95 protein-coding genes, 1 tRNA gene and 1 riboswitch (1 of these 97 running past the window's edge) are annotated in these 115,343 nt (G+C 63.6%); of the genes, 43 read left to right on the top strand and 53 right to left on the bottom strand.

The window, feature by feature from the left end:
* From ABZ728_RS14280 to ABZ728_RS14260, 5 genes are all read right to left on the bottom strand, one after another.
* Positions 1–1,628, bottom strand: partial view of a PAS-domain containing protein gene (locus ABZ728_RS14280; RefSeq protein ID WP_366656881.1) — the 5' portion only. It extends 313 nt beyond the left edge of the window; the window shows 1,628 of its 1,941 coding nt (coding positions 1–1,628); it begins with the start codon at positions 1,626–1,628; its stop codon lies beyond the left edge, outside the window.
* A 77-nt stretch (positions 1,629–1,705) separates the two neighbouring features.
* Positions 1,706–2,515 (bottom strand): ABC transporter permease, encoded by an 810-nt coding sequence (locus ABZ728_RS14275; protein WP_366656880.1) that lies wholly within the window; start codon positions 2,513–2,515, stop codon positions 1,706–1,708.
* Positions 2,512–3,387, bottom strand: a complete 876-nt coding sequence (locus tag ABZ728_RS14270) for an ABC transporter permease (protein ID WP_366656879.1) — start codon at positions 3,385–3,387, stop codon at positions 2,512–2,514. The genes ABZ728_RS14275 and ABZ728_RS14270 overlap by 4 nt, the downstream gene beginning before the upstream one ends.
* Entirely contained in the window at positions 3,384–4,451 is a 1,068-nt protein-coding gene (locus ABZ728_RS14265; protein WP_366656877.1) for an ABC transporter ATP-binding protein, read from the bottom strand. Before ABZ728_RS14265 ends, ABZ728_RS14270 begins: the two co-directional genes overlap by 4 nt.
* 3 nt (positions 4,452–4,454) lie before the next feature.
* Positions 4,455–5,555: an ABC transporter substrate-binding protein gene (locus ABZ728_RS14260; RefSeq protein WP_366656876.1), complete on the bottom strand. Its 1,101-nt coding sequence runs from the start codon at positions 5,553–5,555 to the stop codon at positions 4,455–4,457.
* A 343-nt stretch (positions 5,556–5,898) separates the two neighbouring features.
* Between ABZ728_RS14260 and ABZ728_RS14255 the strand changes: the two genes are divergently transcribed.
* The 5 genes from ABZ728_RS14255 (at position 5,899) to ABZ728_RS14235 (ending at position 11,131) form a co-directional block, all read left to right on the top strand.
* Positions 5,899–6,876 carry a TAXI family TRAP transporter solute-binding subunit gene (locus ABZ728_RS14255; RefSeq protein WP_366656875.1) on the top strand — a complete coding sequence of 326 codons (978 nt, stop codon included), beginning with the start codon at positions 5,899–5,901 and terminating at the stop codon, positions 6,874–6,876.
* Between the two features lie 143 nt (positions 6,877–7,019).
* A complete protein-coding gene (locus ABZ728_RS14250) occupies positions 7,020–9,041 on the top strand; it encodes a TRAP transporter permease (protein ID WP_366656874.1) in 2,022 nt (673 codons plus the stop codon).
* 36 nt (positions 9,042–9,077) lie between these two features.
* A complete protein-coding gene (locus tag ABZ728_RS14245; RefSeq protein WP_366656873.1) occupies positions 9,078–9,461 on the top strand; it encodes a VOC family protein in 384 nt (127 codons plus the stop codon).
* 13 nt (positions 9,462–9,474) lie between these two features.
* Positions 9,475–10,362: an NAD(P)-dependent oxidoreductase gene (locus ABZ728_RS14240; protein WP_366656872.1), complete on the top strand. Its 888-nt coding sequence runs from the start codon at positions 9,475–9,477 to the stop codon at positions 10,360–10,362.
* A gap of 4 nt (positions 10,363–10,366) precedes the next feature.
* Positions 10,367–11,131, top strand: a complete 765-nt coding sequence (locus tag ABZ728_RS14235; protein ID WP_366656871.1) for an SDR family oxidoreductase — start codon at positions 10,367–10,369, stop codon at positions 11,129–11,131.
* 24 nt (positions 11,132–11,155) lie between these two features.
* On the opposite strand, the gene ABZ728_RS14230 is transcribed toward ABZ728_RS14235, so the two are convergent.
* Positions 11,156–11,893 carry an SDR family oxidoreductase gene (locus tag ABZ728_RS14230; protein WP_366656870.1) on the bottom strand — a complete coding sequence of 246 codons (738 nt, stop codon included), beginning with the start codon at positions 11,891–11,893 and terminating at the stop codon, positions 11,156–11,158.
* A 140-nt stretch (positions 11,894–12,033) separates the two neighbouring features.
* On the opposite strand from ABZ728_RS14230, the gene ABZ728_RS14225 reads away from it, so the two are divergent.
* Entirely contained in the window at positions 12,034–13,035 is a 1,002-nt protein-coding gene (locus ABZ728_RS14225) for a GntR family transcriptional regulator (RefSeq protein WP_366656869.1), read from the top strand.
* A gap of 91 nt (positions 13,036–13,126) precedes the next feature.
* The gene (locus ABZ728_RS14220; RefSeq protein WP_366656867.1) at positions 13,127–14,464 is read left to right on the top strand and encodes an FAD-binding oxidoreductase; all 1,338 of its coding nucleotides are present in this window, start codon (positions 13,127–13,129) and stop codon (positions 14,462–14,464) included.
* A gap of 432 nt (positions 14,465–14,896) precedes the next feature.
* On the opposite strand, the gene ABZ728_RS14215 is transcribed toward ABZ728_RS14220, so the two are convergent.
* On the bottom strand, positions 14,897–16,240 hold the full coding sequence (locus tag ABZ728_RS14215) for an aspartate aminotransferase family protein (RefSeq protein ID WP_366656865.1): 1,344 nt from the start codon (positions 16,238–16,240) through the stop codon (positions 14,897–14,899).
* A gap of 222 nt (positions 16,241–16,462) precedes the next feature.
* On the opposite strand from ABZ728_RS14215, the gene ABZ728_RS14210 reads away from it, so the two are divergent.
* Both ABZ728_RS14210 and ABZ728_RS14205 read left to right on the top strand, forming a co-directional pair.
* Positions 16,463–17,041, top strand: coding sequence for a cupin domain-containing protein (locus ABZ728_RS14210; protein ID WP_366656863.1), 579 nt, complete (start codon positions 16,463–16,465; stop codon positions 17,039–17,041).
* 10 nt (positions 17,042–17,051) lie between these two features.
* On the top strand, positions 17,052–17,822 hold the full coding sequence (locus ABZ728_RS14205) for a glycerophosphodiester phosphodiesterase (protein WP_366656861.1): 771 nt from the start codon (positions 17,052–17,054) through the stop codon (positions 17,820–17,822).
* A 20-nt stretch (positions 17,823–17,842) separates the two neighbouring features.
* Here ABZ728_RS14205 and ABZ728_RS14200 read toward each other — a convergent pair whose 3' ends face one another.
* On the bottom strand, positions 17,843–19,291 hold the full coding sequence (locus ABZ728_RS14200; protein WP_366656859.1) for a TrkH family potassium uptake protein: 1,449 nt from the start codon (positions 19,289–19,291) through the stop codon (positions 17,843–17,845).
* 103 nt (positions 19,292–19,394) lie between these two features.
* Here ABZ728_RS14200 and ABZ728_RS14195 point away from each other — a divergent pair, with 103 nt between their 5' ends.
* The gene (locus tag ABZ728_RS14195; protein WP_366656857.1) at positions 19,395–19,814 is read left to right on the top strand and encodes a HigA family addiction module antitoxin; all 420 of its coding nucleotides are present in this window, start codon (positions 19,395–19,397) and stop codon (positions 19,812–19,814) included.
* On the opposite strand, the gene ABZ728_RS14190 is transcribed toward ABZ728_RS14195, so the two are convergent.
* Positions 19,815–20,189, bottom strand: coding sequence for an I78 family peptidase inhibitor (locus tag ABZ728_RS14190; protein WP_366656856.1), 375 nt, complete (start codon positions 20,187–20,189; stop codon positions 19,815–19,817).
* Between the two features lie 123 nt (positions 20,190–20,312).
* On the opposite strand from ABZ728_RS14190, the gene ABZ728_RS14185 reads away from it, so the two are divergent.
* A complete protein-coding gene (locus ABZ728_RS14185; RefSeq protein ID WP_366656855.1) occupies positions 20,313–20,876 on the top strand; it encodes a hypothetical protein in 564 nt (187 codons plus the stop codon).
* Here the strand turns inward: ABZ728_RS14185 and ABZ728_RS14180 are convergent.
* Both ABZ728_RS14180 and ABZ728_RS14175 read right to left on the bottom strand, forming a co-directional pair.
* Positions 20,873–23,533 carry a S8 family peptidase gene (locus ABZ728_RS14180; protein ID WP_366656854.1) on the bottom strand — a complete coding sequence of 887 codons (2,661 nt, stop codon included), beginning with the start codon at positions 23,531–23,533 and terminating at the stop codon, positions 20,873–20,875. The genes ABZ728_RS14185 and ABZ728_RS14180 overlap by 4 nt on opposite strands.
* Before the next feature lie 63 nt (positions 23,534–23,596).
* The gene (locus ABZ728_RS14175) at positions 23,597–24,208 is read right to left on the bottom strand and encodes a hypothetical protein (RefSeq protein ID WP_366656852.1); all 612 of its coding nucleotides are present in this window, start codon (positions 24,206–24,208) and stop codon (positions 23,597–23,599) included.
* Positions 24,209–24,398: 190 nt separating this feature from the next.
* On the opposite strand from ABZ728_RS14175, the gene ABZ728_RS14170 reads away from it, so the two are divergent.
* Positions 24,399–25,316: a sulfurtransferase gene (locus tag ABZ728_RS14170; RefSeq protein ID WP_366656851.1), complete on the top strand. Its 918-nt coding sequence runs from the start codon at positions 24,399–24,401 to the stop codon at positions 25,314–25,316.
* Positions 25,317–25,410: 94 nt separating this feature from the next.
* Positions 25,411–26,625 (top strand): YeeE/YedE family protein, encoded by a 1,215-nt coding sequence (locus ABZ728_RS14165; protein ID WP_366656850.1) that lies wholly within the window; start codon positions 25,411–25,413, stop codon positions 26,623–26,625.
* Between the two features lie 515 nt (positions 26,626–27,140).
* Here the strand turns inward: ABZ728_RS14165 and ABZ728_RS14160 are convergent.
* Positions 27,141–27,515 (bottom strand): hypothetical protein, encoded by a 375-nt coding sequence (locus ABZ728_RS14160; protein WP_366656849.1) that lies wholly within the window; start codon positions 27,513–27,515, stop codon positions 27,141–27,143.
* Positions 27,516–27,896: 381 nt separating this feature from the next.
* Here ABZ728_RS14160 and ABZ728_RS14155 point away from each other — a divergent pair, with 381 nt between their 5' ends.
* The 3 genes from ABZ728_RS14155 (at position 27,897) to ABZ728_RS14145 (ending at position 30,785) form a co-directional block, all read left to right on the top strand.
* Positions 27,897–28,508: a hypothetical protein gene (locus ABZ728_RS14155; RefSeq protein ID WP_366656848.1), complete on the top strand. Its 612-nt coding sequence runs from the start codon at positions 27,897–27,899 to the stop codon at positions 28,506–28,508.
* Positions 28,509–28,940: 432 nt separating this feature from the next.
* A complete protein-coding gene (locus ABZ728_RS14150; RefSeq protein WP_366656847.1) occupies positions 28,941–29,513 on the top strand; it encodes a DJ-1/PfpI family protein in 573 nt (190 codons plus the stop codon).
* 174 nt (positions 29,514–29,687) lie between these two features.
* Positions 29,688–30,785, top strand: a complete 1,098-nt coding sequence (locus tag ABZ728_RS14145; RefSeq protein WP_366656845.1) for an FAD-dependent oxidoreductase — start codon at positions 29,688–29,690, stop codon at positions 30,783–30,785.
* 30 nt (positions 30,786–30,815) lie between these two features.
* Here ABZ728_RS14145 and ABZ728_RS14140 read toward each other — a convergent pair whose 3' ends face one another.
* From ABZ728_RS14140 to ABZ728_RS14120, 5 genes are all read right to left on the bottom strand, one after another.
* A complete protein-coding gene (locus ABZ728_RS14140; RefSeq protein ID WP_366656844.1) occupies positions 30,816–30,953 on the bottom strand; it encodes a hypothetical protein in 138 nt (45 codons plus the stop codon).
* 118 nt (positions 30,954–31,071) lie between these two features.
* Positions 31,072–31,473: a Fur family transcriptional regulator gene (locus ABZ728_RS14135; RefSeq protein WP_366656843.1), complete on the bottom strand. Its 402-nt coding sequence runs from the start codon at positions 31,471–31,473 to the stop codon at positions 31,072–31,074.
* A 35-nt stretch (positions 31,474–31,508) separates the two neighbouring features.
* Positions 31,509–32,750 (bottom strand): ABC transporter ATP-binding protein, encoded by a 1,242-nt coding sequence (locus tag ABZ728_RS14130; RefSeq protein WP_366656842.1) that lies wholly within the window; start codon positions 32,748–32,750, stop codon positions 31,509–31,511.
* Between the two features lie 114 nt (positions 32,751–32,864).
* A complete protein-coding gene (locus ABZ728_RS14125; protein WP_366656841.1) occupies positions 32,865–34,133 on the bottom strand; it encodes an alanine--glyoxylate aminotransferase family protein in 1,269 nt (422 codons plus the stop codon).
* A gap of 217 nt (positions 34,134–34,350) precedes the next feature.
* Entirely contained in the window at positions 34,351–36,441 is a 2,091-nt protein-coding gene (locus ABZ728_RS14120; protein ID WP_366656840.1) for an elongation factor G, read from the bottom strand.
* A 327-nt stretch (positions 36,442–36,768) separates the two neighbouring features.
* On the opposite strand from ABZ728_RS14120, the gene ABZ728_RS14115 reads away from it, so the two are divergent.
* Entirely contained in the window at positions 36,769–37,626 is an 858-nt protein-coding gene (locus ABZ728_RS14115; RefSeq protein WP_366656839.1) for a universal stress protein, read from the top strand.
* Between the two features lie 30 nt (positions 37,627–37,656).
* Here ABZ728_RS14115 and betA read toward each other — a convergent pair whose 3' ends face one another.
* The 4 genes from betA to ABZ728_RS14095 all read right to left on the bottom strand — a co-directional run bounded on the left by betA (position 37,657) and on the right by ABZ728_RS14095 (position 43,833).
* Positions 37,657–39,348, bottom strand: a complete 1,692-nt coding sequence (gene betA / locus ABZ728_RS14110) for a choline dehydrogenase (protein WP_366656838.1) — start codon at positions 39,346–39,348, stop codon at positions 37,657–37,659.
* Between the two features lie 46 nt (positions 39,349–39,394).
* A complete protein-coding gene (locus ABZ728_RS14105; RefSeq protein WP_366656837.1) occupies positions 39,395–40,783 on the bottom strand; it encodes an AarF/ABC1/UbiB kinase family protein in 1,389 nt (462 codons plus the stop codon).
* A gap of 55 nt (positions 40,784–40,838) precedes the next feature.
* Complete coding sequence (locus tag ABZ728_RS14100; RefSeq protein ID WP_366656836.1) at positions 40,839–42,707, bottom strand: M3 family oligoendopeptidase; 1,869 nt, start codon at positions 42,705–42,707, stop codon at positions 40,839–40,841.
* A 427-nt stretch (positions 42,708–43,134) separates the two neighbouring features.
* A complete protein-coding gene (locus ABZ728_RS14095; protein WP_366656835.1) occupies positions 43,135–43,833 on the bottom strand; it encodes a nitroreductase in 699 nt (232 codons plus the stop codon).
* A gap of 232 nt (positions 43,834–44,065) precedes the next feature.
* Between ABZ728_RS14095 and ABZ728_RS14090 the strand changes: the two genes are divergently transcribed.
* The gene (locus tag ABZ728_RS14090; protein ID WP_366656834.1) at positions 44,066–47,614 is read left to right on the top strand and encodes an indolepyruvate ferredoxin oxidoreductase family protein; all 3,549 of its coding nucleotides are present in this window, start codon (positions 44,066–44,068) and stop codon (positions 47,612–47,614) included.
* Between the two features lie 109 nt (positions 47,615–47,723).
* Here the strand turns inward: ABZ728_RS14090 and ABZ728_RS14085 are convergent, their stop codons facing one another.
* Positions 47,724–48,032 carry a HigA family addiction module antitoxin gene (locus ABZ728_RS14085; protein ID WP_366656832.1) on the bottom strand — a complete coding sequence of 103 codons (309 nt, stop codon included), beginning with the start codon at positions 48,030–48,032 and terminating at the stop codon, positions 47,724–47,726.
* Between the two features lie 18 nt (positions 48,033–48,050).
* Positions 48,051–48,188, bottom strand: a complete 138-nt coding sequence (locus ABZ728_RS14080) for a type II toxin-antitoxin system RelE/ParE family toxin (protein ID WP_366657197.1) — start codon at positions 48,186–48,188, stop codon at positions 48,051–48,053.
* An 87-nt stretch (positions 48,189–48,275) separates the two neighbouring features.
* On the opposite strand from ABZ728_RS14080, the gene ABZ728_RS14075 reads away from it, so the two are divergent.
* Positions 48,276–48,701, top strand: a complete 426-nt coding sequence (locus ABZ728_RS14075) for a GNAT family N-acetyltransferase (protein WP_366656831.1) — start codon at positions 48,276–48,278, stop codon at positions 48,699–48,701.
* A gap of 69 nt (positions 48,702–48,770) precedes the next feature.
* Here the strand turns inward: ABZ728_RS14075 and ABZ728_RS14070 are convergent, their stop codons facing one another.
* Positions 48,771–49,565 carry a DUF1828 domain-containing protein gene (locus tag ABZ728_RS14070; RefSeq protein ID WP_366656830.1) on the bottom strand — a complete coding sequence of 265 codons (795 nt, stop codon included), beginning with the start codon at positions 49,563–49,565 and terminating at the stop codon, positions 48,771–48,773.
* Between the two features lie 729 nt (positions 49,566–50,294).
* Between ABZ728_RS14070 and ABZ728_RS14065 the strand changes: the two genes are divergently transcribed.
* Together ABZ728_RS14065 and ABZ728_RS14060 are read left to right on the top strand one after the other, a co-directional pair.
* Positions 50,295–51,275 carry an NAD(P)-dependent oxidoreductase gene (locus tag ABZ728_RS14065; protein ID WP_366656829.1) on the top strand — a complete coding sequence of 327 codons (981 nt, stop codon included), beginning with the start codon at positions 50,295–50,297 and terminating at the stop codon, positions 51,273–51,275.
* A 109-nt stretch (positions 51,276–51,384) separates the two neighbouring features.
* Positions 51,385–53,328, top strand: coding sequence for an ABC transporter ATP-binding protein (locus tag ABZ728_RS14060; RefSeq protein WP_366656828.1), 1,944 nt, complete (start codon positions 51,385–51,387; stop codon positions 53,326–53,328).
* A gap of 6 nt (positions 53,329–53,334) precedes the next feature.
* Here the strand turns inward: ABZ728_RS14060 and ABZ728_RS14055 are convergent, their stop codons facing one another.
* The 4 genes from ABZ728_RS14055 to ABZ728_RS14040 form a co-directional block, all read right to left on the bottom strand.
* On the bottom strand, positions 53,335–53,610 hold the full coding sequence (locus ABZ728_RS14055; RefSeq protein WP_366656827.1) for a DUF2312 domain-containing protein: 276 nt from the start codon (positions 53,608–53,610) through the stop codon (positions 53,335–53,337).
* Positions 53,611–53,774: 164 nt separating this feature from the next.
* Positions 53,775–54,068 (bottom strand): DUF1244 domain-containing protein, encoded by a 294-nt coding sequence (locus tag ABZ728_RS14050; protein WP_366656826.1) that lies wholly within the window; start codon positions 54,066–54,068, stop codon positions 53,775–53,777.
* A 97-nt stretch (positions 54,069–54,165) separates the two neighbouring features.
* The gene (locus ABZ728_RS14045; RefSeq protein ID WP_366656825.1) at positions 54,166–55,299 is read right to left on the bottom strand and encodes a carboxylate-amine ligase; all 1,134 of its coding nucleotides are present in this window, start codon (positions 55,297–55,299) and stop codon (positions 54,166–54,168) included.
* 22 nt (positions 55,300–55,321) lie between these two features.
* The gene (locus ABZ728_RS14040; RefSeq protein WP_366656824.1) at positions 55,322–56,191 is read right to left on the bottom strand and encodes an N-formylglutamate amidohydrolase; all 870 of its coding nucleotides are present in this window, start codon (positions 56,189–56,191) and stop codon (positions 55,322–55,324) included.
* A gap of 95 nt (positions 56,192–56,286) precedes the next feature.
* Between ABZ728_RS14040 and ABZ728_RS14035 the strand changes: the two genes are divergently transcribed.
* Both ABZ728_RS14035 and ABZ728_RS14030 read left to right on the top strand, forming a co-directional pair.
* A complete protein-coding gene (locus tag ABZ728_RS14035; protein WP_366656823.1) occupies positions 56,287–57,348 on the top strand; it encodes a DMT family transporter in 1,062 nt (353 codons plus the stop codon).
* A gap of 5 nt (positions 57,349–57,353) precedes the next feature.
* Positions 57,354–58,094 (top strand): FadR/GntR family transcriptional regulator, encoded by a 741-nt coding sequence (locus ABZ728_RS14030; RefSeq protein WP_366656822.1) that lies wholly within the window; start codon positions 57,354–57,356, stop codon positions 58,092–58,094.
* Positions 58,095–58,109: 15 nt separating this feature from the next.
* Here the strand turns inward: ABZ728_RS14030 and ABZ728_RS14025 are convergent, their stop codons facing one another.
* Positions 58,110–58,955 (bottom strand): IclR family transcriptional regulator, encoded by an 846-nt coding sequence (locus tag ABZ728_RS14025; RefSeq protein WP_366656821.1) that lies wholly within the window; start codon positions 58,953–58,955, stop codon positions 58,110–58,112.
* 187 nt (positions 58,956–59,142) lie between these two features.
* On the opposite strand from ABZ728_RS14025, the gene ABZ728_RS14020 reads away from it, so the two are divergent.
* Positions 59,143–60,432, top strand: a complete 1,290-nt coding sequence (locus tag ABZ728_RS14020; protein ID WP_366657196.1) for a glycerate kinase — start codon at positions 59,143–59,145, stop codon at positions 60,430–60,432.
* Positions 60,433–60,552: 120 nt separating this feature from the next.
* Complete coding sequence (pyk, locus tag ABZ728_RS14015; RefSeq protein WP_366656819.1) at positions 60,553–61,989, top strand: pyruvate kinase; 1,437 nt, start codon at positions 60,553–60,555, stop codon at positions 61,987–61,989.
* Positions 61,990–62,058: 69 nt separating this feature from the next.
* Here pyk and ABZ728_RS14010 read toward each other — a convergent pair whose 3' ends face one another.
* From ABZ728_RS14010 to ABZ728_RS13975, 8 genes are all read right to left on the bottom strand, one after another.
* Positions 62,059–63,450, bottom strand: a complete 1,392-nt coding sequence (locus ABZ728_RS14010; protein WP_366656818.1) for a radical SAM protein — start codon at positions 63,448–63,450, stop codon at positions 62,059–62,061.
* Positions 63,447–64,619 (bottom strand): radical SAM protein, encoded by a 1,173-nt coding sequence (locus ABZ728_RS14005; RefSeq protein ID WP_366656817.1) that lies wholly within the window; start codon positions 64,617–64,619, stop codon positions 63,447–63,449. Before ABZ728_RS14005 ends, ABZ728_RS14010 begins: the two co-directional genes overlap by 4 nt.
* A gap of 49 nt (positions 64,620–64,668) precedes the next feature.
* Positions 64,669–66,066: a hypothetical protein gene (locus ABZ728_RS14000; RefSeq protein WP_366656815.1), complete on the bottom strand. Its 1,398-nt coding sequence runs from the start codon at positions 66,064–66,066 to the stop codon at positions 64,669–64,671.
* Positions 66,063–66,422: a hypothetical protein gene (locus tag ABZ728_RS13995; protein WP_366656814.1), complete on the bottom strand. Its 360-nt coding sequence runs from the start codon at positions 66,420–66,422 to the stop codon at positions 66,063–66,065. The genes ABZ728_RS14000 and ABZ728_RS13995 overlap by 4 nt, the downstream gene beginning before the upstream one ends.
* 123 nt (positions 66,423–66,545) lie before the next feature.
* Complete coding sequence (locus ABZ728_RS13990; protein ID WP_366656813.1) at positions 66,546–66,872, bottom strand: hypothetical protein; 327 nt, start codon at positions 66,870–66,872, stop codon at positions 66,546–66,548.
* A gap of 164 nt (positions 66,873–67,036) precedes the next feature.
* Positions 67,037–68,860, bottom strand: coding sequence for an ATP-binding protein (locus ABZ728_RS13985; RefSeq protein WP_366656812.1), 1,824 nt, complete (start codon positions 68,858–68,860; stop codon positions 67,037–67,039).
* 277 nt (positions 68,861–69,137) lie between these two features.
* Positions 69,138–69,839: a monofunctional biosynthetic peptidoglycan transglycosylase gene (gene mtgA, locus ABZ728_RS13980; protein ID WP_366656810.1), complete on the bottom strand. Its 702-nt coding sequence runs from the start codon at positions 69,837–69,839 to the stop codon at positions 69,138–69,140.
* Positions 69,840–69,902: 63 nt separating this feature from the next.
* Positions 69,903–71,117: a pyridoxal phosphate-dependent aminotransferase gene (locus ABZ728_RS13975; RefSeq protein ID WP_366656808.1), complete on the bottom strand. Its 1,215-nt coding sequence runs from the start codon at positions 71,115–71,117 to the stop codon at positions 69,903–69,905.
* Between the two features lie 225 nt (positions 71,118–71,342).
* Here ABZ728_RS13975 and ABZ728_RS13970 point away from each other — a divergent pair, with 225 nt between their 5' ends.
* The 3 genes from ABZ728_RS13970 to ABZ728_RS13960 all read left to right on the top strand — a co-directional run bounded on the left by ABZ728_RS13970 (position 71,343) and on the right by ABZ728_RS13960 (position 74,315).
* A complete protein-coding gene (locus ABZ728_RS13970; RefSeq protein ID WP_366656807.1) occupies positions 71,343–72,710 on the top strand; it encodes a M48 family metalloprotease in 1,368 nt (455 codons plus the stop codon).
* 72 nt (positions 72,711–72,782) lie between these two features.
* On the top strand, positions 72,783–73,502 hold the full coding sequence (locus tag ABZ728_RS13965) for a DsbA family protein (protein ID WP_366656805.1): 720 nt from the start codon (positions 72,783–72,785) through the stop codon (positions 73,500–73,502).
* A 24-nt stretch (positions 73,503–73,526) separates the two neighbouring features.
* On the top strand, positions 73,527–74,315 hold the full coding sequence (locus tag ABZ728_RS13960) for a phytanoyl-CoA dioxygenase family protein (protein WP_366656804.1): 789 nt from the start codon (positions 73,527–73,529) through the stop codon (positions 74,313–74,315).
* A 34-nt stretch (positions 74,316–74,349) separates the two neighbouring features.
* On the opposite strand, the gene hrpB is transcribed toward ABZ728_RS13960, so the two are convergent.
* Entirely contained in the window at positions 74,350–76,911 is a 2,562-nt protein-coding gene (hrpB, locus tag ABZ728_RS13955; protein WP_366656803.1) for an ATP-dependent helicase HrpB, read from the bottom strand.
* A 113-nt stretch (positions 76,912–77,024) separates the two neighbouring features.
* Here hrpB and ABZ728_RS13950 point away from each other — a divergent pair, with 113 nt between their 5' ends.
* Complete coding sequence (locus ABZ728_RS13950; RefSeq protein ID WP_366656802.1) at positions 77,025–78,173, top strand: AI-2E family transporter; 1,149 nt, start codon at positions 77,025–77,027, stop codon at positions 78,171–78,173.
* Positions 78,174–78,226: 53 nt separating this feature from the next.
* Here the strand turns inward: ABZ728_RS13950 and ABZ728_RS13945 are convergent.
* From ABZ728_RS13945 to cysE, 12 genes are all read right to left on the bottom strand, one after another.
* Positions 78,227–78,303, bottom strand: a tRNA-Met gene (locus ABZ728_RS13945).
* Positions 78,304–78,369: 66 nt separating this feature from the next.
* Positions 78,370–79,578 carry a tRNA 2-thiouridine(34) synthase MnmA gene (gene mnmA, locus ABZ728_RS13940; RefSeq protein WP_366656801.1) on the bottom strand — a complete coding sequence of 403 codons (1,209 nt, stop codon included), beginning with the start codon at positions 79,576–79,578 and terminating at the stop codon, positions 78,370–78,372.
* Between the two features lie 53 nt (positions 79,579–79,631).
* A complete protein-coding gene (locus ABZ728_RS13935) occupies positions 79,632–80,048 on the bottom strand; it encodes an iron-sulfur cluster assembly protein (protein ID WP_366656800.1) in 417 nt (138 codons plus the stop codon).
* 53 nt (positions 80,049–80,101) lie between these two features.
* Positions 80,102–80,473, bottom strand: a complete 372-nt coding sequence (locus ABZ728_RS13930; protein ID WP_366656799.1) for an iron-sulfur cluster assembly accessory protein — start codon at positions 80,471–80,473, stop codon at positions 80,102–80,104.
* A 171-nt stretch (positions 80,474–80,644) separates the two neighbouring features.
* Positions 80,645–81,889 (bottom strand): cysteine desulfurase, encoded by a 1,245-nt coding sequence (locus tag ABZ728_RS13925; RefSeq protein ID WP_366657195.1) that lies wholly within the window; start codon positions 81,887–81,889, stop codon positions 80,645–80,647.
* A gap of 116 nt (positions 81,890–82,005) precedes the next feature.
* Positions 82,006–83,322, bottom strand: a complete 1,317-nt coding sequence (sufD, locus tag ABZ728_RS13920; protein WP_366656798.1) for a Fe-S cluster assembly protein SufD — start codon at positions 83,320–83,322, stop codon at positions 82,006–82,008.
* Between the two features lie 51 nt (positions 83,323–83,373).
* Positions 83,374–84,120: a Fe-S cluster assembly ATPase SufC gene (sufC, locus tag ABZ728_RS13915; RefSeq protein WP_366656797.1), complete on the bottom strand. Its 747-nt coding sequence runs from the start codon at positions 84,118–84,120 to the stop codon at positions 83,374–83,376.
* Positions 84,121–84,231: 111 nt separating this feature from the next.
* Positions 84,232–85,704, bottom strand: coding sequence for a Fe-S cluster assembly protein SufB (gene sufB, locus ABZ728_RS13910; RefSeq protein ID WP_366656796.1), 1,473 nt, complete (start codon positions 85,702–85,704; stop codon positions 84,232–84,234).
* Between the two features lie 291 nt (positions 85,705–85,995).
* Positions 85,996–86,325: a ferredoxin family 2Fe-2S iron-sulfur cluster binding protein gene (locus ABZ728_RS13905; RefSeq protein WP_366656795.1), complete on the bottom strand. Its 330-nt coding sequence runs from the start codon at positions 86,323–86,325 to the stop codon at positions 85,996–85,998.
* A 63-nt stretch (positions 86,326–86,388) separates the two neighbouring features.
* A complete protein-coding gene (locus ABZ728_RS13900) occupies positions 86,389–87,531 on the bottom strand; it encodes an aminotransferase class V-fold PLP-dependent enzyme (RefSeq protein WP_366656794.1) in 1,143 nt (380 codons plus the stop codon).
* A 32-nt stretch (positions 87,532–87,563) separates the two neighbouring features.
* Positions 87,564–88,091 carry an Rrf2 family transcriptional regulator gene (locus ABZ728_RS13895; protein ID WP_366656793.1) on the bottom strand — a complete coding sequence of 176 codons (528 nt, stop codon included), beginning with the start codon at positions 88,089–88,091 and terminating at the stop codon, positions 87,564–87,566.
* On the bottom strand, positions 88,088–88,879 hold the full coding sequence (gene cysE / locus ABZ728_RS13890; RefSeq protein ID WP_366656792.1) for a serine O-acetyltransferase: 792 nt from the start codon (positions 88,877–88,879) through the stop codon (positions 88,088–88,090). The genes ABZ728_RS13895 and cysE overlap by 4 nt, the downstream gene beginning before the upstream one ends.
* 275 nt (positions 88,880–89,154) lie before the next feature.
* Between cysE and ABZ728_RS13885 the strand changes: the two genes are divergently transcribed.
* Together ABZ728_RS13885 and tyrS are read left to right on the top strand one after the other, a co-directional pair.
* The gene (locus tag ABZ728_RS13885) at positions 89,155–89,826 is read left to right on the top strand and encodes an alpha/beta hydrolase (protein ID WP_366656790.1); all 672 of its coding nucleotides are present in this window, start codon (positions 89,155–89,157) and stop codon (positions 89,824–89,826) included.
* A 147-nt stretch (positions 89,827–89,973) separates the two neighbouring features.
* Positions 89,974–91,254 (top strand): tyrosine--tRNA ligase, encoded by a 1,281-nt coding sequence (gene tyrS / locus ABZ728_RS13880; protein WP_366656789.1) that lies wholly within the window; start codon positions 89,974–89,976, stop codon positions 91,252–91,254.
* Between the two features lie 5 nt (positions 91,255–91,259).
* Here tyrS and ABZ728_RS13875 read toward each other — a convergent pair whose 3' ends face one another.
* Positions 91,260–94,505 (bottom strand): AsmA-like C-terminal region-containing protein, encoded by a 3,246-nt coding sequence (locus ABZ728_RS13875; protein ID WP_366656788.1) that lies wholly within the window; start codon positions 94,503–94,505, stop codon positions 91,260–91,262.
* 171 nt (positions 94,506–94,676) lie between these two features.
* Between ABZ728_RS13875 and ABZ728_RS13870 the strand changes: the two genes are divergently transcribed.
* The 5 genes from ABZ728_RS13870 (at position 94,677) to ABZ728_RS13850 (ending at position 103,118) form a co-directional block, all read left to right on the top strand.
* Positions 94,677–97,682 (top strand): bifunctional [glutamine synthetase] adenylyltransferase/[glutamine synthetase]-adenylyl-L-tyrosine phosphorylase, encoded by a 3,006-nt coding sequence (locus tag ABZ728_RS13870; protein ID WP_366656787.1) that lies wholly within the window; start codon positions 94,677–94,679, stop codon positions 97,680–97,682.
* A 106-nt stretch (positions 97,683–97,788) separates the two neighbouring features.
* Positions 97,789–98,253, top strand: a complete 465-nt coding sequence (gene bcp / locus ABZ728_RS13865; RefSeq protein ID WP_366656786.1) for a thioredoxin-dependent thiol peroxidase — start codon at positions 97,789–97,791, stop codon at positions 98,251–98,253.
* Positions 98,254–98,306: 53 nt separating this feature from the next.
* Positions 98,307–99,254 (top strand): LysR family transcriptional regulator, encoded by a 948-nt coding sequence (locus ABZ728_RS13860; RefSeq protein ID WP_366656785.1) that lies wholly within the window; start codon positions 98,307–98,309, stop codon positions 99,252–99,254.
* Between the two features lie 57 nt (positions 99,255–99,311).
* The gene (locus ABZ728_RS13855; RefSeq protein WP_366656784.1) at positions 99,312–101,618 is read left to right on the top strand and encodes a PAS domain-containing protein; all 2,307 of its coding nucleotides are present in this window, start codon (positions 99,312–99,314) and stop codon (positions 101,616–101,618) included.
* A gap of 120 nt (positions 101,619–101,738) precedes the next feature.
* Entirely contained in the window at positions 101,739–103,118 is a 1,380-nt protein-coding gene (locus ABZ728_RS13850) for a M20 family metallopeptidase (protein ID WP_366656783.1), read from the top strand.
* Between the two features lie 210 nt (positions 103,119–103,328).
* Here the strand turns inward: ABZ728_RS13850 and ABZ728_RS13845 are convergent, their stop codons facing one another.
* Both ABZ728_RS13845 and ABZ728_RS13840 read right to left on the bottom strand, forming a co-directional pair.
* On the bottom strand, positions 103,329–103,910 hold the full coding sequence (locus ABZ728_RS13845; protein ID WP_366656782.1) for a peroxidase-related enzyme: 582 nt from the start codon (positions 103,908–103,910) through the stop codon (positions 103,329–103,331).
* Positions 103,907–104,467, bottom strand: a complete 561-nt coding sequence (locus tag ABZ728_RS13840) for a hypothetical protein (RefSeq protein ID WP_366656781.1) — start codon at positions 104,465–104,467, stop codon at positions 103,907–103,909. The genes ABZ728_RS13845 and ABZ728_RS13840 overlap by 4 nt, the downstream gene beginning before the upstream one ends.
* Before the next feature lie 130 nt (positions 104,468–104,597).
* On the opposite strand from ABZ728_RS13840, the gene ABZ728_RS13835 reads away from it, so the two are divergent.
* The 7 genes from ABZ728_RS13835 (at position 104,598) to ABZ728_RS13805 (ending at position 115,030) form a co-directional block, all read left to right on the top strand.
* Positions 104,598–105,551, top strand: a complete 954-nt coding sequence (locus tag ABZ728_RS13835) for a LysR substrate-binding domain-containing protein (RefSeq protein ID WP_366656780.1) — start codon at positions 104,598–104,600, stop codon at positions 105,549–105,551.
* Positions 105,548–107,020 carry an NAD(P)/FAD-dependent oxidoreductase gene (locus ABZ728_RS13830; RefSeq protein ID WP_366656779.1) on the top strand — a complete coding sequence of 491 codons (1,473 nt, stop codon included), beginning with the start codon at positions 105,548–105,550 and terminating at the stop codon, positions 107,018–107,020. The genes ABZ728_RS13835 and ABZ728_RS13830 overlap by 4 nt, the downstream gene beginning before the upstream one ends.
* A gap of 89 nt (positions 107,021–107,109) precedes the next feature.
* Positions 107,110–107,309, top strand: a riboswitch (cobalamin riboswitch).
* A 140-nt stretch (positions 107,310–107,449) separates the two neighbouring features.
* Complete coding sequence (cobU, locus tag ABZ728_RS13825) at positions 107,450–108,022, top strand: bifunctional adenosylcobinamide kinase/adenosylcobinamide-phosphate guanylyltransferase (protein WP_366656778.1); 573 nt, start codon at positions 107,450–107,452, stop codon at positions 108,020–108,022.
* A 14-nt stretch (positions 108,023–108,036) separates the two neighbouring features.
* Positions 108,037–109,083, top strand: coding sequence for a cobalamin biosynthesis protein CobW (gene cobW, locus ABZ728_RS13820; RefSeq protein ID WP_366656777.1), 1,047 nt, complete (start codon positions 108,037–108,039; stop codon positions 109,081–109,083).
* A 9-nt stretch (positions 109,084–109,092) separates the two neighbouring features.
* Entirely contained in the window at positions 109,093–112,887 is a 3,795-nt protein-coding gene (cobN, locus tag ABZ728_RS13815) for a cobaltochelatase subunit CobN (RefSeq protein WP_366656776.1), read from the top strand.
* Positions 112,884–113,507, top strand: a complete 624-nt coding sequence (cobO, locus tag ABZ728_RS13810) for a cob(I)yrinic acid a,c-diamide adenosyltransferase (protein WP_366656775.1) — start codon at positions 112,884–112,886, stop codon at positions 113,505–113,507. The genes cobN and cobO overlap by 4 nt, the downstream gene beginning before the upstream one ends.
* Before the next feature lie 35 nt (positions 113,508–113,542).
* Positions 113,543–115,030 (top strand): cobyric acid synthase, encoded by a 1,488-nt coding sequence (locus ABZ728_RS13805; protein WP_366657194.1) that lies wholly within the window; start codon positions 113,543–113,545, stop codon positions 115,028–115,030.
* Positions 115,031–115,343 lie beyond the last annotated feature (313 nt).

Raw genomic sequence — 115,343 nt, 5'->3', positions numbered from 1 at the left:
AGCGAATTGCCAATAATATTGACGAGTATTTGATACAGCTTTTGCCTGTCGCAGAATGCTTCAGGGAAATCGGCTACCAGTTCATTTGAAAGGTGGATTCCCTTGTTCGTTGCCTGATTTCTCAGAAGGCGAAATACGTCTGTTGTGACACGAACGACGTTCACACGCTGAGGCGACATGCTGATTTCAACACCAGCCTCAATCTTTGAGATATCCAGTATATCATTGATGATCTTGAGCAACAGCCTTCCGCTTTCGCCGATGTCGCTGGCATAGTCGACATATCGGTCGAGATCGGCGCCGAACTGCTTGCCGCTGATGATATCGGCAAAGCCGATGATCGCGTTGAGCGGCGTCCTCAACTCATGGCTCATGGCTGCCAGAAAGGCAGATTTGGCCTGGTTGGCCGATTCTGCTTCCAGCCGGGCGGTCTCCAGTGATGCCTCGATCCTCTTGCGCGCCGTTATATCGGTATAGGTGTTGACGAACCCCCCCTCGGGCCGGGGCGCGCAGAGCACTTCGATGGTTTGGCCGCCGGGCGACCGCTGTTCGAATTTATAGGCGATGTCCTGGTGCATCCTGCGCAGGCGGGCCTGCACCAGTTCCTCGACGTCGCCATCCCCATACACGCCCCGGCTGGCGTTGTACCTGACGACTTCCTCGAACGCGACGCCCTCATCTGCGATCCTGTCCGGCACATCCATCATTTCCAGGAACTGCGGATTGGCGAGTTTCACGCGCGCCTCGGCGTCGATGACCAGAATACCTTGCGCCATATGATTCAGCGTCGTCTTCAGAAACGCCTGTTGTTCCGCAACATCCGCCTGCGCCCGGACCATTCTGGTAATGTCGGAGCCACTGCCCCGATATCCGCGAAAGGTTCCGTCCGGCCCGAACACGGGTTTGCCGGAAATCCGGATATACCGGATCTGGCCGTCGTCGGTACGCCTGCGGTACTCGACATCCCGAAAGGGCCGCCGGGCGGCCAGATCGGCAAGATGCGCACGTTCGGATTCCGCGCTCGGGAATTCGGCAAAATCGGAGCGCCTTCTTCCGATATTGTTGGTGTGCTGGATGTCCGTCCATTGGCTGTGCGGAGACATATAAATAAAGCGATGCTCCGCGTCCGTTTCCCAAAGCCAATCGCCGGCAGTATCGAGAAAATCCTGTAATCGCTGCTCCCGCTCGCCGAGCTCTTCTTCGGCCTGTTTGCGGTCGTTGATATCTGTGATGACGCCGTACCAGCCCGAAATGCTGCCGTCGCCGTCGATAACCGGGTTGGCGCTGTCGACGACCCAGCGAAACGATCCGTCGCGATAGCACAACCGAAATTCAGCCGAGTATGGCTGCCCCGACTCTGTCGCGGCAGTCCATTGTTCGAGAACGCGAGCCCGGTCGTCGCAATGCACCATTCCGGGCCAATCGTTGGGATCCAGATCGGCTTCGGAGACACCAACAAAGTCGAAATACGCTTTATTCATGTAGTCTACCACGCCATCCGACGTCGCCATCCAAAGGATATGCGGCATGGCATCGGCAACTTCTCTAAAAAGCGAATCTCTTTTTTGCATTCTCAATACCCTACTCTGAGAATGCGCTTTATACCGACACCGAACTGCATGAAGCAATCGGCGTTTTTACAACTATAGGTTTAAAGAGCCAACGCTCGCCTCGGTTCACGGACCGGGTACGCCTGATTGCTGCGTCAATCGTCGATAGGGCGGGTTCGGCCCAGCAGTCGGGGAAGATCGCCAAAACGGGCCACCAGCGCGAAAATCACGACGGCCACGGCCACGAACGCCACAGCCACCGAGGCCATCACAGGCGTATAGCCATAGCGCAAGGAATTGAATATGCGGATCGGCAGAGTCTCGACCGTAAAGCCGGCGACCATATAGGCGACGATGTATTCGTTCAGGCTCAAGACGAATGCGAACGCATATCCGGAGATCATATACGGCCTGACAAGCGGCAGGACGACGGTCCGAAAAACCGTGCGCTCGTCAGCGCCCAATGTGCGTGCGACCTCTACTTTTTCGGGGTCGATCGATTCAAAGCCCAGCGAAATCGTCACCATGGGAAGGGTGACGAAGAATACCGCGTGGGAAATTATGGTGGCCGACATCCGGCCATACAGTCCGACCTCGTTCCAGAAGATCAGGAACCCAAGCGCCGTGATCACCGGCGGCAGCAGGAACGGCGCGACGCCCAGCGCAAACAACGCCCGGGCATACCGGACCTTGTAGCGCCAGAGAAACCATGCCAGCGGCAACGCGATCACGACCGACAGCGCCGCCGCCGACGCCGCGATCGTCAGCGAGTTGACCACAGCGCCGAACCAGCCATCATCCGCGACGATCTCGAAATACCATTCCAGCGAAAGCCCGTCCGGCGGAAACAGCAATCTGCGTCCTGCATTCAGGGAAACACCCGTCACGACAACGATCGGCGCCATCAGGAACAGGGCGATCACCGTCAGAAAGGTGGTCCGCAGGGCCTTGTCGACTGATCTCATGACACCGCTTCCCGCCGTCGAACCTGACCGATCATCAGCGTGACCGCTATCAGCGTCAGGCTGACCAGCATCAGAAATACCGCCAGCGCCGCCGCAAACGGAAGGTTGGACTGGAAAATTGCCTGATCGGTGATCAGTACCGAAAGCGTCCAGTGGCTGGGCTGACCCAGAAGCTGGGGCAGCAGATAGACGCCAAGGGTGAACACGAACACCATGATGGCCGTTGCCAGAATGGCACCGCGCAACGACGGAACGGTGACCGTCAGAAAGGCCCGCGCGGGCGTGGCGCCGAGCGTACGCGCCGCCTCCGCAGCCATCGGATCGAGACGCGAAACCGCCGGATACAGCACGAGAACGGAATATGGCAGCGCCAGGAACACCATGCCCGACAGCAGGGCGAGGAGACCCGGGCTATAGGCAACGGGCGCGTCGAGAATCCCGGCCGACACGAACAGATTGGATATGCCGGCCGTGCGCGACAGCAGCATCGACCAGGAAAAGCCGATGATCACTTCGGACAGTGACAGGATCGCCACGATGAACACCAGCCATGCCGTTTGCATCGGGCGACGCAACGTCGCGATCGCATAGGCCAGCGGCACGCCGACAATGACGCAGATTGCCGCCGAGACCGCCGAGACACCGACCGAAAAGACAAGCACGCGCAGGAAGAGATCGGACAGGAAACGCCGATAATGCGTCAGCTCGAATCCGGGTTCGTAAAAACCGTCGGGAATCCGTTCGTAGAAGCTGACGGCGATCATGATGCCGAATGGCACCAGAAAGAAGACCGCCAACGCCGCCACCGGCACCAGCATCGCGACATAGCCCGCAGCGCCGGGCTTTGCTGCGGATTGCTCCCCGGCTCTCATGACGTCAGCACCCGGCTACGGTCGGCCGGCAGGATGACTTTGGCCCGATCGCCGGGCACCAGGTCCGGCAATCGGTCGGCAGGCGTCATGGACAGAACGGTCTGATCCCCGATTTCGGTCATGATCTCCACGGTCGAACCGAGATCGCGAACGAAGGAGACGCGGCCGTCGAAAACCGTAACCTCACCGGTCTCCGCCGTCTCGCCGGTGGCCGGTGCAACAGTGACGTCCTCCGGCCGCACCAGCACCGTAATTGCCTCTCCGTCCGCAACCGGGTCCTCCGGCGGCGTTGCGCGGATGATACCGATTGCGGTCTCGGCGGCGTCGCCCCGCCATGTACCGGCGATCAGCGTTCCGGCACCAATGAAGTCCGCGACGAATCGATTGGCGGGCCGACGATAGATCTCGCCCGGCGCGCCGATCTGCTGAATGCGCTGATCGCTCATGACGACGATCCGGTCGGCCAGTGTCATCGCTTCGCGCTGATCATGGGTTACAAGTACGGTCGTAACGCCCAGCCGCCTTTGCAGCAGCCGCAATTCGATCTGCATGGCCTCACGCAGCTTGGCGTCCAGGGCGGAAAGCGGCTCATCGAGCAGAAACACATCCGGCGCCATCGCCAGGGCGCGCGCGATCGCCACCCTCTGGCGCTGGCCGCCGGAAAGCTGGGCGATGTGCCGGCCCTCCATGCCATCCAGCCGCACCATCGACAGCAACTCTGCTACCCGTTCCCTGCGGCGGCGGCGATCCTGACCGCGCACGGCCAGTGGATACGCGATGTTGTCGCCGACGTTCAGGTGATCGAAAAGCGCCAGCGACTGGAACACCATGCCGAACCCCCGGCGATGCGCCGGAAGTCCGGTAATGTCGTCGCCGCCCAGCACGACGCGCCCGCGACCCGGCGTCTCCAGCCCCGCCAGGATCCGCAGCAGGGTGGTCTTGCCGCAGCCCGAGGGGCCGAGAAAGCAGATCAGCTCGCCCTCAGGCAGCGACAACGACACATCGTCAAGCGCCGTCACGCCTCCAAACCGCTTGGAGACGTGCTCTATCGTCAGATCTGGCATGGATTATCCGGTGATCATTTCGGTCCAGCGCTGGTTCAGCTCGTCGCCCTGCTCCAGATAGAGATCGTAACGGGGAATGATCGGTTCGATTTCGCTGGAAACCGCGTCGAACTCCGCGTCCGTCAGCGAGGTCAGGTCGCGGGGGATGACCGGTGCCGTGCCCACCTGGCGGGCAAGAATGTCCTGGATATCCGGCTGGCACATGTAATTGATGAACTCGTGCGCCTCGTCGAGCTTTTCCGACGCCGTCGTGACCGCCCAGGATCCCCGATCGCTGACGCCGCCTTCTTCGGGGAATGTCGAGCGCACGGGGAACCCATCCGCCGCCGCCAGACCAGCAACATCGTGGTAATACTGCCCCATCGGGATTTCACCGGATTGCAGCGCGTTCTGGAACTGCCCTTCGTCCCGATACCAGAGAGCCACATTGCTCCGGATCTCGGCGAGCTTCTCCATGACTTCCGTCAATCCGTCCTCAGTCGACAGAATGTCGGTGCCGCCGAAAAAGGTGCTTGCCGTAATCTCCAGCAGGAACGAATTGCTCGGCAATGCCAGCAGCCCGACGCGGCCTTCGTTGGCCGGGTCCCACATGTCGGCCCAGCTGGTCGGCGCTTCGGGATAGCTGTCGGTGTTGGTCACCAGGGTGATGAACCACGCCACCGCCGGAACGCCGACGAGTTCGCCATCCTCGGTCCGGTTGAGGAACGACTCCGATATCGGATCGACGTTCGGCAGGCGACCGGGATCGAACGGCTGCCAGAGTCCGGCATTGATGCCGCGCAGCATTGGCCCCTGCGCCATCATCGACACGTCGGCCGGCGCCTGGCCTGCCCGTGCCGCCTGCTGAAGCTGGATCAGCCAGGCCTCACCGGTCGGCTCGGGAACGGATTCGACCGCAATGCCGGTAGCATCGGTGAAGCCCGGATAAATGTGAGAGACGAAGCTTTCCTCGAAATAGCCGCCATAGGATCCGATTCGGATCGAGCGATCGGCGGCGATGATGGCCGGCGCCCGCCCGGCGACGATGCCCGCAGCCGCTGCTGTCGCGCCCACCTTGATCAGCGTGCGCCGCGTCGGCTCGTAGCGATAGATCGATTTGGTCATGCCAGATTCGCCTCCCGGACTTGCCTCATTGGTCGTCGGATCCCGAATGCCATTCGGATGCCGTCGGATGGTCCGTCACATTCGCGGTCCTCTTATTCTCCATGTATGGAACCATACTCCCGCGCTGCGGCACAAGCGGACGAATGCCCGAAATGCTGATGACCGACGCAACACACGCGAATAACAATTCGAGGCTTGAGCCCTAAACGTCCTTTGTATACCGTAGCCAAAAATGGAATTCGGACGATCGGGAAGACACCGGTCGTTCGGCTGGCGACGCAGCCATTTCGGATGCGTCGCAATTGAAAAGCCCGCACAACGCGGGCGTGACGGGAGGAACACCATGAGAGCGCTTTCCAGAATTGCATTGACGACCATGCTTGCCGCGCCGATTGCGGTGGGTACCGGCGTCGCCCCGAGTATCGCCGACGCGCAGGATTTCGTGCGCATCGCCACGGCCGGATCCGGCGGCAACTATTACCGTCTTGGCAGCGGCCTGGCCTCGATCTGGAACGACACGGTCGAAGGCGTCCAGGCGTCGGTGCAGGCAACCGGCGGTTCGGTCGAAAACCTCGACCTGCTGGCCGACCAGGAAGTCGAGATCGCGTACCTGGCGGGTGGCGTCGGCATTCAGGCCTATGAAAACACCGGCACCTTCGAAGACCGGCCGGCCGACCGTTACCAGGGGCTTCGCTCCATCGGGACGGTTTATCCCAACCCGCAATGGTTCCTGGCGATGGAATGGGCGCCGGAAATCGAATCGATCCGTGACCTCGAAGGCATGCGGGTCGCGGTCGGCATGGCCGGCGGCCAGGGCGAGGCCTGGTGGCGGATGACCATGGATCATCTCGGCTGGACCTATGACGACATCGAAGCCGAATACACCTTCCATGATGCGGCGATCGATCAGGTCCGCAACCGTCAGATCGATGCCGTGGTGTCACCCGACGCACCGGGCTCGGCAACGATTCAGCAGATGATGGATACCGGCTTCGCGCGCATTATCGACATCGATGAAGACATCATCGAATTCTTTGACGAAAGCGGCCTCGATTATCCATACACGGTTTCCGCACAGTACGCGCCCGGCCGGGACGAGCCGGTAGAAACCTTTGCCTCGCCGATCACCTTCTCGACGCATGAGGGCGTGTCGGAAGATCTGGTCTACGAACTGACCAAATCGATGTTCGAAAACCGCGAGCGGCTGATCGAAGTCCATCCGCTGGCAGAACTGATGACGATCGAGGATGCGCTCGACGGCTTGCCGTTCCCGCTTCATCCCGGTGCGGAACGGTTCTACGAAGAGCAGGGCGTCCTCTGATCGGAACCTGCTGAATCCGCTTCAGATCCGGAGACCGCGGTCCGCGACCCGGTCTTCGGCAATTCAGCCCAGAGAGAATGCGGCGGTGACGGCTCGGCCGTCACCGCCGACATTTGCATCCCGTTTATCAAAGGCGCCAGGCGATGGTGAGACGCGGCAAGACCGACTCCGAACCCGTATGGGAGCGGCCGGACTTCGATTCAATCGAAACCCTGGACGTCGACAAGATCAGTTCCCAGCACGACACAGAGACCCAGACCCGGTCATTGACCGGCTATTGGGCCACGCTGTTTACGGTCGTGGCCGTCGCGTCCTCGCTGTTCCATTTTTACACCGCAGGCTATCGCCCGCTTCCGGCAATGGAACAACGGCCGATCCATCTGGCCTTCATGCTGTTTCTTTGTTTTCTGCTTTTCCCGGCCACGAACAAGGGGCGCGGCCGAAACCCGACCCTGATCGATCTCGGCCTGGGTATCGTGGCGGCAGTTTCGTCCTATTACCTCGCGCATAATTACCTCACGATCGTGCTGCGGGGTGGCTGGGCGACGACGACCGACATCATCATGGGAACGATCCTCTGCCTCGCCATCCTGGAGGCCTGTCGCCGAACGATCGGCATGTTCCTGATCGTCCTTTCAGTGCTTTTCACCGGCTATCTGTTTCTGGGCCCTTATCTTCCCGGCATTCTCGGGCATGGCGGATTCAGCTATACGCGGATCATCCGCCAGCTCTACATGAGCACCGAAGGACTCTACGGCATCGCCGTCGGCGTCTCGGCCACCTATGTCTATCTCTTCATTCTGTTCGGCGCCTTTCTGCAGAAATCCGGGACGACGACGTTCTTCACAAACATTGCTTTCGCCGCCGCCGGACACAGCCCCGGCGGCCCGGCCAAGGTCGCGATCCTGGCCAGCGGCATGATGGGCATGATCCAGGGGTCGTCGGCCGCCAACGTCGCGACGACCGGCCTGTTCACCATCCCGCTGATGAAAAAGCTCGGCTTCCGGGGATATTTCGCAGCGGCGGTCGAGGCGGTTTCGTCCTGCGGCGGGCAATTCCTGCCCCCGATCATGGGCGCATCGGCCTTCATCATGGCCGAATACCTACAGATGCCGTACTCCTACATCGCGGCTGGCGCGATCCTTCCGGCAGCACTGTATTACGGCGCTGTGTTCCTGCAGGTTCACCTGCGCGCCCGGAAACTGGGCATGGAAGGTATCGACCGCAAGCATCTTCCCAAGGTTGGCAAGGTCATCATGCGCGATGGCCACCTGGTGCTGCCGCTGTTCGTACTGATCGGCATGCTGATCTTCGGCTTCACCGCCCTGTTCGCCGCATTCTTCTCGATCCTGTCGGTCATCGTCATCAGTTCGATGCGCAAGCATTCGCGGATGGGCATCCGTGACATGGTCGACGCCCTGGAAGCCGGCGCCCGCAACACCATCAGCACGGCCGTCGCCTGTGCCGCCGTCGGCTTCATCGTCGGCAGCGTCGGCCTTTCGGGCATCGGGCTCTTGTTCACTCAACAGATCATCAATCTGTCCGGCGGTGAGCTGCTGCCCGCCCTTTTGCTGGCGGCAGCCTGTTCACTGCTGCTCAGCTTTGGCCTGCCGACAACGTCGGTCTATATCATCACGGCCACTCTGGTCGCTCCCAGTCTGGTTCAGCTTGGCGTCGCCCCGCTGGTCGCCCATCTGTTCTGCTACTATTGGGGTGGCGTCTCGGCCATCACGCCGCCGGTGGCGCTGGCGGCCTATGTCGCCGCCGGCATTGCGGGGTCGCCGATCATGAAAACCGGCTTCACCGCCATGCGCCTGGGCATCGCCGCCTATCTGGTGCCGTTCATCTTCGTCTACTGGCCATCGCTCATCCTGTGGTGGGATGCAAGTCTCCTACAGGTCGCCGTGGCCCTGGGTGGCGGCATCATTGCAATCATCTGCGTCAGCGCCATGAGCGAGCGGTACTTCACACGCATGCTGTCATGGTGGAAACTGGCCATCCTCGGGCTTACGGTCATTCTGGTGCTGCACCCCTCGGCTGTCGCCAACGGGCTGGCCGTAATATCGGCAGGCCTGCTGCTGGGCAGTGAAGTCTGGGCCACCCGGGGCAAGGCCATTCCACAGGCGGTACCCGAGAGCGCCCCGGCCGCCAGCCGCGAAGGCTAGACACGACAGCAAGACTCCATGAAAGGAAACTGAACCATGCGATATGCACACACGATGATCCGCGTAGACGACCTCGACGCCGCGGTCGATTTCTACACCAACAAGATCGGTCTGGAACTGCGTGAGCGCCGCGAATTGCCGGGCGCCGACGCGACGCTGGCTTTCGTGCGCGAACCGAAAAGCGGATTCGAGGTTGAACTGACCTACAATCACGACGGCCGCAGCTACGAACTCGGCGACGCGTTCGGGCACCTCGCCTTCTATGTCGAAAGCGTCGACAAGACCTTCGAAGCATGGAAGTCGCGCGGGGTGGATTTCTCCCTGGAGCCGAAGACGATGAAGAACGGCACCCGCATCGCCTTCGCCGTGGACCCGATGGGCTACAAGATCGAACTGATCGAACGCCCTGAAATGGCCTGACGGGAGTCTGTTGATGGCTGATCCCTACAAAATCGGTTTCATCGGCCTCGGCCTCATGGGCGAGGGTATGGCGACCTGCATCGTCAAGGCCGGCCACCGGCTGACCGTAACCGCAAACCGCAACCGGGCGCCCGTCGACCGACTGGTGGCGGCCGGGGCCGCGGAAGCCGACACGCCCGCCGCCGTCGCCCGCGACAGCGACTTCGTTGTCGTCTGCGTCGCGACCGCCGAACAGGTCGACGCCATCGTGACCGGGCCGGACGGCATTCTCAGTGCCGCTCATCCCGGTCTGACGGTCATCGATTGTACGACCAGCCATCCCGACGTCACCCGCCGGGTGGCCGGGGCGTGCAGCGCAGCCGGGGTGTCCTATATGGATGCCCCCCTCGCCCGCACTCCGACCGAAGCCTGGGAAGGCCGGCTCAACATCATGGCCGGGGCGGACGACGCCGTGCTGGAACGCGCGCGGCCCGTGCTGTCGCTGTTCGCGGAAAACATCTTTCACATCGGTCCCGTCGGCAGCGGCCACGCCCTGAAGCTGATCAACAACTTCCTGTCGATCGGGGCGGCAACGCTGACGGTCGAAGCAGCATTGGCAGCCCGGTCTTTGGGCGTCGACCATCGGAAACTGTTCGAGGTCTGCTCTGCCGGCGGTGCCAACTCCGCCATGTTCCAGGCCGTGATGCCCTGGATCCTGGACGGTGACGACACGAAGATGCGGTTCAGCATCGCCAATGCCCGCAAGGACATGGGCTATCTGAAGTCACTTGCGGAAAAGGCCCGCCTGCCGGCGACGGTGCTCCCGGCCGTCAGCGCCACGCTGGAAGCCGCGACATCAGGCGGCGCCGGCGACGACTACATTCCCAAGCTTTACAACTTTGCCCTCAACTCGAAAGCCTGACACCATGGAAACGACCGAACCCTTCTCTCTCGCCGGCCGAACGGCTCTGGTCGTCGGCGGCACCAGCGGCCTTGGACGCGAAATCGCTCTGGGCATGAAGAAAGCCGGTGCCCGGGTGGTTCTGGTCGGCCGTGACACCGGCAAGATCGATGCCGCCGTCAATGACCTCGGCGGTGAACCGGCGCGCGGCTACGCCGCCGACGTGACGGACGTGTCGGCGCTGCGGGCTCTCGCCGGCAAGATCGAATCCGACGTCGGCCCTGTCCATATTCTGGTCAATTCGCAGGGCACGACCGAGATCAAACCCGCTCTGGAGTTCACCGAAGAAGAATATGACCGGGTGGTCGATACCAATCTGAAGAGCGTGTTCTTCACCTGCCAGGCATTCGGGGCGCGCATGGTCGAGCGGGGAGACGGCTGTGTCATCAACATTGCCTCGCTGGCCGCCCATTACGGCTGGGCCAACGCCACGCCGTATTCGATCAGCAAGTACGGCGTTCATTCGCTGACCAATAGCCTGGCGGCGGAATGGGGCGGATCCGGCGTGCGCGTCAACGCCATCTCGCCCGGTTTCTTCCTGACAGACCTGAACAAGGCGCGGATGTCAGAGGAACGCAAGGCGCAGGCGACCGCCCGCAACGCCATGCACCGGTTCGGCGACCTGCCCGAGATCGCCGGCGCTGCCGTATTCCTGGCTTCGCCGGCCGCCAAATTCATCACCGGCGAAACGATCCGCGTCGACGGCGGCTATCTGGCGACCGGCATCTAGTCGACTGGTTATCCGGGCGGCCTGCTACATCGTCTGGCCGCCGTCCGCGACGATTACGGTACCGGTGACGAAGGCCGCCTCGTCACTGACCAGGTGGAGGGCCGTGGCGGCGATTTCCTCGGGCTTGCCCAGCCGGCCGATCGGCTGGCGGGCTGAAAAGGCCTTGCGGGTCGCCTCGGGGTCGGGGCTGGCCTCGATCCTGGAGGTCAGTGACGGTGTTTCGGTGGTGCCCGGACAAAGGGCGATGCACCGGATGCCGTCGCCGACGAAATCGCGGGCTACCGCCTTGGTCAGCCCGATGACACCGGCCTTCGCCGCGCCATACGCCGCCCGGTTGGCGACGCCGGTGATGCTCGAAGCGACGGACGCAACGTTGAGGATGACGCCGGAGTGTCTTGTCCGCATCGAGGGAAGAGCCGCTTTGGTGGTGTAGTAGATCGAGGACAGGTTCTGATCGAGACTGCGTTGCCAGTCTTCGATCGAGCAATCGAGGATCGTACCGCTATGAACATACCCGGCGCAATTCACCAGAATATCCAGCGGTCCCCACCGTTCGATCACGTCCGCCACGGCGGCCGCGTCGGTGACGTCGAGGCCCTCTGTATGGATGCCGTGGGCGGCAAGGTCAGCCATCTTTTCGGTCGTTCGGGAGACCGCGACGACCTCCGCCCCCTCCTCGTGGAACATAAGAGCCATCGCGCGGCCGATACCCTGGCCGGCCCCGGTGATCAACGCACGTTTGCCTGCTAAACGATTCGACATGGAATCCCCCTCAATAAAGATTGATGCCGAAAAATATCATAAATAACAATAAGGCAAAAGGCGTAATAATTTATCCCAAGAACATATTTATAACTTCATAGACTCAAATCTTGACGCAACTTAGTTGACAACGAGGCCTCGTGGATACTGGACAGCAGACAAAAACAGGCACGCTGTACCATCAGGTCGAGTCGATGCTGCTCGCAGCCATTGAGTCCGGAGCGCTGCGGCGCGGCGTACCGCTGCTCGAAGTCCAGGTTGCCGAGCAGTTTCGGGTCAGTCGCGCGCCAGTACGAAAGGCGCTCGGCCTGCTGGCGGAAAAAGGCGTCATTCGAAAGCGCAGCGGCCGTGGATACGATATCGTGGAGCGGATCGGCACCGCCAGACCGGATCTGCAGGACCCGGCCGAGCAAGGCGCCTATTTCATACCCGGTGAAACCGACCGGCGGCGGCCCGCCTGGCAGAACATCTATTCCGCCGTCGAACGCGATCTGGTATCGCGACAGGTGTTCGCCTCGGTGCGCATAAACGAGCAGGCGCTGGCCGACCATTTCGGCGTCAGCCGGACCGTTGCCCGCGAAGTGCTTCTTCGCCTGCAGGAAGTCGGCATCGTCGACAAGGACGACCGGATGCGGTGGGTGGCGCGGAAGCTGACCGCCGATCACGTCTTTGATCTATACGAGATGCGCTGGATTCTCGAACCGGTCGCCCTGCGCAAGGCCGTTCCCAATCTTCCCCCGGGCCTGCTGCCGCGCCTGCGCGAAGATCTCGCGACGGCTCTGGAACGCTATCCCCGAATCTCGGTCCAAAAGCTGGATGAACTTGAATACGACCTCCATGTGGACGTGCTGTCGTATTGCCGGAACCGGAAGATCATCCAGATGCTGTTTCAGCAGCGGGCGATCATGATCAGCCATCACTATATCTTCGATCTCTACCTCAGCGTTCCCGAAGAAGACCCGTTCATCGGCGAACATCTGACTATCGTCGACAACATCATCGCCGGTGACGTGGACGCCGCCGTGGACTCACTGACGGCTCATCTTCAGGCATCCGTCACCCGGGCGCTGTCGCGGATCGAGACGATCTCGCCGGAAAAAAGCCCCCCTGCCGTCCCCTATATCCGCCTGCTGGAGGACTGATCGGCGCTACCGATGCTTGCGTGGTGCGAGCCGTCAGGCTACCCATGCAAAAGCCGTTCGATTTCCATCCATCGTCGATGTACGGAGCCCCATGACACGCCAGCAAGCGGCCGCCCCCGACCGGAAGCACAACGACGACCGGGAACCGCACCCCAATTCCTGGTACGCCGCGACGGCACGGCATGAAGCGCCCGCCGCGCCGCCGCTTCAGGGAGCGACAAAGGCCGATGTCGCCGTCGTCGGCGGCGGCTTTACAGGCCTCTCGACCGCCCTGACGCTGGCCGAACGTGGGTTCGATGTCGTCGTTCTCGAAGGGCGGCGTATCGGCTGGGGCGCATCGGGGCGCAATGGCGGACAGATAATCCATGGCTTCAACAAGTCGCTGGGTGAGATTGCGGCAATCTCCGGTCCTGACGATGCCCGCAAACTATACGAAATGGAGTGCGAATCCCGGCGCCTGATTGCCGAGCGCGTCGACCGCTTCGCCATCGATTGCGACTTGAAATGGGGATCGATGCTGGCGGCGGTAAAGCCGCGCCAGATGGATTACCTTAGGCAGAGCCACGACGAATGGGCCGGCGAATACGGCTATCGCTCGATGACATTGGTTGAACGTCCGGAGATGGCGGATTACGTCAATGTTCCCGCCTATCACGGCGGCCTGTTCGACCAGGCGTCGGGGCACCTCCACCCGCTGAACTACGCCCTTGGTCTCGCCGCAGCCTGCCGCCGGGCGGGCGTGCGTTTCCACGAGAATTCGATGGTTAGCGGCCTGGACGACGGGCCTTCTCCCTCGGTCGTCACCGAGACCGGCCGGGTCGACGCAAAGTTCGTCGTGCTGGCGGGTAACGCCTATATGCCCAAACTCAATGGTCCCGTTGCCCGAACCATGCGCCCCCGCTTCATGCCCACCGGCACCTATATGATCGCAACCGAACCGCTGGGTGAAGATCGGGCACGGCACCTGTTCCCGAAAGACATCGCCGTCTCGGACTGCAACTTCGTTCTGAACTATTACCGGCTTTCGGCCGACAAACGGATGCTGTTCGGCGGCGGCGTCAGCTATTCCACGCTGGAACCGCGCGACCTGGGCGCGTCGCTCCACCGCACCATGTGCCGGTATTTCCCCGACCTCACCGACACCGTGGTGGACTATGTCTGGGGTGGCCATGTCGCCATTACGCGCAACAGACTGCCGCATCTCGGTCGATTGAGCGAAACGGTCTATTTTGCTCAAGGGTACTCGGGTCACGGCGTCGCGCTGACGGGGATCGCCGGCCAGGTCATCGCCGAAGCCATCGCCGGTGCTGCCGAACGGTTCGACGTCTTCGACCGGATACCCCACAACACATTCCACGGCGGCGAGATGTTCCGCACACCGCTTCTGGTGCTCGCCATGGGCTGGTACCGGCTGCGCGACATGCTGTGAGGCGTCGCTGCGAGGAACCCCTGCGAACGCTCAACCATCCTGATCGCCCCTGACACCGATCAGGGGCCCCGATCCGGATGCGCCGGGTTTGTGTTTCGCCCGCCGAGAGCCGCCGCGCGAGGTCCCCGCTCAAGGCGGGGACGATCAGGTCAGGATGTATGCGCCCCATCCTGATCGCCCCTGACACCGATCAGGGGCCCCGATCCGGATGCGCCGGGTTCGCGTTTCGCCCGCCCAGAGCTGCCGCGCGAAGTCCCCGCTCAAGGCGGGGACGATCAGGTCAGGATGTATACGCCCCATCCTGATCGCCCCTGACACCGATCAGGGGCCCCGATCCGGATGCGCCGGGTTCGCGTTTCGCCCGCCGAGAGCCGCCGCGCCAGGTCCCCTCTCAAGGCGGGGACGATCAGGAGAGCAGAACTCCCGGCCCTGCTAGTCCAGCCGGCGAAGAGCCGTGCGGATGGTTTCGACCAGCTGGTCGATTTCGGACTTCTCGATGATCAGCGGCGGTGTCAGGGCGATGATGTCGCCCGTGGTCCGCAGCATGGCGCCGTTCTCGTAGCAGTCCAGGAACGCCGCAAACGCACGCTTCGTCGGCCGGCCGGGGATCGGCTCCAGCTCGACGGCGCCGACCAGGCCCATATTGCGGATGTCGATCACATGCGGCTCGCCCTTGAGCGAATGCAGTGCGTCTTCCCAATAGGGCGCGAGTTCCGCGCACCGCTCGAAAAGCCCTTCTTCGAGATAGGTATCGATCGCGGCATTGGCGGCGGCGCAGGCAAGCGGGTGGGCCGAATAGGTATAGCCGTGGAAGAACTCGATGCCCTCTTCCGGGCCCTGCATGAACGCATCATAGATGTGCTTGCGGGCGAAGACGGCGCCCATGGGCACCGATCCGTTGGTCAGCCCCTTGGCCGTCGCCACCAGGTCGGGTTGCACGCCGAACAGCTCGGTCGCGAAGCTCTTGCCGAGGCGGCCATAGCCGGTGATCACTTCGTCGAAGATCAGCAGAATGCCGTGCTGGTCGCAGATCTCGCGCAACCGCTCCAGATAGCCCTTGGGCGGCAGCAGGACGCCGGCAGATCCGGCGAACGGCTCGACGATCACGGCCGCGATCGTCGAGGCATCGTGCAGCTTGACCAGGCGTTCCAGATCGTCGGCCCGCTCGGCGCCGTGTTCCGGCTGACCGCGCGTAAAGGCATTGCGCTCCAGATCGTGGGTGTCGCGGATATGATCCACGCCGCCCAGCATGGTCCCGAACATCTTGCGGTTCGGGCCCATGCCGCCGACCGAGATGCCACCGAAGCCGACGCCGTGATAGCCCCGCTCACGCCCGATCAGGCGCGTGCGGCCACCCTCGCCCCGGACCTTGTGATAGGCGAGCGCGATCTTCAGCGCGGTATCGACCGACTCCGACCCGCCATTGGTGAAAAACACATGGTCGAGGTCGCCGGGCATCATGCTTGCCAGCCGCGAGGCGACCGCGAACGCCGCCGGATGGCCCATCTGGAACGATGGCGCGTAGTCCAGCGTCGCCGCCTGGGTCTGGATGGCCTTGACGATGCGCGGCGCGGCGTGCCCGCAGTTCACGCACCACAGACCGGCCGTGCCGTCCATGACCTTCCGGCCGTCATGGGTGTGGTAATACATACCCTCGGCACCGACCAGCAAGCGCGGATTCTTCTTGAACTGCCGATTGGCAGTGAACGGCATCCAATAGGATTCCAGGTCGTTCGGTATGGCCTGGGTCGACAAGGCGTTTACGGCGTCGTCCATGAGCGTGAGGCTCCCTGATCTGGCATGCGGGCCCGTTTGGCCAGGGCCCTGAAGCCGGTCGCATGAATGAATGAAAGGTGTCCCACGATACGGGTGTTTGAAAAGTCTGACAAGTGTCGTCGCAAAGTCGCCGCAAGCCCCGGTTTGCGTGAAACTCTCTGGACAGCGTTCGATATTTCGAACAGATTCAACACTGGATCACAGGCGAGCAGAGGTGCGGCCATGACCGAAACGGCAGAGTCGGCGCCGGTCGCCGACATCGATATCGGTCGGCGGCTGCGCCGCCTGCGCGAACGCAACAGCCTCAGCCAGCGCGAATTGGCCAAACGCGCCGGCGTCTCGAATGCCACCATCTCGCTGATCGAGCAAAACCGCGCCAGCCCGTCGGTCGGCAGTCTTAAGAAGGTGCTCGACGGCATTCCCGTCTCGTTAGCCGACTTCTTCGCCGATGACGAGCCGAGCCGGATGCGTGTTTTCTTCAGCGCCGACGACCTGGTGGAAATCGCGGGCGGGCGGGTATCGTATCGGCAGATCGGCCGCGACCTGAGCGGCCGCGCGATGCAGATCCTCCACGAACGCTATGCCCCCGGCGCAGATACCGGCGCCGCCCCGCTAACCCATGCCGGCGAAGAAGGCGGCATCGTCATCGCGGGGCAGGTCGAACTGACCATCGGCGACGACCGCCGCGTCCTGACCTCGGGCGACGCCTATTACTTCGACAGCCGTATCCCGCACCGCTTCCGAAATGTCGGATCCGACGACGCGGTCATCGTTTCGGCCTGTACGCCACCCTCATTCTGACGGAAATGCCATGCCCCGCCGCCGAACGCATCCCTATCTCTCCGCATCCGGGCCGATTGCCTTCGCCCATCGGGGCGGCACCGACGAGGCGCCGGAGAACACCATTGCCGCCTTCGATGCCGCGGTCCGCGCGGGATACACATATCTTGAGACCGACGTACACGCGACTCGCGACGGGGTTCTGATCGCCTTCCACGACGAAACGCTCGATCGGGTGACCGATAGCACCGGCCGGGTCGCGGACATGGACTGGAGCGAAATTCGCACGGCGACGATCCAGGGACATCCGATTCCTCTGTTCGAAGATCTCGTAGCAAGCTTTCCCGATGCTCGGTTCAATATCGATCCGAAAAGCGACCGCTCCGCCGATCTTCTGGGCGCGGAACTGGAGCGGCTGGATGTTTTCGAGCGGGTCTGCGTCGGGTCGTTTTCCGACACGCGGCTGGCGCGCCTGCGCCACCGCTTCGGCGCCCGCCTGTGCACCTCGATGGGTCCCGCCGATGTCGCCCGCCTGCGGCTGAAGGCGTGGCGGCTGCCGGTACAGTGGCGTTCGGGCGCAGATTGCGCGCAGGTGCCGCGCCGCTATTGGGGGCTGCCGGTGGTCGATGCCGCATTCGTGGATCAGGCGCATGCCGTCGGCGTGCCGGTTCATGTCTGGACGATCAACGACGCTGCCGCCATGGAACGCCTGCTCGATCTTGGCGTCGACGGCATCATGACCGATCATCCGTCGATGCTGCGTGATATCATGATCCGGCGCGGCGTCTGGACGGGATCGTAATCGCCGCCCCCGGCCGATGCTCAGTCGCGCCAGAATGCCGGGACGAGCAGGATCAGCAGGGTAAAGAATTCCAGCCGGCCCAGCACCATGGCAAAGGCAATCAACCCCTTGGCGCCGTCCGGCAAGCCGGCGAAAGTGGACGCCGGCCCCACTTCAGGTCCGAGGCCGGGGCCGACATTCATGACGGCCGTGACGGCGGCGCTGAACGCGGTCACGAAATCAAGCCCGAATGCGCCGAGGGCCACCGTGATGAGCAGGATTGACCCGAATGCCACGGTCAGGAACGCGTTGATCGACGCGACAATCTGCGGCGTGATCGCCTTGCCGTCATATTGAGTGATGACAACCGCGTTCGGGAACAGCAGCCGGCGTAGTTGAGCCATCAGGATGATGCCTGAAACCTGATGGCGATAGATCTTGATGCCGCCGGCCGTCGACCCGGTGCAGCCGCCGACGAACATCAGCAGGACGAACAGCGCGAACGGAAAGGCGCCCCAGGCCGAATAGTCGGAATTCGCGTACCCGGTGGTGGTCACCACCGACGTAACGTTCAGCGCCGCCAGCGTTGCGGCTTCCATGGCGCTGATTTCCAAGTTTGTCATGAGCCAGAGGGTCAAGATGCCCACGATCGCGACCAGGAAAACGAAGAAACTGCGGACCTGCGGATTGGTCAGAACCAGCCGAAAATCGCCACGCGACATGAGTTGAATATACAATGCGAACGGCAACGCCCCCAGGATCATGAAGACGACGGCGATCCAGTGAACGGACAGTTGGGGGAACGCTGCGAACGAAGCGTCGTAATTCGAGTAGCCGGCCGTCGAAACCGTCGTCATCGCGTGGGTAATGGCGTCAAAGCCCGACATACCGCCCAGCCAGTAGACCACGGCGCAGGTAAAAGACAAAAACGCGTAAAGGCCGGCGATACGCACCGCAATCTCGCGAGTCCGTGGCAGCACCTTTTCCGACTTGTCGGACGACTCGGTCCGGAACAGCGCCATGCCGCCAATTCCCAGAAAGGGAAAGATCGCGATCGCCATAACGATGACGCCGATACCGCCCAGCCACTGCAACAGGGCGCGCCAGAACAATATGGCACGCGGCAGCGACTCCAGATTGGTGAGCACCGTCGCCCCGGTGGTCGTCAGCCCCGAAAACGCCTCGAAGATCGCATCGACCGGACCGTCGCCGACACCGGCGAAGATAAGCGGCATGGCCACGACGAATCCGCTGGTCACCCACGAGGCGCCTGTAACGAGAAACGCCTGGCGCGCCCTCAGGCGCAGCGGCTCGCCGGCCGTCGTGATCGTCATCGCCAGCCCGACGAATGTCGCCACGCCGGCGGCCATAAGGAATTCGTCCCAGACGCCGCCGCCATAGATGAGATCGACGGCGATCGGCAGCAGCATCATCAGGCCCAGGCCGAACCAGAGATAGCCCAGAAGATGAAGGACGGGGCGGAGCCGCATGGCAGGCGATCTTCCAAGAGAGACAGGTCGCGGAAACCTGCCCCGTCACCGCCGCCCACACAACAGAAATGTCGCCGGATGTGGGACCCGGACTTACCGGCCGATGGCCACGCCCGCATCGAGAGACTTCTCTCATCGCTATGTGTTCGTTACACTGCCGCCCATGACAGATTTGCCCGAAAGTGCAGCCAGCGGGGACAGGGATACCGCTGCCCCCGGCAGGAACAGCGCCGGCCAGGACATCGCTGCCGGTTTGCCTCCCATTCACCCCGGCGAGGTTCTCCAGGCCCGATTCCTTCACCCCATGGGGCTATCGGTGGAAAAGGTTGCGACCGCCATCGCCGTCCCGGCGGAAACGCTCCAGGATGTTGTGGATGGCAACAGGCCGCTCAATGCCGGAATCGGTGCATCACTGGCACGCTATCTCGGGACCGAAGAACATTTCTGGAACCGTCTTCAACAGGAATTCGAGCAGGAAGCATCGGCAAGTACGTGGCAGGTGCAGGCACTGCAGACCCGCTAGCTATCCGCAGGATAGCCGCCGGATGGTATTGTTCGGCCCCACGCGGATATTGAGCCGGGTCGGGCGATGGTCCATCGATCCCGTGGTCTCAGCGTTCAACAGGCGTATGGTCTGAGCCGTGCTTTCGGCCATGAGGCGTGCCCGAACTGTCGGCGTATCGCGTTCGCCGATCGCCCAGTCGACGATCTGCGCGCCGCATGATAGTTGAGCTTCTCCGGTCGGCGCCGCCATCGGAGGGTCGATCGGCGCCGACGAACAACCGACGATCAGGATGCTGCTGCCAATGAAGACAGCTGCCCGCCTCCACCAATTCGCTGAATCGAACAGTTCCACCTGGCACATTCTGTCGCTACCCTGCTTGGCGAACGCTGTCATGTCGCGATTTTCCTCGTTGCCGGCGCATTTTTTTCTACCCGATGGTCACAGGTCGTGGCGAGGTGACCAAACCGGGGTACCGTCTCATCGGCATGCCGCTCGGCACCGGCAGGAGTTGATATCATGGGTTACACACGCAAGACAGCACAACGGTCGCGACCAGCGCGAATTCCGGCAGCAATGCTGGCAGCCGGCATCGTTCTCTCGATGGCCGCCGACTCTCCGGGAAAGGCATCCGCTATGAGCAGCCCGTCCGCTACTCGCGGCGAAACGGCCGGCAGTGCCAATAGCGGTTGCGATTTCCTCGACCCGCGACCGCTGCATTTCCGCGAATATGGCGGACCACGCGACAGCGGCACCGCTGTTATTCGCACACCAGAAGCACTGGCCGCCTACTGGCAGTATTTCGCGGGTCACGAGGAAATTCCCCCGGAGCTTGTGAACATCGAACCCGGCCGGCTGGTGGTCGCGGCCCATGCCGGAACCCGCAATTCCGGCGGGTTCACCCTTGAGATCACCGAATGCAGCAACGTCGATCATCGCACAGCCATCGTGGTGCATTTGGTCGCGCCAACGGGTGCGGCCAGCCGCGCACGTACGACACCGAGCCGATTCTGGTCGGTCAAGGATCCCGATATGCCGATCGACGTAACACTGACCGGCAGCGGTCGAAGCCCACAACGTTAAAACCGCTGCTGCAACCGGATCATCGCCGCCGTATCCTGCCGTCCGGCGACATGGTCGGCATCGAAGCGATGCATTGCCAGTGCCGTTACACGGCCTTCGCTGGCCAGATCGAAACCATAGGTGGCTTCGAAACGAAGTTCGCGCCCCGATGGCGCCAGATCCACGTCGGTTCGAGTCGACAGGACGGCGCCCGACCAATCCCGCCATGTCGGAATATCGAACGATGCCCGACCGGATTCGACCCTGATTGGCTGGGAAACGGCAAACCCGAACCGGTCGTTCCCTGATACGAGATCCTGGCCGACGATGCCTGCAGCAAAAGACTGTGTCTCGACGCCGTCAACCGACCGGATCAAGGATGAGGCAAAGCCGTCCATAGCCGTCCAGCCACGGTGATAGCTTCCGACGAGCGACCAGTTGTCATCGAGATGGGCTTCGGCCCGAGCCCCGGCATAGACCGTCCGCGCACCGCCGCCCAAAGAGAACGCGCCCTCGGCACCGGTTCCCATGAGCGTGTCGTTCTCGATCAACGCGCCGCCATCGACGGTCAGGCTGAGCCGGTCCAGCGGCTGCATCGACACGCTGGCCTGCGTTCCATAGCCATCAAACGGTGTGCCGTCTCCACCCTCGCCGGTAAAGGATAGCAGGCTGAACGTCGTCGTCTCGCCCAGCGGCAAATCGAAGCCCAGCGAATACCCTTCCTGTGCAAACCCCGGATAGGGGGCCGCGAACAGGCCGGGGGAATAGCTGAACGTGTCGGTAGCCGCGCCAATGGACAGGCGATTCACAAGCGTGTCAGCGCTCCGGTGAAATCCGGCCTGAACCCGGCCGATTGGCATTTCAGCCTCGACTTCGGCGGCCATCAGGCTGACGAACGGGTCGTCGGTACCGTCGGTCACGCTGCCGGAAAATGCGGATGCGTATCTGTCCGCTGCGGTCGATCGGTGCACCTGACCGGTGACAGGACGCATGGTCAGGCTGAGGCTGCCGAGACCGGGCAATGCGACATGCCGGCGATCGGAACGGACGCCCAGCGCATGCAGCGTGTCAAGCGACGTCATCGCCGGACCCTGATCCGATACAAGCGAACCCATATCGAACAGGAATGCGGCGCCGCCGTCGTCGAAGGCCGCGATCGGCATGCCGTCGAAGGCCCGGGAGACGGAGTCGCCGAATGCGCGGGACGTCAGCAACGACGTCGCAGCCAGATCCGGTCCCGCCGCTCTGTGCACGCTGCCTTCGGACTGAACCCGCAACCGGCCGATCGGCCGCGTCGCCGTGTCCATGTCGAGTATACCCTGCCCGTGCTCGTCGACATCATAGGCGGCGAATGCGCGGTCAGCCGTGGTCAACAACCGGTTGACCGCCTCCTCCGGCGACAAACCGAAGGCTTCCACGACCAGCGCCACCGCCCCACTTACCAAAGGCGACGCCATCGACGTACCGCTCAGGGCGCCGAGCCGGTCGATCGGAAGCGCGGAGACGATATTTTCGCCCGGAGCCGCGATGCAGAACGCCCTGGCTTCACCACAGCCGATGCTGGTCACCTGATCGTTGGAGTCGACATTAACCACGGTCAGCCAGCGGCCGAGGAGCCGCGAATCGACAAGCGGCATCCCGGCCGAAATGTCGATAGAGCCGATAGACGGAAAGTTCGACGCCGCGAACACGATTACGGCCCCGGCCTCCTGCGCATCGACCATGGCATTCAGGAAGCCGTTCCAGTCGGCCGCCGTGCCGTTGCCGACGACATTCGCCAGTGCGTCGGACGTCGATGCTCCGTCCGCAATCGCCGCCTGGACATCGGTGGTCAGATCGTCGAAACCCCAGCTGTTGTTGATGACGACAGCCCCTTCGGACGACGCCCTGTTGAAGCGGTCGATCGCCATCAGGGGCGAATAATCGAAGCCATAAAGCGCCAGACGGGCGCCAAAGGCCGCACCGTGCATGCCGGTGCCATCACGCGTCCCCGCCGCAATGCCGGCCACATGAGTACCGTGTTCCTCGATCGGCATGTCGTTCGCGCCGGGAAATGTCGTGGCGACCCGGCCAGCGATTTCGGGATGGTCGAGCTGGAATCCATCGTCGAGGATGGCGATCAACTGTCCGGCACCGGTGTAGCCGCGCGCATAGGCATGCGCGAGATTGACCCGATCATAGCCGCCGTGGCGCAGATATTCGGCGGTACGAAAGGCCGCGATGGCCTCCGGCGTCGCCGGGTCGACATAGACTTCGGGATTGGCAGCGGGAGTCGATGACGGCGCTGCCGTCTCGCCGGAGTCGCTGCCGCCACCCATTGCCGCGGCGGCCACACCGGCAACGCCGACCACGGCCAGGCCGGCCACTGCCACGCCCGTGGCACCGATCCCGCCTCCGGCACCAGCGCCTCCGGCCGCGCCGCCCGCTCCGTTTCCAGTCTGTGCCTGGGCGACAAGGTCATCAGCCGGGACCGGCCGTTTCGAGGCAGGTTCTGCCTGTTCGCTGCTGGCTCCACCAGATCCGCCGCCAGTGGCCGTGACATCGTCGGCCCAGCCCGGCGCTGCTGGAAAGATCACAAGCGCGGCCGATGCAAGGGCCGTCGTCAGCCGCAATGAGACGCGTCTGCGCCTTCCATACCGGAGGCCGCCCATTCCCTTGTCCTCTTCTTTGATTTCCATTGAACTGCGGCCCGCACCGGGCTTGATCACAGAAGAGGATTTTGAGACCTGGTTCAATAAGATTCAGTGAACATCGGCCGCCGTCAGGTCGGCGCCCAGATCAACTGTCCGTTCCGTCAGATTCTGAATGCGGCGATCTTCCAGCGCCTCGGGTGAAAACCGATCACCGGAATAGCCCAGCCGGCGAAAGACGCCTTCCCTGCCGCAAATCAGTTGTTCGATCTCCGGCCGGTAAAAGGCGACCAGCGCGGTCAGCCATCGCGACACGACCCAGGACGGCCTGATAGCGTCAACGACGAAGTTGCGGACCAGACCGGCGGTTTCCCGGTCTGACCGCCATGCGTCGTCCGTGACCCATCGATTGACCGAAAACAGCCTGAAAGGCCGGCCATAGGCGTCGACGGAAATTGCCGCAAGGTGGGTCAGCCGGCCGTCGTCTCCCGGAGCGAAAGTGTGAAAATGCCCGTGTTCCCCGGCCACGCGCTCCGACTCTCCATGGGCATGATAATAGAAGCGACACCCGGTCAGACGATCACTGACATCGCCGGAAGGATAATGATGCCACTCCTCGAACGGCGCTTCGCCGAGCAAGGCCGTCACCGCATTTTCACCTGATCGGCTCATGGCCTGAAGGCAGTCCGCGAGCATCAAGGCGGCAGCGCGCTTTTCATCCATTGTCGACCCCTTTCTATTTTACGTATATATATGTGTAGTTTTTGATTTATTGACACACGTTCGTCGCCGGACTATTTCAATACCCATCCGCTAACCGATGAATTGAGGTCGTATCATGCGCTCCCTATTTACACAAAACCATGCGGTTTTTCAAAATCGCCACCGTTCGGTCTCTTCGGCCCACCTTGCAATGTCAGCGGTGGCGGTTCTGGCGCTGACAGCCGGCACGGCAGTTGCCGCCGAGCCCCTGGTGGACACCGAATGGCTGAACGTCAATCTGCAGAATGACGATCTGGTGGTTCTGGACATCCGCAACGCCATCGATGGCGGGTCGGCTGACCTGTTCGCCGAGGGGCACATCCCCGGCTCCCTCTATAGCAATTATACCCGGGATGGCTGGCGCGTGGCCGTCGACGGCATTCAGGGCAAGCTGCCGCCGACCGATGATGTGGCATCCCTGATCGGTTCGCTCGGCATTGACAACGACGACCATATCGTCGTCGTTCCGGCCGGCACCAGCTCTTCCGATTTCGGCAGCGCCGCGCGCGTTTACTGGACGTTCAAGGTCCTCGGTCACGACGAGGTTTCGATTCTGGAAGGCGGTTACGCCGGCTGGGTCGACAATGGCGGCGAGATTGCTACTGGCCCCGCGCCGGAAAACGACACGGTCGAATTCGCCGTGGATTTCCAGCCCGATCTGCTGGCCACTACCGCCGATGTCAACGCCGCCATCGATCAGGGCAACCCGCCGCTCATCGATGCACGGCCGGTCGCGCACTACACCGGCGAGGAAGTACCCGGCAATATCGGTGTTGCAGGCACCTTGCCCGGCGCTTTCAGCCTTCCTCATTCAGAACTCGTTCTGAACGACGGACAGGATGTCATCGACAGGGACGTGCTGGCCGAATTGCTCGATCAGATTGACCTGACGACCGAAGGCGAGCAGATCGCCTTCTGCAATACCGGTCATTGGGCATCGGTCGGCTGGTTCCTGCTGAGCGAGGTGGGGGGCAACCCGAATGTCAGCATGTATGATGGGTCGATGGCGGAATGGGTGGCCGATGACAGCCGTCTGGTCGAGCTCAGCGCCAATCGCACCCTGAACTGACGGCCGTCAGCTAACGGCAGCCTGGACCCGGCCGGACCATGTACCGTCATGGCCGGGCAGGCCGCGGCCGCACAATCGAGGGAAAAGAAGACCCATGTCAGCAGCGGACACCCGCACCGGCCGGCCGGCCACCATTGCCCCCTCGACCGACCGGATCGTGGTCGCAGCGGGTATCGGCGCATTTCTCGTCGGTGGCGCGTTCCTTGCCGATGCCTTCAGCTTTCGCCAGGCGATCCTGTTTCTGATCGGCGGCTTGCTTGGGGCGACGCTGTATCATGCCGCGTTCGGATTCACCGGTGGCTGGCGGGCATTCATCCTGAACCGCCGCGGCGCGTCGATCCGCTCGCAGATGCTGATGATCGCGATAGCTACGGTCGTCTTCATTCCGCTGCTTGCCCAGGGTAGCGTTCTCGGCACAACGCTGACAGGGGCAACTGCACCGGTCGGCATCTCGGTCTTTGTCGGCGCATTCATTTTCGGCCTGGGCATGCAACTCGGAGGCGGCTGCGGTTCCGGCACACTGTTCACGGTCGGCGGCGGCAGTGTCCGGATGCTGGTCACACTCGCGCTCTTTATCGTCGGCGCGGTACTCGGATCGCTTCACCTGCCCTGGTGGTTGGAATTGCCCTCGTTTCCGGCCGTATCGCTTGGCGCGTCGATCGGCGTTCTGCCGACGATCATCCTCCAGACCGGTCTGCTGGGCGCCATAGCCTGGGCAACACTGATCGCCGAGCGGCGTCGCCACGGATCCGCGGTCTCGATGGCCAATTCGAACGCAGAAGGCATGTCTTTCGGCGCCCGCATGACCCATGGCCCCTGGCCGTTGATCTGGGGAGCCGTGGGCCTTGCGGTTCTCAATATTCTGACGTTGGTGCTGGCCGGCCACCCCTGGTCGATCACCTTTGCTTTCGGGCTCTGGGGCGCCAAAGGGCTTCAGGCCGTTGGTATGGACGTCGCTTCCTGGCCGTTCTGGCAATGGCCGGGACCGTCAGCCGCATTGTCACAAAGCGTTCTCGCCGACACGACCTCGGTCATGAATTTCGGCCTGATCCTCGGGGCCATGATCGCCGCCGGTCTCGCGGGGCGCTACGCCCCGAAAATGTCCGTGCCACTGGGATCGTTGCTGGCCGCCGCCATCGGCGGTTTGCTGATGGGTTACGGCGCCCGCCTTGCCTTCGGGTGCAATATCGGGGCGCTGTTTTCCGGAATCGCGTCGGGGAGCCTGCACGGTTGGTTGTGGTTTTTCGCCGCCTTTGTGGGGTCCATCGCCGGTGTCAGGTTGCGGCCCCGCTTCGGGCTTGATCGCTAGCCCATCGCCGCCGGTCGGATGCCATTCGGGCGGCCGCGCAGCTGAAGTCGAATGCGCACCGGACTGGCTGGTCCGGGCGATATCTGTGATTTGTCGATGAGGAATTGAGGATGTCCGCCAACCGCTGGATCATGGGCTCGGCTATCGTGCTGGCAACCGGGGCGGTCGCGACCGACCACCTCGCCCACACACGATCGGATTCCGGGCCAAATCTGGTTTCGGCTCGCGAGGCCACGCCTTCAACTGCCGCCGGATCTTCGCCCTGCGCACCCGCCGCATCACCGTGCGCTCCTGCCCCGGCCGCGTCGACAACTGGCAGTCCATGCGCACCAGCATCCTCACCCTGCGCTCCGGCGCCGCGCGCCGCGAACCGCTCGGGGCCAAGCAGCACAGGCCCGGATTCCGACGGCGTCGGCAATGACGAACCGCGCCTCGTCCGGGCGCGCGATGCCCGACCCGTGACGGATGCCCAAACACCGACTGCCGATGCGCCCTAGTCCCGGCGTTGAAGACGATCAGGCGATACGGCGCGCAGGGGTGGCGGCGCCAACATTGCTGTTTGCGCTCGGACGATCGTCATTGGCCGTCACACGGCCCGCACCCATGTGCAAACTGTCAGGCACCGATTCATTGAGGCGGCTCAAGAGCATTGCCGGGATCTGCTGGCGATCGATTCCGCGACTTGTCAGTTCTGCGTCGCCCATTTCATAAAGCCACCGGGCTTCACGCGCCGCCATCAGCGACCGCTCGAAAAGCCGGAATCCGTTGGCGATCTTCCGCATTCCCCGGCCGATCATAGCGCGAGACTCTTCGCGGCGGGCCCGCTCGGCTTTGGCAACCAGCGCTTCGATCTTCGCTTCGGACGGCAGGGTGAAATACATTTCAGACATTGTTTCATTCTCCAGGCAAGATTTATTCTGCTTGCTTACGAGCGAAACTATATGCGGTTACGAAACTCGGGGGAACACGCAATTGCGCAGCGCAGCATTGCGAACCGGACATAATATGCGCACATATCAATGCAGCTCATGCGACGTGAGTGCCCCGAATTAACGAGGGGGTCGCTTTACAAAGCCCGGGATAAACACTGTTAACGAATAATATACCATCTTTTCATTCGCAGCCGAACCGATTAGAGTAACTGCGGGTTTTGTCTCCCTGAGAACCGGGCGGCATCGCCATCACCGCTTTCAGGCACCGATCGATGGTCGGCCGTCCCCCGAAACGGGAGGCGGAGGCGGCAGATCCGGATCAATTGGGGACACCCGTCCTTGGACACTTTTGCCAGTGCTGAACTTCCGCAGGGGTTCGACTTCATCGCCGCGCATCCGTCGCTTCAACCCTGCGTCGGATTGTTCGCCAGGACTATTGCCGAAACTGGCCGACCGCCAACGCGGAGCGATCTCGATCCGGTGGCCTTCGGGCGGCACCTGGACTGTGTGATGCTTTTGGAATATCACTGCGGTCAATATCTGGGCGGTCAATATCCGGGCGGCCAGTTTCCGGGCAACCAGCAAACGGTGTATCGTCCCGGCGTGCGCGTGCGCCTCGCCGGAAGCAAAGTGAACGCGGTCGTGGAGCGCGAACTCGGCGGCACTTATCTTGCCGACTTCATTTCCTCCACCGACGACCCCTATCTCAAGCCCGATTGCGATGCCGAATGCGACCATTCGCCGGACGAGCCGAAAATAAGCACACATTCTATTTTGCTGTGCGACGGGCAAGCGGGCACGTACCGACGACTCGCCTTTCCGTTAGCCCCTCTACCTAGTGAAGTCCCCATGGCTGTCGTGGTTTTTCTTGAAATGACGATAAGCCATACCGGCTGCTCCGGCCGCAGCCTGCAGCAAATTCGCGGACCGCTCTGGATCGACCGCAACTGACGGCGCCATTGCTGGGCCAGTTCCGGGCCGGCCCCTGGTCTACTCTGCCGGGGCACCCATGCAGCAAGGGTGGGTCTGCCCTGCCATGCGGCACCCTGACCGATACCCGCATTTTGATTGACTTTATACTGTCAAATCGCCATCTGTAGCGAACATTCAATGTCCGGCTCAATTGCAAGCCGGAGCAGTCACGACTGGTTGCGGCCAATCCGCAACGGCGCGACGCCAGCTAATTTATCGGCTTCTGGCGGGCACATCCGAAGGACGACGCAATACATTTGCTGTCGGGTCGAACTCTGCTCCCGGAAACGGGGGTGGGGCAGTGGCCTCGTTGCCTTTTTCGGATTCCCGCGCCGCTTCAAGCTGACGAAACGCTGTGCCGAACCGCTTTCCGGCCGTGCTGTCGTTTCAACGATATGGAGGTCCCGTTTCATGGAGAAACCGCTCGCTGGTAAAACTGTCGCCCTTCTCGTCGCCAATGGCTTCGAAGAACTGGAAATGACGGAGCCGCAGCGCGCCTTGCTCGCCGCTGGCGCCGCCATCAAGATCGTGTCGCCCGAACAGGGCCTGGTCAACGGCTGGCACGGCCGCGGCTGGGGTCACTATTTCCCGGTCGATGTTCCGATCGCCGAAGCCCTTGCTGCCGACTTCGATGCGCTCATCGTTCCCGGCGGCCCCCGCAGCATCGAGAAGCTGACCGGCAACGCGCACAGCAAGCGGCTGACCCGTGGCTTTGTCGATGGCGGCAAGCCGGTGGTGCTTCAGGGCCATGGCGTCACATTGCTGACGGTCGCTGAACGGGCAGCCGGCCGGACGGTCGCCGCCGCTGAAGAAATCGCCGAGGCGATGCGCACGGCCGGTTGCGTCGTTTCCGAGGAAACGGTTGCGGTCGACGGCGCGATGCTGACGACCCGCGGCGAAGAAGAAGACATGGCAATCGATCGCGAGACCCTGGTCCAGCACATCGTGGACAACCTGGAGGCGGCGGCAGCAGCAGCAGCCTGACCCGCCCATAGGGTCCATCGTGCCCGCCCCGGGGCGCATGCACGACACGTCGACGGACGCCGACCCTGCCTGGGGTCGGCGTTTTTGTCGTTTGGACCTTCGGAGCCGGTCGGACTTCCCCGTCGGACCCTCCGGCCTATATTGCCCACGACAGACTGACGGGGATTTCAACTCATGGACGGACCAGGACCCACCGCCCGCATCGCCGTGATCGGCACGGGCATGGCGGGAGCCACAGCGGCGCGACTGCTTGCGGAAGCCGGTCACGACGTGGCGCTGTTCGACAAGGGGCGCGGCGCGGGTGGGCGAATGTCGACACGACGCGTCGGTTCCGGGGATCCGGAATCCGGACGACCGGCGTTTGGCCCCTACGACCACGGGGCCCAGTATTTCACTGCCAGGGATGCCGGATTTCGGCGTCTCGTCGAATCGTGGGTGGCCGATGGCACTGCTGCGCCCTGGGGCGGCGTTGTAGCCAGGTGTTCCGATCATGGTCTGACGCGAACGAACGACGAGGACCGTTTTGTCGGCGTTCCCGGCATGAACGGCGTGATCCGGTCACTGCTGGCTGAATTGCCCGTCGAATTCGGGACCAGGGTCACCGCGCTGATCAATCGGGCGGATGGATGGCGAATACAGGCCGAAGATGATCACGATCGGGGCCCCTTCGACGCCGTTGTCGTTGCCGTTCCGGCCGTTCAGGCCGTCGACCTGCTGGCGGCATCGCAGGGCCTCTCGGAATCAGCCGCCGCGGCTGAAATGGCACCTTGCTGGACATTGATGGCCACATTTCCGAACGCATGCCTGCCGGCCTTGCCCGATGGCACGCCGATCTCGGGCGCGATCATCGAAGACGGTGGACCCCTGGCCTGGATTGGCGCAAATTCCAGCAAGCCCGGCCGACGGCACATGCGGGCCGGACCGGCCGACAGTGCCGACTATTGCGATTGGGTCATTCAATCGACGCCACAGTGGTCGACGCAAAACCTCGAACAGAACCCCGAGGCCGTCCGGGCGGCACTACTGGCGGCGGCGGCCCCGATGCTGGGACTGCCAATCACAACGCAGCCGGCCTTTGCCGCCGTTCACCGATGGCGATACGCAAAGGTGCAGTCGCCAGTCGGCGTCGACTGTCTTTTCGATGAAGCTCTGGGGATCGGCGCCTGCGGCGACTGGTGCCTCGGACCCAGGGTCGAGGCCGCTTATCTCAGCGGCGCCGCCCTTGCAGGAACCATCAACGAATGGCTCTCCGCCGCCTCACGGACTGGATAAGAAAGCCAGAACGCCAGGGACCGGACCATATCAGTGCATGCCGCTGCGATACACCCATGACTCTATGGTCTGACGGGCCAATGGTTCGTCGACTTCCGGATGGTGATGGCGATAGACCCGCATAGCCGCATAGAGGGCGTCGACATCGGAGACGCCGAACGTGCGCATGCCGTTATAGGCCTTGCACACCGCCGCATAACATCGGCAACCGGGATTTGGAATCCTCAGTGTGCAGCTGCCGGAATCCTGAGGGTTCACATTGTCCGCCGGAGAAGCGTCCGACGGATCAATCATCTTTTTTGCGGCCATACAATTCCAGCCTGTGATCGACCAACTCGTAGCCGAGCTCCGCAGCAATACGCTGCTTGAGGCGTTCCAGCTCTTCGTTCTGGAACTCCACGACGTCGCCGCTCTCCAGATCGATCAGGTGGTGGTGATGCTCCAGATTCACCTCGAAACGAGAATAGCTCTCGTTGAAATCATGCCTCTGAACCATGTTCATTTCGTCGAGAAGGTGCAGAGTTCTGTAGACCGTCGCAATGCTGATCGACGAGTCGACATCCTTAACCCTCTGATAAACCGTCTCTACCGACGGATGATCTTCGCTTGCCGTCAGGACTTTCAGTATTACGCGCCGTTGCTCGGTCATCTTCATGCCGGCATCGGCACACCTTTGTTCCAGGTTCATCGTCCATCACTCCCCATCACAACGCCGCCAGGCATTTATTGAATCATTCCGCCGCATCTGAGCCCTACCAACGCATCGGTCGATATTTTTCCGGGCGCCGAATTGCCACCAGCCGGCACCGTCAGCGGAACGACGGACGCGCCGCGGGGGGCAACATCGCCATCATCCAGCCGGGCCAGGACGACTGCGGGCTCGCGGGGGCAGAGGACGACTCTGTCGCCTGGCCGGTAATCCACGCGATAATCCGTCAGCGCAAACAGCTCCCGGCCATCTACGGCCACCCGATAGGAAAGGTCGTGACCTCTGAACTCGCGCCCGATGATCTGCGCCGGCAAAACGCAGTTTCTGCACATATCAGCCATTGAGGCATCCATGCTGCCGGCCATTGGGCCGGTCGGCTGGCTCGCCTCTGGCGCCATAACCTCCAGATGCTCAGGGCGCAACGACAACAGCACGCGGCCGGTGGCGTGTTCGTTCAAGGCCACCCAGCCGAGATCCGTCTTGGCCACCCTTCCCTGCGCCTGGCCTTCCAGCAAGTTCGTCTTGCCGAGGAACTGGGCGGCAAACGCTGTTCTCGGCCCCTGATAGACGGCTTCCGGCGTCCCGATCTGCTCGATCAGGCCGTCACGCATCAGGGCAATCCGGTCGCCGACGCCAAAGGCTTCGCCCTGATCATGGGTGACGAGAATGACGCTGACACCAGCCTTTTTCAGCAACGCCCGCATTTCGTCGCGCGTCGACTCACGCAGCGCGGCATCAAGATTGGAAAATGGTTCGTCGAGCAGGACCAGCCTTGGCTCCGACGCCAGAGTCCGCGCCAGAGCAACCCGTTGCTGCTGCCCGCCGGACAGCGCATGTGGCATCCGCGCGGTGAACTCCGAGAGTCCGACGAATGCGATCCATTCCTCGGCCTTGGCCCGCCGCTTCGCACGCGGCAGCGCCTTGAGACCGAACATGACGTTCTCAAGCACCGTCAGATGAGGAAACAGCGCATAGTCCTGAAAAACGATCCCGATGCCGCGCGTCTCCGGCGCCGCCCGGGTTATGTCGCGGTCGCCCAGACGAACTGTGCCGGCATCCGGCTTCTCGAACCCCGCGATCATTCTGAGCGTCGTCGATTTGCCGCATCCGCTGGGGCCGAGCAGAGCAAATATCTCTCCCGGGGCCAGATCGAAATCGATTCCGCCCACCGCCGACCTGTCTTCGCCCGCAAAACGCTTCACGAGTCCGGAGACCGACAGTATGGGTGTCGAAGCCTCTACCTCATGCAGTGTCATTCCAGTCACCGCCTACATTCATGTCGTCCAGCACCAGAAATAGCGACAACGGCCCGCAAGTGCAAGTCATTCTCAGCCCAGGCGTGCCAGCCGACCGGGCGCGGGGACAGACGTTCACGGTGGAGCCTCCCCGGGTAACCGTTCGAACACGGCCGCCGCCGCGGGAATAGCGGCCACCGGGTCGATGCGCGCGCCTTCCGCCGCGAGGCAGGCACCCAGGGCCGCGAGCGTGGTCAGTACCGGCGGCCGCGCGGCGTTGTACCCCATGGTGCCGATTCGCCATATCCGCCCCTTCAGCGGTCCGAAGGATGTGCCGATCTCGATCGAGAAGTCGCGGATCATGCGGCCGCGCACGGCCTCGCCGTCAACGCCATCGGGTATCCAGATACCGGTCACGTTGGCCATGCGGTGGTCCGGATCGCCATAAAGCGCCAGCCCCATGGCACCCAGCCCTGCCCGCAACGCCCGGCCGGCGATCTCGTGCCGGCGGCAGCGGGCTTCAAGCCCTTCCTCCAGCACCAGGCGCGCGCATTCCCGCGCGCCGTAGAGCATTGTGCCGCTCTCGGTGTGGTGATTGAGCCGCTCGCCCCCCCAATAGTCCATCAGCATGGCCAGATCGAAATAGTTGGATCGAATGCGCAGGCCAGTTTCCGGCCTCGGGCCTGGCCCCGCTCCCGGCCCCGCAAGCCCCTGCTCGACGTGCCGGCGCCCCCGGATCACGGCCGCCGCCCGATCCGATACGGTGATCGGCGCCGAACCCGACGGTCCGCCCAGACATTTCTGCAGGCCGGCGGAAACGACGTCCAGCGCCCAGTCGTCGGCGGGCAGCGCCATGCCGCCCAGCGTAGCGGTGCTGTCGACATAGACCAGCACGCCACAGTCCCGGCAATGACGGCCGATCCGGTCGAGCGGTTGCGCCATGGTGGTCGAGGTGTCGCCGTGACAAACCGCCAGCAGCTTCGGCTGCACCCGATCGACCGCGGCCGCGAGCCTGTCCTGATCGAAGATCGTCCCCCAGTCGGTTTCCAGGGTGTGGACTTCGGCGTCGCAGCGTCCGGCGATCTCGACCAGCAGGTGGCCGAAGCGCCCGAAGATCGGCACCAGGACCCGGTCGCCGGGCTCGATCAACGAGACCAGCGCGGCCTCGATGCCCGCCCGGGCCGTGCCGTCGATGAGAAACGTCTGGCGATTACTGGTCCTGAAGACGCCGCGATAAAGCGCCATTGTCTCGTTCATGAGATCGGTGAATTCCCGATCGAACTGGCCGAGAAGCTGGGCGGACATCGCGCGCAACACTCGGGGATAGGCATTGATCGGCCCCGGCCCCATCATCAGGCGTGCGGGCGGATCGATCTCGCCAGAACGGTTCGCGTCGGTCGTCATACGCGGCGGTTACTCCTTGCTACAGGCGGAACGACGGAGAGGAATTGCGAAACCCGGAATCAGAGATGTCGAGCCCAGACACAGCAGCGGGACCATCGAACAGGGATCGGTTTCCTGTCGACGGCCCCGCCTATCGAGCCACGAAACATACGGCGGTGCAACATTCCGTTGCATCGACAGCGGATCATCGGCCGCCCGCCGGCATTTCACCTGCAGCCTACTCGGCCACCGTCTTCTGGCCTGGCGCCTTCCGGCCCACTCCCTTCTGACCCAGCGCCTGTTCCAGATCGCGGCCGTGGACTTCGGCCATATGATCGAACGTCATCCGGAAGCCGGCGAGGCCCTGGGTGAGCGATCGAAGTGCGATGATCAGATCGGGCGTCTCCGCCTCAGGGATGATGGCGACGACCTCATCCCACCCCGGCCAGCCCGGTCGGGCGTCGAATCCCTGAATCTGCGCCCTGCGACTTCCCAGCAAACGCTGAACCCGGGCGATCGCCTCGCTGGGAGCGTGGATCGCGACCCGCATCATCGGCTCCAGCAATTGAGGCCCGCATTCAGGCAACGCCTGCACGATGACCTGCCGGCCCACGGTGCGAAAGGCCTGCTCGGAACTGTCGACCTCGTGGAACTGTCCGGTCAGCAACGTGACGGCCAGATCCACGACCGGTTGGCCCAACGGCCCGGCGATCAGCCCGTCCCTCACGCCCTGTTCGACAGCCGGTATGAAGGTCTTCGGCACCGCACCGCCGACCACCTTGTCGTCGAAGGCAAATCCCTGCCCGCGCGCCAGCGGCCGCACGGCAATGGTGACGTCGGCGAACTGGCCATGACCGCCGGTCTGCTTCTTGTGCCGGGCGCGCGTTTCAGTCGATCGGGTGATCGTCTCGCGATAGGCGATCGGCGGCGGCCGCGTCGTCACCGTCACCCCGTGACGCCGGGCGATCTGCTCGACCGCGAGCGACAGATGGATATCACCCTGCCCGCTCAACACCAGATCTCCGGTCGCCGGGTCATTGGCGACGGAAAGCGCGGGATCTTCGTCAGCCAGCTTCTGTAATGCGGCGCTCAGTTTCACGTCGTCGGCGCGACCATTGGTCTGCAGCGCCAGACTATAGACCGGCGGCGGCACTTCGGGCCAAACCTCCGGACGTGTCCTGCCGGTGGCGAGGATGATGTCGCCGGTCGTCAGGTCGTCCTGCCGGCTGAGAATCGCGACGTCACCGGTTTCCAGCGTGTCGATCCTGGCATTCTGCGCCGGCGGGATCGCCAGCAGCGCGCCCGGCTTGACACCCGGGATCCCGTTCGATCCGCCGACCCGTCCGCGCCACAGCCGGACATAGGACATCCGCCCGGCATGGGCGGCGTGTTCCGTGCGAAATACCTGCAGAACCGGATCGCCGTCGGGAATGCGGTGCCTTTCGGCCGCGGCATTGGCGTCCGGCGCGTCATGACGCAACGCCTTCATCAACCTTTGCACGCCGTTCATATTCTCCGCCGAGCCGATCATCACCGGAACCACCCGGTCCTCGGCGAAATCAGTGCGGATCCGGTCATAGATTTCCGCAGGCGCAATTTCTACATCCTCAAGGATCTTTTCGAGAATGCCGTCGTCGAAATCCGCCAGCGTTTCCGTCAAAACGGAATAGGCCTCGCGCCGCCGATCGGCGACGTCGGCCGGAACCTCGATCAGGTCGGATGTCTGGCCCGGTCGATAGTGCCAGGCGCGATGCGAGACGAGATCGACATACCCGGTAATGCGATTTTTGTCGCGAATTGGGATCTGACGCAGGACGAGCGGCCGCTCGGATACGTCCTGAATTGCCTGCATGACATCGCGCACCCGGGTTTCGGTGGAATCCAACCGATTGATGAATACGATGTGCGGGAGGCCGATTTCGTCGAGCGTATGAAGCAGTGGCTGCAATGTCACCGCCCTGTCCGGATCCGGGTCGGCAACGACGATCGCAATATCCGCGACCATCAGCGCGTCGGCCGTCCGATGCGCCAGGTCGACGGCGCCGGGACAATCGATAACCGCCCACCGATCACCGAGATAGTCGAAACCGGCAACGGCCGGCGCAACGGACATCTGGCGCTGGCGGGCTTCTTCGCTCGCATCGCCGACGGTCGTGCCGTCCTTGACGGTGCCGCGGCGGTGAATCGCCCCGGCCAGGTACAGCATGGCCTCCATAAGGGTCGTCTTGCCCGTACCCTGGGGGCCGACAAGGGCGGCACAACGATGGCGTCCGGAGTGCCGCCCGGCTCTCTCTCCCGCAGCGGGTTCTTTGGCGGATGGGTCTGACATGCGCGTATCTCCCCTTGCCGGCATCGGCGGCGGCGGGTCAACCGGATGGGCACCGGGACGCGCGGCCGGCGGATGCACCTGATGACGGGGGCGTTTCGACGGAGCGGTTTTACATAATCCCCCGTCCTGATAGTGAACGCCGCATTTGCCGCCGCGTCAACGGCGGTTGTGCCTGCGCGCCCACGCCGCCGCTTCGTCAAAGTTCTTGGACAAGAGCCCTGCTTTTGACGCATCCTCGCTATGACAAAATGCATGATGTCGGGCGTCGGCAAGGGAGCACGGCGCCGATACCCCGCAAGGAGAATTCCCGTTGGAGGCAAGAACTCGATGAGTTTCAAGACCATCCTGACACCGGTCGAAGGGTACGGCGATCAGCGATTTATCGTCGAGACCGCCCTGTTCATGGCCCAGCGGTACGGCAGCTATATCGAAGGCATGCATATCCGCCCGGAGATCATCGGCGCGATCGGCACCGACGCCATGGGCGCCACCATTTTCGCGGAGAATTTCAGCCGTGAGGAATGGGAAGCCGTGCAAAAGGCCCGGACGCTGTTCTTCGATGTCATGCGGGAACACGACGTGCCGATCTGCAGCACGACCGACCAGCCGATGGAGGGCGTTCACGCCGCCTGGATGGAGGAAGTCCCGTCCGGCGACATGTTCATCGGCAATCACGGCCGGGCGTTCGATCTGCTGGTCTGCGGGCAGCCGTCACAGGACGGGCCGGCCCCGCGCCTGCGCACGCTCGAAGCCGCCTTGCTGGAGAGCGGCCGGCCGATTCTTCTGGCGCACGATCCGGCTCCGAAGGAATTCGGCCGCCGAATCGTGATTGCCTGGAACGGCAGCACCGAGACCGCCCGGGCGCTGGCCGACGCCAAGCCGCTGCTCTCTGCGGCCGACAGCGTTCATGTCCTGGTGGTCGAGGAGGCAATGGTGCCGGGCCCCAGCGGTCGCGACGTGCAGATCTATCTCAAGCGCAACGGCATCGATGCCGAACTGGTCGAAACCCGCCGGAAAAAGGGACAGGGTCCGGGCGAGACGATGCTGTCCGAAACGCACCGGCTGGGCGGCGACCTGATGATCAAGGGTGCGTATACCCAGTCACGCCTGCGGCAGATGATTTTCGGCGGCGCAACCAGCTTCCTCATCGCCCACGCCGATCTGCCCATGTTCATGGCGCACTAGGCAGAGGATATCTGAGCCGGGGCGTCCTGCTTATCGCCCCCGCTCCGGTGCGCCGGCCCGCTGGCGGGTTTCCCAGTCCGGGGCGACGCCGATATCGGCGCTGGAGCGGGGCAGCGACCGGCCCAGCACATGGTCGGCACCTTTTTCACCAATCATGATGGTCGGTGCGTTCAGATTGCCGTTGGTCAGGGTCGGCATGATCGAGGAGTCGATCACCCGCAACGCCTCCACCCCATGCACCCGGCATTCGCTGTCGACAACGGCATCGGCGTCTTCACCCATCCGGCAGGTGCCAGCCGGGTGATAGGCGGTTTCCGCCGTCTCGGCCACCCAGTCATCGATCTCGTCATTGCTCGACACTCCCGGCCCCGGCGAAAGCTCCGCGCCGCGATAGGGGTCGAAAGCCGGCTGCGCAAAGATCTCCCGCGTCAGATGCAGACCGGCGCGGAATCCGGCCTTGTCTTCTTCCTCGCTCAGATAGTTGAACACCAGTTTCGGCGCCTCGGCCGGATCGGCGGAGTTCAGCGAGACCCGTCCCCGGCTTTTGGGTTTGTTGTGGCCCAGATGAACCTGGAATCCATGGCCTTTTGCCGCGCTGGAACCGTCATAGGCGATCGCACCGGCCAGGAAATGGTACTGGATGTCGGGGTATTTGAGCCCCGCACGGCTGCGGATGTAGCCGTTCGATTCGAACTGGTTCGAGGCGCCCAGCCCGGTTTTGGTCAACAGCCAGCGGCTGCCGATAAAGGCCTTGGCGAGCGGACCCAGCCAGCCGTTCAAGGTGATCGGCTGGGTGCATTCCTGCTGAACCCAGACTTCCAGGTGATCCTGCAGATTGCCGCCGACACCCGGCAGATCGTGCACCACGTCGATACCGTGGGCTTTCAGTTCGTCGGCCGGACCGATCCCGGACAGCATCAGCAGCTTGGGCGAATTGAACGCGCTCGCCGACAGGATGACTTCCCGCCGGGCGCGGACGCGGTAGGCCTTGTTGCCCTTGCGGTATTCCACCCCGACCGCTCGACGCCCCTCCATGATCACCCGCGTGGTCAGGGCATGCATCTCGACGTCCAGATTCTCGCGGCCCATGGCGGGCTTCAGATAGGCATTGGCGGTGGACGAGCGAACACCGTCCCGTACCGTCATGTCCATCCGGCAAAAGCCCTCCTGGCGTTCGCCGTTATAGTCCCGCGTTTCGCCGTATCCGGCTTGCCGGCCGGCCTCGATGAACGCCCGATAAAGCGGATTGGCCATGTTGTTGCCGTTACAGGTGCCGAGCGGCCCACCCGTACTGCGATAGTCGTCCTCGCCATAGACACAGTCTTCAGCCCGCCGGAAATACGGCAGGACATCGAGATAATCCCAGCCCGTCGCCCCGCTTTCGGCCCATTCGGCAAAATCTCCGGCCGAGCCACGGACATAGGCCAGACCATTGATCGAGGACGAGCCGCCGATGACCTTGCCGCGCGCCTGATGGATCCGCCGTCCCTTCAGGCCCGGCTCGGGTTCGGTGTGGAACCCCCAGTCAAAACGCTTCATGTTCAAAGGAATGGAAAAGGCGGTCGGCATCTGGACGTAAATGGAGTTGTCCTTGCCCCCGAATTCCAGCACCAGAACCTTGTTCTTGCCGTCTTCGGTCAGCCGGCTCGCCAGCACGCTGCCGGCCGACCCCGCGCCTACGATGATATAATCCGTCTCGCGGTCGAAATTACCGTCTGCCATGACCATTCCTCCTTCTCGGGCGGATGGCGTCGTACCGCATCGATCCTTAGACGTCGAGGTCTTCGATGGGCGCCAGCGCCACTTCGGGATTCTCGCCGGTCAGACCATGCCGCGCCAGAACGCCGGCTTGCCGGTCGCGCAGCGTCTTCTCGTCGAAACCTTCGATCATATCATTGAACAGACGATACCAGTTGATGTCCGCCTTGAGGTGCAGAAACACCGACCCCAGCCCAAGGGCCGCCCGGTCCATGAAGACGAATTCGCGCGGCACTTCTACGCCACCGACCTTGCGCAGTTCGAGATGAACCTTCTCTGCCGTCTCACGGCCATAGATCCCGTTGTTCGTCTCGCCGATCGGGCGCGTGTTGTCGTCAAGCAGCGGCTGATAGATGAAGCGTGCCCAGACGTTCAGCACGTCGGCCAGTTCGCGGTTGATGTTCTTGAACCCCCAGGTGCGATAGGCCTCCATCGCCCGTTCCTCGTCGCCGTCCTGCAGGGCGTGATAGAGGTCGATGACGCCGCGCACGAATGACGGCGGAAATACGCGAACGCAGCCGAAATCCAGCAGATTGAGGGACAGGTCTTCCCGGACGGAATAATTGCCCAGATGCGGATCGCCGTGGATCACGCCATAGTAATATAGCGGCACATACCAGGCCCGGAACAGGCATAGCGCCAAAGTGTTCCGCGTCTCCTGATCCGCCTCGCGATAATCCAGAACGGGATTGCCCTGCAGCCAGTCGGTCGTCAGCAGTCGACCGGTCGACAGCTCCGGGCGCACTTTCGGGACGGTGACCGTCGGCTCGTCGGCGAGCACGTCGTTATAGAGTGCGCAGTGTTTGGCCTCGAGCTCGTAGTCCAGTTCCTCGCGCAGCCGGGCACCCAGTTCCTTCTGGATCTCACGGGTGGAAATCGCCCGATCATAGCGCTCGAACAGACCGAGGAACATCCGAAGCTGGCGCAGATCGGCTTCGACGGCCGACTGCATGTCCGGATACTGAAGCTTGCAGGCCAGTTGCTCACCGTCCAGAGCAACGGCCCGGTGAACCTGACCGAGAGAAGCCGCGGCCGCCGCCTCGCGCTCGAAGCTCTTGAAGCGGGAACGCCATTCCGGCCCCAGTTCCGCCGCCATACGCCGTTTGACGAACGGCCACCCCATGGGCGGGGCGTTGGCCTGAAGCTGCTGTAGTTCCTGAACGTATTCCTTGGGCAGAGCTTCGGGGATGGTCGCCAGCATCTGCGCGACCTTGACCAGAGGGCCCCTAAGATTGCCGAGCGCCTCCTTTATCTCGGTGGCATGCCGCTCCCGCTCCACCTTGATGCCAAGGTAGCGTTCTCCGGCCAGTCTGGCGGCGAGATTGCCGACCGTGCCTGACACTCGGGCGTAACGCCGCATGCGGCCGCCCCAGCTGTTGTTCTCAGTTCCGTTTGCCATCGATCCTGCTGCCACTTTCGCGAACGGGGCGGCGGCGCACCACCGGACTCAAAGTTCAGCCCGCAGCCTTCAGGGCCGCGTCTTCCGCCTCGAGTTGGTCGATGAATCCGGCGATCATATCGAGCCCCTTGTTCCAGAACTTAGGCTCGCTGGCGTCCAAACCAAACGGCGCCAGAAGATCTTTGTGCCGCAGGGTGCCGCCAGCCGCGAGCATCTCAAGATAGCGAGGCGCGAAACCGTCGGGTTCCTGCTGGTAGACGGCATAGAGGGAATTCACCAGACAGTCGCCGAATGCATAGGCATAGACATAGAAGGGTGAGTGGACAAAATGCGGGATATAGGACCAATACGCGCCATAAGCGTCGTCGAAAGTGACCGCCGGCCCCAGGCTTTCCCGTTGCACCGTCATCCAGATTTCGCCGATTTGATCCGACGACAATTCCCCTTCCTGGCGCGTGGTGTGGACACGGCGCTCGAACTCGAAAAAGGCGATTTGCCGCACGACCGTGTTGAGCATGTCCTCGACCTTGTCGGCCAGCATGATACGCCGCCGGGCGGGGTCGGTCTCCGAATCCAGAAGCGACTGAAAGGTCAGCATTTCACCGAAGACGCTGGCCGTCTCCGCCAGGGTCAGAGGCGTATCCGAAAGCAGATGGCCCTGACGCTCGCCGGCCAGCACCTGATGGACCCCGTGGCCCAATTCGTGCGCGAGGGTCATCACGTCGCGCGTCTTGCCCTGATAGTTGAGCAACAGATACGGATGCGCAGAGGGCACGGTCGGATGGGCGAAAGCCCCCGGCGCCTTGCCCGGCCGGACCGGCACGTCGATCCACGGATTGTCGAAGAACCGCTGACCGACGGCGCCCAGATCCGGCGAAAATCCGTTATAGGCCGACAGCACGATGTCGCGCGCCTGCGGCCAGGTGAAAACCCGATCCTCGGCATCCGGCAGGGGGGCGTTGCGGTCCCAATAGGGGATCGTTTCGCCGCCCATCCAGCGCGCCTTCATGCGATAGTACCGGTGCGACAGGCGGTCGTAGTTCGACTGCACCGCTTCGGTCAGGGCGTCGACGACCTCGTCCTCGACCTGATTGGCGACGTTGCGGGACGACCACGGCTTGGCATAGTGACGCCAGCCGTCCTCGATCTGCTTTTCCTTGGCCAGCGTATTGGTGATGTGCGTGAACAACCGAAGATTGTCGCCCAGCACCTTGCCGATGCATGCGGCGGCTTCGCGGCGCAGGTCAGCGTCCGGCTCGGACAGGCAGTTGAACGCCTCGGCCGACCCCATTTCCCGGCCGCGTATCACAAACTGCAGCGACGCCATCGTCTCGTCGAACAGCCGCACCCAGGCCGACCGGCCGACGACGCTTTTCTCGTGGAGGAGTTTTTCGGCTTCGTCGGAAAGCTGGTGGTCCTTGAACGCCCGAACGTCGCGAATCCACGGCGCATAGCGCGCCAGCCCCTTATCCTGCAGCCGCCGCTTCAGCGCGTCGTCATCGATGCGGTTGATTTCGAGCGTGAAGAAGATGAGATCGGCGCTGATCGCGGTCACGCGCTCCTGCATCGCCTGCAGAAAGCGCCCATTCGCGGAATCCGACATGTTCTCGGCATAGGACAGATACGCATAGCTCATGATGCGGCCCAGCCGTTCATCGATCGCCTCGTAGGTGGCGATCGCCTCGGCCAGTTCCGGCCCCGTCAGATCGACCACCCGTCCGGCATACCGCTTGTGCAGTGCCTTTGCATCCGCCTCGGCGCTCTGGAGATCGTCCTTAAGCACCTGGCTTTCGCGGCCGGGATAGAGATCGTCGAGTTGCCAGCCGGGAAGATCCCCCAATGCCTCGGCGCGGTCGCCGCTGCTGTCGGGCGAATGCGGGATGGCGCCGGAGCGCCGGGTGTCGTTGATGCGGTAATCCTGCATGATCGCGATCCGTGCCTTCGGTTCGGTCGTGGACGACGAGCCGGTTTCGGCCCGTAATTATCGAACGGCCGACCCCTCGCCGGCCCTGCCGACGAATATGGCGGTCGAAGCCGCGATGTCCAAGGCATTTCCGGAAGGCAGAAAACGCCGCATCGCCAGCCCGAGCTGCCCCGCCGCTGCCAAGCGTCACGCTGTGGCAAACCGGTTTCGGCCGTGGATGGTAATACGGGTTTCCCTGAAGGCGCGAGCGTTGATGCAGTTTCGACCCCACTCCCTGATCGTCCCCGCCTTGAGCGGGGACCCGGAACCAGATGCACCCGTTTCGCAAATCACGATCGAGGGGCGCTGCACATGCCCCCGGATCAGCAAAGCAGCACTTCGTGCCGCATTGCGTCCGTGACGATCAGGGAGTCGAAATCGATAGCGCCTAGACGTCGTGAAATCGCGCAAATGCCTCGACCGGCTCCCGTTCTGCCCGGAATCGGTTGGCCGGGGCGTTCGGATCGGCATGGCCCAGCGACAGGCCGCACAGGATAAGTTCGTCTTCGGGAATCGACAGTTGATCGCGCAGGATGGCAGGGTAGTTCGCCAGTGCTGCCTGCGGGCAGGTGTCCAGCCCCTCGCCGCGCGCGGCGATCATCAGCGACTGCAGGAACATGCCGAAATCGATCAGGCTGCCCTGCCCCAGATCGCGGTCGATGGAAAAGATCATGCCGACCGGCGCGCCGAAGAACTCGTAGTTGCGTCCGTGCCAGCGGCGGGACGCTTCGCGGTCGCCGCGCGCGATGCCGACCTGCTCGTAAAGCTGCCAGCCGACCTTGCGGCGGCGCGCCAGATAGGGCTCTCGCCACGTCTGTGGGTAATAGTCGTATTCACGCGCGGCCGGTTCGCCGCTGTCATGCGCGGCCATCAACGCGTTGCTCAGCCGCGACAGGGCGGCACCGGTGACGACATGTGCCTTCCAGGGCTGCATGTTGCTGCCGCTGGGCGCGTGCCGGGCCACATCCAGCAGCCGCCGGACGACATCCGCCGAGACAGGCGCATCGGTGAAACCGCGCACGCTGCGGCGCGAGGTGATTGCGCCATGAACCAGCTCGCGCCCCGTCTCAGACTCAGTTTCAGCCATGCCGTTTCCTCATCAAACCATCAGCGGCCAGTGGTGCCGCTTGCCTGACCGGTCTACGGGGCAGACATATTCTTGTCCACCCGGGGCAAAGGCGACAATTTCCATAACACCATGATCGCGTCCGCGCGGTATCGTTGCTTTTTTTCCATAACATCGGCGTACCGATTGTCGGTGTCGATGCCGCCGTTTACCTTAAGAGGTGAAATAATCGGGTGAGCGGGGGCACCAGACCATGGCCGGATCGACAGTCACGCTGGACGACAAATATACGCTCGACGACGGTCGCATCTATCTGACCGGAACCCAGGCGCTGGCCCGTCTTCCCCTTGCCCAGCGACGCCGGGACGCAGCCGCCGGGTTGTCGACCGGCGGGTTCATCTCGGGCTATCGCGGATCGCCGCTCGGCGGCTTCGATCAAGCGCTGTGGAAGGCAAAACGTCACCTGGCCGACCAAGATATCCATTTCCAACCCGGCGTTAACGAAGATCTCGGTGCAACGGCCGTCTGGGGCAGCCAGCAGGTCGGATTGTGGCCGGACGCGACGGTCGATGGTGTCTTCGGCCTCTGGTACGGCAAGGGTCCCGGCGTCGACCGATCGGGCGATGTGTTCAAGCACGCCAATCTGGCCGGAACGTCGGCGCATGGAGGAGTGCTGGCAGTCGCCGGTGACGACCATGCCGCCAAATCCTCCACCGCCCCCCATCAGTCCGAACAGGCACTGATCGCCGCCTCCATTCCCGTTCTGCACCCGGCCAGTCCGCAGGAAGTGCTCGATTTCGGCCTCTATGGCTGGGCGCTCAGCCGCTATTCAGGCTGCTGGGTGGCGCTCAAGGCGCTGACCGAGGTTGTCGACACCTCCGCATCGGTCGCGGTCGATCACGACCGGCCCCGAATCCTGCTGCCTGAAGACGTCGGCATGGATGACGAGATGCCGGCGGGCGGGCTCAACATCCGCTGGCCTGACAAGCCGACGCTGCAGGAAGATCGGCTGCTGCGGTTCAAGCTTCCGGCCGTCGGCGCCTTCGCCCGCGCGAATAGTCTCGACCGCGAGATCTGGCCCGGCACGCCGCCGCGCATCGGCATCATCGCCACCGGCAAGGGTTATCTCGACACGCTGGAAGCCCTCCACGCTTTGGGCCTGGATGAAGACGGCGCCCGGCGCCTCGGCATCGGGCTTTACAAGGTCGGCCTGGTCTGGCCACTCGAAGCCAATGGTGCCGAGGCATTCGCGCGCCGGTACCATACGCTGCTGGTGGTCGAGGAAAAGCGCGATGTAATCGAGAGCCAGGTCAAGGACCGGCTCTATCACCTGCCGACCGACAGCCGCCCCCGGATCTTCGGCAAGAAATCGCCCGACGGGGCGCCGCTGCTGCCGTCGGGCGGCGAGTTGGCGCCGGCCATGATCGCGATCGCCCTCGGCCGTATCCTGCGCGAGGCCGAGAATGCCGGCGGCCGAGGACCGGAGGACCTGTCTGCGCGCGTTCACGCCCGGCTCGCCGCGATCGAAGCGCATGAGGATGCGAAGATCCAACGCCACCCGGCCATGGACCGGCTACCGTATTTTTGTTCCGGTTGCCCGCACAACACCTCGACCAAAGTGCCCGAGGGGTCGGTGGCGCTGGGCGGCATCGGCTGCCATTACATGGCGACCTGGATGGACCGGTCGACGGAGACCTTCAGCCAGATGGGCGGCGAAGGCGTCGCCTGGGTCGGCCAGTCGCCGTTCACCGAACGCCGGCATGTCTTCGCCAATATCGGCGACGGCACATACTTCCATTCCGGTTCGCTGGCGATCCGCCAGGCAGTGGCGGCAAAAGTGAACATCACCTACAAGCTGCTTTACAACGACGCCGTCGCCATGACCGGCGGCCAGCCTGTCGACGGCACACTGGATGTGCCGACCGTGATCGAACAGCTTCGCGCCGAGGGCGTGGACACCATCACCGTCGTTTCCGACGAGCCGGAGAAATATGGCCCGCTCGGTCACGGAACCCAGGCCCGCCACCGCGACGATCTGGACGAGATCCAGCGCGATCTGCGCGACCGGTCCGGCGTCAGCGTCCTGACCTATGACCAGACCTGCGCGGCGGAAAAGCGCCGGCGGCGCAAGCGCGGCACCATGGCCGATCCAAAGCGCCGCGTGGTCATCAACGATCTGGTCTGCGAAGGGTGCGGCGACTGCTCCGCGCAGTCGAACTGCCTGTCGGTCGTGCCGATCGAGACCGAGTACGGCCGCAAGCGCAGCATCGACCAGTCGAGTTGCAACAAGGATTTCTCCTGCCTCAAGGGCTTTTGCCCCAGCTTCGTGACGCTCGAAGGCGCCGAGCCGCGCAGATCCGACGGCGTCGCGCGGACAACGGCCGAGGATCACCTGCCGCCGATCCCCGATGCGCCGGAGCGCCCACCCGTGCTCGACGGGCCGTTCAATCTGCTGATCACCGGCATCGGCGGCACCGGCGTCGTCACCATCGGTGCCCTGATCGGCATGGCTGCCCATATCGAAGGGCGCGGCGTTTCGGTGCTGGACCAGACCGGATTGGCACAAAAGGGCGGCGGCGTGATGAGCCATGTCCGGATCGCTGCCAGCCCCGAGCAGATCGCCACCTCGCGCATTCCGGCCGGCACCGCCGACGGGCTGATCGGCGGCGATGTGGTGGTCTCATCCGGCACCGATGTCATGGCCCGGCTTTCGGACGGGCGGACGCGGGCAGTGATCAATGCGCACGAGATCGTCACCGGCGCCTTCACGAAAAATCCGGATCTGAAGGTGCCGACCGGCGAGATGCTGGCGGACATCGCGGATGCCGTGGGCGGCCAAAGCCGGATCACAGTCATCGACGCCACCGACATGGCCACGCGCCTGTTCGGCGACAGCATCGCCACCAACGCCTTTCTGTTGGGAATGGGCTGGCAAAAGGGACTGGTGCCGGTGGGACGCGACGCGCTGATGCAAGCGATCGCGCTGAACGGCGTCGCGGTCGACATGAACCGGGCCGCCTTTGACTGGGGACGCCGGGCGGCCCATGATCCGGCTTCTGTGCGGGCTCTGCTCGATCGCCAGGAAACAGCGCGGGCGCCCGACCACCACCGCCCCTCGGAAAGCCTGGACGAGATGATCGAGCGGCGGGCGCGGTTCCTGACCGATTATCAGGATGCCGACTACGCCGGGCGCTATCGCCGCCTCGTCGACCGCGTCCGGATCGCGGAGGAGACTCTGCGCGATGCCGGCGCCGACCGCCCGCTGACAACGGCCGTCGCGCGCTCCGCTTTCAAGCTGATGGCGTACAAGGACGAATACGAAGTCGCCCGGCTGCAGACCGATCCGGCCTTCCTGAACCGGCTGAAACAGCAGTTCACCAGCGATTCCGGGGGCGATTTCAAGATGGTGTTCCATTTGGCGCCGCCGATCATGGCGGACCGCGACCCGTCCACCGGCGTTCCGCGCAAGAAGGCGTTCGGGCCATGGATACTGCCGGTCTTCCGGGTGCTGGCCCGCATGCGCCGGCTGCGCGGCGGACCTTTGGATGTCTTCGGCTACCTGCCGGAACGCCGGCTGGAACGCGCGCTGATCGCTGAGTATTTCGACACGGTCGACACGATCTGCACCCACCTGACGCCGGAAACCCATCGGACAGCGGTCGCACTCGCCGACCTGCCCCAGTCGATCCGGGGATACGGCCATATCAAGGAGCAAGCCGTCGCCAAAGCCCGCCAACGGCGTGACGACCTGCTGGTCGAACTCCTCAACCCGGCCCCTCAGGCCCGCGAGGCTGCGGAATAACGCCGGTATTCACATCCTGATCGTCCGGGCAGAACGCGAGCCCGGCTCATCCGGCTCGGGGTCCCCGATTGGGTCGGGGCAAAGTGCGGAACGCGAACCGGTTTTTCAGCTATACAGGCGGCGATCGCGACTCCTGTGGCGACAAATCTTCCCTTGTCGGCAGAGACCGAATGGCCTCCCCTGTCGCTTCCTCTGCCGACGCCAGGTCAAACTGCGCTTGCAGATTGATCCAGAATTCCGGATGGCTACCGAACCAATGTCCGAAGCGTAGCGCGGTGTCGCCGGTTATCGCGCGCTTTGCTGCGATAATCTGGCTGATCCGGTTCGCAGGCACGTCAATGCGACGCGCAAATTCTGTCGGCGTTATGCCCAGTTCATCCGTCAAGATGACACCCGGATGGACTTTTCGCTTTAACATGGCGGGTCTCCATGCGCGTTAATGGTAATCGACAATCTCAACGTTCGTTGGCCCTCGGTTTCCGTCCAGCCACTCGAAACAGAGTCTCCATTCCTGATTGATACGGATGGAGTATTGTCCTGCCCGGTCGTCGCGCAACGCAACGAAAAGCTGCATCCGGGCACGGAATGCGGGAAGATAGAGGGCGCAACGTACCAGTATCCATAACAGGGAAGCAAAGACGTGATCCGGCAGGCGCACACAATGGACGAACCCGAGATCAGGGATTGTGCGGAGCGAGCTTACGCTCGCTATGTTGATCTCATCGGGCGGAAACCCGCACCGATGGTCGCCGATTATGGCGCTCAGATCGCTGCCGGTGAGGTCCATGTCGCGACCGATGACGATGGCATTCTACAAGGCTTTATCGTATTTCGCCCTGAAGGAGAACACATCCTCCTTGAGAATATCGCAGTTCTGCCAAGCAAGGCTGGACGGGGTATCGGAAAGGCACTGATCGCCTTCTGCGAGGATGAAGCGCGGCGTCGCGGCTTCGGTGCCGTGCATCTATATACGAACGTGAAGATGACCGAAAACCTCTCGATCTATCGTCGGCTCGGCTACGTTGAAGTGGCACGGCGATCCGAGAACGGCTTTAATCGTGTCTTCTTCGAGAAAGCTCTCACCTGATCAGTGGCCGCTTCGTCCGCTCACCCCACTTTGGTGGCACAACGAAGCGTTGCTGACTCTATTGAATAACTAGATCAGCGCAAGATCGCGGCCAATCCTGGCGACTGCGGCATCTTCATCACCACGAAATATCGGCATCGACAACGACCGATTTTGTGCGCGCTGAAATTTCTTACCGCTCAGCATACGCATCTCTGAATCTTCTATTAACGCAATGATACTGAAATCTTTTCGGCCCAATTGCTCTGACTCCATTTTCAACAACAGAGCCTCATTCAATTTTTCATTCGATGTTACGAAATACAGTGCGCCTGTTCGAGCGCTGCTTTCCAATGGCCGAATTACCAAATCAGCAGGAAACTCGGAAAGATTGGGATCAATGGGTTCGTTTTCGTCGAAACGCGCCATTTGGCCATATTTCTGCTCAAGCGCTGAGACTGCATCTTCACGAAACGTCGAGCGCACGACGTCGCGCGTAAGAAGTTCCAGATCGCGAGCACGGATGAGCGCCGACAAAAAACCTGTCAGGCGCCGCCCGAGTTGAGACTGGTCGAAACTTCCACTCCGAATTTCGTAGGTGTCACGATCCCATGACGCACCTCCTTGCTCGAGAATGGAATCGAGCAGCTGGGCGCGCTGTCCCTGATCGATCGCAATCCCCGAACCGACCAAACGAGCAAGGTATTCGCCATCATCTTCAAGACAAAACCCATAGCCGCTCTCGACAACATAGAAAGCGAGAGGATCACCGGAACGGTCTGAAAAGACAGTGCTGATCGCGAAGCCGCTGGGTACCGGATTGACGACGATTGATGAGCAAAACGTCGTGCACAGGCTATTCTTCAGAAATTCTGCATCGATCATAGCAGAACTCCCTTTTTCTCCCGTATTCGAAAGAAAATTCTGGCGCCTTCCCAAAAACCATGCTCAGTCCACGCGTTCGTTCGCCGGTGATAGGAACCGCTTCCTGCCGCAGGCACACGAACAAGGTCATCCAAACCTCGGGACCCCGACCTCCGTGCCCCCACGCTCGCAATGTGCGTGTGCGTGCAGCCCGGGATGACTACCATGATGTTCGAAACGTGCGACCACAGATGCCCCCACATCAGAGGTCAGGATCAATACAGCTTGCCAATTATCACGGCGGGGAATGCACTTGGCAAGGAGGACAAATTCGGCTTCCGCGCTGGATGCCCGTGCGGATCGCCACTGCCATCCTGCCCTTATGGGAGTGGACTTGGGAAAGATAGGGGCATGGCGCGGCTTCAGATCGGTTGTGTGCCAGCCCGTGTCGGACTGGAGTTCCTTTTCGGCAGCTATCAGGTGTCGAACATGCATGTGCGAAATCGATCCTCGTTCTCGATCATTTCGGGCTCACTATGCGCTATTCGGAACCTGCCTGATTCCGTCACATTGCGCCTTCTGATTACCATATATACTCCGTAGCGCAATCTCCGGTTTTCCTTCATGGATGCCGCTAATCGGCGATCGCGACCGCTGGACCCAATCCCGGTCCGACAGAGCGAACCGGCTAGACGGGGTGTCGCCCCATCGCTTATAGACCTTACCGTTCCAACATGCGGAGGTTGAGCGATGCGGGTGCTGCTCACCGGATCGTCCGGCTGGCTTGGCCGTTATCTGGGCCCAAGGCTGCGGGCTGCGGGGCATGCCGTCGTCGGGATGGACGTTGCACCCGGCGCGGAGACGCAAGTCATCGGCACGGTTGCCGACCGGGCGGCGGTCGACCGCTGTTTCGACGACTATGGCATCGAGGCCGTGATCCATGCCGGCGCCCTGCACAAGCCCGACATCGCCCGCTTTCCGGCTCAGGCCTTTGTCGACGTCAACATCACCGGCACGCTGAACCTGCTGGAAGCGGCATCCGCCGCCGGGCATGACAGGTTCGTGTTCACCTCGACGACATCGCTGATGATCACCGACGCGATCCGGCAGGAAGCAGGAACAGTGGCGGCCTGGCTGGATGAGGACTCCGGGCCGCTGATGCCGCGGAACATTTATGGCGTCACCAAGCGGGCCGCCGAAGAACTGTGCCGCCTGCAGGCGAGCGTGCAAGGCCTGAACTGCGTCGTCCTGCGCACGGCCCGCTTTTTTCCGGAAGACGACGACAGCCTGGGCGAATTCCCGGGGGGCGAATTGTCAGGCCCCAATCTGAAAGCCAACGAATTCCTGAACCGGCGGCTGACGGTGGAAGACGCGGCCGAGGCGCATCTGGTGGCGCTGGAACGCGCGCCGTCGCTCGGCTTCGGGACGTTCGTCATCGCCGCCCCGACCCCGTTCGACAAGGCCGATGCCGAGGCGCTGAAATCCGATGCCGCCGCCGTGGTGGCGCAATATTTCCCCGAAGCCCCGGGCCTGTATCAACGCCGGGGCTGGAAGCTTCCGGCCAGCATCGGGCGCGTCTATGATGCCGGCCGGGCCGAACGGCTGCTGGGGTTTCGATGCCGCACCGATTTCGCCGCAATCCTGACGGCTCTTCGCACCGATTCCCCCCTCCCCTTCGCCCACGATCCGGCCTATGTTTCGCCGCAAGCCGGTCCCGGCGATCGCGGATAGGCAGGCAGCGCCGGCAGCATCCCGGTCGATCGCCCATGACCTCAACTTTGGTCGAGGTCGTATCAACGGCGCTCGACCGAACCAGAAATCGCCAGGAGCATGGGATCCGATGGCCACCACCGATCCAACTACGCCGCCGCCGTCGAAGGAAGTACCGGTGTCGAACAGCGGACCGTTCTCCCGCGTGTTCGACGCCTTCGAGCGGCTGGTCGACCCCTTCCCGGCCAGCGAACCGGCACGGCCGCCGGAAACCCTGCTCGGCTTCGTCTACCACTATTCGCGGCCGATGATGCCCTGGCTCATCGGGATGTCGCTGCTGACGGCGGCCATCTCGGTCGTGGAGCTTGTCTTCCTCAGCTATCTGGGAACACTGGTCGACTGGCTGGCCAATGCCGAACGCGCGACGTTCTTTGCCGATCATGGATGGGCGCTGGTCGGCATGGCCGCCCTGATCGTGATCGGCTTGCCGCTACTGGTGCTGGCCCAGTCGCTGGTCACCCATCAGACGGTGTTCGGTAACTATCCGATGATCGCGCGCTGGCTGGCTCATCGCTATGTTCTCAGCCAGAGCATGGCGTTCTTTCAGGACGAATTCGCCGGCCGCGTATCGCAAAAGGTCATGCAAACGGCCCTGGCGATCCGCGAAACCGTCATGAAGCTGATGGACGTTCTGGTCTATGTCGTCGTCTATTTCACCGGCGCCCTGTTCCTGGTCGGCGGCACCGATCTGTGGCTGACGCTGCCGCTGTTGTTGTGGCTGGCGGCCTATATCGTGATCCTGTGGTATTTCGTCCCCAAACTGCGCGCAGTCTCGATGGCACAGGCCGACGCCCGCGCGCAAATGACGGGCCGCATCGTCGACAGCTATACGAACATCCAGACCATCAAGCTGTTCGCCCATACCCGGCGCGAACAGGCCTATGCCCGCGACGCCATGGGCGGTTTCATGGTTACCGTCCACCGGCAGATGCGGCTGGTCACGATGCTGACGCTCAGCCTGCAGACGGTCAACGCCCTGTTGCTGGCCGGCATTGCCGGAGTGGCGATCTATAGCTGGTACCTGTCGGCGATCACGCTGGGCGCCATTGCCGTGGCGATCGCGCTGGTCATGCGGATCCGGTCGATGTCGGAATGGGTGCTGTGGGAAATCGCCGGGCTGTTCGAGAACATCGGCACGGTCCAGGACGGCATCAACACCATCGCCCGGCCGCTTTCGGTGACCGACAAGCCCGATGCAGCACAACTGACTGTCCGGAAGGGCGAGATCCGGTTCGAGAACATCCGCTTCAACTATGGCCGCGAGACGGGGATCATCGACGACCTGTCGCTGACCATTCAGCCTGGGGAAAAGATCGGCCTGGTCGGACGCTCCGGTGCCGGCAAGTCGACGCTGGTCAATCTGCTGTTGCGGTTCCATGACCTGGAAGGCGGGCGTATCCTGATCGACGGCCAGAACATCGCCGACGTGACCCAGGAATCGCTGCGCAGGCAGATCGGCATGGTCACCCAGGACACGGCGCTTCTGCATCGCTCGATCCGCGACAACATCGCCTATGGCCGCCCCGACGCGACCGATGACCAGATTATGCAGGCCGTACGCCGCGCCCATGCCGACGACTTCATCAACGATCTGGTCGACACCCAGAGCCGCACCGGCCTCGACGCCCATGCCGGCGAGCGCGGGGTAAAGCTTTCCGGAGGGCAGCGTCAGCGAATCGCGATCGCGCGCGTATTGCTGAAGGATGCGCCGATCCTGATCCTGGACGAAGCGACCTCGGCCCTCGATTCCGAGGTCGAAGCCGCCATTCAGGAGCAGCTTTACACGCTGATGGAAGGCAAGACCGTGATGGCGATCGCCCACCGGCTGTCGACCATCGCCGTTCTGGATCGGCTGATCATCATGGACGAAGGGCGGATCGTCGAAACTGGAACTCACGACGAACTGCTGCGGCGCGGCGGCCTCTATGCCGATCTCTGGCGTCGACAATCCGGGGGTTTTCTCGGGCTGACCGAAGCCGAGGCGCAAGCACGGGCCAGTTCCGTTGCCGGATGATGGGGTCTATTCGTCGTCCGGATCGCCGGCGGGCGCCCCATCCATCCCCAGCGCGCGCTTGTAAAGTTCGAGCAGTTCTTCCTGCTCGCTCCGGTCGGCGGCTTCCATTTTCCGCAGCTTCAGGACCTGTCGCATGATCTTGACGTCGAAGCCGTTGCCCTTGGCTTCGGCGAAGACCTCTTTCATATCGTTCTGAAGCGTCGCCTTTTCCTCTTCGAGTCGTTCGATCCGCTCGATATAGGAACGCAACTGGTCACCGGCGATTCCACCGACATCGGACATGGATCAGAAACCCTTCAATGGATTGGCGACAGCACCGGTTCCAAGTGCAGCCCCGGGGGCGGCCCCGGGACCGGTCCCGGCTCGACAGCCGCCGGTATAATGACGCGGCGGCGCCAGTGCAAGGCGGGTGGATCCATGATTGTCGGTAGATGAGACCAGGCCCGTCAATGGGAGGCGGATTTCCCGAACGCCGCCTTCTGGTCCGGACCGGCTTCGGTCTGGTGCTTTTCCTTCCACTCGGCATAGGGCATGCCGTAGACGATCTCGCGCGCTTCCTCGTAAGACAGGGTCTCGCCCCGCTCCTCCGCCGCCGCGCGGTACCATTTCGACAGGCAATTGCGGCAGAAGCCGGCCAGATTCATCAGGTCGATGTTCTGAACATCGGTGCGGGTTCTCAGATGCTCGACCAGGGTGCGGAATGCCGCAGCTTCCACTTCGGTTCGGGTCCGGTCGTCCATGATCATCTCCCTGGGTGACACCGGCACTGCCGGCGGATGTACAATCGCCCCCCATAGATAACCCGCCGACGATCTGACCGAAAGGCCGGACCGCCGTTCACTCCGGCCGACTGGCCCGGATCAGCCAATCGACCACGGCCTGCTGTGCCTCGGACTCCGTCGCGCCGTCGGCCAACGCGCGTTCATAGGTAGCGACCTGCTGATGGGCGGAGGTGCCGCGGGACAGAATCTCGCGCGCGCGGCGCACTTCCGCAACACAGTCGAGCGCCTCGGCATCCTTTTCGGTGAGATCGAGAATTTCCTCCATCAGCTCGGGGAAGGCGATGCTCTGCCGCCGGCCGAAATCGATCAGCCGCCCATCGATGCCATAACGCATCGCGCGCCAGCGGTTTTCGTTCAGCAGCATGGTCTTGTAGCGCCGCCACTGCACATTGTCGCGCTTGAGCCGCCAGAGCATGCGCAGAATGCAGGCATAGAGCGCGGCAACGGTGATCCCGTCCTCGACCGAGGTGCAGATATCGCAGATGCGCATTTCCAGGGTCGGGAATCGCGCGCTGGGCCGAATATCCCACCACAGTTTGGTGCCGTCCTCGATCGCGCCAACGTCGATCAGCGCCTGAAGATGTTGCTCGTACTCCCCATAGCTGACGAACTGCTCCGGCGTGCCATTGCGCGGCATTTCGTTGAAGACGGCCAGACGATAGGACTTCAGCCCTGTATCCTGACCGCGCCAGAACGGTGACGAAGTCGTCAGGGACAGAAGATGCGGCAGAAAGTACCGGACCTGATTCATCAGATCGATGCGCAGATTGGGGTCCTCGATGCCGACATGCATATGCATGGCGCTGATCAGCAGCCGGCGGACCGGCGTGCCCATTTCGGCCGCAAGCTTGTCGTAGCGAGGGTTAACGGTTGGCCGCTGCGGACGCCAGCAAGCGAATGGATGGGTCGAGGCCGCGATTACCGCCAGGCCGTGCGCCTGTGAGACCGAACAGACGGTATCGCGCAGGGCTACGATTTCCCGGCGCAACTCGGCAATCGAGCGGCACACCGGCGTGCCGACTTCGATCTGGCACTGCATGAATTCCGGACTGACGCGGCCGCCCAGTTCGTCCTCGCACGCCTTGAGGAAGGCCGGCGGCGGCTCGATCATCAGATCGCGCGTCTCGGGATCGACCAGAAGATATTCCTCCTCCATGCCGATCGTGAATTCGGACCCGTCCAGGTTCATCAGTTCCTCGATTCCGGATTTGTTATCCGTTCTTGTTCAGATCCTCGAGAATCGGGCGCAACGCCGCTTCGAGCCGCGTTGCCCAGAGATCCTGAGATGCCGCATCGGCGACTTCGTCCTGCCGCAGTTCCAGCAGGATGTTCGCATACCCGAAGGGCAGGACATGCGTCTCCATCGTATAGCCATGCAAATTCCTGCCACTGTAAGGTTCATTATCGCCGACGCACAACCCTTCCGCGCGCATTTTTTCCATAAAGGGCACTGGAAGGCGAGCGTCGTCACCCCACAACACGCCGATCTCCCATGGCCGCCGGCGACCGCGGACGACGGGCGAGAAGCTGTGGACCGAGACCACGGCCGGCGGGCCGGTGCGGCCTTTCATCCAGTCAATCGCCGCCGCCACGGCGCGGTGATAGGGCTCGAAGAAGGTCCGGGCCCGTGCCTGACGGTCGGCCATGGAAAGCGCGCGGTTTCCGGGCACGATCGTGCCGTCGCTGATCTGGCAGATCGAGGTCGGGTCGTTGAGCGGACGGTTGGGGTCGATCAGCAATCTGGAATAGCGATGAATGATCGCCGGCGCGTCCAGAGCAAGTGCCATATGCCGCGTGATCGCGTCGACGCCGGGGTCATAGGCGATGTGCCGCGCGAGCTCCGACTCCGGCAGTCCCAGCTTGCCCAGTCCGTCGGGTATGGCACGGCCGGCATGGTCGGCCAGCAACAGTACCGGCCTCCGCCCGCCGGGATTGACCACGTCGTAGACGTCCGGATCGGCGACCCCGAGACCGTCGGGGCGCGGCGGGCCAGCCGCTGCCAGATGGGCCGCCAGTCCATGTTCGGCTTCCGGGGCTGGCGTTTCGGTGATATTCACGCTGTTTTCATCGCTGGCTCGCATCCGATCTGGAATTCCCTTTTCGATCTCACTCTGCGCAGCGGCGGCTTCGGCCTTCGCTCCACCCGCAATCGACTCTGTTCTGAATAGTGCCCAATATGACCTCGCCGCAACACCGGACGACAACCTCCCAATCGACGATCGCCCACGACAGCAACCGATCGCGCCGCCGCAGGGGTACAGTCGTAACTCTGGCCACCGGCCGGACGGCCGCGATCGCATTCGCCCTGCTGATTCTCGGCGCCCTGGCGATCGCGCTGTCGCCGATCTTCGTGCGCCTGTCCGAGATCGGGCCGACGACCACGGCGGTCTGGCGGGTCGCGATCGCGGTCCCGGCACTGATGATGTGGATGGCTGCCGAAAACGGCGGCATGCGGCACTCAAAATCGGCGAAACCCGCCGTACCGCGCGGCCTTCGCGACTATGCGCTGCTGGCGCTGGCAGGCTTTCTGTTCGCTGGCGATCTCGCGTTCTGGCACTGGTCGATCAACTTCACCTCGGTCGCCAATGCCACCTTGTTGGCGAATCTGGCGCCGGTCATCGTCACGGGGGTCAGCTATCTGCTGTTCGGCGAACGGGTCACGCGCCTGTTCCTGATCGGCATGGTGCTGTCGCTCGCGGGCGCGGCCCTGCTGATGAGCGACAGCCTGACGGTCAGTCCGGAAACGCTGTTCGGCGATTTCCTGGGTGTGATCACGGCCATGTTCTATGGTGGCTACATCATCGCCATCGGACGTCTCAGGGCGCGGTTTTCCACCGCAACCATCATGGCGTGGAGCGCGCTGGCGACGACGGCATTCCTGATTCCCGCCGGCCTGCTGTCGGGCGAATCATTCCTGCCAGCGACGATGACCGGCTGGGCCATTCTGGTCGCGCTGGCCCTGATCAGCCATGCCGGCGGGCAAGGCCTGATCACCTATGCTCTCGCCCATCTGCCCGCTGCCTTTTCGTCGGTCAGCCTTCTGGTCCAGCCGGTCGCAGCCGCCGGACTGGCCTGGCTGGTACTGGGCGAAGCGATCGGGTCGATCCAGGCCATGGGCGCCGGGGTGGTCCTGGCCGGCATCGTCATGGCGCGCTTCGGCACCCCCCGGCGCCCCGGGACAGACCCCGTGACCGCTGCCGAGGAGCCGGAGTCGCAGAAAATCGACCACGACAGATAGCAGCGATGGACATCGACAACACGAACGACCCCGAATCGGCGGATCGCGGCGTTGCCGACCGCGTGGCCGACGCCCTCCACGAACGCATCGCCGATGGCCGGCTGGCGCCGGGAGAACGTCTGCCCGGCGAGCGGCGGCTGGCGGAGCAGATGGGCGCCAGCCGCGTCTCGGTACGCGCCGCACTTCAGCGCCTGAAGGCCCAGGGATTCGTGGTCTCCGTGCGCGGCGGCGGTACGCGGGTTGTCTCGTCGGCGGCCGAAATGGACACCGCGCTGACCGATCTGGTGCGTTCGAAACTCGACAATCTGCACGATCTCGCCGAGATCCGGCTGTCGCTGGAAACCTGGGCCGCCCGGCGAGCGGCGGAGCGGGCCACTCCGGATCAAATCGCCGAGATCCGCGCCCGGTTGGACGCCATGGCGGCTGCGGAACCCCAAGGCCGCTTCGGTCCGGGAAAAGCGATCGAGGATGTCCGCTTCCACGTCGCCATCGGCACCGCCGCCGGCAGCCCGGTCTACATGCACATCCTGTCCGTCGTCCGCGACGTGCTCACTCAGATGCTGAGCTACCATCGCTATCGGCTGTTCGCCGCGCCCGGCGACGATGAGACTCTGCTTTCCCAGCACCGCGCCATTTTCGAGGCCATCGCCGCCCACCGCCCTCGGGAAGCCGAAGCAGCCATGGGCGCGCACCTGCAATGGATTCTCGACCGCTATCGGCGGGCATCGATCGACAACCGGATCTGAATGCCGTCGGGTCGTTCAGACACCTGAATGCCCGCCCCCGCGTCTCCCACCCAGCCGCGCGGTGATGCTGGCCGCCGTCGCGGCAACGGCCGCCCCCATATCGGCGACGCGTTCGTCGGTCACCCGCGCGGCCGGGCCCGAGACCGACACCGCCGCCAACGGCATGCCAGCATTGTCGAAAATCGGAGCGGCAACGCAGCGCAGGCCAACGGCATGTTCGCCATCGTCGATGGCATAGCCACGCGCTTCAGCCGCCGCCAGGTCGCGGGCCAGTGCTTCGGGTTCGGTCAGGGTCCGGTCCGTCAAACGCGTCAGACGAATGCGTGACCGGATCATCGCCGACCTGTCCTCGGCGGACAGGCCGATCAGGATCGCCTTGCCGACGCCCGAACAGTGCAGTGGTACCCATGTGCCCATGCGCGCGAATACTCGCATCATGTGCTGGCTTTCGATCTGCGCAACATACAGCGCCGCGCCGTGATCGGGAACCGCCAGATTGATGGTTTCGCCGGTCGTTTCGGCCAGCGAGCGCATATGCGGCTGAGCGACAGCGATATAGCTGCGACCGCGGAGAAAGGCGTTGCCGACGGTAAATGCGGCAATGCCGACGCACCACAGCCCGGTGTCGGCATCGACGGCAGCGAATCCCCGGCTCTCCAGGCTTTTCAGCAGGCGGTGGACCGTGCTCGGCGCCAGTTCCGCGGCCGCCGCCAGATCGGACAGGCTGCGCCCGTCGGGGCGCCGGGCCAGATGCTCCAGCAGCGTCAGTGCCCGGCCGAGCGACTGGACCTGACCGCCAGCGCGATCACGGGCCGGGGCGGCGGCAGGAAGCTCGGAGCTGTCGTCGTCACGATTCTTCATGACCCGCAACAATGCCGACACCAGCCGCCAAGGCAAGCCTGCTGTCGCTGATCCGCCGGTTCTCCTGCCGTCAATCACCATTGGCATAAAGGCGGCTCTGGCTTACCGTGCATTACGGTGTGCCGGCACTCAAGCGGACCAGCCCCGTCAATCGCCCCATCATCAGCCACTGCGAACCCAGGTGATCATGCCCGAACCGGAAGCCTTGCTGAGGCAAATGTTCGACGCGGCGGTCCGCGCCGCCCGGCCGGAGGTATGCGTACCGGCCCATCTGCCCGCCCCGCCCATAGGCCGCACCATCGTGATCGGTGCCGGCAAGGCATCGGCGGCCATGGCGGCGGCGCTGGAAAACGCGTGGGACGGGCCGGTCGAAGGTCTCGTGGTGACGCGCTATGGCCATACTGCCCCCTGCCGGCGAATCGAGATCGTCGAAGCGGCCCATCCGGTGCCCGACGCCGCTGGCCTCGACGCGGCGGAACGCATACTGGCGCTGGTTCAAACCGCCGGCCCCGATGATCTGGTGATCGCGCTGATCTCCGGCGGCGGCTCGTCCCTGCTGGCGCTGCCGGCTCCCGGCCTGACCCTGGACGACAAGCAGGCTGTCGCCCGCGCTCTGCTGCGCTCCGGGGCGACCATTCACGAGATGAACGCGGTGCGCAAGCATCTCTCGGCGGTCAAGGGTGGCCAGCTTGCCGCCGCGGTCGCGCCCGCGCGACTGCATACGATCCTGATTTCTGACGTGCCCGGCGACGACCCTTCCGTCATCGCCTCGGGACCGACGGTGCCTGATCCCTCGACCCTGGCCGAGGCACGGTCGATCCTGGCGAAATACGCCATCGATCCGTCTGCGGCGGTGGCCGCGCGGCTGAACGACCCGGCGGCAGAGACTCCCAAGCCGGGCGACCCGGTTTTTGCCGGCAACGGGGTATCCATGGCCGCAACGCCGCTGGGCGCGCTGCAGGCCGCGTCTGTCGTCGCGAAGAGCGCGGGCGTCGCCCCTGTCATTCTGTCCGACCGCATCGAGGGCGAGGCGGCGGACGTGGCGCTTGTTCACGCAGCCATAGCCCGTCATGTGGCCGACGCCGCCGACGACGATGAAAGCACCCGACCCATTGCCCGTCCCCCTTGCGTCCTGCTGAGCGGCGGCGAGACGACGGTGACGGTCAAGGGCGGCGGGCGCGGCGGGCGCAATGCGGAGTTCCTGACCGCCCTGACCGCAGACCTGGCGGGCAAGCCCGGCATCTGGGCCATGGCATGCGACACCGACGGAATCGACGGCAGCGAAGATAACGCCGGTGTGCTGATGACGCCGAACACGTTCCACCTCGGGTTGGAAATCGGCGCATCTGCACAACGTCACTTGGAAGACAACGACGGATATGGTTATTTTGCAGCAGTCGGCGGCCTGGTGATTACCGGGCCGACGCAAACCAATGTCAACGATTTCCGAGCCATCCTGATTATGCCAGTGCCATAGAGGCCGCACCTGCCAGACGGCCCCCCTGTCAGTCGCCCCCTGCCAGACGCCGCCTGCCGGACAATCAGGGCGCCGGCCTTCGTATCCGACCGTCAATGACCGCGACCAAGGCCCCGAAAAATGACCAGAACGAACCCCCTCCGCCGGGACAGGAAGACGAAAATCGTCGCCACGCTCGGACCTGCCAGCGCGAGCAAGGAGATGATCCGTACGCTGTTCCTGACCGGCGTCGACGTCTTCCGGCTGAATTTCAGTCATGGCGACCAGGAAGGCCACAAAGAACGGCTGACGATCATACGCGAGCTGGAGGAGGAATACGGTCGCCCGATCGCCGTCATGGCCGATCTGCAGGGACCGAAACTCCGCATCGGTACCTTCAAGGACAAATCGGTGCCTCTGACTCCTGGCCAGACTTTCCGGCTGGACAGCGATACGGCGCCGGGGGACGAAACCCGCGTCCACCTGCCCCACCCGGAAATCTTCGAGGCGCTCGAGGTCGACCATGAACTGCTGCTGGACGACGGGAAGGTCCGCCTTCGCGTCACCAAGGCCGCCAGCGACCATGCCGAAACCGTGGTCGAGGTCGGCACCAGGATCTCCGAGCGCAAGGGACTGAACGTTCCCAACACGTTTATCCGCGTCTCGCCACTGACCGACAAGGACCGGTCCGATCTGGCCTTTGCCCTGGATATGGAAGTCGACTGGATCGCGCTTTCCTTCGTCCAGAAGCCCGAGGACGTGGCCGAAGCGCGCAAACTGATTGCCGGACGCGCGCATCTCCTGGTCAAGATGGAGAAGCCGCTCGCGATCCATCATCTGGACCAGTTGGTCGAGATGTCCGAAGCCATGATGGTGGCAAGGGGCGATCTGGGGGTCGAATTGCCGGCGGAGGACGTGCCCTCGATCCAGAAGCGGATCATCCGGGCCTGCCGGCTGGCGGGCAAACCCGTCATCGTCGCCACCCAGATGCTGGAAAGCATGATCACCGCTCCCACACCGACACGGGCGGAAGCGTCCGACGTCGCCACCGCCGTCTATGACGGCGCCGATGCGGTCATGCTGTCGGCGGAAACGGCGGCCGGGGACTATCCCAAGGAAGCGGTCTCGATCATGAACCGCATTGCGTTCCGCGTGGAAGGCGACCCCATCTATCGCACGTTGATGGACAGCCAGCGCTACGAGCCCGAGAACACCAGCGCCGACGCCATCACCGCCGCGGCCCGGCAGGTCGCCCATACCGTGAGGGCGGCCGCGATCGTCACCTACACCTCGTCCGGCTCAACAACGCTGCGGGCGGCCAGAGAGCGTCCCGAAGTTCCGATCCTCTGCCTGACGGCCGACATTCGAACCGCCCGGCGGCTCGCCTTGTGCTGGGGCGTTCACGCTGTCCACACCGAAGACATCGCCAATTTCGGCGAGATGGTCGAAAAAGCCTGCCGGATCGCGTTCATGGACGGCATTGCCCAGGAAGCCCAGCGGCTTGTTATTACGGCGGGCGTCCCGTTCGGCACGCCGGGTTCGACGAATATTCTGCGCATCGCATGGGTTCAGGCATAAAGCTCCCGCTGAGCGTGTGGAATCCGGATGGCGCATTCGCGCCTCCGGCGATGGGACAGCGAGGTGCCGTCATCCGAAGGCGTGCGATTGTGTCTCCTCGGCTTGCGCTGACTCCGCTGCCGGGTCGGCCAGCAGGCCATAGCGGTTGCGGCTCAATTCCGCTTCCAGGCGGCTTTTCTCGCGGCCTTTGGCGATGACGATTGCCTGACCTTCGAGCCAGAGATGCTTGATGCGCTGCGCCGTCAGATGAGGCGTGTTGAAGTTCACGTATCCATGGCCGACGACGGCCCGTTCGGGGTCATAGGTCTCGATGAATTCCAGGCCGTAGTCTTCCGGACGGCTGAGCGACAGCGTGCCGGACAACGGGGTAAAGATGTTCAGCAGGACGCGGTGAGTTCGGATGCGGCGCATCGTCTCGAAGGTCACGCGCACATCCTCCTCGGTTTCCCATGGCAGGCCGATGATGAAACTGGCTGATGCCGTAATGCCGAAATCGGCGAGGCGATCGATCTTGTCGATGATCTCCTGTCGGGTATAGCGGCGCTCCATATGCGCGAGCACGCGCTCCGAGGCACTTTCAATGCCCAGGAAGATACCGGTGACGCCGGCACGGGCCAGCTTTGGCATCATCTCGTCCTTGAGGGTTTCAAGCCGGGTGGAAAACCCCCAGCGCACCAGCGAGCCTCGCTCGATCAGAAGATCGCAGACTTCGTGAACGCGCTTCTTGTTGACGATGAAGATATCGTCGGCAAGCAGAACCTGCGAACAGCCATATCGCGCCTGAAGCGCCATCATCTCATCGACCATGTTTTCTGCGCTCCGGCTGCGCCATTTCTTCCACATTTCCCGCGTCGAGCAATAAACGCAGGTGTAGGGGCACCCACGGCTGGTTACCATTGATTTGGCGTATCGCGAGGGATCGTCGAATAGATCGAAATCGGGAAACGGCAGCTCGTCCAGATCCTGGATATAGCGCCCGAATGGCAGCCGGACCGGACTCCCGTCGCCGTCGCGGAACACGATGCCATCGGGCATCGGCGACGTGGGGTCGGCCAAACGGTCGAGCAGCGCCGGAAAACTCACCTCGGCCTCGTGCAGCAGGACGTAGTCCACCGGGGCCTTGCCCATGACCTCCTCGGCATGGAAGGTTGCGAAATTGCCGCCCAGCACGATCGGCATCTGCGGCCGGGCCGCGCGCACGGCCTCGGCCATACGCCATGTATTGCGGGCAACGGTCGAGAAATTGACCGAAAAACCGACGACGTCCGGCTCCCAGGCCAGAACCTCCGCGGCATAATCCTCCGGACTCGACAGCGAAAGCTGCCCGTCGAAAATCCGCACCTCGTGGCGATCGCGGATGATGGTCGCCAGGTAAAGCACCCCCAGGGGCGGATCCGATTCCTGATCGAGCATGGTATATGCAGCGTATTCGCTGACGGCGATAACCAGAGCAACCTTCATGATGACCTCCGAGCGCAGCGGATCTGCCGAAGACGGGGCGTGACGACGAGTTGATGGGCCGCAAGCACGGCGTCGAGTTCCGCACTGCGGTGAACGGCCGCCAGGCGCCGGTCCCAGATCTCGGCCAGGCTTTCTTCGTGTACCGAGCCACAGACGATTCCAGAGAGCGTGCAATGCGGCCGAACGCTGCCGTCGCCCCGGATCAGCATGCTTTCCTGCCCGCGATAGCGAAGCTGGCAGATATAGAAATACATGCTGACCGCCAGCCGGATATCCATATGGTCCTGAAGCGCCAGACCGCGTGCGCGGATGAACTCGGCGGCATCGTCATATTGGTCATCCGTACAGGCGCCGGACGCCATGAACGGGTCGCCGCGCCCCCAGGTAATCAGGTCGCCGATATTCAAAGTCCGGCAACCCGCAAGATAGCAGGCGTCGACCAGCGCCGGCAGCGAGGCGACGTTGTCGCGGGTCAAAACGGTCGACACAAAGGTATGAAGCCCGTGGTCGGCCGCCATGGCCAGGCCTCCCAGCGCCTTTGCCCAGGATCCACGGCGGCCGCGCACGACGTCGTGCACCGCAGGATCGCCGCCATCCAGGCTGACCTGAAGGGTGACCGCTCCCGCGTCCTTGAGCCGCCGGCACCAGGCATCGGTCATCAACGTGCCGTTGGTCAGGACATGGATGGGAATGCCGCTGCCGGAAAAGATGTCCAGAACCAGCCCCAGATGGGCCGGGCGCATCAGGGGTTCGCCGCCCGATATGATCAGTTCCGCAACCTGGAGATCGATCAGTTGCTGACAGACCGAGGCAAGGCAATCCATCGACAATTCGTCCCGATTGTCGGGACCGCTGTCATTGTAGCAGAAGGAACAGGTCAAGTTGCATCTCTGGGTGAACTCGATCTGGGCAGCCAGCGGACGCGGATTGACGCCGTCCGGCTTCATGCCGGCCAAGCGGTACCAGGCTTCCCGTCCCCGCACCCCGCCAAGTGCCGCAAGTGCTTCCACCCATTGAAGCCGGTCATCAAGGATATAGGCTCCGGCCAGCGACGCCTGAATGTCGTCAGCCAGATCCGGCCCCAAATCAGGCCCCCGCACGAGAGGTGGCGGACTGGCAAGAGCGGTGGCGGAACTGCCGGTTGACGCGGCTTCGAACTCACTCGTCATGAGGCCCTCCTCGTGCTTAGCCCCGATCGGATCGCGGGGACGGGAAAACTCAAACGTCGGCTGCCGCGCATATCGCCCCTTCGGCAGTCAGCACGCGGCCTATCGGCGGACAGTCGGGCGCCATCAGGTGCCCGTGCGTCTCATAGGCGCGAACGGCACAGCCCGACCCGCAAAGCGGTGCCACTCGGCATGTCTTGCACTGCGGGACACTTTGGGGACCACGCCCGGACCACTCATCGGGCCAGACTTGCCCGCTGCCCTGCCCCCTGGAAAACTCCGGGACCCCCGCCGCCATCGATGGCGGCAGAGCCGATCCCGCCGCCTTGACGGCCGCAACCGGGCAGCGCGCCGCGAAGCCGCCGGCATAAACGACGCCCTGGCGCGGAAAGGGGCAACCAGAGGTCCGCATCCACCGTTTGTCCGAAAGGATGAACCCCCGGATCACATCCGCCAGCCCCAGCGCCAGCGGTTCGACCAGCCGGTGTGTCGGCCGCGACAGCAATGCCGGCGCCAGGGCGCCATGGGCGTCCCAGTTCGTGTCGTAGACCTCGCACAGCCCCGCATTCTGCGCACCGTCGGCGGCAAAGACGACAAAGACATTGCGCGGGTAAACGCCTGAGAAACAGAGAGCCTCGAACACCGATCCGCCAATCGCTTCGAGCGTGGACGGCGTCACGGCAAGAACGAAGCTGGGCGAGAACCGCTGGCGGAACAGGACCCCCTGCCAGGCAAAGGTCATGCGCGCGAGAAGGTCGGGATCGCCGGCTCTGGCCAGGGCATCGGGACCGAGACGAAAAACGACCTGACGCCCGCGCGGCGCCAGGCCCGCCAATTCCAGCGTCGCCGCCTCCGCCGCCGGCGTTATCGGCAGGCTGGGGTCGAGCGTCAGGCTTACGCCCGAGATGCGGCCCTCGCCGGCCGTGGACAGAGTGCGGGCAATACTGCCTGCTTTGTCCCACGCATCGGCGTCGCCGACCCAGAAATGGACGAAGATCCGCTCGGCCGTTGAATGGGCAAGCCGGTCGCAGGCGTCCGCGACGGCCTCGGCGGCCTCATCGTCGGACAACCGATCGACCACGAAGCCAAGCCGGAGACTGGCTGCTATTGCATCGGCCGACCGCACCTCTGTACATGCTTCGCGAAACAGTTCCGCCTCGCCGGGTCCCGACGCCACGTCCTGCTTCGCGCCCGATTCGGCCCCCGGCCCGATGTCGCCTGAATCGCTGTGCTCATCCACAGGGACCGCACCCGCGAGCAAATCGTCGACGTCGCCCGGCAAAAGCCGGAGCATGGCGCCGGTCGGTGCATCGATGACGAAGGCACCGCCATCCGGACGCGGCACGGCGCACAGGAATGGCTTGCCAATCGACTCCCGGGACGGTTCGGGAGAACCGCCTTCGTCCGCCGGCGCCGATGCAGCCGGAGTCCGGTCGGCTGGCGAATTCATAGCGCGCTCCTTGGCCGCGCGACGCCGGGCGGATCCGATTCTTCCAATGCGATGACGATAGAGCGCCGGCGAAGATCGGCCACGATCCAGGCGGCATCGATCGGACGCAATTCAGGAAAGTCGCGGCGGAGAAGGTCGATAATGTCGCCGAGGGTGCGGGATTCCGCCAGAACGTTCCAGACCAGAGCCTGAGCCGGCGTCGCATGAAGCTTGTAGACAGGACGGCTGCGCGACGCGAGGACGAACAGGAGGCTCTGTCCGAAGTCGACGGCGCGTGCATGCGGGCCGCGCTTCAGGCGCGACCGGGAGACGGCGGCAACCGTCGCCTCCTCCCAATTCTGGGATGTCGGTGCCATTGTGCGATCTCCGGATCGAGCGACGAGCGGCATCGATGTCGGCAGGGAGACCGCGCACGCAATCCCCCTTTCCGGCCGCCGTCACCGACGACCGAACTTCACCGACGCCGATACGAAAATACGCTATGAAACCGAGATCGTGCCCGTGCCGGAAACCGTCACGTTGATTGTGGCAGCGACATCGCCGGTTCCGCCGCGCATTATTTCGCGGACCTGATCGTTGATGGCAGCGCTGGCAAGATCCTTGAACCGGCCCGCCTCCTGATCCTTGAGCACGCCGGCGGAAACGATGCGTTCGACCGTTTTCTCCGCCGCATCGATGCGTCCCGCTATCGGACTTGGATCGATCGGACGGGGCTGCCGGTTGACGACCGTCGGCCCCAGATTATTGCGAAGGTCTCTCAACGACTCTTCGAGGAGTCGGATTCGCGTCTCGTCTGGCTCGGGCATGGTGATTCTCCAGATCCATGATTGACGAAAAAGCCCAAGCGCCCCGAAAAATCTTATAACAAAATCCATCAACACCGCAATTAGTTATCTTAAAGATTCTCGTTGCCGCAATTATCAGTCTGCCAGGGCGGTGGCGGCGGTGGGGCGTCGGTATCGTCCCGGCTCTAGCGCGAAAGCGCTACCGGCTGCTCGGCGGATTCCGCCGGCACTGCTTCGTCGGGCCTGGAGGCTGCTAATCGCGGGGCATGACGTTTCGTCCCGCCTTTCGCTGCGGCGATGGTTCGCGATCGGGGAAAGCGCATCGAAACACGGAGACCGCCATCTTCGGCATTGGCCAGTTCCAGTTTGCCGCCATGAAGAGTCATTAGCATGGCCGTGAGTGGCAGCCCCAGGCCGTTGCTTTCCCTGTTGCCGTCATGGGAATGGTCGAGTGGCCGATGAAACGGCCGGAAAACGTGCTGCATATCCGCGTCGGGAATGCCGGGCCCATGGTCGCGAACCGAAATCGTCAGGCCCGGAAGATCACGCCCCCCGGCCTCCAAGGCAGTGCCAGCTTCTTCTGTGTCGAGATCGGCAGAACGCTCCGCGATTATTGAAACATCGACACCGCTTCCCGGAGGCGAGAAACTCAGCGCATTTGAAAGGATGTTCAAGAGCATTTGCAGCAGGCGCCGTTCGTCGGCGCGCAGTCGGAACCCGGTTGCGGAATCCGTCCGACCGACCGTCAACTCATGGTTCTGCCGCTTTGGCTCCACCAATACGACGGCGCGACTGACGATGTCGCTGAGACACAAATCGGTTTCTTCGAGTTCTTCGCGCCGCGCTTCGATCCGCGCCATGTCCAGAACGTCGTGCAGGACGGAAAGCAGATGACGCCCTCCGTCCTCTATATGGGCGAGATATTCCCGCTGCCGTACGTTCAATGGACCGAGATATTCCAGTCGCAATGCTTCGGCAAAGCCGATGACAGCATTCAGCGGGGTGCGCAATTCATGGCTGGTATTGGCCAGGAATAGCGACTTGGCCCGATCGGCCGCCGTGGCGCGTTGCTCCGCTTCGATGAGTTCGGACTCGCGCCGCTCTCGATCGAGGCGGTATTCACGCGTGTGGCTGGCGATCCACAGCATCAGCATGCCTACCAAAACGAGCATGGCAACCGCGATCACTGCCGCCGTCGGCCACAGCGTCGCTACGATCCGTTCGCCGGGATAGTTCAGCCTCCATTGCAGATGGCCGATCGAATCGCCGTCGGTATCGGTGATCGCTATGGATGCGCGCCCAGCTTCCTCGGCCGGCACCAATTCCAGCGATTCCAGCCCCAGAATCCGTTTCATTTGCCGCAGGAACCCGTCGTCCAGGCGACGACCAAAGACCAGAACGGCGGGACGCGACGCCCATCCGACGATGGGAGCACCCGATTCCAGCGCCATGGCGCTTGCAGAAACCAGAAAAATGTCCGAACCGACGGTAACGAAGCCCGTTTCCGGCTGAGGTTGATCCGGCGCGGACGAATTCCGTGTCGCCCTCACGAGGGGGGCTGCGACAGCCGCCCATTCATCGTGTTCAGGCCGGGGAATGCGAGCGCCGTCCAGGAACGCGAATGACAGACCGCCATCCGGAACGGCAACCAGAGCTACGGATACACCGAGGATTTCCTGCGCATAGATTCCCAGATTTTCGTTGGCGTATATCTCGTCCGGCGAGATGACGAACTTGTCGATTGCCTCGTCCCACCAGGCCCAATCCAGATTGCGCATCGCCAGATCTTCGGCGGCCTGTTCAAGCGCCGCCACGAATTGTTCAGCCGTGTGGGCATCGGCAAGTTCGTCGGCCTCGTTGCTTGTCAATACGAATGCCCCGGCCAGCGCTGCCAGGGACGCTGCGAACAAACCCACGATTCCGAGAAGGAGCGGCCAGACGACCAGCTTGCCGGAAGATCTGCCTTCCCGCACGGTATCCGCGCGCCGGTTTCTGGACAGTTGCTTCATGGCTACCTGGTTACTGTCTTGGGCACGCCGGGACCAGCCGGTCATGGTGCACACAAACGTCGCAGACTCAAAAGATGCCTTTTATCTACCGGATATCAATTAACGGCGGGTTAATATTCACGATCGTCAATACACAAACGATCAGCCCGTTTTTTCTAATTTGTAGCCAGTTTCAAGAAACCATGCCGATATTTATCAAATCCGATACACCTGCTCCGAAATTTCGGAGCCTTCATACTATTTATAGGGGAAATATATCCTTGCGATTGGATCGTGGCTACCTGACACAATCAACCAGCGGGCCCAACTGACCAACTCTCCGTTGGATGACCGATGCACGTTCGGCAATATATCCGCTGGGTCGGCCGGCGTCGAAACGCCGCGGATTTGGAAGCACCACGGCGAGCACAGCTGCCTGTCGCGACGTCAGATCCGCCGCCGATACGCCGAAATGATGCCGTGCTGCCGCCTCGGCGCCATATACGCCCGGCCCGAATTCGACGATATTCATATAGACCTCGGCGATCCGGCGTTTTCCCCACAACAATTCCAGCATCGGCGTATAGGCGGCTTCCAGCCCTTTTCGGATCCAGCTTCGGCCAGGCCAAAGATAAACGTTCTTGGCGGTCTGCATACTGACGGTGCTTCCGCCGCGCAATCTTTCGCCCTGTCTGAATTCATCCAGCACTTCACGAAAAGCGCCCCAGTCGAAGCCGCGGTGTTGGCAGAACAGATTGTCTTCAGCGGCGAGGATCGCCGGCATCAGATGCGATGAAATCTGCTCCATCGGCACCCAATCCTTGTCGAACCCCTCGCCCTCCAGCGTGCGGATGACCATAAGCGGCGTCAGCGGAACAGGCGCGACTTTGTAGACGACAGCCAGAAGCACCGGCAGCAGAACGAAAATGACCAGCACCAGAATCGCCAATCGCCGCAAAAGCCTGCGAAGGGCGAACCGGCGGAAAAATGACCGCTTCACCGCGCCCCTACCCCTGCTCGTTACCGGATCAGATCTGTTCGGGCCACGGTCACCGGACCCCCATCATCGGACCCAGTCGGTCAGCCGTTCCATGGCCTCGCCCATATCCGCCGTCGAACCGGCAAAAGAAAAGCGCAGGGTGCGATGCCCGCGCGTGGTGTCGAAATCGACCCCTGGCGTCACGGCGATCCCCGTTTCATCCAGTATGCGGCGGCAGAATGCGGGACTGTCATCCGTCAGATGACTGACATCTGCATAAATGTAGAAAGCACCGTCGGCCGGCGCGAGGTCGCCGAAGCCCGCTTTCGGTAGCGACTCCAGCAGCAAGTCCCGGTTCACGCGATAGACCGCGAGATTGGCTTCCAGCTCTTCGGTGCAGTCAAAGGCGGCGATCGCCGCATACTGCGAAACACTGGGTGACGAAATGAACATGTTCTGCGCCAGGCACTCGATCGGACGGACCAGATCCTCCGGCAGCACCATCCAGCCCAATCGCCATCCGGTCATCGAATAATATTTGGAGAAGCTGTTGATGACGATGGCACTGCCGGACACCGAAAGCGCCGTGGTTGCCGGCCGCGCGAATGTAATCCCGTGATAGATCTCGTCACTAACCAGACGGATTCCCGCACGCTGGCAATAATCCGCCAGATCGCGCATCTCGTCCGGCGACACCATCGTGCCGGCCGGGTTGGACGGGCTGGCCACGATCAGACCGGCCAGCCTTTCGCCGTGTTCGCGCTGCCAGGCGTCGAGCAGATCCGGTGTCGGCTGAAATCGCGTCTCCGGCCCGGCCGGAATTTCCACCGGCACACAGCCAAGCGCCGACAGGATGTTGCGATAGGCCGGATAGCCCGGTGCCACGAGCGCGACCCGGTCGCCGGGCTCGAAGGCGGCCAGAAACGCCAGCTGAAATCCGCTGGATGACCCGGTCGTTACCGCGATCCGGTCGGGCGAGACGGACACGCCATAGGCGTCGCCGTAATGCCGCGCGATGCGCGCGCGCAACTCAGGAATGCCGAAGGCGACGGTGTAGCCCAGCACGCGGGTATCGATCGCGGTTTTCGCCGCCCGCCGCACGCCCTCGGGGGCCGGCGTCGCCGGCTGTCCGACCTCCAGGTGGAGCACATCGCCATGGGTCTCGGCCCGGCGGGCGGCGGCCGACATGACGTCCATGACGATGAACGGAGATACCTTCGCCCGATCCGCAACCTTGAGTGCCGGCGCACTATGGCTTTCCCGATACGGCTCCGGGTGGTATTGCGGGTTGTCGGTCATCCTGTTCCTCGCATCGATAGCAGAGCCGGACCCACTATCGTAGATCCGGTGTTGCGGATATGGTCCTTGACGGTAAACGCCAATGAACGCAACCCTGATCGGAGCGCTCCCCGGCGGGTTGCCGTCAGGTCACCATATTTGACGCCGATCTTCCACCGGCGATATGGCGCCACTCCAACCGTGACAATGGGTGTCTGGATGTCTGCTGCCCTAATGATGCCCCGAATGACGACACAGATCGGCATCCGACGCGTTACTTCGGTACGCGGTGCTGCTGTTGCCGTTCTATCGCTGTGCCTGATCGCAGCATTGACGGTGCAGGCCGCCGCTCAATCGCGCATATCGCTGATCCGGGATGCCGAGATCGAGAATATCCTGCGCGATATGACCGATCCAATCCTGAGGGTCGCCGGCGTCGCACCATCCGGGGTCGAGATCCATATTGTCTCCGACAACAGTCTGAACGCGTTCGTCGCGGGTGGACAGAACATCTACCTTCACACCGGCTTGATCCTCGACACCCAATCACCGGAGGAACTGGTCGGCGTCATTGCCCATGAGGCCGGACACATTGCCGCCGGCCACCTTGCGCGGGGCCGCGACGAGCTTGAGCGGGCACAGCGCAACGTCCTGATCTCGTCGCTCGTGGGTTTGGCCGCTGCTTTGGCAACCGGCGACGGCCGGGCCGGCGCCGCCATCATGTCCGGCGGCGGTTCCATGGCCGAGCGCAACTTCCTGGCCTATAGCAGGGTGATGGAATCGTCCGCCGATCAGGCATCGCTCTCCTATCTCGACCGTCTGGGCTGGACGTCGGAAGGCATGCTGACGTTTCTCAGGCGGCTGGAAGACCAGGACCTGCTGCCCAGCAGCCGGCAGAGCGCCTATACTCGAACACATCCGGTAACGCGGGAGCGCACACTGACCGTCGAGGGCCACGTTTCCCGGTCTCCGGCGACGGGCAATCGCATGCCGGCCAGCATGCAAGAGGACTTCGACCGCATGCAGGCCAAGTTGCTCGGCTTCATGCAACCTCAGCAGGCGCTGCGACTTTACGATGCCGCCGACACCGCCGTGGCCGCGCAATACGGTCGTGCCATTGCCAATTACCGCCGCGGCGACACGGCAACCGCCCTGGACGGAATAGGCGCCCTGATCGCGCGCGAACCGAACAACCCGTATTTTCACGAATTGCACGGCCAGATCCTGTTCGAACAAGGTCGGATCGCCGAAGCGCGCGAACCCTATCGCCAGGCGCTTTCGCTGGCGCCGGACGAACCGCTGATCGGCGTATCCTATGCCCAGACCCTCGTCGCCTCCGACGACGGCGACCTTTTGCGCGAGGCCATTCGCATACTGGAACAGGCGACCGGGCGACCCGAAGGCAGGTCGCCCTTGACCTGGCGTCTTCTGGCTACCGCCTATGGCAAGACGGGCGATGTCGGCATGGCATCGGTCGCCCTTGCCGAAGAAGCCCTCGCCCTTGGCGACAACGAAGCGGCCCGAACGCAGGCCCGGCGGGCGCAGAGCCAACTCGCCAACGGCTCGGCCGGCTGGCTGAAGGCTCAGGACATTCTTACAACCACGGACGATTGACACATCATGATCATGCTCAATGCCCTGCGAACGGTGCCGCGAAAACTTTTACGCGTCGCCCGAACCGTGACAATGACCGCCGGAGTTTGCGCGGGTGCCGGTGTCCTCGGCTTGGCTGCGGCCAACGACGCCAGTGCCGATAGCGGCCTTGGCAGCGGCGAGCGTGCCGACATCGAGGCCGTCGTGCGGGATTACCTCATGGAGAACCCGGAGGTCATCATCGACGCTTTGAATGCGTACCGGACGCGGGAAGAACAAGCCACCCGGACGGAATACGAAGCAGAGTTGTACAGCCGCGCAACGACCCCCGTCCTCGGCAATCCCGACGGCGACGTCACGTTGGTAGAGTTTTTCGACTACAATTGCGGCTACTGCAAAGCCGTTGCCGGTTCCGTTGCCACGTTGATCGATGAAGACCCCAACCTTCGCGTGGTCATGAAGGAATACCCCATCCTTAGCGAAGGATCGGTGATTGCCGCGCGCGCCGCTCTGGCGTCTTCCGTCCAGGGCGCCTATCGTGAAATGCACGAAGCGCTGATGACTCATCGCGGCAACTTCGACATCGATACCGTGATGGCCCTGGCTGGAGATCTGGGACTCGACGCCGACAGGCTGCGCCAGGACATGGAAAGCAGCTGGATCGGCCAGGAAATCGTCGGCAACAGGCAACTGGCGGAGCAGATCGGCATTCGCGGGACCCCGGCCTTCATCGTCGGCGACGACTTTCTGCCCGGGGCGGCGGAACTGGAAACATTGCGCCAACTGATCGATGACAACCGATCGGCGTCCTGACGGCAGCGCGGACGCCACAGAACCATGACCGACACCGCACCCCCGGCCGACCTTGCGCGTCTGAACGAAATCGCCCCCTGGCTGAACGCGAGCGGCCATCGCGGCGCTGAGCCGCTCCCAGTCGGCGCGGTCGAATTTTCCCGGGACGTCTCCGGGCCGTTGTGGCGCGACGGCTATTTCGCGCTACGGCCTCACTTCGAGCGAACGCCGATCGACCGCCTTGCACGTGGCGTCGAAGCCCTGACACGCTGCAGCCACCCACCGGTCTCAATCTTCATGTTCGATGAAGCATGGGATCTGGTGCGCGCCGTGGCGCCAATCGCCCGCTATCTGCTGGGCGACACGGCGCGTCTCCTACCCCATCTCTGGGCATGGCATGTCGGTCCCGGCGGAACAAGGTCGGGATGGCCACCCCATTGCGACGCCGATGGCGAAACGGTTCTCGACGCCGGCGGCATGGAAATGCTGATGAGCCTGTCGCTGTGGATTCCGCTGACGGACGCGACGCCCGAGAACGGTTGCATGACCGTTCTGCCTTCCGGTGCCGCCCCCGGCGCCGGCAGGCCCCTGCCCATCTGTCTGCCGGCGCCGGCGGGCTCGGTGCTCGGCTGGCGCCAGGATGTGTGGCACTGGGGCGGAACCGCCCGCGAAGTCGCCAGCGGCCCGCGGCTGAGTCTGGCCCTGGAATTTCAGGCCGGGTTCGTCGATCCACCCCTGGCAACGCCGCTGATCGATCCGGACCACCCACCCGCGCCGGAACTGCGCCGGCACCTGGTAGAGTCGCAGATCGACAAATACCGCCATATGGAATGACCTGTCATGATCCGGCGGCTGTCGCGGCCGGACCCTATCGGGGCTTGCGGCCGTGACGGCTGGCGACAGCCACTGTCGGATCCTCCGGCCATTCATGTTTTGGATAACGGCCGCGCATTTCGCGCCGCACCTCGGCATAGGTGCCACGCCAGAATCCGGCCAGATCGCCGGTCACCTGCAGCGGCCGGCCAGCGGGCGACAACAGCGCAACGGTGACCGGCACCGCACCGCCAGCCACGGTCGGCGAGGTATCGAGGCCGAACACTTCCTGCAGTCGGACCGCAAGCACAGGGCCGCCGACGGCTGAATAATCGATGGCGACCTTCCTGCCCGACGGCACCGATACGGTATCGGGAAAACGCCGATCGAGGGTCCGGCGCTCGTCCCATGTCAGACAGCCGGAGATCAGCTGGCTCATGTCCAGCCGCGCCACACCCTCGGCCGTCGTCACGCCCGGCAGCATCGGCCCCAGCCATTTTTCCAGCGATTCGGCCAACGCCGCGTCCGACAAATCCGGCCACTGATCGTCGCCGTCATGCTCGCGGGCAAAGGCGACCCTGGCCTGGAATCGGCGGGCCGCGTCGTTCCAGGGCAGGCAGCGAAGACCCTTTTCGCGGATCATGGCCAGCATCGCCTCGACCGGCTGGTCGCCCGCCGGTACCGGGCGCCCGGTCTCGTTCAGCACCAGGGCGTCCAGCCGCCGGACATCGCGGGCGACCAGCTGCCCCCGGCCCTCATCCCAGCGCACTTCCGTCCGGTCGACGATCCGATCTGCGAACAGGCCCTCAACCGTCTGGCGGTCCAGGGCCGCCGCTCGACGAATGCGACCGGCCCGGCGATCGCCGGTCATGTCGGCAACGGCCAGATACGACGCCTGCGCCAAAGCATCGTCGACGTCGAGCACGCCGCCCCGGCCATTGGCCAGCAAATACTCGCCCTGCCCGTCCTTTCGGCGCCGCGCGATGCGGTCGGGATAGGCCAGCGCCGTCAGGTGCCCGACCGACTCCAACGGAAGACCGCCAAACAGATCAGCGCCCTCGGACGTTTTGCCGATTATTGGGCCGATCAGGGGCTTCAGCCGCGTCACCAGACGCTTCACCCGGTCCTTCAATCCCTTGTCACCGGGCGCCAGCGCCCCCTTTCCGGCCAGCCGGCGGACACGCTCGACGATATCCGCGCCCGGAACCGCCGTCAGGTCGCGTTCGTCCAGCAATGCGGCAAGGATGGCAGCGAGACGCCGCTGGGGCCCCTTGCCGGCGGACAGGACCATATGCGCCAGGCGGGGATGCAGCGGCACCTCGGCCATGGCCCGGCCATGGGCGGTAATGCGGCCGTCCGCGTCCAGCGCACCAAGCCGGACCAGCAGCGAGCGGGCCGCCAGCCAGGCCGTTTCCGGCGGCGGGTCAAGCCACGCCAGCAGGCCGGGATCGTCCAGGCCCCAGCAAGCGAGGTCGAGCGCCAGACCGGCGAGATCGGCGTCGAGAATTTCAGGCCGGTCATGGGCCGGCAAGGCGCCGTGCCCCGCTTCGGCCCATAGTCGATAGCACAGTCCCGGCGCGGTCCGGCCGGCGCGGCCCCGTCGCTGGTCGGCGGCGGCGCGCGAAATCCCGACCGTCATCAGACGGCTTAGCCCGACCGACGGATCAAGACGCGGTGCCCGTTTCAGGCCGGTATCGATGACGATCCTGATCCCGTCTATAGTCAGACTGGTTTCGGCGATGGTCGTCGCAAGAACGACTTTGCGGCGCCCCTCAGGCGCTGGTGTGATGGCCGCCTGCTGCCGGTCGGCAGGCAGATCGGCATAGAGCGGCAGCACATCGACATCCGGTCCGAGGTCCCGGCCGGCAAGTTCCGCCGCCACCCGCCGGATCTCACCCTGTCCCGGCAGAAACGCAAGAACGCTGCCCTCGTCGGAGGACAGCGCCTCGGCGATCGTGCTGGCCAGCGCCGCGACCGGATCGCCGCTCCGGCCCCGCGCCGCCACTGGTGGTCGATAGCGCGTTTCGACCGGATGCATGCGGCCTTCGGCACGAATGATCGGGGCTCCGCCCAGAAGGTCCGCCACCGCCACCCCATCCAGGGTCGCAGACATGACCAGAATCCGAAGATCCTCGCGCAATGCCTCCTGCGCCTCCAAAGCCAGTGCCAGGCCCAGATCGCCTTGCAGGCTGCGTTCGTGGAATTCATCGAATATGATCGCGCCGATGCCGGCCAATGACGGATCCGCTTGCAGGCGACGCGTCAGGATGCCCTCGGTAACCACCTCGATGCGGGTCTCCGGGCCGGTGCGCCGGTCGAACCGCGTGGTCACGCCGACGGTGCGGCCTGTCGGCTCACCCATGGTCGCGGCCATCCGGTCGGCCGCGGCCCTGGCGGCCAGGCGCCGGGGCTCCAGCATCAGTATCCGATTTCCCCCGATCCAGGGGGCGCCGTCGAGCGCCAGTGGAACCCGCGTGGTCTTGCCCGCGCCCGGTGGTGCCTCGATCACCAACCGCATGGAAGTACCGGCAGTCGTACGGACGTCCTCCAACACCGCATCGATCGGCAATCGGCCCCAACCGGCGGAAAGCGGCGACTTCTCAATCCATTGGGGCATCATTGGCGTTTGCACTATGTGTTCTCAATGCGCATTATAGGGGCGTACGTATGTCTCCGGACGATGACGTACACTTGCACGTCAGTATGACGTCCGGCAGGAGTGACGCACGGATGGACTTCATTCGCGATTGGTTCAAGCGGCATTTCAACGATCCTCAGGTGGTCCTGTTGATTGTGCTGCTGGCGGCGCTGTTCGCTATGTTGGTATTCTTCGCCAATATGCTTCTGCCGGCATTGGCGGCGGCGATCATTGCCTATCTGATGCAGGGCGTTGTCTCTCGGCTGGAGCGGTTGGGCGTGCCGCGAATCGCGGCCATTCTCTGCGTCTTTCTCATCTTCTTCGGATTCTTCCTGTTCGTCATCCTGGCGGTGATCCCTCTCATTTTCAGCCAGATCACCCTGTTGATCCAACAGGTCCCGTCAATGCTCAACGACGCCCAGGAACTGATGAGGCGGCTTCCGGAGGAATATCCGAACGTCTTCTCCGCCGATCAGGTCGACCAGATGTTTCTGGCCATCCGCAGCGAGGTGATCTCGTTCAGCCAGCAGGTGCTGACCTATTCGCTCGCCTCGATCGTCAGCATCGCCACTTTGCTGGTTTACGCGATTCTGGTGCCGTTGCTGGTGTTTTTCATGGTCAAGGACAAGGACCGGATTCTGGCATGGTTCACCAGCTTCCTGCCCGAGGATCGGCGCCTCGCAGCGCAGGTCTGGGAAGAAGTGGACGTGCAGCTGGGCAATTATATCCGCGGCAAATTCTGGGAAATCCTGATCGTCGGCGTCGTGACCTTCATCGTCTTCTGGATGCTGGACATGACCTATGCCGTGCTGCTGGCGGTTTTGACCGGCCTGTCGGTCCTGATACCCTATATCGGCGCAGCGATGGTCACCTTTCCCGTTGCTGTGCTGGGCTATCTGCAATTCGGCTGGGGCAGCGAACTCGTCTGGATCCTGATCGCCTATGCCATCATCCAGGCCATCGACGGCAACGTCCTGGCGCCGCTGCTGTTCTCGGAGGCCGTTAGTCTTCATCCCGTCGCGGTCGTGGTCGCCATCCTGTTTTTCGGTGGCATCTGGGGGTTCTGGGGGGTCTTCTTCGCCATTCCACTTGCGACTGTTGTCCAGGCCGTGCTGCGGGCCTGGCCCCGCTCGCAAGCCCGGGAACGCCGGTATCAAATGGGGATCGAGCCGGAAAGCAGCGCAGAGGACGCGCGCGACCCATCAACCGGCCGCTCACCGCAGATCGGTTCGGAACGCTGATGCGACCCTTGGGGGGCCGTAACGCACAGTCGCTATGAAAAAGGGAAGATCGGTGGTAGCTGGGGAGGGATTTGAACCCCCGACACCAGGATTATGATTCCCGTGCTCTAACCAACTGAGCTACCCAGCCACCGGGGACGAACCGGCATCAGCCGGTCGTCGCGGCAAGTCGTATAGGGGCAACCATGCCCGCCTGTCAAGCGACTTTCGTCGCGTCGTCGCGCGCCGGCTCGTCAAGGCCAGCGTCGATGCGGCCCGAAGCTGCGGCGCGGCGGATCCAGCCGCCGCCCAGCACCCGCTCATCGTCATAGAGAACGGCGGCCTGCCCCGGCGCGATGCCGTATTCCGGCTCGACGAGGCGGATCTCCGCCCGGCCACCGCCCTGGGCATAAACACGCGCTGCGACCGCGGGCTGCGCCGAGCGCAGCTTCACCTGGCAGTCCACACCCGATGCCGGAATGGAGCTACCGAGCCAGTTCAACTCGTCGATCTCAACGATATCGCGGGCCAGGGCCGATTTCGGCCCGACCACGACCTGATGCCGGTCCGGGTCCAGATGCACGACGTAAAGCGGATGTGCGGTACCGCCGACACCGATGCCCCGGCGCTGGCCGATGGTGAAGTTGATGATGCCGTCGTGGCGGCCCATGACCCGGCCCGACGTATCGACGATATCGCCCGGCTCGACCGCCCCCGGTCGCAGCTTTTCCACGATACGGGCATAGCCGCCGGTCGGAACAAAGCAGATGTCTTGGCTGTCGGGCTTGTCGGCCACTTCCAGCCCCAGACGTTCGGCGTGGCGACGGGTTTCATCTTTCGTCTGGCCACCCAGCGGAAAGCGAAGGAAGGCAAGCTGCTCGGGCGTCGTGGCGAACAGGAAGTAGCTCTGGTCCTTGGACGGATCGATGCCGCGCCGCAATTCGGGCACGCCATCAGTGCTGGCATCGGTCCCCGCCTCGTCCCCGGCATGGGGGGGCGAAACGCGGCGAACATAATGACCGGTCGCCATACAGTCCGCCCCCAGATCGCGCGCCGTCGCCAGAAGATCGCGGAATTTCACGGTCTGATTGCAGCGCACGCATGGAATCGGGGTCTCGCCGCGCAGATAGCTGTCGGCGAAATCGTCCATGACCGACTGAGAGAACCGGCTTTCATAGTCGAGAACGTAGTGCGGAAAACCAATCGACTCAGCCACCAGCCGCGCATCGTGAATGTCGATGCCGGCGCAGCACGCGCCCTTTTTCTCAAGCGCGGCGCCATGATCGTATAGTTGCAGCGTCACACCGACGACATCATAGCCCTCCTCGGCCAGAAGCGCCGCCGTCACCGAACTGTCGACGCCACCTGACATCGCCACAACCACCCGCGTTTCGGACGGCGGCTTATCGAAACCCAAACTGTTCATAACTTCCAAACTGCCAGCCCCCCGACAACATGCTCCTGGCTACATGTGGCTGCCTACATGTCGAGCGCGAATCTGGCATCCTCGCTTGCGCGTTCGATGGTCCAGGCCGGCGTCCAGGTCAGCTCGACCTTCGCTTCGCTCACGCCCGGAACCAGCCCTGCGCCCTTTTCCACCAATTGCGGCAGGCTACCCGCCACCGGACAATTGGGCGCCGTCAATGTCATCAGAATCGCTGCCCGACCGTCTTCAGACACCGAAATATCATAGATCAGCCCCAGATCGTAGATGTTGATCGGGATCTCGGGGTCGTGGATCTGTGTCAGGTTGTCGATGATCGCCTGCTTGACGGCCTCGGTGTCGAGCGGATCAGGAACGACGGTCTCATGCGTTGTCACATGAATCCAGTCCGGCTCCTCGACATGGAGTTCCGTCATAAAGTCGCGCAACGTAGGTTCGCTGCTCGCTACCATCAGATATTCCTTATCTCCGAACGGCCCGGGCCCAGCTCGGACCGGGGCGGTCGTCAGCTTGTCGCCGACGCCTGCTCCTTGCCATCGGCAACGCGGAAGCTTTCGCCGCAGCCGCACCGATCGACTTCGTTGGGATTGTTGAAGACGAACCGGGAGCCGATTTCCTCCTCGACGAAATCCATTTCAGTGCCGAGCAGGAACATGCTTGCGGTGGGCTCGATCAGGATGGTGACGCCCTTGTCTTCGAGCACTTCCTCGAATTTCCCGACCTCCGTCGCATAGTCCATCTTATAGGACAACCCGGAACATCCGGTTTTCTTGACCCCGACGCGCAACCCGATCACGGGCTGGTCCGTCTTCGCCATCAGCGTCTTGACCCGCGCCGCGGCACGGTCCGTGATGGTGATCGGCTTTAGCTGAACCATCGTCAACCTCTCGTCTGGTGGGCCGCCGGAGACTTGTTTCGTCCGGTGACAGGTTCCGGAATCCGGTACCGTTACCAATCATATAATCATTCGCCGCCGCTTAACAAATCCTGCGTCCAGGGCGTGTCGTCTTGTCCGGACCCCTTGAAATGCCGCTCACCGGCCATGGTTTTATGCCAGCAGCCGTCGAACCCGATGCAATGCCTCGGCCAATTGGTCGATTTCGGCGATGCTGTTATAAAGTCCGATACTCGCCCTCGCCGTCGCCGGCAGGCCAAATCGGTCCATCAGGGGCTGTGCGCAGTGGTGGCCCGCGCGCACCGCCACCCCCTGGCGGTCGACAAGCGTGGCGATATCGTGCGGGTGGGCAACGTCCATCACAAACGACAGGATCGACGCCCGCCGCCGGGCCTTGCCAATCAGGCTCACGCCCTCGATCGACTCCAGGCAATCCACGGCATAGTCGAACACGCTGGCTTCGTGGCGGGCAATCAGTTCCATGCCGATGCCATTGACGTAATCAAGCGCTGCCTTCAATCCAACCGCCCCGGCGATCGGTGGCGTGCCGGCCTCGAATTTAGCAGGCAGATCGGCCCAGGTCGATTTTTCAAAGGTGACCGAGCGGATCATCTCGCCACCGCCATGATAGGGTGGCAGACGATCCAGCAGGTCTTCGCGCGCCCAAAGGATACCAATCCCGGTCGGCCCATAGACCTTGTGGCCGGAGAAGACATAGGCATCGCAGCCAAGAGCCCGAACATCCACCTTCATGTGGCTGACGGCCTGACACCCGTCGAGAATGGTGATCGCACCGGCCGCTTTCGCGTCCGCTACCATCTCCTCGACCGGAAGGATGGTGCCCAGCGCGTTCGACATATGGGCGACCGAAACCACCCGTGTCCGGTCGGTCAGAAGCGCCCGCAGATCGGCGGGATCGACGTCGCCATTGTCGCCGACCGGCACGATTTTGAGGACGATCCTCATGCGGTCGCGCAAGAGCTGCCACGGCACGATGTTGGAATGATGCTCCAGGCCCGTGATGATGACCTCGTCACCCTGGCGCAGGATGCCCTGGCCAAGACAGGCGGCCAAAAGGTTGAGCGCCTCGGTCGCGCCCTTGGTAAAAACGATCTCGCGCTCGGACGGGGCGTTCAGATGTTCGCGCACGGTCTCACGCGCGGCTTCGTATCTGTCAGTGGCTCGTGACGACAGCGCATGCAGTCCACGATGGACATTGGCGTAATCATGGCTGTAAAGCGCCACCAGACTGTCGATAACGGCATGGGGCTTTTGCGCAGAGGCCGCATTGTCGAGATAGGCCAGCGGCTTTCCATGGACCATCTGGTCGAGGATCGGAAAATCCGAGCGAATGGCTGCCAGATCATAGGCTCCAACCGCGCTTCGATGTCGTTCCATGATATCGTCGTCCTCGCCGACCACTGTCAGCGGCGGCTTGCCCGCCGCGGATCCTACCGGTGCTTCCGCTCCTGGCATCGCCGCCTCCTTGTTCCCTGGAGCCCTATCCGGGGCCCCTATCTGGCGGCCATCCAGAGCCGCGCCCGCTCGGAAAACTGTTTGCGAATCGACGATATCTCGATTTCTTCGATCGCCTCTTCGACATAGGCCGCGATCAGCAAAGACCGGGCCTCGGCCAAACCGATCCCGCGCGCCTGCATATAGAATAGCGCTTCCTCGTCGATTTCACCAACGGTTGATCCGTGGGAACACTTTACATCGTCGGCGTAGATTTCCAGTTCCGGTTTGGCGTTCATCTCGGCCCGGGGGGACAGCAACAGCCCGCGATTCATCTGGAATCCGTCGGTACGCTGCGAATCCCGGCGCACGATGATCTTCCCCTGAAACACGCCACGCGCCTGATCGTCCAGAACGCCCTTGTAGACTTGTCTGCTGATACAATCCGGCGCCGCGTGGTCGACCAGAATCGACGTGTCGAGATGCTGCTTGCCCGACCCCAGATAGGCGCCGGACAGCCGGGTCTCGCCGCCGCTCGCCTCAAGCAGGCTATACAGGTCGTTGCGCGCCGTGTCGGCGCCCGCCGACAATACGAACCCGTCATAGGTCGCGTCGCGGCCAACGCGCGACAGGATGTTCGCGATATGCAGAGCGCCCGGCCCCTCGTCCTGAAGCTTGTAGTGACGGAATTTCGCGCCGTCGGCGACCGATACATCCGTCAGCATATCCGCGAAATAGCGCCCGTCGGACATGCCCAGATGATATTCGCACATCGCCGCAGCCGCGTTTTGACCGACACGGATGACGTTGCGGGTATGGGTCCCGTCGGCAATCGCGCCCGTGTTCACGAAGCAAAGAGAGATCACCGGCTCGACCACGGTCTCCGGCGCTATATCCAGGAAAAAGCCGTCGCCGGCCAACGTCTCGTTCAACGCCACGAAAATCCGCCCCGGCGCCGGAATCGCTGCCTTGAGCGCGTCCTGCAGTCGGCTGTCGTCCGATTCGATCAACGCTGCGACACTTGCCAGTTCCACGCCCTGCGGGAGATCGTCCATGCGTGAAAGATCAGGGTCGAAACGGCCGTCAACGACCACGAGCCGGGGGCCTTCCGGCGCGACGGCATCGACCCTTGCCGCAACATCCGCGCGGTCGACCGCTTGCGGCACCGGCGCCTGCCCTTCGGCGAAGGCCACCGCCCAGCGCGACAGATCTGTGTATTTCCACGCCTCGATCTTCCGGTGCGGCCATTCGAATTGGCCATACCGGTCTGCCGCATCCGCCCGGCGCACGGCCATCGCGGAACCGCCACGTCCCGGTAACGACGCTTTCACAGTTTCGATCTTGTCGGCAAACGGCAGAACGTTGTTCGTGGTCATAAGTCGTACTCTCGGGAATGGGTCTCTTGGCGATAACCGGAGGGAGGCGAGTCAGGCGGCCGAAGCCGCGTTGACATAACCTTCCGCTTCCAGCTTTTCCGCCAATGATTTGTCGCCGGAGGCGACGATCCGGCCGCCCGACAGGACGTGGACCCGATCGGGCACGATGTGGTTAAGCAGCCGCTGATAATGTGTAATCACCAGGGTCGAATTGTCAGGACGGCGCAGACGGTTGACGCCCTCCGCGACGATCTTGAGCGCGTCGATGTCGAGCCCGGAATCCGTCTCGTCCAGAATGGCCAGACTGGGTTCGAGCAGCGCCATCTGCAGGATCTCGTTGCGCTTTTTCTCGCCGCCGGAGAAACCGGCGTTGACCGCACGCTTCATCATGGACGGATCGATTTCGAGTTCCTTGGCTTTTTCCCGCACCAGCTTGGCGAAGGCCATCGGATCGAGTTCATCCTCACCCCTGGAGCGCCGGTGGGCGTTGATCGCGGTGCGCAAGAAGGTCGACATGCCGACGCCGGGGATTTCCAGCGGATACTGGAATGCCAGGAACAGGCCGGCCCGCGACCGGTCCTCCGGATCCATGTCCAGGATCTCCTGACCCTTGAACAGCACACTGCCACCGGTGACCTCGTATCCGTCCCGCCCCGCGAGAACATAGCTCAGGGTCGATTTGCCCGAACCGTTCGGCCCCATGATGGCGTGAACCTCACCCTCCGGGATTGTGAGCGTGACGCCCTTCAGGATCGGCTTGTCCTCGACAGAAACATGAAGATCGCGGATTTCGAGCATGATTACGTTCCGTTTACCTGAATTTGACCGTCTGCCTGACATCAACGACGTTCGCCCTGCCGGTCGCAGCAGCGAATCGCCTTGACCGGCGTCGCGGATGAATTGATTTCCTCAGCCGACCGAGCCTTCCAGGCTGATCCCGACCAGTTTCTGCGCTTCGACCGCGAATTCCATCGGCAACGCTTGCAGCACTTCCTTGCAGAAGCCGTTGACGATCAGGGTCACCGCCTCTTCCTCGCCAATACCGCGCTGGCGGCAGTAAAAAAGCTGCTCGTCCGACACCTTGGACGTCGTGGCTTCGTGCTCCACCTGCGCCGTCGGATTGCGGGTCTCGATATAGGGCACGGTGTGCGCGCCGCACTGGTCGCCGATCAGCAGGCTGTCGCACTGGGTATAGTTCTTGGCTCCCGTTGCCCCCGGCAGGACGCGGACGAGTCCACGATAGGTATTGTCGGACTTGCCGGCGCTGATACCCTTGGAAACGATGCGCGAGCGCGTGTTCTTGCCGATATGGATCATCTTCGTCCCGGTATCGGCCTGCTGACGATTATTGGTGATCGCAACGGAATAGAATTCGCCGACCGAATTATCCCCCTGAAGCACGCAGCTCGGATACTTCCAGGTGATGGCGGAGCCGGTCTCGACCTGCGTCCACGAAATCTTGGAATTCCTGCCCCGGCACAGACCCCGCTTGGTGACGAAGTTGTAGATGCCGCCCTTGCCTTCTTCGTCGCCAGGATACCAGTTCTGAACCGTCGAATACTTGATCTCGGCGTCGTCCAGAGCAATCAGCTCGACCACAGCTGCGTGCAATTGGTGCTCGTCGCGCTGCGGCGCCGTGCAGCCTTCGAGATAGCTGACATACGAACCCTTGTCCGCGATGATCAGCGTCCGCTCGAACTGTCCGGTATTGGCGGCATTGATCCGGAAATAGGTCGACAGTTCCATCGGGCAGGTAACGCCCGGTGGAATATAAACAAACGATCCGTCGGTGAAGACGGCGCTGTTGAGACAGGCATGCTTGTTGTCGGCCACCGGAACGACCGAACCCAGATATTTCTGCACGAGTTCGGGATGATCGCGCACGGCCTCGGAGATCGGGCAGAAGATGACGCCGGCTTCCTTCAGCTTTTCCTTGAAGGTCGTCGCGACGGACACGCTGTCAAAAACGGCATCCACCGCCACCTGCCGGTTCTTCACGCCGGCCAGCAATTCCTGCTCGGCCAGCGGAATACCGAGCTTCTCGTAGGTCTCGCGAAGCTTCGGGTCGACGTCTTCCAGTGTCTCCGGCCCATCATCGGCTTTCTTCGGCGCGGCGTAATAGTACGCGTCCTGATAGTCGATGGGCGGAAACCTGACCTTTGACCAATCCGGCTCGGGCATTTCCAGCCATGTCCGATATGCCTTCAACCGCAATTCGAGCAGCCAATCGGGCTCGTGCTTCTTCGCGGAAATCAAACGGACAATATCCTCGCTGAGCCCCTTGGGCGCGAGATCCATTTCGATATCAGTGGAAAAACCGTATTTGTACTTATTATTGGTTACCGATTCCACTTGTTCGATCGTTTCCGTGACCGCAGCCATACCCGCTCCTCATCTCCGGCGTGTCGTCGGGGCTGCTGCCCCGAATTCCCTATCGCACCAGTCAAGTAATGCATCCAAGGCACAACGGCAAGGGTTGCCAGACTGTGCCGCGTCACCAAGCCCGGAATGTCAGGCATTCCGGATATTCATTCATCTTCCGTCTGTATATCGGCGGGACGGAAAGACCGCCAGTCAGCCGGTCGCTGAACCTGATTACCCGACCAACACACTGGGGTATAGCATAGCCCGCTCGGTAAAAAAACCCGATTGACGCGATTACCGACCCTGCCGCTAGCCCATCATGTTGATGGTCGCCGACGGCAGCGTCAGCCTCAGCCCGTCCAGCCCTTCCGTCATGATGATCTGGCAGCCGAGCCGCGACGTCCGCGTCACGCCAAAGGCCAGGTCCAGCATGTCTTCCTCGTCGTCCTGGATCGGCTCCAGGCGAGCGCTCCAGGCCGGGTCGACGATGACATGGCATGTGGAACAGGCGAGCGACCCCTCACAGGCGCCCTCGATATCGATATCGTTCTGTTGCGCAATTTCCAGCACCGAAAGCCCGACCGGTGCGTCAACCTCTCGCGCCTCGCCCGAGGGCTCGATGAATACTATCTTGGGCATCCTGTTTCCAGACTCATGACGAATTTTCGATTATCGGCGCGGGATTTTCTGCCTGCTGCGGTTTCAGGCGGCGCCGCGGACAACCCCGTTTTCTCCGGGCGCGAGGCGTGCATGAAGCCGCCGCCAGACATCGACCAGCCGATCGATGTCGGCCTCTGTCGTAGTCCAGCCGAGACTGACCCGGATGAATGTCCCGGCCGTGTCGGCATCGAAGCCCATGGCAAGCAGCACGGGACTCGTCCTGACCTTTCCGGATGAGCAGGCGGACCCTGCGCTGAGGGCGACCCCTTCGAGATCGAAGGCCATCACCTGCGTTTCGGCCTTAACCCCCGGCATGGAAACGCACAAGGTATTTCCGACCCCGCTTGCCCCTTCACCCGCCACGATCGCCTCGGGCACCGCCGACCTGATTGCCGACACGGCGCGGTCCCGCAGTACCCCCAGCCGCTCTGCGTCACCGGCTTCGAATGCCGCCAATGCTGCGTCGAACCCGGCGTGGAATCCGGCAATCGCAGGCAGGTTCTCCGTGCCCGGCCGACGGCCGCCTTCCTGTCCGCCGCCGCGCATCCTTGCCGCTGGCACCGGCCCGCCGGGGACGACGACCACACCGATGCCCGGCGGCCCGCCGAATTTGTGGCCCGACAGCGTGACGATATCCGCACCCGCGACGGCACCGGCCAAATCCAGTCGACCGACCGCCTGTGCGGCATCGCAGTGCAGACGGACGCCCGCTTCGCGGCAAAGGGCGGCAATCTCGCCGATCGGGTTGATCACGCCGGTCTCGTTGTTGACGGCCATCGCCGAAACCACGACCGCTCCCGGATCCGTCATTGTCGCAAGTCTTGCCGCCAGCCTATCGATGTCGATCGTTCCCGCGGCGGAAACCGGCAGGGTTTCATGCGCCCAGGCGGCGACGCTGTCATGCTCGGTCGCCCCGGCCAGCACCGTCTTTGCGCCGGCAAGGGCCAGCGCATTGCCTTCTGTTGCTCCGGAAACGAATGTGACCCGGTCCGCCGCCACATCGAACACGCCGGCGACGCGGCGTCGGCAGCGCTCGACCGTCGCGCGCGCGCCGCGGCCGACACCGTGGACGCTGGAAGGATTGCCGCCGGTGTCGAGCGCGGCCACCAGTGCAGCGCGGGCTTCCGGGCGAATCGGGGTGGTCGCATTATGATCGAGATAGATCGGCGGCGGTCGAACAGTCATCTTCGGCGTGAATCCCGCAGCATTGAAGCAGCTTACTGAACCGCGACCTTTTTCGGCTCGGTCATCTCGGGTCCCGGGTCGGATCCGGAGTCGCGCTCAGGCTCGCTCACCGCCAGGCCTGACAGCGAGAAAACCCGGCTGGCGCCGAGAACGCGGCGACTCAGGACATCTTCGAGCGTCACCGACGACAGGAACAGATGAATCTGCGTGCCCAGCTCCTCCCACAAATCGTGAGTGAGGCACCGGGATTTATCCGAGTGGCAACCGGCCGAACTGCTGGGAGAACACCGGGTTGCCCTGATCGGTTCGTCCACGGCAACGATGATATCCGATATCCGCAACCGATCGGGTTCGCGGCCGATCAGATATCCGCCACCCGGTCCCCGCACGCTGCGCACCAACCCGCCCCGGCGCAATTTGGCGAACAATTGCTCCAGATAGGACAGGGAAATCTCCTGACGCTGGGCAATGTCCGCGAGGGCCACCGGATGATCGCGCCCGCTTCTCGCGAGGTCGACCATCGCCATGACGGCATAGCGTCCCTTGGTACTGAGTTTCATTGACCTGTTCCTGTGAATCGCCTGACCGGCACTTCGTCCGCCTGGACCTCCGGCGGCGGCATGCTTTCGTCTGCGACTCCATCTCCGGAGCTTGTACCGGTCGCGGCCCCCGCGCCGCCCTTTGTGCTGTCACCCTCCAGCCTGTCGAGCCGTGAGCGCAACGCATTCACTTCGTCCCGCAGCGTGCAAATCGTTCGGGCGACCGGATCGGGAATGTCGCGGCACGGCGTTCCATAGGGCAAGAACGATTCGGCTGCGTCGCCCCTGCTCTGCCGTTCGGGGCGCAGCATTCGGGCCGGCACGCCGACGGCCGTATAGCCCTCGGGGACGTCGCGCAAAACGACCGCGTTCGCGCCGACACGCGCATTGCGGCCGACCGTTAACGGTCCGAGAATGGTTGCATTGGCCCCGACAATGACGCCGTCGGACAATGTCGGGTGCCGCTTGCCTTTCGAAAGCGTGGTGCCGCCCAGTGTCACGCCCTGATAGAGTGTGACGTCGTCGCCGATCTCGGCGGTGCCGCCAATCACCACACCCGTGCCGTGGTCGATGAAGAAACGCCGCCCGATGGTCGCGCCGGGGTGGATTTCGATGCCGGTGACGATCCGAGTCAGATAGGAAACAAGCGATGCCAGGAACGCCAGACGCCATGACCAGAGCCAATGCGAGAGGCGATAACCGATGATCGCGTGAATGCCCGGGTAGAAAAGCAGGACGCCGATCGGCGACCCTGCGGCCGGGTCGCGCTCGATAACGCTGGCAATGTCTTCCCGAAGACGCTTGAACACGCGGAATTACCCTATGATATAAGTACTTGTAGCCGCCGGACGCATGAATCGCATCCGTCCGACCCACGCGCTGCCTGCCCGCCGGCAGGACAAACCGGGAGGACACCATGTCCACTCAGATTATAGATACCCAAGTGCGCAGGTCAAGTATCGACCTGGAATCGGTCATGCTACCGGCTGCAATTCCCGACAATATTCCGGGGCTATCGATCAAGAGACGCTCGATTTGCGGGCGAGGCTGAACGGGTTCAACCCCGGGGGGACGGAAGGGACATATGCCCGAAATCATTTTTAACGGCCCGGAAGGCCGACTCGAAGGTCGGTATTCGCAGAGCAAGGAGCGCAACGCGCCGATCGCGTTGCTGCTGCACCCGCACCCGCAGCATGGCGGGACGATGAATAACAAGCTCGTCTATACGCTGTTCCAGGCCTTTTCCAGGCGGGGATTCTCGGCGCTGCGCTTCAACTTTCGCGGCGTGGGGCGCAGTCAGGGCGAGTACGATCGTGGCGAGGGCGAGCTTTCCGACGCAGCGGCCGCGCTGGACTGGCTTCAGACGAACAATCCGAATTCGGCGGCCTGCTGGGTCGGCGGATTCTCGTTCGGCGCCTGGATCGGCATGCAATTGCTCATGCGGCGTCCGGAGATCGACGGATTCATCTCCATCGCACCGCCCGCCAACATGTTCGACTTCAGCTTTCTGGCGCCCTGTCCCTCTTCCGGTCTGATCGTCCAGGGCGACAAGGACGATATCGTCCCGAAGGAAAGCGTGCAGAAACTGGTCGGCAAACTTCGCCAGCAAAAGGACATCGTGGTCGACCACGAGATCATCGCCGGGGCCAACCATTATTTCCATCATCGTGGCGACGAGTTGACCGGGGCGATCGACCGCTATCTGGACCGCGCGCTGGCCGGGGTATGGGATCAGACGGCCGCCGAACCGAAATAGCCGGTGGTTCCGGCACGAAGTGAGCCCCTGCCGACCGTTCCGGCGACGGATGCAGTCGGTCGGGAGCTTGCTCCTGCGATCGCGGCTGTGATAGGCAGCATCGAAGATTCCTCCCTTTTACAGTCCAGCCATGACGGAATACGGGAAATGTCCACGCTGAGTTCGTCGTTCCTGGCGACGCTGCAGGAACGCGGCTTCATCCATCAGGCCACCGACCTGGCGGCGCTCGACGCTCTTGCCGCCAAGGAATGCATCACTGCATATGTTGGCTATGATCTGACGGCCGACAGCCTTCATATCGGCCATCTGGTCTCGATCATGATGCTGCGCTGGATGCAGAAGACCGGCCATCGGCCGATCACGCTGCTCGGCGGCGGCACGACCCGGATCGGCGATCCGTCCGGACGTGACGAAACCCGTCGCATGCTGGATGACGAGCAGATCGCGGTGAACCGCGCCGGCATCGAACACACGTTTCGCAACTTCCTGGATTACGACGGCGCCGGCCGTGCCCGATCCGGCGCGATGGACGGCCAGCAATCGGCGATGATGGCCAACAACGCCGAATGGCTCGACGAACTCGCCTATATTCCGTTCCTGCGCGATATCGGCCGACACTTCACCATCAACCGGATGCTGACATTCGACAGTGTCCGGCTGCGCCTCGATCGCGAACAGCCCCTGACCTTCCTGGAATTCAATTACATGATTCTCCAGGCTTACGACTTCATGGAGCTTTCGCGCCGGTACGGCTGCCGCCTGCAGATGGGCGGGTCCGACCAATGGGGCAACATCGTCAACGGCGTCGAACTGACGCGACGGGTCACCGGGCAGGAGGTATTCGGCCTGACCTGCCCGCTGATCATGACCGCCTCGGGCCAGAAGATGGGCAAGAGCATGGGAGGCGCCGTATGGCTCAACCCGGCCAGGCTAAGCCCCTATGAATACTGGCAGTTCTGGCGCAACACCGAAGACGCTGACGTCGTGCGATTCCTGAAGCTGTTCACCGAATTGCCGATGGACGAAATTGCGCGGCTGGAGCAACTCGGCGGTCAGGAGATCAACGAGGTCAAGAAGGTCCTCGCCACCGAAGCCACGGCGCTCTGCCATGGCCGGGAAGCGGCGGAGCTGGCTGCGGAAACGGCCCGCCGGACGTTCGAGCAGGGCGATATGGCGACCGGACTGCCCGGTACCGATATTGCAGCCGATGCGCTGGCAGCAGGGGTTCCGCTGCTGCAGGCGCTTCAGATGGTCGGCCTTGCCGCTTCGAACAGCGAGGGCAGACGGCTGGTCCGGCAGGGGGGCGCCCGCGTCAATGACGAGCGGATCGACAACGAGGAGCACGTCGTTGGCCGCGACGATCTGCGCGACGGAATCATCAAGCTCAGCGCCGGCAAGAAGCGGCACGCCGCGCTCAGGTTGGTTTGAGAGCATCACCCGGTGAACAGGCGTCGTAATACTCCGGGAGCAAGCACCGACAGCGGATTGACGACTACGCTCGGCTGATCAAGAGCACCTGCGATCCGGTAGGTAAAGGCAAAAACGGCGTCGGTTCCGCCGGTCGCCAGATCGCCCACAAGCGGGATCGACCGGATAACCTCGTTGACGCCGGCGATGGGGATCACATCGCCCGCCACGCTCATCGTGCCGGTGCCGAGGTCGATCCAGCCATTCGCCGTCAGGCCAAGGGCACCGCCGGAAGCCGTCGCGTCCGATATCTGGACGCGGCCGTTCTCGATCCGCAGCCGCGCCTGAATGCTGTCGAAAGGCAAACCGCCGCCGCCACCAAGCAGATCGGTCAATCCACCGACGGACATTGCGGCCAGCAGGCGGGCCAGAACCGGGGCGTGCACGACCCTGACATTGCGGATATCCAGAATGGCCTCGGCCGCCCCGTCCGATCCGGTCGTCGGTACCAGCTCCAGACTGCCGCCGGTCAGGCCATCATGGATGCCGAACGCCGCCAATACTCCACCCAGTTGCTGTGCCGCCCCGGAGATGCGGGTGATCGCGCCCTCCCGGACAGCCTGAAAATCGAACGGCAGTCCGCCAGCGGTCGTGCCGTCAATCTCCACCCGGCGGGTTGCAGCGGTCCTGACGATTTGCCCGGTGACAGCCCCTGTTCCGCCTTCCGGCAGCCTGACGCCGTCCAAATCGAAGGCGATATCCATCCCCTCGCCGGCGCCAACCGGCCCATTCAGGAAATCATGCAGCCGGGCGGTTGCGCCGGGCGCCTCCGGGTCATTCGTCTCGCCGTCACCCCCGAGCATGCTGGACAGGTCGAGCATTTCTCCAGTCAGACGACCGCTTATCCCCCCCTCGGCGGTGCGCTCGAAACGCCCGGCAAGGCGGGAGCCGTTATGCACCAGCCGTTCCACGACCGCGGTACGCATTTCGCCGCCGGAGAAACCGAGCGAGCCCTGGAACGACAATCCCATGGTCTCCAGCGCCAGCCGGTCCAACGACGACAAGCCGCCGGCATTTGCCGTGACCCGCCCGGATACAGTGCCGGGGACGCCGGGCGGCTTGGCGATATCGAACCCCTGAACCGCAATGCCCAAATCGGCAATGTCGGCCTCGATATCCGCCGTCACGCGACCGCCCGCAGCAAAGGTTGCCGCAACAGACAGCGGTGCGACACCGCCCGGGCCGGTCGACCAGGTCACGCCGGACGCCGCCCCACCGTTTCCGTCCGGCAGCAACGCGGCCAGGGTTTCCGCGTCCAGTGCCCCTTGCACCTCCAAACGATCGGGAGATCCCTCGTCGAATCCACGGCTCCACGCAAAGTCGAGCGACTGCCCCGCCACGACGCCGTTGCCGGACAGCGCCAGCCGTTGCCCATCGACCGACAGACGGCCGTCGAAGGCATCCACGCGCAGATCCGATGGCGATCCAGGCAGCAATCCCGGCAGAACCATGCTGGCGCCGGTGATCTCCGATGAGCCGGCGACGGAGACGTGATCCATCCTCAACACGGCCCTGAGCGGAAAGCCGAAACGAAGACGTGTTACTGCGGAGCCACCGACCTCTTGCATGTCGATACCGATATCGTCGGTGAATCCGAGGCGCGGCCGGCCGAGAAAATCTAGCGTTTCCGACAGCGGTCCCGAGGTTACCAGATCGATGTCGATCGTCTGGAAGCGGCGATCGAAGCCGGTGATCTCGATCGATGCCGCATCGGCTGACAGTCCGGCGCTCCGGCCGCCGCCCGTTTCGACCGAGAAGACGCCATCTGCGTATCGTGCGGCGCCCGAAAGGCCCGTTATTGGCGGCAGATCATCGAGATACGTCAAAGTGGCACCCGAAAAGCGGATCATCGACGTCAAAGCAGGCGGTTCTCCGGCATCCTCGGCAAGCCGCCACGAGGCGCCTTCACTGAAGCCGTCTTCCCGAATGACGGTGGTGTCGAGCGTCAGGGTCGCCTCGTCAACAATGCCGCGCGTGATGTTGGCAGTGACCCAGTCCCGCGCCTTCGGCGCCACGGCTGTGGGCCAGTACCGTGGCAGAAAGTCCAGCGGCAGATCGGTCGCCCGGACGTTGAGGTCGATCGCAAATTCATCCCCACGGCCCCGGCCGGAGATCGCGGACAAGCCAGCCACAAGCACCGGTCCGCCGATATCGATGCCGATATTGGGCAGGTTGAGCCGGCCGGCACCGAAATCGACCGTGCCCTGAGCGGTCACACCGGCGACGCTCATCGGTGCGTCATACAGACCGGGTATGTCGAGCACGGCGGCATCGCCATCCAGCCGGAATTCGACTGCTTGCGGATGCCCGTCCGGCGATAATGTCGTGCGCGCCCGGCCGTCGATGGGCGATCTGATCGCCGCCAGCGGCGCGAGCGTGTCATCGAGCCGGGCCACAACCGCGGGCACGATTCCGCCGAAAGTCACTCCGAGCGCCGTTTCCCCGGCCTCCATATCAAAGCCGATATCGGCGGTGAGCCAGCCGTTCTCCATCCCTCCCGGCCCCGAGACAACGGCTGCGGCGCCGCCGGCGATGCTGGCAAGGCCGCGCTCCAGGTCGATCGACAATCCGCTCATTATCCATTCGGTTCGGCTATGGTGATCGATCAGATCGACCCGGGCATCGCGGACCGTCAGCCTTTCGATCTCCGACATCGGCGCGTCGGTAGTGCCCGGTGGCGCAAGCAGGGAGTTGAGCAGGGTGATGACGATATCCGTCGGCGGCAACAAATCGGCGTGTTCCGCCGGTCCGAGGACGATCTCGAACCCGCCCTCTGCCAGACGCTCCGCAGCAAAGCGCGGCTCGATAACACTCAGCGATGCCGGTGCGATCCGTCCGCCGAGCAGGGCGCGGTGGCTGAGTGTGACTTCCATGGCGGGCAGACTGGCCATCGCCGTGCCCTCGGGGCCGGTCACCGAAACGTCCTCGGCGACCAGGATCAATGGCTGGTCGAAGTCGCGCCACTCCAATTGCATGCGGCCTATATCCAGATTGACGAGCTCGTCGCTCATCGCGCCTTCGATCGTCCCGATCAGGAACGCGGCGTCGATCGGCCCGCTCGACAGGCGCCAGGCAACGCCGCCGACGGCCAGCATCGCCAGCACGAGCAAGGCCAGCAATCCCTGCCCCGCCAGCGCGGCGACCAGCAATCCGGCCGAACGCCCGGGCCGTTCGCGCGTTGTCTCCCCGTCTCCGGTGGGCGTTCGAGTCATGGCCACACTTCGATCGGTACCCCCAACAATTCGAAAGCGCTGCAGGAAACGCCTCCCCGTATCCATCGGAGCCTGTCCTGCCCGAGCCCGGTGCCTTGACTCCCGGTGCCTTGACTATAGCCGCGCGAGGACCGAGCCTGATCGAGATTATGCCCCAGGAAAGTCAGGACTATGACGCAGACAGGCTCCATCGCAAGCCCTTGGTCCCCGGCACGATGGCCAGGTGCCCCGGATGGCAGCGATCGACAGAACGGATGGCGCCGCCTGGAAGAAACCCTCGCACGGCGCAGCGGGCCGGTGGACGATGGGACTGTGGACGACGGGACGGGCGCTCCGACGGTCGAGGCGATGAAAGACCATCCGGTGACCGGACCCATGCTGGATGCGATGTTCGCGTACAGCCCTTTTCTGACCGACATCGCCACCCGTGATCCGGCCCTTGTCTCGGATCTGGCGCGCCGGGGCCCTACGCCCGTCCTCACTGATGTCCTGAACGAGATTGCCGGGCCGCTGTCGGCCCTCGATGACGAGAAGGCGCTGATGAGCGGCCTTCGCCGTCGGCGCCGGACCGCCGCCTTCGCCATCGCCGCCGCCGACATGGCGCGGCTTTGGCCGGTCGAAACCGTCTGCGCCAATCTGTCCAGTCTGGCCGAAGCCGCCGTTCGGGCGTCCGTCCGTCATCTCCTGCGCGCCGCCGCCAGGCGCGGCGACATCACGTTGCCGGATCCCGCAGCGCCCGAATTCGGGTCAGGCCTCGTCGTTCTGGGCATGGGAAAACTTGGCGCTCGCGAATTGAACTATTCCAGCGATATCGACCTGATCATTCTTTATGACGACGAGGTCGTGCAAAGCCCCCGACCCGACCGGATTGGCCGAACTTTCGTGCGAATCGCGCGGGATATGGTGCGCCTTCTCGATGACCGGACCGCCGACGGTTACGTTTTCCGGGTCGATCTGCGGCTGCGCCCGGATCCGGGGGCCACGCCGCTGGCGGTCAACATGACCGCGGCGGAGACGTATTACAGTTCCATGGCCCAGACATGGGAACGCGCCGCCATGATCAAGGCACGGCCGATCGCCGGAGATGCCGAAGCCGGCGCCGCCTTTGCACGGTTCCTCAGGCCCTTCGTCTGGCGCAAATCGCTCGATTTCGCCGCACTTCAAGATATTCACGCCATCAAGCGCCGCATTCACCGGCACAAGGGACACGGTTCGATCGCCGTCGAAGGTCACGACGTGAAACTGGGGCGCGGCGGCATCCGCGAGATCGAATTCTTCGCTCAGGCCCAGCAACTGATCTTTGGCGGGCGCCAACCGGCCCTGCGGGTCATGGATACGTGCTCGGCGATCAACGCCCTGGCCGACGGGCTTCGCCTGGCACCGGATGCCGCCGCTCCGCTGATCGAGGCCTATCGGGATCTGCGGCGAATCGAACATCACATTCAGATGATCGAGGACCGGCAGAGCCACAAGATGCCTGATACAGCAGCAGGCGTCGATACGTTGGCCGGCTTTCTCGGCTGGGACGATACGGCCGCGTTTCGGGCCCACCTGACCGCGACGCTGACCCGAATCGAGAGCGCGTATGATGGTCTCTTTGCCGACGAGCCGGACCTGCGCAGCGATTCGGACCTGGCCTTCACCGGCGCCGACGACGATCCGGACACGGTGCGTCAGCTGGCCGAGATGGGTTTTGCCGATCCGGCGTCGGTGCTGTCGACGGTGCGATCCTGGCTGCACGGCCGCTATCGCTCGACCCGATCTGACCGGGCCCGGACGCTCCTGGCCGAGTTGGCGCCGGCGATCGTCCACGCTTTGGCCGCCACCCAGCAACCCGATGACGCTGTCCTCAGATTCGACCAATTCATCGCCCGACTTCCGGCCGGGGTTCAGATTTTCTCGCTGTTCCACGCCAACCCCGAGTTGCTGACCCTGCTGGCCGACATCCTGGGCACGTCGTCACGGCAGGCGGATCACCTGGCCCGGAATCCGATCCTGCTCGACAGCGTCCTCACACCCGGCTTCATGGAAAGTCTGCCCGATTTCAACGCACTGCAGAACGAAGTCACCGGACTGCTGAATACAGTGGACAACTACGAGGACGCCTTGAATGTACTGAGGCGCTGGACCAACGATCACCGTTTCCGCGCCGCCATTCATATCCTGAAGAACCTGTCCACGGTCGAATCCTGCGGCCGCTATCTGTCGGACGTCGCCGAAGCCGCGCTGGTCAACCTGCAGCCGCTGGTGGTGGCGGAGTTCGAAAGACGCCACGGCACCTTCGACGGTGCCGGCGTTTCCATCGTCGCGCTCGGCAAGCTGGGCAGCCGCGACATGAGCATCCGGTCCGACCTGGATCTGATCGTCATCTACGATGTTTCCAGCGACACCGCCGAGTCCGACGGGCCCAAGCCGCTATCGCCCACCGTCTATTACGCACGGCTGATTCACCGCATCATATCCGCGATCACGGCTCCGACCGCCGACGGCGCGCTGTACGAGGTCGATATGCGGCTGCGGCCGTCGGGCAATTCCGGGCCGGTCGCAACCAGCCTGGAGTCCTTCGTGCGCTATCAACGCGAAGCGGCCTGGACCTGGGAGCATATGGTGCTGACCCGCGCGCGCCCGATCACCGGCGAACCCGCCATGCGGAACAAGATTACCGACGCGATTCAGGGGATTCTGCGCGAGCCGCGCGACGCGGAGAGACTGCGCGCCGATGTCGCCTCGATGCGGGACCGGATCGACCGGCAGCACGGCACCGAAAATCTTTGGGAGGTCAAATATGCCCGGGGCGGCCTGGTCGATATCGATTTCATCGTCCAGTACCTGCTCCTGCGCGAGGGGCATGCCTATCCCGACACACTCGTCCCCTCGACGACCGAGGCCATCGATCGGCTGGCCGCCCATGGCTGCCTTGCCGCCGCCGTTGGTGACGACCTCAAGCAGGCGCTGTCGCTTTGCCGTCGGATTCAGGCCTATCTCCGTCTGGTCACCGACAAGGAATTCCGACCGGCAACGGCGGCCCGTCCGCAGGTCGAGGGGCTGGCGCTTGCCGTCGATCCGGATCAGAAACGGCCGGTGGACTTTGCCGCGGCCGAGCGATTGCTGGAGGAGACACTGGCCCGCAGCCATCGCCATTTCCAGGAGATCGTTGGCGTCCCCGGGCCGGAATGACGATGGGTCATGCTCGTCCTTGCCGCCACCCCGACAATCGCTAAATTAGCTGATCCGATCCCGGTCCATTTGCCGATCCAGTGCCGACAACCCCGAGGATAACGCCATGACCGTCGAAGAAGGCCAGCCCGCTCCCGACTTCTCACTACCGACCGCCGATGGGGACGATGTTCAGCTCTCGGCCCTGAGGGGAAACCCGGTCATTGTCTATTTCTATCCCAAGGCCGATACACCCGGCTGCACGAAAGAAGCCTGCGGCTTCACCGAAGCCCTCGCCGCGCTGGGAACGACGGGCGTTCGGGTGATCGGCATCTCGAAGGACGCCGTCCCGAGGCTGGCGAAATTTCGCGACAAACACGGCCTGACCGTAACCCTGGCTTCGGACGAGGAAGGCAAGACGGTGGAAGCCTATGGGGCCTGGGTTGAAAAGAACATGTATGGCCGAACTTATATGGGCATTGACCGGTCCACTTTCCTGATCGACGAAAACGGCATCGTGCGCCATGCATGGCGCAAGGTAAAGGTGCCGGGGCATGTCGACGAGGTCGTCACCGCACTGAAACAGCTATAGGCCGGTCGTTCGGCGCCTGATGGTCTGGGCCTGCGGCGAATCATGGAATCGAGATGGACCGACTGACCAGCATGGAAGTCTTCGTTCGGGTCGTCGACTGCGGCAGCTTTGCAGGCGCCGCCGCGGCCATGAAACTGTCGCGCGGCATGGTCAGCAAGCACGTTCTGGCCCTGGAGGAACGGCTCTCGGTCCGGTTGCTCAACCGCACGACCCGAACGCTCAACCTGACCGAAGCCGGTGCCGGATACTATGAACGCTGCCGCCAGATCGTTCAGGACGCGGAAGAAGCCGACAGGGCGACATCGCAACTGCAGAGCGAGCCGCGCGGCGATCTGCGCATCAACGCGCCGATGACCTTCGGGTCCATGCATCTCGCACCGGCATTGCCGGATCTGCTCGGCCGCTATCCCGACATGTCGGTCGATCTGGTCCTGAACGATCGCGTCATCGACCTGGTCGATGAAGGGTTCGACGTGGCGATCCGGATTGCCAGGATGCCGGATTCCAGCCTGATCGCCCGAAAGCTCGCCCCGTGTCGGCTGGTGCTTTGCGCCGCACCGGGTTACCTCGAAAAATTCGGGACGCCCCAGATTCCCCAGGACCTCGTCAACCATCGCTGTTTGCTGTATTCGATTTCCTCGTCGCCCCGCGAATGGCACCTTTCGGGGCCGGAGGGTCCTGTTACCGTCAAAGTTAACGGACCGTTGCGCGCCAACAACGGCGAGGCGTTGATGGACGCCGCCCTGACCGGCCTCGGCATCCTGATGCTGCCCACCTTTATCGCCGGCGCCCACCTTGCCAGCGGCGCGCTGGTGCCGATCATGACCAATTACGCCCCTCGTCCGCTGACGATCAACGCCGTCTATCCGCATAATCGACACCTTTCAGCCAAGGTGCGCGCGTTCGTCGATTTCATGGTCGAGCGGTTCGGAACGACGCCCGCCTGGGATCAATGGGCTATGGAATCAGATCAGGAACGCCCGAAAAAAGAGATTTGTTGAAAATTTTTCAATTTTTCGGATAGTACGTTGCCTTGAACAAGGGACAAAAGGCAACACATGGCGGACCCGAGCGCAAAACACGACGACATCTTCACGGGCATGGTCCAGACGGTCCGAGCGGTCGACCATGTGGGGTGCCGGCTCGTCGGGCCGGATTTTCGGGTTGTGGCGGTCAACGAAGCACTGGCCGAAAGGCTGGAACTGCCGGCCGACCGCCAGATTGGCGCGCCCGCCACCCTCGGCCTGCCGCGCGAGGATCGAAACGCCGTTTTCGAACACTTCCAGCGGACCATGGACAACGGTGTCGCCCGGGCGTTATCGACGCGGCTGATCTCGCAATCCGGCGTCGAGTCGGCAATCACGATATCAAGTGGCCGATTGGTCTGCCCGACGCGGGGACCGTTCTGCATCACAACCTTTACCGAACCGCGCAGCCGCGCCGCCGCCGAGGAATGGAGCCCCAACACCCGCTATCGTGCGCTTTTCGACCGCACGCCGGACTGCGTCTTCGTGCTGTCCTCGTCCGGGCACGGACCGGTCCCGGCCATCGAAGCGGCAAATGCAGCGACCCAGGCGCTCATCGTCGGGCCGGACAAACCGGTCGACGGCACACCGATTTCCGCCTTCATGCCGACCGATACATGGCGCTATCTGACCCACCAGATGAATGCCGTCACCGGCTCCAGCAAGACCAGCCGTCAGACGGCGACGCTGACATTCAGTGGCGGCCGTCTCCCGGCAGAAGTCACAATGGTGCCGGTCGATTCGCGTGAAGTGCTCTGCATCCTGCGGGATATCAGCGACGATGTCGAAGCGAGGGCCAATCTCGAACATAGCCAGGAATTGCTGGCATCGATCTTCGACAGCAGCGATGTCGGCATCGCCATTTCCGACGTCAATGTCGATCTGGTCGCCGTCAACCGCGCCTATGCCCGATTCTACCGCACCACGCCGGAAGCCCTGCGCGGCAAGAGCGTGCTGGACCTGGTCCCGGATTCCCAGCGCGCCAATGTTGAGCATTGGCACAATCGCGTACTTAAGGGTGAGACCATACGCCAAGAAGAGATCCTGATCCCGGCCTCGCTGGCGGACGGGACGCCGGCACGCTCGCTGTCCATCGTCAGCAGCCGCCTCAGGACCCGCAGCGGCCCCGACTATACGGTCGCCATGTTGACCGACATCACGCGGCAAAAGCAACTGGAGCGGGAACTGCGGGCCCGGCAGGAAGAACTGGTCCGGATTGCCGACCACTTGCCGGCGCTGATCGCCCAGATCGACACCAGCGAGATCATCAACTTTGCCAACCAGGCGTTCGAAGACTGGTTCAAGGTGCCGCGCGACAAGGTCATGGGATTAACCATCCGGCAATTGCTGTCCGGCGAAGCATATGAACGGCTCACCAGCGGCATCAAGCGGGCACTGGAGGGCGAATCGATCACCATTCTGGACGCCGGGCTGTTCCCCGACGGCGAGCGGCGGCATATCCGGCTCAACCTGATGCCGCGTTTCATCCGGTCCCCGGACGGGACGTATGGCAATACCCCCGAAGGCGCCTATATCTTCGGATTCGACATCACCGACACGATCCAGTCGCAACAGCAGTTGCAGCGGGCCAAGGAAAGGGCAGAAACGGCCAACAAGGCAAAATCCCAGTTCCTGGCAAATATGAGCCACGAGTTGAGAACCCCGCTGAACGCCATCATTGGCTTCAGCGATATCATCAACAATGAATTGTTCGGTTCGCTCGGCCACCCGAACTACAAGGACTACAGCAACGATATACTGACCAGCGCCCAGCATTTGCTGTCGTTGATCAACGACGTGCTCGATCTGTCGAAGATCGAGGCCGGACGCTATGAGTTGAACGAAGAGCCGATCAATCTCACCGCATTGATCGACAGCGTCATGGCGATCATCCGGATCAAGTCGCAGGAAGACGGGCTAACCATCGACCACGATCTCGATCCCCGGTGCAACTGGATCGTTGCCGACACCAAGGCCATGCGCCAGATGCTGCTGAACCTTTTGTCCAATGCGGTCAAGTTCAGCTCGAAGAACGGCCACGTCCACTTGGGCGTGCGCGCCACCTCGAAATATGTCAGCTTCTCGGTCACCGATACGGGCATCGGCATTCCGGAATCGAAACTGCACAGCGTGTTCGAGCCGTTCGCCCAGGTGGACAATGTCCTGACCCGAACCCACGAGGGAACAGGCATCGGATTGTCGATCACGCGCGCCTTCGCCTCTCTCCATGGCGGCACCATCGATGTGACGAGCGTTCTGGGCCACGGCAGCACCTTTACGATCAAGCTCCCGGCCTGGCGCGCCCTGCCGGAAGCGTGGCGCCAATCCTCGTCGACCTGACGATTCAATCGGGACCGATAGACCCCTAAGCTCTTGCCAAAGCCCGCGCCGTGCGATAGCGGAATCCGGACCAGACTCGTTCGGCCGAACGGCCGCACCGCACCATTCCCGGGGATCGTCATGTCGCGCACCGACGCCATTACCGCCGCCCGCGCCTTCGCCACCGACGGAACGCTGGCGGCCGAACTTGGCCGCCGCGTCGCCATTGCGACGGAAAGCCAGCGCGCCGACAGCGGCCCGCATCTTCGCCGCTATCTGACGGAGGAAATTCAGCCCAGCCTTGAAAAGATGGGTTTTGCCTGCCGGATACTGGAGAACCCGGTCGATGAGCGCGCGCCGGTTCTTTTCGCCGAGCGCATCGAAGACCCGGTTGAACCGACGGTCCTGACCTACGGCCATGGTGACGTACTGCACGGCATGGCGGAGGACTGGGCGAACGGCCTCGACCCGTGGAGGCTCGCATCCATCGACGGCCGCCTTTATGGCCGGGGCACGGCCGACAACAAGGGACAGCACACGATCAATCTGGCCGCGCTCGGCCTGTTGCTGAAACGCGACGGCGCGCTTGGCTTCAACGTGAAACTGTTGCTGGAAATGGGCGAGGAAATCGGCTCTCCCGGTCTGGCCGCGCTGTGCGAGCGCCACCGTGACCTGTTCGCCGCCGATGTGTTCATTGCGTCCGACGGCCCCCGGCTTGCCGACGATCAGCCAACGATCTTTCTGGGGACGCGCGGGTCGATAAATTTCGACATCACCTGCGATTTCCGCGACGGCGGGCATCATTCCGGCAACTGGGGCGGCATTCTGGCCGATCCGGCGATCGTCCTCGCCCATGCCCTGGCGACGATCACCGACCGCAAGGGCCGCATTCTGGTCGATGGCTGGACCCCGGCAAATGTGCCGGAGGCCGTGCGCGAGGCGGCCCGCGCGCTGACGCTGACGCCCGGCCCGGACGATCCCCAACCGGATCCTGACTGGGGTGAGCCCGGCCTCAGCGGTCCGGAGAAACTCTTTACCTGGTGCAATTTCGCCATCCTGGCACAGACCGCGGGCCGGCCCGAAGCGCCGGTGAACGCCATTGCCGGTTCAGCGCGCGCCCATTGCCAGTTGCGCTACGTGGTCGGCGTCGATCCAGACCGTGTGTTGCCGGCGCTGCGCGACCATCTCGACCGCCACGGATTCCCGCAAGTCACGGTAACGCCGGCGAAAAAGGGCTATTTCCGCGCCACCCGAACCGATCCGACGAACCCCTGGGTGACCCGGGTTCAGGCCTCGATCAAGGAAACCACCGGCAAGACGGTCGCCGTGCTGCCCAGTTCCGGCGGGTCGCTGCCCAACGAGGTCTTTGCCGAAACGCTGGGCCTGCCGACGATCTGGATTCCCCACTCCCATCGCGGCTGCTCTCAGCACGCCCCGAACGAACACCTGCTCGCCGCCACCGCAGAGGAAGCGATGGCGATCATGACGGGCCTGTTCTGGGATATCGGCCACGGCGATTGAGACGCCAACCGGGCTCGTGCGGATCGGGGCCCCTGATCGGTGTCAGGGGCGATCAGGGTGGGGAAGATGGTGGCCGTCTTGCGATCGTTCGTGCCGCCGCCCTCCTGATCGTCCCCGCCTTGAGCGGGGACCTCGCGCAGCAACTTCCCACAGGCGAAACGGGAACCGGGCTCATGCGGATCAAGGTCTTTGGACGGTGTCAGAGGGCGATCAATCCACCCGAACCGGCTCGCCCAATGTGTGCATCAGCCGGTTCGCCCAGCCGAATATGGCGGTCGCCAGGGTCAAGTCGACGATTTCGAGGTCGCTCATCCCGAGATCGCGCAACCGGCGCACATCATCGGCGGTCGCCTCGGGCGGCGACTTCGACAGCTTGACCGAATAGTCGAAGATCGCCTGCAGGCGCTCGTCCAGCACTGCCTCTTCGCCGCGGGCGAAGATCTCCTCGACGACCTCCGGACGCTTCGCCAGCATGGTATAGCGGTTGACGTGAACGGCGGTGCAATAGATGCAGTGGTTGACGATCGACGCCCCGATGGCCCCGACCTCACGTTCGGCGCGCGACAGGCCGCCCCGGTCGTACATGATGGCATTGAATACCGGCGTCCGGTGCGAGAGCGACTCCGGATCATGCGCCAGCACCAGCACGTAGTCCGATACCTTGGTGTTCGACGGCGTCACCTTGAGCGCGTCGAGTTGCTCCGGCGACGCGTTCTCCAGCGCGACCGGCGTCAGATAGGGGCGCCAGGTCGGCAGATCGGTGGTGAATTCAGTAACGACGGTATCGGTCATGATGCGCTCTCCAATAGCCGCAGACCGATGGCAAACCGGACCTGGAAGCTGACAAAGGCGGCCAGTTCGGCCAGCCGGACGATGTCGGGCTCGGCGACGCCGGCATTCCGCAACGCGTCGACATCGCCCTTGGTGGCATCGCGGGGATGGGTGGTCAGCAGATCGATATGACGCACGATTGCCGCGAAGCGGGGATCCGACGGGGTGTGGCCCGGCTCGGCGATCGCGGCGACGGCTTGCGGCGGCCCGGCCACATCCAGCAATTCGGCGTAATGCGCGGCAATGCGATCGTCCCGGTTATGGTGGGCCATGCGCGCGGCCAGCGCCGCCCGCAGCCCATGATCGATGCCGCCCGGCTCACGCGGCGTCAGGACGGCGTCGTGGCTGGCATCGGCAAGCGCGACGATGTTGGCACGCACCGTCAGCGCCTCGGCGATGGGTCCGGCGGCGTCCAGGCGCGCGGTCCCGTCACGGGCCAGATCCACGGTCAGGGACTCCATGGGGTCCGGTGCATTACCCTCTGACTTCTCGGGGGGTCCGTCGGATTTCGATGTCATGAGCTGTTCCGGATCAGTGGCCGCATGGGTTTCGAACATGCAATTATAACATCGACAACGGGTTTGCATGCAAGAAGCGGATTGATATTCTCGTATGCATTCGACAGGCCAGCGGAGATCGATGCCCAGGATGACCACGAATATCCGGCAACTGGAAGCCTTCAGCGCGGTGATGTCCGCTGGCAGCGTCACGGCGGCGGCGCGACTGCTGGGCCGGTCGCAGTCAGCGACCAGCCGGTTGCTGCAGGAATTCGAGACCTCTGTCGGCTTCGCCCTGTTCGTCCGCCACGGCACCCGGATCTCGCCGACGGCCGAAGCCCTGGCACTGGCCGAGGAAGTCGAGCGGTCCCTGGCGGGCCTGCGCCGTATCGGTGCCCGGGCGGCCGAACTGCAACGCGGCGCCGAACGCCATCTGACCGTCGGCGCCATTTCGGCGCTTTCGGCCGGTCTGATACCCGGCGCACTGGAACGAATGAAGCGGACCGGTCTCGATCCGGACATCAGCCTTTGGACCGGCGACGCCGAAACGGTCATCCAGTGGGTGCTGGATCGGCGGGTCGATGTCGGGCTGGCCAGCCTTCCGGTCGACCATCTGGGGGTCGAAACCCGATGCCTGATCGCCGCGCCGTGCGTCTGTCTGCTCCCGCCCGGCCACCCGCGCGCCGGGGCCGACACCATCACGCCGGCCGATCTCCGCGACGACGGTTTCGTCTCGATGAGCAATCCGTTCAGGCTGCGCAGCATCGTCGATCAGGCCTTCGCGCGCGCCGGCATCGCCCGCCGCATCAAGGTCGAAACCGGGTCGTCGGTGAATGCCTGCGCCATGGTTGCGGCCGGCGTCGGCGTGGCGGTGGTGGAACCATTCGCGGTCGCCGCCCTGCCCGGCCTGCCGCTCACTGTCCATCGGTTCGAGCCGGAGGTTCTGTTCCGCTGCGCCGTGATCACACCCGGGTCGCGCCCGCCGGGCCGGCTCGCGCGGCATTTCATCGATGCGGTCAACGCGACCGCCGCCCAATGCGTGGCGAGTTGCCGGACCGAGGGTCCGTCATCCGCCGCGACCGCTGATCTCGAGGTAACGCCATGACCGAGACGCCGCCCCGCCTGCCCCCCCGGCCGCCGGAAGGGCTCGACGGGCTGGAAGCCCGCCTTCGTCAGGATCTGGAATGGCTGACGCTGCCGCCGCCGGACTGGGTTCGCCCGACATTCGACGATCGGGGTGAGCGTATTGCCGACGTCGTCATCGTCGGCGCCGGAATGACGGGGCTGGCGGCGGCATTCGCCCTGCAATGCGCGGGCATCCGCAACATCGTCCTGCTCGACCGCGCGCCGGAAGGTCAGGAAGGCCCATGGGTTACCTATGCCCGCATGCAGACGCTGCGCTCGCCCAAGCAACTGGTCGGCCCGGCACTGGGCATCCCGTCGCTGACCTTTCGGGCGTGGTACGAAGCGCAGTTCGGTCCCGAGGCCTGGGAGGCACTGGAGAAGATTCCCCGGCCGATGTGGATGGACTATCTGCGCTGGTATCGCCGCGCGCTCGACCTGCCGGTCCGTAACGGCGTCGCCGTCGACGGGATCGAACGCGACCAACAGGGGCGTATCCGGCTCGCGGTCACCGACAACGGCACCGCGACGACGATCCTGACCCGCAAACTGGTGATGGCGACCGGGCGCGACGGTCTGGGCGGACCCTATGTGCCGCCGTTCATCCAGGATTTGCCGTCGCATCTCTGGGCCCATTCGGCCCACGACATCGACTTCGAGGCCCTGAAGTCGAAGAAGGTCGCCGTCATCGGCATCGGCGCCTCGTCGGTGGACAATGCCGCCAGCGCGCTGGAGGCAGGCGCCGGCGAAGTCCGGATTTTCGTGCGTCGACCCGACGTCCCGCGCATCAACAAACTGACCGGCATCTCCAGCCCCGGACTGGTGCACAGCTTTCCGCATCTGCCGGAGTCCTGGCGCTGGCGCATACTTTCTTATGCCGACCGATCGCAGGTACCGCCGCCGCGTTCCAGCGTATTGCGGGTCACCCGCCACCCTCATGCCCATATCCATCTGGCCAGCCCGATCCTGTCGGCCGAACCCGTCGACGGCGGCCGGGTCCGCGTGACGACACCGCATCGGCAGTGGACGGCCGATTTCATCATCGCCGGTACCGGATTCGCGATCGATCTCGACCGGCGACCGGAACTGTCGGCGCAGTCCGGCAACATCAAGCTTTGGCGCGATGTCTATGTCGAGCGCGGCGAGGAGCAGTCCGATCTGGCCGGCTATCCCTATCTGGGACCGGCGTTCGAGTTCCTGGAAAAGGACGCGGGCCGGACACCGGAACTGCGCGACATTCACTGCTTCAACTATGCCTCGACCCTGACCCACGGCAAGGTCAGCGGCGATATCCCCGCCGTAAGCGACGGCGCCGCCCGTCTGGCTCGGGGCATTGCCGCGCATTTTTATCGGGATGACATCGACTGGCATTACGAGCAGTTGCAAGCCTTCGACCGTCCCGAGGTATTCGGCGACGAATGGACCGATGCCGAAGCCGTCACACCAGCATAGCGATGGCACGGCCGCGCGCTTCAGGGGCGCATTAGGGGTTTGACGCGACGCAATTTGCGCATAGGGTAGCGGCCGAACGTGCTGCCGGTTCCGTGGGTCATGAGTTCGGCCCCCGGATGAAAAGGGAACATGGAACGGTCGACCCAATCCGGGGATCGCGTCCATGGCTGCCCCCGCAACTGTCAGCGATCGCCGCGGCCATGCAGGTCCACTGGCATTCTTGCCGGGAAGGACGGCCAAGGGCTATCGATCGCGAGCCAGGAGACCTGCCGCAGCCACGACAGACGAGACCGGCCGGGCGGGGTGTATCGGCGGGGTCATCGGAACGGCATTCGCCTGTCGGCCATTCGTGGTGCCGACATCCGGCGCCATGCGTTCCGGCGCCCTCAGCACGCCCGTCCGGATTAATTGCGATCGAGGCGGCGCGGCATGAACCCGAATCCGGACCCCAATATTGACGGCAAGCCATGGCGGCAAACGACGGCGCTGATCCTCGGCGGTGCGCGGTCGGGCAAAAGCCGCCATGGTGAACGCCTGTGCCTCGATCTGGCCGCCGCCGGATCGGTGCCGCCGGTCTATATCGCCACCGCCCAGGCGTTCGACGACGAGATGCGCGCCCGCATCGACGACCATCGCTCCCGGCGCGGCCCGGAATGGGCGACGATCGATGCCCCACTCGACCTTCCCGCCGCCGTGGCCGCCCAGTCGAACGCGGTCGTTCTGGTCGATTGCCTGACGCTGTGGCTGACCAATGTCATTCTGGCGGACCGGCCGGTCGACACGGCGCGCGCGGATCTGCTGTCCACTTTGGCAACGGCGGCGGAAAACGGCACAAGCGTCATCCTCGTCGCCAACGAGGTCGGTCTCGGTCTCGTGCCGGAAACGCCTCTGGGCCGCCGGTTTCGCGACGAGGCCGGCATTCTCAATCAGGCCGTTGCGTCGGTGGCCGACACGGTCACCTTTATCGCCGCCGGTCTTCCCCTTTCCCTGAAATCAGCCTGACGGAACCAACTGCCATGAAAATATCGACCACGGTCATCACCGGATTCCTGGGTGCCGGCAAGACGACGCTGATCCGGGATCTGCTGACATCGGTCAACGGCCGGCGCATCGCGCTGATCATCAACGAGTTCGGCGATCTGCCGATCGACGGCGAGATCCTGAAAGGCTGCGGTCTGGAGGACTGCAAGGACGACGACATCGTCGAACTGGCCAATGGCTGCATCTGCTGCACGGTCGGCGAGGATTTCGTCCCGACCATGACCAAGATCCTCAACCGCGAGGATCGCCCGGATCACATCATCATCGAGACCTCGGGCCTGGCGCTGCCGCAGCCGCTGGTGCGGGCTTTCCGCTGGCCGGAGATCCGCAACCGGGCGCAGTTGGACGGCGTGATCGCGGTGCTCGACGGGCTGGCGCTGTCGACGGGCGGTGTCGTGTCGAATACCTCGGCGGTCGATGCCCAGCGCACCGCCGATCCGATGCTCGATCACGAGACGGCGCTGGAAGATCTGCTCGCCCATCAGATCGAAGCCGCCGATCTGCTGGTCCTGACCAAGACCGACATGCTGGACGAGGCCGGCCTCAAAGCCGCCCGCGAACGCGCTGGCAGCGGCCACGGCGCCGGCAAGACGGTGCTGGAAAGCGGCCGGCATGTGCTGACCGCCGACGCGCTGCTGGGTCTCGGCCTCGATCCCGACCGCATCATGAACGGTCATGAAGACGACCATCATGATGACGACCACCACGAAGACGACCACGAGCACGTCGATTTCCTGTCTCATGTCATCGACCTGCCCGCCGTCGCCGACCCAGACACGCTGGCGCGCGCAGTCAAGGCCGCGATGGAAAGCTGCGATGTCTATCGGGTCAAGGGCATCGCCGCCGTCGAAGACAAGGATATGCGGTTGATCATCCAGGGCGTGGGCAGCCGGGTCCAGAGCCACTACGACCGCGACTGGCGCGACGACGAATCCCGCACCACCCGCCTCGTTTTCATCGGCAATGCCGTCGGCGGCGCCGATGGCCTGCGTTCCGCCCTCCACCGCGCCATCGACGGATAACCCTCTGCCATGCATCTTCTGAACGCGGCGGCCGGCGCTGTTTCCGATGGATCCGACCCGGTCGATCTGGGCCAGGATCCCGGCGACATCGTCGTCATCACCTCGGCCGATACCGAGATCACCTGCATCGCGCGCGCCTGCGCCGAACTGGCCGAGGGCGCGGCGGACGCCGCCCCATCGGTGCGGCTGGCGAATTACATGGCGCTCGGCCACAACATGTCGGTCGACATGTATCTCGACCGCGTGATCGCTGAATCGCGCTATGTGATCGTGCGGCTGCTGGGCGGGGTGCCGTATTGGCGCTATGGGATCGAGCAGTTGAACGCCGTCTGCCGTGATGCCGGCATTCCGCTGGCCGTGGTGCCGGGCACGGTGTCCGAGGACCCCGAGCTTGATGCCCTGTGCACCGTGCCAAAGGACGACGCCCGGCGGATCTGGGACTATTTCCGCGAAGGCGGCATCGACAACGCCCGGCGCATGTTGTCCTTTGCCCAGGCGCGGTTGAGCGGCAGTGATGACTGGCAGGACGCCGCCCCTCTGGCGCCGGCCGGTCCGCACCCGATCGCCGACTCCGTAACCGCCGATCTGCCAGACGACGCGCCGCGCGTGGCGCTGACATTCTATCGGGCGCTGGTTCAGGCCGGCACGACCGAGCCGATCGACGCGCTTGCCGCCTCGCTGGCCGAACGCGGATTGCGGCCCATGGCCTTTTTCGTGTCCAGCCTGAAGGACCCGAAGTCGAAGAAGGTGCTGCAAGCCGCCTTCGACGCCAACCCGCCCGATGTGGTGATCAACGCCACAAGTTTCGCGGGCGGCGATGCCGGGGCCGACTGGACACCGGGCATTCTGGACGACGGCAAGCGCCCGGTCATCCAGGTCGCGCTGGCGGCGGCGGGTGAAGCCGACTGGCGCGAAAACGACCGGGGGCTGTCGCCCAAGGATCTCGCCATGTGGGTGGCCCTGCCCGAGGTTGACGGCCGCATCGTCGGCCCGGCGGTGGCGTTCAAGGACCGCAGCACCCAGGACCCGCTGACTCAGACCATGCTGACCCGCTTTCAGGTCGTTCCCGACCGGATCGACCGCGCCGCCGATATGGCTCTGGCCTGGACGCGCCTCGGCCGCACACCCCGGCATGACCGCACGCTGGCGATCGTCATGGCCAATTATCCGGGCCGTCCGGGCCGGGTGGCCAACGCCGTCGGCCTCGACACGCCGGAAAGCACCCTGGCGGTGCTGTCGGCGCTGAAGTCGGCCGGTTACGAGGCCGAAACGCCCTGGCCCGACGGCGGCGCCATGATGGCCGATCTGGAAACCGGCGCGGCCGGATTGACGGACGGTGAGGCGTTCCTGCCGGTGGCGATCCATACCGCGCTGTTGGCCGCCCTGCCCGACGGCATGAAGGCGGCGGTCGAGGACCGCTGGGGCCTGCCGGAATCCGATCCGAACTTCGATGCCGAGCGCGGCGGATTCCCGATCAACGCCCGGCGCTGCGGCCAGGTCTGGGTCGGACTTCAACCCAAACGCAACCATCAGGTCGACGTATCGGAAGACTATCACAGCCCCGATCTGGTGCCGCCGCACGCCTATATCGCGTTCTATCTGTGGCTGCGCCACCGCGCTGCCGTTCAGGCCATCGTTCAGATGGGCAAGCACGGCACGCTGGAATGGCTGCCCGGCAAGGCGCTGGCGATGTCCGACACCTGCTGGCCGGACGCGCTGGGCGGGCCGATGCCGACGCTTTATCCGTTCATCGTCAACGACCCGGGCGAAGGCACGCAGGCCAAGCGCCGTCTGGGCGCGGTGATCCTGGACCATCTGACGCCGCCGCTGACCCGCGCCGACAACTATGGCCCGGTTCGCGATCTGGAACGGCTGGTCGACGAGTATTACGACGCCGCCGGGCTCGACCAGCGCCGACTGGAGATCCTGCGCCGCGATATCCTCGATGTCGTCCGGGCCAACGGGCTGGATCACGAATGCGGCATCACGCCGTCGGACGATGACGACACCATGCTGGGCAAGATCGACGCCCATCTGTGCGATCTGAAGGAACTGCAGATCCGCGACGGACTGCATACGCTAGGCCTGCCCCCGACGGGTGAGGCGCGGACCTCGCTGATCCTGGCGCTCGCCCGCATGCCGGGCCGCGATGGCCGGGAGTCGCTAACCGGCGCACTGGCCGCCGATCTGGCCCTGACCTGGCCGACCGAGGATGACGACACCGCGCCCTTCGATCCGCTGACCGCCGAGCCCTCGGCGCCCTGGACCGGCCCGCAACCGGCCATTCTGGCCGACGCGGCACCGGACGCGCCGTGGCGCCTGGCCGCCGATACCATCGAACGGCTGGAGACCGTGGCGGCGGGGCTGATCGACGGCACCCACCCCCTGCCCGCCGACTGGCCGCGCACGGCGGCCGCACTCGACGCGGTTTCCACCACTCTGATCCCGGCGCTGGATGGCGGCGCGGCGGACGAGATTGGCCATCTGCTGGCCGCGCTCGACGGTGGTTTCGTGCCGCCGGGCCGGTCGGGCGCGCCGACGCGCGGCCGGGCCGATGTGCTGCCGACCGGGCGCAATTTCTTCTCCGTCGACACCCGCACCATTCCCACCCCGACCGCCTGGACGCTGGGTTGGGCCTCGGCCGACGCGCTGGTCACCCGCTATCGTCAGGACCATGGCGGCTGGCCAAAGGGCATGGTGATCACGGTCTGGGGCACGGCGTCGATGCGCACCGGCGGCGACGATCTTGCCCAGGCCATGGCGTTGATCGGCGTGCAGCCGGTCTGGGACACGGCGTCCCGGCGGCTGACCGGGTTCGAGATCATACCCGCCAGCGTGCTCGACCGGCCGCGCGTGGACGTGACGCTGCGCATCTCCGGCTTTTTCCGCGACGCCTTCCCCTATCAGATCGACCTGTTCGACAGCGCGGTGCGGGCCGTGGCCGCGCTGGACGAGCCGGATAAAACCAATCCGATCGCGGCCGCCGTCCGGCGCGACCGGGCGGCGTTGGCCGACGATGGCGCCGAGGCGGCAGAGGCCGACAAGCGCGCCGGTTTCCGTGTCTTCGGCGCGGCGCCCGGCGTTTACGGCACCGGGCTGCAGGATCGCGTCGATCAGGGCGACTGGACCGACCGCGCCGATCTGGCCCAGACCTTTCTGGACTGGAGCGGCTATGCCTATGGCAGCGGGGCGGAAGGCACCCACGATACCCAGGGCTTCGCGCGGCGGCTGACCGAAACCGACGCCGTCGTGCAGAACCGCGACAGCGACGAGCAGGATATCCTGGACGGCAACGACTATTATCAGTTCCAGGGCGGCGCGCTGTCGGCGATTGCCGGGCTGACCGGGCGCGAGGTTCAGGCCTATACGCCCGATCACGGCCGCCCCGGCAAGCCGGTGATCCGGTCGCTGGAGCAGGAGATCGCCCGCACCGTGCGCGCCCGCGCCGCCAATCCGAAATGGATCGCCGGCATGATGCGCCATGGCTACAAGGGCGCGCAGGAACTCGCCGCCACGGTCGACAATCTGTTTGGCTTTGCCGCGACCAGCCGGGCGGTCGAGGATCGGCATTTCGAGATGCTGGCCGAAGCCTATCTCGACGACCCCGAGGTGCGGGACTTTCTGGAGCGCAGCAACCCGGCGGCGGGCGCCGATATCGCCGACCGGCTGGCCGAGGCGCTCGGCCGCGGTCTGTGGCAGCCGCGATCGAACACCTGGCATGACAAGCTGGCGGCACTGTCGGCGCGATGGCGCGGCCGCACCGCCACGAACGACATTCAAGCACGGGAGGAAATGGAGCCATGAAGACCGAAGGCATGACCGACGAGGAAATCAACCGGCGTCACGCCGAAAAGATGGCCAAAAAGAAGATCGCCCGCGACAAGATCATCGCGACCAAGACGATCGAAAAGGGGCTGTTGATCGTCCATACCGGCAAGGGCAAGGGCAAGTCGACAGCCGCTTTCGGCATGGTCTGCCGCGCCATCGGTCACGGCTTCAAGGTCGGCGTCGTCCAGTTCGTCAAGGGCAAGTGGCAGACGGGCGAGAAAAAGGTGATCGAGGCCTTTCCCGATCAGGTGACCGTGGCCACCATGGGCGAAGGCTTCACCTGGGAAACCCAGGACCGCCAGCGCGATGTCGCCGCCGCCCGCGCGGCTTGGGATCAGGCAAAGGAAATGATCGCCAATCCCGAATACCGCATGGTGCTGCTGGACGAGTTGAACATCGTGCTGCGCTATGACTATCTGCCGCTGGACGAGGTGCTGGAAACGCTCGCCGCCCGCCCGGCCGATACCCATGTCATCATCACCGGGCGCAACGCCAAGGAACCGCTGATCGAGGCCGCCGACATGGTCACCGAGATGACCATGATCAAACACCCGTTCCGCGACGGCGTGAAGGCCCAGGCGGCGATCGAGTTTTGAGCGGCGGGGACACACCCCGGCCACCCCGGACGCTGATGATCCAGGGCACCGGCTCGGATGTCGGAAAGTCGCTGGTCGTCGCCGGTCTCTGCCGGGCGCTGACACGGCGCGGGCTGACCGTGCGCCCGTTCAAGGCCCAGAACATGTCGAACAACGCCGCCGTCACGCCCGACGGCGGCGAGATCGGGCGCGCCCAGGCACTGCAGGCGCGGGCCTGTGGGGTGCCGCCCAGCGTCGACATGAACCCGATCCTGCTGAAACCGCAATCCGACAGCGGCAGCCAGGTGATCCTGCGTGGCCGGGTCGCCGGCACGCTGGCGGCGGGCGCGTTCCGCTCGCGCCACCGGGAATTCCTCGACGCCGCGCTGGCCAGCTTCCGAACGCTTCAGGCCGAGGCCGACATCGTGATCGTCGAAGGGGCGGGCAGCGCGTCGGAGACCAATCTGCGCGCCGGCGACGTCGCCAATATGGGCTTTGCCGAAGCCGCCGACCTGCCGGTGGTGCTGGTCGCCGACATCCATCGCGGCGGCGTGATCGCCAATCTGGTCGGCACCGCCACGGTGCTGACCGCAGCCGACCGCAAACGGATCGAAGGCTATGTCATCAACCGGTTCCGGGGCGACACCAGCCTGTTCGCCGAGGCGCTGACGGCGATCACAAAGGCGACCGGCTGGCCGTCATTCGGCATACTGACCCACTTCCCCGATGCCGCCCGGCTGCCGGCCGAGGACAGCATGGCGCTGGAACAGGCGGCCCCCGTACGCAAAGGCGGCATCCGCGTCGGCGTGCCGGTGCTGCCGCGCATCTCGAACTTCGATGACCTCGACCCGCTGGCGAACGAAGAGGACGTCTCGCTGATCATGGTGCGCGCGCCCGACCCGCTGCCGGGCGACCTCGACCTCGTCATCCTGCCGGGCTCGAAAAGCACGATATCGGACCTCAATTTCTTCCGCGAGACCGGCTGGGACATCGACCTCGCCGCGCATATCCGGCGCGGCGGCCGGGTGCTGGGCCTGTGCGGCGGGTACCAGATGCTGGGCACCCGCCTGGACGACCCCGACGGCACCGAAGGCCTCCCCGGCAGCGTCGCCGGACTGGGACACCTCGACGTCGAAACGATCCTGGGCGGCGACAAGACATTGACCCTGACCTCGGGGACCTATCGCGGCGGCAACAGCGGCCGTGACGACGTCCCCACCCCGATCGGGGGATACGAAATGCATATCGGCCGCACCGACGGTCCCGACCGCTCCCGCCCCTTCGCCACCCTGGCCGACAACAGCTCGGGCGGGCACCCCGACGGCGCGGTCTCGCCAGACGGCCGGATCGCCGGCACCTATCTGCACGGCCTGTTCGCCACCGACGCCTTCCGCGCCGCCTTCCTGGCCGAATTCCGCACCGGCCGAACGGCAGGACAAGCCTATGACCCCATGATCGACCGCACCCTCAACGCCCTCGCCGACCACCTCGAAACCTGCCTCGATGTCGATGCGATGCTGGGGCTGGTGGGACGGGGCGAATGAGAATTGGCTTTCACCCTCGACACCAAGTGCGGCAGCATCGCCGGACACTTTCACGCTCGTAGTTGCGCCGAGTCCCAAACGGCACCTTGCGCCCCGCAGCGAACCATGAATCGTAGTGCAGCTAACCAGCTCATACACGCCAAACCGCGAATGACAGACTACACTTCCGGGATTCAAAAGCACCGTATTTTACAATCTGCACGCCTGCTTTGACAGAGGTGGTTCGGGGAATCTGGACAGTCGGGATAAGTGGATTTTCGGCCTGAGATCGGCATGATGCCGGGGACAGGAGAGACCATGACCAGACGACCAC

The organism is Fodinicurvata sp. EGI_FJ10296 (assembly GCF_040712075.1).
In the GTDB taxonomy this organism is placed as follows: Bacteria; Pseudomonadota; Alphaproteobacteria; order DSM-16000; family Inquilinaceae; genus JBFCVL01.
Note: the sequence above shows the minus strand (reverse complement) of the source record. Positions and strands in the feature narration are given on the sequence as shown.

Coding starts and splice junctions, on each gene's coding strand:
- ABZ728_RS13965 (WP_366656805.1), top strand. CDS start 72,783: ATGACCGCCGGAGTTTGCGCGGGTGCCGGTGTCCTCGGCTTGGCTGCG.
- ABZ728_RS14145 (WP_366656845.1), top strand. CDS start 29,688: ATGGACGGACCAGGACCCACCGCCCGCATCGCCGTGATCGGCACGGGC.
- betA (WP_366656838.1), bottom strand. CDS start 39,348: ATGGCAGACGGTAATTTCGACCGCGAGACGGATTATATCATCGTAGGC.
- ABZ728_RS14090 (WP_366656834.1), top strand. CDS start 44,066: ATGGCCGGATCGACAGTCACGCTGGACGACAAATATACGCTCGACGAC.
- ABZ728_RS14130 (WP_366656842.1), bottom strand. CDS start 32,750: ATGACACTGCATGAGGTAGAGGCTTCGACACCCATACTGTCGGTCTCC.
- ABZ728_RS14170 (WP_366656851.1), top strand. CDS start 24,399: ATGTCAGCGGTGGCGGTTCTGGCGCTGACAGCCGGCACGGCAGTTGCC.
- ABZ728_RS14165 (WP_366656850.1), top strand. CDS start 25,411: ATGTCAGCAGCGGACACCCGCACCGGCCGGCCGGCCACCATTGCCCCC.
- ABZ728_RS13805 (WP_366657194.1), top strand. CDS start 113,543: ATGATCCAGGGCACCGGCTCGGATGTCGGAAAGTCGCTGGTCGTCGCC.
- ABZ728_RS13895 (WP_366656793.1), bottom strand. CDS start 88,091: ATGAAACTCAGTACCAAGGGACGCTATGCCGTCATGGCGATGGTCGAC.
- ABZ728_RS14095 (WP_366656835.1), bottom strand. CDS start 43,833: ATGGCTGAAACTGAGTCTGAGACGGGGCGCGAGCTGGTTCATGGCGCA.
- ABZ728_RS14035 (WP_366656823.1), top strand. CDS start 56,287: ATGACCTCGCCGCAACACCGGACGACAACCTCCCAATCGACGATCGCC.
- ABZ728_RS14030 (WP_366656822.1), top strand. CDS start 57,354: ATGGACATCGACAACACGAACGACCCCGAATCGGCGGATCGCGGCGTT.
- ABZ728_RS14230 (WP_366656870.1), bottom strand. CDS start 11,893: ATGTCGAATCGTTTAGCAGGCAAACGTGCGTTGATCACCGGGGCCGGC.
- ABZ728_RS14050 (WP_366656826.1), bottom strand. CDS start 54,068: ATGGACGACCGGACCCGAACCGAAGTGGAAGCTGCGGCATTCCGCACC.
- ABZ728_RS14235 (WP_366656871.1), top strand. CDS start 10,367: ATGGAAACGACCGAACCCTTCTCTCTCGCCGGCCGAACGGCTCTGGTC.
- ABZ728_RS14215 (WP_366656865.1), bottom strand. CDS start 16,240: ATGGACGACGCCGTAAACGCCTTGTCGACCCAGGCCATACCGAACGAC.
- ABZ728_RS13935 (WP_366656800.1), bottom strand. CDS start 80,048: ATGGTAGCGAGCAGCGAACCTACGTTGCGCGACTTTATGACGGAACTC.
- ABZ728_RS13930 (WP_366656799.1), bottom strand. CDS start 80,473: ATGGTTCAGCTAAAGCCGATCACCATCACGGACCGTGCCGCGGCGCGG.
- ABZ728_RS14085 (WP_366656832.1), bottom strand. CDS start 48,032: ATGTTAAAGCGAAAAGTCCATCCGGGTGTCATCTTGACGGATGAACTG.
- ABZ728_RS13835 (WP_366656780.1), top strand. CDS start 104,598: ATGACCACGAATATCCGGCAACTGGAAGCCTTCAGCGCGGTGATGTCC.
- cobU (WP_366656778.1), top strand. CDS start 107,450: ATGAACCCGAATCCGGACCCCAATATTGACGGCAAGCCATGGCGGCAA.
- ABZ728_RS14005 (WP_366656817.1), bottom strand. CDS start 64,619: ATGACGAGTGAGTTCGAAGCCGCGTCAACCGGCAGTTCCGCCACCGCT.
- ABZ728_RS13875 (WP_366656788.1), bottom strand. CDS start 94,505: ATGACTCGAACGCCCACCGGAGACGGGGAGACAACGCGCGAACGGCCC.
- cobN (WP_366656776.1), top strand. CDS start 109,093: ATGCATCTTCTGAACGCGGCGGCCGGCGCTGTTTCCGATGGATCCGAC.
- cobO (WP_366656775.1), top strand. CDS start 112,884: ATGAAGACCGAAGGCATGACCGACGAGGAAATCAACCGGCGTCACGCC.
- bcp (WP_366656786.1), top strand. CDS start 97,789: ATGACCGTCGAAGAAGGCCAGCCCGCTCCCGACTTCTCACTACCGACC.
- ABZ728_RS14040 (WP_366656824.1), bottom strand. CDS start 56,191: ATGCGAGCCAGCGATGAAAACAGCGTGAATATCACCGAAACGCCAGCC.
- ABZ728_RS13970 (WP_366656807.1), top strand. CDS start 71,343: ATGACGACACAGATCGGCATCCGACGCGTTACTTCGGTACGCGGTGCT.
- ABZ728_RS14195 (WP_366656857.1), top strand. CDS start 19,395: ATGGCCACGCCCGCATCGAGAGACTTCTCTCATCGCTATGTGTTCGTT.
- sufD (WP_366656798.1), bottom strand. CDS start 83,322: ATGACCACGAACAACGTTCTGCCGTTTGCCGACAAGATCGAAACTGTG.
- ABZ728_RS14240 (WP_366656872.1), top strand. CDS start 9,475: ATGGCTGATCCCTACAAAATCGGTTTCATCGGCCTCGGCCTCATGGGC.
- ABZ728_RS14010 (WP_366656818.1), bottom strand. CDS start 63,450: ATGAAGGTTGCTCTGGTTATCGCCGTCAGCGAATACGCTGCATATACC.
- ABZ728_RS14140 (WP_366656844.1), bottom strand. CDS start 30,953: ATGCGCACGTTCGGCGTCTCCGATGTCGACGCCCTCTATGCGGCTATG.
- sufC (WP_366656797.1), bottom strand. CDS start 84,120: ATGCTCGAAATCCGCGATCTTCATGTTTCTGTCGAGGACAAGCCGATC.
- ABZ728_RS14060 (WP_366656828.1), top strand. CDS start 51,385: ATGGCCACCACCGATCCAACTACGCCGCCGCCGTCGAAGGAAGTACCG.
- ABZ728_RS14180 (WP_366656854.1), bottom strand. CDS start 23,533: ATGGAAATCAAAGAAGAGGACAAGGGAATGGGCGGCCTCCGGTATGGA.
- ABZ728_RS14125 (WP_366656841.1), bottom strand. CDS start 34,133: ATGACGACCGACGCGAACCGTTCTGGCGAGATCGATCCGCCCGCACGC.
- ABZ728_RS13985 (WP_366656812.1), bottom strand. CDS start 68,860: ATGAAGCAACTGTCCAGAAACCGGCGCGCGGATACCGTGCGGGAAGGC.
- cobW (WP_366656777.1), top strand. CDS start 108,037: ATGAAAATATCGACCACGGTCATCACCGGATTCCTGGGTGCCGGCAAG.
- ABZ728_RS14000 (WP_366656815.1), bottom strand. CDS start 66,066: ATGAATTCGCCAGCCGACCGGACTCCGGCTGCATCGGCGCCGGCGGAC.
- ABZ728_RS14160 (WP_366656849.1), bottom strand. CDS start 27,515: ATGTCTGAAATGTATTTCACCCTGCCGTCCGAAGCGAAGATCGAAGCG.
- ABZ728_RS13905 (WP_366656795.1), bottom strand. CDS start 86,325: ATGCCCAAGATAGTATTCATCGAGCCCTCGGGCGAGGCGCGAGAGGTT.
- ABZ728_RS14265 (WP_366656877.1), bottom strand. CDS start 4,451: ATGCCAGATCTGACGATAGAGCACGTCTCCAAGCGGTTTGGAGGCGTG.
- ABZ728_RS13900 (WP_366656794.1), bottom strand. CDS start 87,531: ATGACTGTTCGACCGCCGCCGATCTATCTCGATCATAATGCGACCACC.
- ABZ728_RS13840 (WP_366656781.1), bottom strand. CDS start 104,467: ATGACATCGAAATCCGACGGACCCCCCGAGAAGTCAGAGGGTAATGCA.
- hrpB (WP_366656803.1), bottom strand. CDS start 76,911: ATGCCCCAATGGATTGAGAAGTCGCCGCTTTCCGCCGGTTGGGGCCGA.
- ABZ728_RS14250 (WP_366656874.1), top strand. CDS start 7,020: ATGGTGAGACGCGGCAAGACCGACTCCGAACCCGTATGGGAGCGGCCG.
- ABZ728_RS14055 (WP_366656827.1), bottom strand. CDS start 53,610: ATGTCCGATGTCGGTGGAATCGCCGGTGACCAGTTGCGTTCCTATATC.
- ABZ728_RS14115 (WP_366656839.1), top strand. CDS start 36,769: ATGAGTTTCAAGACCATCCTGACACCGGTCGAAGGGTACGGCGATCAG.
- ABZ728_RS13960 (WP_366656804.1), top strand. CDS start 73,527: ATGACCGACACCGCACCCCCGGCCGACCTTGCGCGTCTGAACGAAATC.
- ABZ728_RS14080 (WP_366657197.1), bottom strand. CDS start 48,188: ATGCAGCTTTTCGTTGCGTTGCGCGACGACCGGGCAGGACAATACTCC.
- pyk (WP_366656819.1), top strand. CDS start 60,553: ATGACCAGAACGAACCCCCTCCGCCGGGACAGGAAGACGAAAATCGTC.
- sufB (WP_366656796.1), bottom strand. CDS start 85,704: ATGGCTGCGGTCACGGAAACGATCGAACAAGTGGAATCGGTAACCAAT.
- ABZ728_RS14210 (WP_366656863.1), top strand. CDS start 16,463: ATGACCGAAACGGCAGAGTCGGCGCCGGTCGCCGACATCGATATCGGT.
- ABZ728_RS14020 (WP_366657196.1), top strand. CDS start 59,143: ATGCCCGAACCGGAAGCCTTGCTGAGGCAAATGTTCGACGCGGCGGTC.
- ABZ728_RS14270 (WP_366656879.1), bottom strand. CDS start 3,387: ATGAGAGCCGGGGAGCAATCCGCAGCAAAGCCCGGCGCTGCGGGCTAT.
- ABZ728_RS14220 (WP_366656867.1), top strand. CDS start 13,127: ATGACACGCCAGCAAGCGGCCGCCCCCGACCGGAAGCACAACGACGAC.
- ABZ728_RS13870 (WP_366656787.1), top strand. CDS start 94,677: ATGACGCAGACAGGCTCCATCGCAAGCCCTTGGTCCCCGGCACGATGG.
- ABZ728_RS13950 (WP_366656802.1), top strand. CDS start 77,025: ATGGACTTCATTCGCGATTGGTTCAAGCGGCATTTCAACGATCCTCAG.
- ABZ728_RS13855 (WP_366656784.1), top strand. CDS start 99,312: ATGGCGGACCCGAGCGCAAAACACGACGACATCTTCACGGGCATGGTC.
- ABZ728_RS14245 (WP_366656873.1), top strand. CDS start 9,078: ATGCGATATGCACACACGATGATCCGCGTAGACGACCTCGACGCCGCG.
- ABZ728_RS14135 (WP_366656843.1), bottom strand. CDS start 31,473: ATGAACCTGGAACAAAGGTGTGCCGATGCCGGCATGAAGATGACCGAG.
- ABZ728_RS13990 (WP_366656813.1), bottom strand. CDS start 66,872: ATGCCCGAGCCAGACGAGACGCGAATCCGACTCCTCGAAGAGTCGTTG.
- ABZ728_RS14255 (WP_366656875.1), top strand. CDS start 5,899: ATGAGAGCGCTTTCCAGAATTGCATTGACGACCATGCTTGCCGCGCCG.
- ABZ728_RS13830 (WP_366656779.1), top strand. CDS start 105,548: ATGACCGAGACGCCGCCCCGCCTGCCCCCCCGGCCGCCGGAAGGGCTC.
- ABZ728_RS14045 (WP_366656825.1), bottom strand. CDS start 55,299: ATGAACCTGGACGGGTCCGAATTCACGATCGGCATGGAGGAGGAATAT.
- ABZ728_RS14190 (WP_366656856.1), bottom strand. CDS start 20,189: ATGACAGCGTTCGCCAAGCAGGGTAGCGACAGAATGTGCCAGGTGGAA.
- ABZ728_RS13995 (WP_366656814.1), bottom strand. CDS start 66,422: ATGGCACCGACATCCCAGAATTGGGAGGAGGCGACGGTTGCCGCCGTC.
- ABZ728_RS14105 (WP_366656837.1), bottom strand. CDS start 40,783: ATGGCAAACGGAACTGAGAACAACAGCTGGGGCGGCCGCATGCGGCGT.
- ABZ728_RS14260 (WP_366656876.1), bottom strand. CDS start 5,555: ATGACCAAATCGATCTATCGCTACGAGCCGACGCGGCGCACGCTGATC.
- ABZ728_RS13885 (WP_366656790.1), top strand. CDS start 89,155: ATGCCCGAAATCATTTTTAACGGCCCGGAAGGCCGACTCGAAGGTCGG.
- ABZ728_RS14200 (WP_366656859.1), bottom strand. CDS start 19,291: ATGCGGCTCCGCCCCGTCCTTCATCTTCTGGGCTATCTCTGGTTCGGC.
- ABZ728_RS13860 (WP_366656785.1), top strand. CDS start 98,307: ATGGACCGACTGACCAGCATGGAAGTCTTCGTTCGGGTCGTCGACTGC.
- ABZ728_RS13845 (WP_366656782.1), bottom strand. CDS start 103,910: ATGACCGATACCGTCGTTACTGAATTCACCACCGATCTGCCGACCTGG.
- ABZ728_RS14025 (WP_366656821.1), bottom strand. CDS start 58,955: ATGAAGAATCGTGACGACGACAGCTCCGAGCTTCCTGCCGCCGCCCCG.
- ABZ728_RS13925 (WP_366657195.1), bottom strand. CDS start 81,889: ATGGAACGACATCGAAGCGCGGTTGGAGCCTATGATCTGGCAGCCATT.
- ABZ728_RS13850 (WP_366656783.1), top strand. CDS start 101,739: ATGTCGCGCACCGACGCCATTACCGCCGCCCGCGCCTTCGCCACCGAC.
- ABZ728_RS14120 (WP_366656840.1), bottom strand. CDS start 36,441: ATGTCAGACCCATCCGCCAAAGAACCCGCTGCGGGAGAGAGAGCCGGG.
- ABZ728_RS14175 (WP_366656852.1), bottom strand. CDS start 24,208: ATGGATGAAAAGCGCGCTGCCGCCTTGATGCTCGCGGACTGCCTTCAG.
- ABZ728_RS14275 (WP_366656880.1), bottom strand. CDS start 2,515: ATGAGATCAGTCGACAAGGCCCTGCGGACCACCTTTCTGACGGTGATC.
- ABZ728_RS14150 (WP_366656847.1), top strand. CDS start 28,941: ATGGAGAAACCGCTCGCTGGTAAAACTGTCGCCCTTCTCGTCGCCAAT.
- ABZ728_RS14205 (WP_366656861.1), top strand. CDS start 17,052: ATGCCCCGCCGCCGAACGCATCCCTATCTCTCCGCATCCGGGCCGATT.
- ABZ728_RS13975 (WP_366656808.1), bottom strand. CDS start 71,117: ATGACCGACAACCCGCAATACCACCCGGAGCCGTATCGGGAAAGCCAT.
- ABZ728_RS14070 (WP_366656830.1), bottom strand. CDS start 49,565: ATGATCGATGCAGAATTTCTGAAGAATAGCCTGTGCACGACGTTTTGC.
- ABZ728_RS14185 (WP_366656855.1), top strand. CDS start 20,313: ATGGGTTACACACGCAAGACAGCACAACGGTCGCGACCAGCGCGAATT.
- ABZ728_RS14065 (WP_366656829.1), top strand. CDS start 50,295: ATGCGGGTGCTGCTCACCGGATCGTCCGGCTGGCTTGGCCGTTATCTG.
- mnmA (WP_366656801.1), bottom strand. CDS start 79,578: ATGAACAGTTTGGGTTTCGATAAGCCGCCGTCCGAAACGCGGGTGGTT.
- ABZ728_RS14100 (WP_366656836.1), bottom strand. CDS start 42,707: ATGCAGGATTACCGCATCAACGACACCCGGCGCTCCGGCGCCATCCCG.
- tyrS (WP_366656789.1), top strand. CDS start 89,974: ATGTCCACGCTGAGTTCGTCGTTCCTGGCGACGCTGCAGGAACGCGGC.
- ABZ728_RS14075 (WP_366656831.1), top strand. CDS start 48,276: ATGGACGAACCCGAGATCAGGGATTGTGCGGAGCGAGCTTACGCTCGC.